Here is a 114,599-nt window from a genome sequence, read left to right on the forward strand (position 1 = left end):
GCGGATCCTGCAGGGCGCCGCGTCCGACGGGATCGGCGGCATCGACCTCGCCGTACGCAGACTGCGCGAGCAGGTGCGCGGCGACGGCGGCGCGGTGCGGATCACCACCGGGGCCACCTCCGTGCGGCACTTCATGGCCGAGGCCGTCGTCGATTTCCGCGACCGCTACCCGCGCGTCAGCCTGGAGTTCCAGACCGTCAGCTCCAACCGCAGGTCCTTCGACGCGCTCGCCGCCGACGACCTCGATCTCGCCTGGATCACCCTGGGGGAGCCGGTGCGCGGCATCGAGCAGCGGCCCGTCGTCGAACTGCCCTGGGTCCTCGCCGTCCGTGCCGACGACCCGCTCGCCGACCGGCCGCGGGTCGACCCCGCCGAGCTGTCCGCCGCGCAGCTCATCACGCCGCCGGAGAACTCCACGTCGCGAGGGCAACTCGACGCCCACCTCGGCGAGTTGGAGGTGACGCTGCCGACGGTCACCAGTGTCGCCGACTGGGACACCGCCGTCCTCCTCGCGGAGCTCGGCCTCGGCCAGGCCGTCGTGCCCGCACTGCCCGGCTGGCGCGACCACGGCCCAGCGGGGCTGCGCCTCGTCCCGGTTCCTGAGCTGCCGCCGCTGTCCGTCGGGTGGGCGGTGCGTCGCTGGGACGCGCTCAGCCCGCTGGCCCGTGCCTTCGCCGACACCGTCGCCGAGCACTGCGCCCCGCTCGGCCGGGTCCCCGCTCAGGGCGAGAGCCGGGCGGCACGCGTCTGAAGGTAGCGGGCCTCGGGGCGGCTGAGCGTGCCCTGCGCCGCCAACCGGTAGGCGCTGCGGGCCCCTTCGATGTCGCCCGCCCGCTCAAGCAGGTGGGCGCGCACGGCTTCGAGGCGGTAGTGCCCCTTCAACCGCTCCTCCAGCGCCGCCAGTTCACCGAGCCCGGCCCGTGGCCCGTGCACCATCGCGTGGGCCACCGCCCGGCCGAGCTCGGCCATGGGCTCGGGAGTGCGGCGTACCAGGACGTCGTACAGGGCGAGGATCTGCGGCCAGTCGGTGGCGTCCGTGTGCTCGGCCTCGTCGTGCAGGGCGGCGATCGCCGCCTGCAACGGGTAGACACCGGGCGGGCCCTGGGTCAGTGCTTCCTCGACCAGCGCCGTGCCCTCGGTGATCGCCTGACGGTCCCAGAGGGTGCGGTCCTGCTCGTCGAGCGGAATCAGCTCGCCGTGCGGCCCCGTGCGGGCGGCCGTGCGTGCCTCGGTGAGCAGCATCAGTGCCAACAGGCCCGTCACCGCGCCCTCTTGGGGCAGCAGCCGACGCACGGAGCGCGTCAGGCGGATCGCCTCGCGCGCGAGGTCGGCGCGGTGCAGGGTGTCACCGGAGGTGGCCGTATAGCCCTCGTTGAAGATCAGGTACAGCACTTGGAGGACCACGGCAAGGCGTGCGTCGCGGTCCTCGGGCCCCGGCTGCCGGAACGGCGTCCCCTTGATCCTCCCCTTGGCTCTGCTGATCCGCTGCGCCATCGTCGCCTCGGGCACCAGGTGCGCGCGGGCGATCTCCGCCGTCGTCAGACCACCGACGGCCCGCAGCGTCAGGGCGACCTGCGCGGCCGGGCTCAACTCCGGGTGGCAGCACAGGAAAAGCAGCGTGAGCGTGTCGTCGTCCGAGGGGGCGCGGCTCTCGCCCGGCGGGGGAGCGGTGAACGCGTCCTGCGGGGTGAGCAGCGCCGCGTCCTCCTCGCGCCGCCGCCGTGCCTCGTCGGCGCGCAGCTGGTCCATGAGGCGGCGCGAGGCGACCCTGATCAGCCAGCCGCGCGGATTGTCGGGCACCCCCTTGTCCGGCCACTGCCGCGCCGCGGCGAGCAGCGCCTCCTGCACGGCGTCCTCGGAGGCGGCGAAGTGTCCGTACCGGCGCACCAGCGCGCCGAGGACCTGCGGCGCGTGCAGGCGCAGCAGGTCCTCGACCCCGGTCCTCCGTCTCAACATTCGCCGCCCGAGGCGTCCTGGATCGGACGGATCACGACGGGCGGCTCGACGAGACCCTCGGGCCCGGGGCACTCCGTGATGCGCTTGGCGATCTCGGTGACCCGGTCGAGGCTCTCGCAGTCGACCACCCAGTAGCCGGCGAGGACCTCCTTCGTCTCGCCGTAGGGACCGTCGGTGATCACCGGGCGGCCGGCCTTGTCCTTGCTGACGAAGCGGGCCTGCGCGGGCTCGGTGAGACCCTGCGCGTCGACGAGCTCACCGGACTCGGCGAGATCGTTGGTGATCCCGCCCATGAAGGCGAACATCGCCTGCAGTTCCTGCTCGCTCCAGGCCGGGCTGTTCCCGGAGGGCTTGCCCGTCATCGCTTCGTAGTCGGCCTGCGAACCCTGGACCATCACCAGATACTTCATGACTTCGCTCCTCGACTGCGCCGTCACCCCTCGTGGGCGACTCTCACGGGGGACGTCGGAGCGGGCGCCGCGTTCTCGACATCTCGCGGAAGAAATTTTATCGGCGGAGGGGGCCGAGTTCGCGGCGAAGCGGTCCACCGGGGATGTTCAGCCCATGTGCACGGGTGCCGCGCCCTCGGCCGCCCGCTGCCTGCCCGCGGTGATGGCCAGGCCGGTGACGGCGAGACCCGCCAGGAACATGGCTCCCGCGCCGACGAAGGCCAGGGTGTAGCCGTGGGTCAGTGCGTCCGCCGCCCTGGCCGTCAGGCCGTGGTCCTCGGTGGCCAGGCCGCGGTAGAAGGAGGCCGCCGCGTCCGGCAGCCGGTCATTGGCCCCCGAGGTGGAGACCGTCGACAGGACGGCGAGGCCGAGGGCGCCGCCGATCTGCTGGGCGGTGTTCAGGAGAGCCGAGGCGATGCCCGCCTCCTGGTGCTGGACGCCGCTGACCGCGCCCAGCGTCATCGGGACGAAGCCCGTCCCGAGACCGAGCGCGGTCACGAACATCGCGGGCATCAGATGGCCCGCGTACGACGACTCGGGGGTGAGCGTGGCGAACCAGAACATGCCCGCGGCCGCCACGAGCAGGCCGGGCCCGGCGATGGCGCGCGGCGCGAGACGGGCGACCAGCTTGGCGCTGAGCGCGGTGGCGACCCCCATGCCGAGGCTGAACGGCAGGTTGGCGACGCCGGCCTCGACCGCGCTGTAGCCGAGGATCAGCTGCATGTAGAGCGTGAGGAAGTAGAAGGTCGCCATCATGCCGGCGCCGATGAACAGCATCGTGGCGTAGGAGCCGGAGCGGTTGCGGTCCTTGAAGAGCCGCAGCGGCATCAGCGGATGCGCGCTGCGGCCCTGCACGCGCAGGAAGGCGCTGAGCAGGACGGCCGCGAGGGCGAAGCAGCTCAGGGTCGGGCCCTCGGTCCAGCCGTGCTCGCCGCCGCGGGTGATGCCGTAGACCAGCGCGATCAGACCGCCGGTGCCGGTCAGCGTGCCGGGGAGGTCGAGGCGGCCACGGTGGCGCTCGGCCTCGACGAGCGTCCTGGTGCCCGCGAGGACGGCCAGGCCGATCGGGATGTTCACGAAGAACACCCAGCGCCAGTCCAGGGCGTCGGTGAGGACGCCGCCGAGCAGCAGGCCGACGGTGGCTCCGATGCCGGCCATCGCCGCATAGACGCCCATGGCCTTGTTGCGCGGCTTGCCCTCGGGGAACGTCGTGGCGATCAGGGACAGGGCGCTGGGTGCCGCGACGGCCGCGCCGACGCCCTGCAGGACGCGCGCGCCGATCAGCAGGCCCGTGTTCGGGGCGAGGCCGCCGAGCAGGGAGGCCAGGGTGAACAGGACGATGCCGGCCTGGAACATCAGCCGCCGCCCGAAGAGGTCGCCCGCGCGGCCGCCGAGGAGCAGCAGTCCGCCGAAGGCCAGGGCGTAGGAGTTGACGACCCAGGCCAGGTTCGCGTCGGACACGTCCAGGGCGGTCTGGACGCTGGGCAGGGCGATGTTGGTGATCGTGCCGTCGAGGACCACCATCAGCTGGGCCGCGGCGATCACGAACAGGGCGAGGCCGAGGTGACGGCCGCCGCCGGGCGGGGCGCCGGTCGTGCCCGACGGCGCGGGGGTGGTGACAGCGGTGCTGTCAGCAGGCATGAAAGAGCTCCAGAACGAGGCGTGGACACATTTCCCCGGAACGGAGAACAGACATGGAAGGGCTGCTTCCATTCCGGGTCCAGGGGTGGTGGTGCACCGCTGCCAAGCGCGGAACACCGCAATGCAATACGCGTGGCGTGCCGGTGATAATGCGGCACGGCTCGGGACTGCGGGAAAGGCGAAGCGAAACCCTAACACCAGATCACTGCAGGTAGAGGCCCAGTTTGGGAAGTTTCCGGAAAGTCGCCGACGGGCTTGACTTTTCCCTCCTTTTCCCAGGCTGGCGATTTTTTCGAGGCTATTGATTTCGCTTGCGCTTTCGCTGCGAGTGTGTGCAATGAGGGGAGTGTGGGTGCGACTTCGTGTTCACACTTTTCGCGTGATGGCAACTTGGACTAACGTTCTCCCGTTGCCCGCGGAGGCACGGGGCACGGATGCGGAAAGCGGGGGTGGAGGAGGACATGGCGGTCGACATCGGGGTGTTCCTGCCGATGCTGCGGGCGGACGGAGAGGGGCAGGCCGGGGAGTTCGCCGCGGCCGCGCGCCGGGCGGAGGAGCTCGGCTTCGAGTCCGTGTGGGCGGGCGACCACCTGGTGGGGCGCGTCCCGGTGCTCGACGCGACGGTCACGCTCGCCACGGCCGCGGCGGTGACACGCCGCATCAGGATCGGCTACGGCGTCCTGACCGCCCCCGTCCGCCAAGTCGCCCACCTCGCCAAGCAGCTCGCCAGCCTCCAATTCCTCTCCGGGGGAAGGCTGTTGCTGGGTGCCGACACCGGCGGCAGTGCCTGGACCCAGTGGCGCGGCGGGCTCGCCGAGACCCCCGTACGGGCGGCGACCGGCGTGCCGTACGACGAGCGCGACGAGCGGACCGACCGCGTGCTCGAGCAACTGCGGAGCCTGCTCGTGGCCCACCCGACGGAGGTCGGCGACGCGGAGCTGGTCCTGAAGCCGCGCGTGAACTGGCCGCCCTTCCTCATCGGCGGCGAGTCGGACGCCGACCTGCGGCGCGCGGTCCGGTTCGGCGGCTGGTTCCCGAACCTCGCCTCCCCGGCGTACGTAGCCCGGACGGTGCCCCGCCTGGCGGCGCTGGCTGCCGAGACCGGTCGCGTCGTCCGGCCGACGGTGAGTGTCGCCGTCCCGTCGGCCCTCGACGCCCCCGGCACCCGCGGGCGGCGGACCCCGGCGGCCGGAAACGTGCTGCGCCGCTACGGCATCGACGCCGAACGCGCCGCCGCCATGCCGGTCGACGGCACACCGGAGCGGGCCGCCGAGAAGATCGTCGAGTACGGGCGGGCCGGAGTCGATCGGCTCGTCCTCGGATTCCCCGACGCCGATTGGCGTACGCAGTACGAACTGGCCGCTCAGGCAGTGGAGTTGGCGCGGGCAGAGCTGCCGATCCGGCGGACCGCCACCGCGGGGAACCAGACCAGCTGCGGCGGCTGGGCGCGGGTCACCCTCGACGTCGGGCGCGAGAGGGGAACGTACACCTTCGTCAATCCGCTCGGCATGGACGTCCTCGACGCCGCTCTCGCCGGGGCACTGGAGGAAGGAGTGCGCGAGGGGCTCGCGGGGGAGGCCCGCACGGTGCGCGTGCACCGCGCGTGGGTGCACGAAGTCGACGCGCACGAGCGGGTGTTCCGCGACGCGGGCCGCGCGGCCGTGAGCGAGGCGCTGGCCGCGGAACGCGCCGGTAGGAGCCGGTGACGGACCGCGCACCGGCCCGCTCCCTCGGCCTGATCGAGGCCGCCGTCGGCATCGTGGCGGCGGCCGGATTCGGGGTCACCGAGGTCTGGGTGCCGGCGTCGGCGCGGTGTGCGGGACGCTGACGGGGATCGTGCGGCCCGAGTCGAGCCTGCGGGAACCGTCCGCAGGGGAGCGGCCCGCGGGGTGGCTGCACGTGCCCGTCACTCCTCCTGGGAGTCCGTCACTCCTCCCTCCCGCGAGTCCGTCACTCCTACTGCGAGCGCGTCGCGCCGCCGACCGGCTCCTCCTGCGGGTCCGGAGGAGGAGCGCTGCCGTTTCCGTTCCGCTTCTCGTCGCCGTGGCCGGGCCACCAGGCCGCGTGGCCGATGAGGGCCGTCAGCGCCGGGGTGAAGACCATCGCCATCACGAAGGCGGCGATGACGATGCCGAAGGAGAGCGAGAAACCCATCTGGGAGAGCGTCGAGTTGCCCGCCAGCATCAGCGTCGCGAACGTACCCGCGAGGATCACTCCCGCCGACCCGATGGTGGGCCCGGAGTGGCGCACCGCCGTGCCCGCCGCGTCGTGCGGGTTCCGGCCCTCGCGGGCCTCCTCGCGAAGCCGCGACACCATGAGGATGTTGTAGTCCGTGCCGAGCGCGACCACGAACAAGTACATGATCACGGGCAGCATGAACATCAACCCGGGCTGGCTGCCGATCTGTTGGAAGATCAGCGAGGTCGCGCCGAGCGTCGCGCCGAAGCCGAGTGCGACGGACAGCATCAGGTACCAGGGCGCCACCAGGCTGCGCAGCAGCAGGCCGAGGATCACCATGATGGCGAGCGCCGCCACCGGGAAGACCACCGAATAGTCGCGGTCCACCGCCTTGTTGATGTCGACGTACACCGCGGTGGTCCCGCCGACGAGCGCCTGCGTGCCGGCCGGGGCGTCGTCGTGCGCGGCGGGGCGCAGCCGGTCCTTGACGGTCGCTAGTGCCTTGTCGGAGGCCGGCGTTCGAAGACGATGATCGCGCCGATGTTCTGCTGCTTGGGGAACTCCTTCTCCTGCACGTCGGCCGCGCGAATGGACTCGTAGTGGTCGGGAAGGAAACTCGCCTCGTCGCTGCTGGAGGTGAGCTTCGGTGCCAGCGAGATCACCGCGCCGGCCACCACCACCCACGCCAGGATGATCCACCAGGGGCGGCGGACCACGAATCGACCCAGGCCTGAGAACATCGGCTACTGCCTCTCCTCGCCCCCGAGGCATCACAGTCGTGTCCCGCCCAGCATCGGCCGGAGCGGGCGGCCCCGCCACTCGAGCCGCCGTATTCCGGTCAGGCTCGTGGTGGCGGGGCGCCCGGGGCGTGCGGGGGCGCCGTCAGAAGTTGATCATGTGCCCGGCCAGGCCGTGCACCGCTTCCTTGACGGCCTCGCCCAGCGTCGGGTGCGCGTGGACGTTGCGCGCGACCTCGTGGACGGTGAGGTCCCACTGCTGGGCCAGGGTGAGCTCGGGCAGCAGCTCGGTGACGTCCGGGCCGATCAGGTGGGCGCCGATGATCTCGCCGTACTTCGCGTCGCTGATGATCTTCACGAAGCCGACGGTGTCGCCGAGGCCGTGCGCCTTGCCGTTGGCCTGGAAGGGGAACTTCGCGACCTTGACGTCGAAGCCCTTCTCCTTGGCCTGTGCCTCGGTCCAGCCAAAGCTCGCGATCTGCGGCTGCGAGTAGGTGGCGCGCGGGATCATCGGGTAGTCGAGTTCCATCGTCTCGGCGTCCGCGAGGGTCTCCGCGGCCACGACGCCCATGGACTCGGCGGTGTGCGCCAGCATCAGCTTCGCGGTCACGTCGCCGATGGCGTAGATGTGCGGGACGTTCGTGCGGCAGCGGCCGTCGACCTCGATCGCGCCCCGCTCGGTGAGCTGTACACCGGTCGCCTCCAGGCCGTAGCCGGTGACGTTCGGCGCGAAACCGATGGCCTGCAGGACCTTGTCCGTCTCCAGGATCTGCTGCTTGCCGTCCTTGCCGGTGACGGTGACCTGGACCTGCTCGCCCGACTCGTCGATCGACTCCACGCGCGTCGAGGTCAGCACGTCGATGCCGAGCTTGCGGTACTGCTTGGCCAGCTCCTTGGAGACGTCCGCGTCCTCCAGGGGCGCGACGCGGTCGAGGAACTCGACGATCGTGACCTTCACGCCGTAGTTGTGCAGGACGTACGCGAACTCGATGCCGATCGCGCCCGCGCCGGCGATCACGATCGACCGCGGCAGCGAGTCGGCGAGGATCTGCTCCTCGTACGTGACCACGCGCTCGCTGCGGCTGGTGCCGGGCAGCAGGCGGGGCGTGGCGCCGGTGGCGATGATGCAGTTGTCGAAGCCGATGGTGGCGGTGGTGCCGTCGGACTTCGCCACCTGCAGCGTGTTCGCGTCCAGGAACGTGCCCCGGCCGTCGAACTCCGTGATGCCGTTCTTCTTCATCAGGAAGTGGACGCCCTTGACGCGGCCGTCCGCGACCGTGCGGCTGCGGCTGAACGCCTCGCCGTAGTCGAAGGAGACCTGTCCGTCGACCTTGATGCCGTACGTCTTCTGCTCGTGCGTGAAGAGGTGGGCCAGCTCGGCGTTGCGCAGCAGCGCCTTCGTCGGGATGCAGCCGACGTTGAGGCAGACACCGCCCCAGTACTTCTCTTCGACGACCGCTACGCGCTTGCCCAGCTGGGCGGCGCGAATGGCGGCCACATAGCCGCCGGGTCCTGCTCCGAGCACGACGACGTCGAAGCGGTCTTCCATGGGGAGGTCCTCTCTGGGTGGTACGGATCCTGTGGTGCGGATGGCTCTGCCACGATCATGCGCCATGCGGGGGCTCGGACGGCGGCCGGGTGGGGCACACCACAGTCCCTGTCGCGACCCGTGCGCCACACGCGGAGCCCGGACACCTTCTCAACCACCTTTCCCCCTGGGCTCGTTGGACTTCCGGGAGTCGGTTCACCCGAACGTGGATCACTGGATAGTGTCACGACAAGGAACACGTTCCGTGAATCCTGCGGGAGAGGTGGAGAGCGCACTGTGGCCAGTGACAACCAGCCCGAGACGGTGTCCATTCCGTCCGTTCCCTACGACACCCCGACCTCGGCGCGCGCCTACGGCTGGATGCTGGGCGGCAAGGACAACTACGAGGTGGACCGGAACTTCCTGCTCGCCACTCTGCCGTCGTTCCCGGAGTGCGTCGACATCGCCCGGCAGAACCGCGAGTTCCTCTTCCGCGCGGTGCGCCATCTGACCCGTGAGGCGGGCATCCGCCAGTTCATCGACATGGGCTGCGGACTGCCCACCGACGACAACGTCCACCAGGTCGCACAGCGCTTCGCCCCCGACGCCCGCGTCGTCTACGTGGACATCGACCCTGTCGTCCTCGCGCACGGCCGCGCCCTGCTCGCCGACGACTTCTCCACGACCGTCATCACCGGCGACATGCGGGACCAGGACGCGATCCTCGAACACCCCGACGTGGTGCGGCTCATCGACTTCGACGAGCCGGTCGCCGTGCTCTTCCTCTCCGTGGGCCACCACCTCGTCGACGCCGACGGGCCCCGCCGCATCCTGCGGACCGTCGTCGACCGCGCGGCCCCGGGCAGCCTCCTCGGCTTCTCGCAGGTGGTCGCCGACGACCCCGAGCGGGGCGCGGCGATGACCGCGCACATCTCCGGCGGCGGCGTCCCGTGGCAGACGCGCACCCCCGCCGAAGTCGACGCCCTGCTCGACGGCTTGGTGCCCGTCGAGCCCGGCCTGGTCAACCTCGTCGACTGGCGCCCCGACGCCGACCAGCCGCCGCTCGCTCCGGTCCACCCGGACCTCGTGCCGTACGTCGGCGCGACCGACTCCAACAAGGGGATCTACGAGTACGGGGGCGTGCTGCGCAAGCCGTGACGGAACGAGAAGAGGCGAGGAGGGGCGAGAAGGGGCGGAGGAGGGACGAGAAGGGACGAGAAGGGACGAGGGCGGATGAGAAAGGGTGAGAGGGCCCGGTCCAGAGGCTGTTGACCCGACGTGCGAGGTCGTCCCACAATGACGACCATGATCCAGCACCTCACCGCCGCCGTACGGACGTTCGGCGTCCCGTGGCGGCGCGGGTGCGAGCGATCGGGCCGCTAGCTGTACGGACTCCGCTCCGCAGCGCCGTACGCCCGTTCCCTCACCTCGAAGGATCAGACCTCCATGACTGCCCCCGTCACCACCTCCTTGCGTGAAGCACGCGTCCCCGCCGACGGCATGTACGAAGGCCGCCGCACCCTGCGCCGTCTGCCCGACGACCGGCAGGAGCGCCCGTACGCACTCTTCGACGTCCTGCCACAGGGCCGCCTCATCGGCGCCGAGATCCGTGGCGTCGACCTGGCGCGGCCGCTGACGTCCGCGCTGCGCGAGGAGCTGAACCGCGCCCTGCTGGAGTGGAAGGTGCTGTTCTTCCGCGGCGCGGGCATCACCGCGGAGCAGCAGCGCGCCTTCGCCCTCAACTGGGGCGAGCTGGAGACCAATCCGCTGCTCGCGCGCGGCTCCGCCGACGACGTCGTCCGTTTCGACAAGGGCGGCAGCGCGGCACCCACGTACGAGAACGTCTGGCACGCGGACGTCACCTTCCGCGAACGCCCGGCGCTCGGCGCGGTGTTGCAGCTGCGCGAGGTGCCGCCCTTCGGTGGCGACACCCTGTGGGCCGACATGGCCGCCGCCTACGACAACCTCTCCGACGCCGTCAAGGAGCGCATCGACGGCGCGCGGGCCGTGCACGACTTCATTCCCGGCTTCGCCCGCTTCTACGGCCCCGAGCTCCTCGCCCCGCACCAGGACCGCTTTCCGCCCGTCACTCACCCCGTGGTGCGCACGCACCCGGAGACCGGGCGGCGGATGCTCTTCGTGAACACCTCCTTCACGACGCACATCGTCGGCATGGAGCGCGAGGAGAGCGACCGGCTCCTCGCCCACCTCGTGCGGCAGGCCCATGTCCCGGAGTACCAGGTGCGGTTCCACTGGCAGGCGGGTGACGTCGCCTTCTGGGACAACCGCGCCACGCAGCACTACGCCGTCGACGACTACGCCCCGCACCGACGGGTCGCGGAGCGCGTCGCCATCGCCGGCGACCGGCCGTACTGAGCCCCAGGGGTCGACGCGGGAAGGCTCAGGTCTCAGTCGTCGACTCCCAGCGGATCTCGCCGTCCTGGACCGTGTCGGTGGGGGTGAGACCGGCCGCCTTCGCGACGGCCGCGGACGCCCCGTGGTCGGGATGGACGTGTGCGACGACCGTGCGCACGTCCTGACCGGCCAGCCAGTTCACCAGGCCGCGGGCCGCCTCGGAGGCGAAGCCGCGCCCCTGCCAGGGCGTCCCGACGACCCAGGCGATCTCCGCGCGGCGGTCTGCCCGGCCGACCGTCGCCTGCACCGTCCCGACCAGGCACGGGCTCTCCTGCTGGCGCAGGCGCAGGACCCAGTTGCACCAGGAGACGCCGGGGTCGGGCGACCCGGCGATCATGCGGCGGTAACGGGCGCGCAGGGCCTCGACGTCATCAGGGGAGCCCCCGATGAAGGTGTGCAGCGCGGGGTCTCCGAGCACCAGGGCCATTTCGTCTGCGTGCTCGACGCGCAGCGGCACGAGGTCGAGGCGGGCCGTTCGAATCTCGGGGAGGATCATGGGCGCATTGTGCCGGGTTCCTCACGAGGTTTCGCGAGCGCCCTGCCGCTCCGTCGTGCCGAGCCGGGCCGCGACGGAGCGGACCGCTTCCGCGAGCGCGTCCGCGATGTCGGGAAGCCTCGGTGCGGTGCGCGAGGTGGGGCCCGCCACCGCGATCACCGCGCGCAGCCGCCCGCCCACCAGGACCGGACGCGCCGCCGCCGTCACGTCGGGGAGTGTCTCGCCGCGGTTGAACGCCACGCCCGCGGCACGGACTTCGGCCAGTTCGGCCCGTGCCGCGTCGAGCGCGGCGGGATCGCCGATCAGCGTCCGCAGGTATCTGTCGCGCCAGGACGGCGGGCGATGGGCGAGCAGCACCTTGCCCGCGCTCGGCGGATACAGCGGGCGGCGGGTGCGCAGCGGCGCGGAGTAGCGGATCAGCTGGTGCGACTCGGCGGCCGTCGCGTACACCAGGGAATCGCCCACGGCGGTGCCGAGCATGGCCGTCTCGCCGAAGTGGTCGCGCAGCGCTTCGAGCGTGGGGAGCGCGGCGCCCGCGAGATCCGGCGAGGGACTCGGCAGGAGGTCCCCGAGAGCGGGGCCCAGACGGTACACGCCCTGCTCCTCGACCAGATAGCCGGTCGAGACAAGGCCTTTGACCAGGCCGAACACCGACGACTTGGGGGCTTCGAGGACATCGGCGAGCTCCTGCATACGGGCGCCGCCGCGTCGTGAGACGCACTCAAGGATGCCCGTCACCCGGCTCACGGTCCTGTGCTCCCTGGGGGCGCCTCCCTCGCTCACGATCCTTCTCCCTCTCGGTGATTCTTCACGGCTGGTTCTTCACGGCTGGTTCTTCACGGCTGGTTCTTCACGGTTGGTTCGTGTTGGTTCGTCGCGGGTGGCTCTTGACCGGCCGATCCCACGGCTCCTAGCCTCCCGTATATCCGACTCGGCGATCGTATATACGAACTGAGGCAGTGATCCATGGACTTCGCCCCGACCGAGGAGCAGGAGGACATCCGCCGTGCCGTCGCCGATCTCGCCGCCCGCTTCCCGGACACATACTGGGCGGATCACGACGAACGGGCGGTGTTTCCCCAGGAGTTCTACGACGCCTTTGCCGAAGGCGGCTGGCTGGGCATGGCGATCCCCGAGGAGTACGGCGGGGGCGGGCTCGGCATCCTGGAGGCGTCCGTGCTGCTCCAGGAGATCGCCGCTTCCGGGGCGGGGATGAACGGCTGCAGCACCCTGCACCTGACCATCTTCGGCCTCAACACCCTGGTGAGGCACGGCAGTCCGGAGCTGCGCGAGGAGATCCTGCCGCGCGCCGCCGACGGCTCGCTGCACGTCTGCTTCGGCGTGACCGAACCCGACGCGGGCACGGACACCACCCGCATCTCCACTGTTGCCCGCCGCGACGGCGACGACTACGTCATCAGTGGCCGCAAGGTGTGGATCACCAAGGCGGGCCACTCGCAGAAGATGGTCCTCATCGCCCGCACGGCGCCGCGCTCCGCGAAGCGTCCCACCGACGGCATGACGCTGTTCCTCGTCGACATCGACTCCGAAGCCGTGCGGTTGAGGGCCATCCCGAAGATGGGCCGCAACGCCGTCGCCTCGTACGAAGTCCTCATCGACGAGCTGCGCGTGCCCGTGACCTGCCGCGTGGGGGAGGAGGGGCAGGGCTTCCGGTATCTGCTCGACGGCCTCAACCCCGAGCGGATCCTGCTCGCCCACGAGGCCCTCGGCATCGGCAGGGCGGCGCTGCGCAGAGCCACCGACTACGCACGCGCGCGTGTCGTCTTCGACCGTCCCATCGGGCAGAACCAGGGCATCGCCTTTCCGCTCGCCGAGGCCGCCACCCGGCTCGACGCCGCCGAACTCATGGCCCGCAACGCCGCCTGGCGCTACGACCGCGGACTGCCGTGCGGCAAGGAGGCCAACATGGCCAAGTGGCTGTGCGCGGACGCCGGTTACCAGGCCGCGGACCGGGCCGTGCAGACGCTCGGAGGGATGGGGTACGCGAAGGAGTTCCACGTGGAGCGGTACTTCCGGGAGGCACGGCTGCTGCGCCTCGCCCCGATCAGCCAGGAGATGGTGCTCGCCTATGTGTCCGGCCATGTGCTGGGCCTGCCGAAGTCCTACTGATGATGTCGCACGCCGTGCCGACGAAGTCACACGTCCTACCGACGACGTCACACGCCCTACTGATGAGGTCGCACCGATGACGAATCCGCAGCCTGCGTCGAGCACATCCGGTGGTACTCCTGGCACATCCGGTGGCGCCCTCGCCGGGCTCAGGGTCCTGGACCTGTCCCGGGTCCTCGCGGGCCCCTACTGCGCGCAGATGCTCGCCGACCACGGCGCCGACGTCATCAAGGTCGAGCCGCCTGCCGGTGACGAGACACGGGGCTGGGGGCCGCCGTTCGTCGCCCCGGACACCTCCGCGTACTTCCGGAACCTCAACCGCGGCAAGAAGAACATCGTCGTCGACCTGTCGGTGCCCGAGGGGCGCGAGATCCTCGACACCCTGCTGCGCGACACCGACGTCCTCGTCGAGAACTTCAAGGCGGGCACGCTGGCCAAGTGGGGTTACCCCGACGAGGAGTTGAGGCGCCGCTTCCCCGCCCTGATCCACTGCCGCGTCACCGGCTTCGGCACCGACGGACCGCTCGGCGGACAGCCCGGCTACGACGCGGTCCTCCAGGCCTACGGCGGCCTGATGAGCGTCAACGGCGAGGCGGACGGACCGCCGCTGCGGGTCGGCGTGCCCGTCGTCGACCAGGTCACAGGGATCCTCGCCTTCTCCGGCATCCTGCTCGCCCTGCACGAACGCCATCGCTCCGGACTCGGCCAACTCGTCGACTGCACCCTCCTGGACACGGCGATCAGCCTGCTCCACCCGCACTCGGCGTCCTGGCTCGCGGACGGCACCGTGCCGCGCCGCAGCGGCTCCGCGCACCCCTCCATCGCGCCGTACGACTCCTTCGCCGCGGCCGACGGACCGGTGTTCATCGCGGTGGGCAACGACCGGCAGTTCGGCGCGCTCACGGACGTACTGGGCGTACCGGGGCTCGCGGACGACCCGCGCTTTCGCACCAACCCGGACCGCGTGCGCCACCAACAGGAGCTGCGGGCGGCCCTGGAGAAGGCCATCGCCGCGCACCCGCGCGCGGACCTCGCCGCGCTGCTCACGGCCCGCGGTGTCCCCGCCTCGCCGGTGCACGACGTCGCCGAGGCCCTGACCGCACCTCAGGTGCGCCACCGCGGTCTGGTCGTCGAGTCCGGCGACTACCGCGGGCTCGCCTCGCCGGTTTCCCTGTCGCGCACACCGGCGCGGGTGCGGCCGCGGGTGCGGGGGGCCGGGGCGGATACGCGGCAGGTGTTGGAGGGGGTGGGGTACGCGGAGGAGGCCATCGGCGGGGCGGTCGAGCGGGGCGTGGTGCGTGCGACCGACACCCCGCAGGAGCGGACCGGCACCGGCGTCGAACCTTGATTGTCAGTGGCGGGTGCCAAGGTGGCGGCATGACACCTCTGCTTCTCACCGACATCGAGGCCGCCGTCCGCGACAGTTGGGGCGCCGACACCACCACACCCGAACACCGCCCGCACTGGACCACCGACAATCCGGCCAGGGACCAGTGCGGCGTCACCGCGCTCGTCCTGCACGACCTGTTGGGCGGCGACCTGCTGCGCGGAGAGGTCCATGTCGACGGCGTACAGACGGACTTCCACTGGTGGAACAGGATCGGTCAGGGGTACGAGATAGACCTCACCCGCGAACAGTTCGCCCCCGAGGAGATCGTGACCGAGGGCACGGTCGTGGTACGGCCGCCGGAGATCCGCCGCTGCCGCGAGGAGTACGAGCTGCTGCGCGCGCGGGTGCTGAGGAGGCTGGACGAGGTGGCGGCGGAACGGGCGGCGGCGCGTTCGGCGGCACAGCTCACGTCGTAGACGTCTCAGCTCACGTCGTAGACGTCGAGCCGCCCGCACATCCCGAACCTGCCCCGTGCGGCGGGCTGTTCGGCCCTTACCGTCGCCGCGGTCAGATAGCCGGCGTCACCGCGATCCAGCAGGTCGAGCTGGGCGCCGGTCGCCTCCGCGGCGGCGGCCGCGCCCGCCTTCCAGCGCTTCCGCCACCGTGCCGCCAGCGGGCGTACGAGTGCGACCGCGGCCCGGTGGAAGGCGGCGAGCGGCTCCGGGTCCCCGGCCTCGGTCGCCTCGCGGAGGGCGGTGAAACCCTCGACGGCCAGGTCGCGGCGGCGCCGGGCCGCGGCTGCCAGCTCCGCCTCGCTCCCGTCGGCGGGCAGGGCGACGGCGGCGCGATAGGTCTCGGGGGCGGCGAGCAGGGGCGGCGGCAGTGTGAGGACGGCGTCGCCCGCCTCGGGCAGTCCGCAGTTCTGCATGAGGACGTTGACGGTCAACTCCCCGTCGTTGACCAGGCGGTGGACGGTGCCGGGCGTGAACCACACCAGCGCGCCGGGGGAGAGGGGCGTCTCCTGGAACCCCGTAGCGGTCAGGGTCTGCACGGCGCCGCGTCCCCCGGTGACCGCGTACCCCTCCGAACAGGTGAGGTGCAGATGGGGAGTTCCGCCGCGCAGCCCGTCGGCGGCGAGCCAGTCGTACACACGCAGCCGCGAGATCCCGATGCCGCCGGGCAGGCCTTCGTACGGGGTCACGGTGAACTCCTCGCGACGGGATGAGGGGTCGGGCAGACACACTACGGCCCCCGGTGCCGTCCGACACCGGGGGCCGACCCGCGTCCTGGCCGCCTTCCCCCACGAAAGGTGACCCGGACTCCCCTGAGTGTGGTTCAGGGTGTGATCCCGTCAGAAGGTGAGTGCGGCACCCTCCCCGAGACCGGCATGGAGCTCGCACCGGTTGCCGAAGGTGGCGGACCAGTTGACGTGTCTGCCGTTCCATACGCCGGCGACGTTCACCGTCACCGGGCGCCACTCCTTGGTACAGGCGACACCGGTCTCTGCGGCGACCAGCTGCCCGAACCGGCCGTCCACCTTGCGGAGTTCGGCGCACGCGGCGCCCGCCGCGGGGTGGCTGCCGGCCGGGCGCGGCGTGCAGGTCAGCGTCACGGCGCGCTCCACCGAGGCGGATGTGGCGTCCTCGCCCTGGCCGACCGTGAGCACCAGGGCGGACGGCGCGTAGAGGCTCTTCGTCTTCGGGGCCTCGGCCTGCGCGGTGCCTGATGTCGCGGCGAGGACGCAGGTGGCCGCCGCGGCGGCCGCTCCCACGACCTTGAGGGTGCGACGCATGGTGGATTCTCCTTCGCTCGATGCGGGTGGTGACTGCGGTGAGGAGTCTCGCCGGTGCGGAGAGTGAGCGCCATGTGGATGGTCGATTTCCGGATGTGCCGCTCCGGTGAACGGTGTCCGTACGAGCGTTCGGGCAGCTCAGGAGTGGTGAGGTGGCGTGGCTCCGCTTGTCCAGCATATGGACAAACGGCATTGGTATAACCGAGGACTAACTTCTGACCTGCGGCGATGGGAAATTGGTTCTTTCTTCGACCATCTGCATCGACCGGAAATCATCGTTCCGGGGGTGGGTCGCCCCATGGAACACCCCCTGGCGGATCGATGCTCATCGATCCGCCGGATCCAGCGCCTGGACCTGCGGGTTGGCGGCCGCGCCCTCGGTGCTGACCAGGACGACGGTCGAGGCGGGCCCGATGCCCAGAGCGGCGCGGCGTTCGACGGCGCCCTCCCCGGTGAGGGCGGCCCGCGCCCCGGCCAATGACGCGGCGCCGCAGGGGCCGGACGAGACGCCCAGTCCGGCCAGGTCGCGCACGGCTGTCGCGCTCGCGTCGTCGTCGACGGCGATCGCCGCGTCCAGGCCGTCCCGCAGCACGGGCCAGGCGAGCGTGGACGGCGTGCCGCAGTTCAGCCCCGCCATGGTCGTGAAGCCGGTCGGCACACCCGTGAGCCGTCCCGCGCGCAGACTTGCCAGTACCCCGGCGGCCACCACGGGCTCCACGGAGAGCAGTGCGGCAGCCACCGCACCACCGCCCTCCCGTGGTGCGGTCCGGCTGCGGTAGTGCGTCACGGCGGCCTGGGCCAGCGACCCGACCCCGACCGGCACGGCGACCAGGGAGGGCGACGGGGCGTCCGCGTCGGCCAGTTGGGCATCCAGCTCGGCGAACAGGGTCGCGTACCCCTCGACGATCAGCGACGGGATCTCCTCGTACCCGTCCCACGCCATGTCCTGGACGAGCACCGAACCCGGCGCCGCGGCCGCCTCCGACGCCTCCCGCACCGCCGCGTCGTAGGACCCGGCGACGGCCGTCACCTCGGCACCCTCGCCCTTGATCGCCGCCACGGCGGCGGGGTGCACGCCGTCGGGTACGAAGACGTGCGCGCGCCCGCCGAACTGTCGCGCGAGACGGGCCACGGCCCGGCCGTGGTTGCCGTCCGTGGCGGTGACCAGGCGCGGGGTTCCCCCGCCGGTCGACGCGCCGTTGGTGAGTTCGGCCAGGATCCTGTCGATCGCCCAGGACGCGCCGAGCGCCTTGAAGGCGGGCAGGCCGAGCCGCGTCGACTCGTCCTTGAGGAAGACGCGGTCCACCCCGAACTCGCGGGCGAGGGCGGGCAGTTCATGCAGCGCCGTGGGGGAGTAGCCGGGCAGCTCGGTGTGGAAGCGGTGGGCGCCCGGCGGGGGAGGTGCGCAGGTCCAGGTCCGTGCGGCGGGGCGCGTGTACCAGGGAAGGGAGGAGGGGGTTCCGGCCACGGTGTCGGTCTCTTGATCCATCACGGAACCAGCGTGCTGCCCGGACCTCCCTTCGGTCCAGCACATGTTTCCCACGCATAATGATCAGAGAATTCGATGATTCGGGGCCGTGGGTGGCCGTGGCTGTAGGTGCCGTGGCTGTGTCCGGGGCCGTGGGTGTCCGTGGCCGTAGGTGTCCGTGTTCGACGAGTGGGGGCGTGGATGTTCGACCTGCACCGGCTGAGACTGCTGCGTGAGTTGAAGCACCGCGGAACCCTCGCCGCCGTCGCCACCGCTCTGTCGTACAGCCCCTCGACCATCTCCCAGCAGCTCTCGCAGCTGGAGACGGAGGTCGGTGTCCCCCTCCTCGAACAGATCGGCCGACGCGTGCGCCTGACCCCGCAGGCCGAGATCCTCGTCGAGCACACGGAAGCGGTCCTGGAGCGCCTGGAGCGAGCCGAGGCCGACATCGCCACCTCGCTCTCCGGCCTGTCGGGGACCCTGCGCATCGCCTCGTTCCAGACCGCGACGCTCGCCCTGGTGCCGACCGCGCTGACCCTGCTGCGCGAGGCACACCCCGCGCTCCGTGTCCACGTCACGCAGGCCGAGTCCGAGGACTCGCTTCCCGCCCTGCTGGCCCGCGACTTCGACCTGGTGATCGCCGAGGAGTACCCGGGCGATCCCGACCCGCGCCCCGTGGAGCTGCACCAGGAGGACCTCTGCGACGACCCCTTGCGCCTCGCGGCCCCCACGACACCGGGCACGGCCGCCCCGCACGGCCCGCACGGCACGGAGGACCCCGAGGCGGCGCTGCGCGCGTACGCCGATCACGCCTGGGTCATGGAACCGGAGGGCAGCGCGGCCCGGCGGTGGGCGACGACGCTGTGCCGTTCGGCGGGGTTCGAGCCCGACGTACGGTTCGAGTCCACCGACCTGCTGCTCCACCTGCGCCTGGTGGAGCTCGGCCACGCGGTGGCCCTGCTCCCGGACCTGGTGTGGAACGACCGTGAACCCACCATGGGACTGGGCGGGTTGCCGCGGGGCCGCGGCTCCCGGCGTCTGTTCACCGCCGTGCGCGCGGGCCGGAGCACGCATCCGGCGATCGTGGCCTGCCGCGGAGCGCTGTGCCGGGCGGCCGCCGACACGTCACCGCGCACGCGCTCCGGCGCCCTCGGTGACGTAGTCGAACCGGTAGAGGCGCCCGGACGCGATCACGAACAGCCCTGATCCATCGGGAAGCCACGCGCACGAGGACACGGAGCCGTCGACGCGCATCGCGGTGACCGGGCACAGCTCCGGCGCCCGCCACACCCGGATCACGCCGACGCTGTCGCCGCTCACCAGAAGCCGCCCCGAGGGGCACGGCTCCAGGGCGTTCACCGGGCCGACGTGCCCGGTGACGGAGGCGATGCGCCGCCCGGTCAGCGGATCGGTGACGTACAGCCGGCCCGTTCCGTCGCTGGTGGTCAGCCAGGAGGAGTCCGGCGCGAAACGGAGATCCCTGATCCCCCGCACGTGGCCGGTGAAGGAGGAGATCAGGCGGCCCGACGCGGGGTCCCAGATCCGGACGGTGCCGTCCGAGTCACCGGTGGCCAGGTGGAGTGCGTCCGGAGAGAGGCCGAGTTGGCTCACCACCTGGTTGTGGCCGCCGAGATGATGCCGCGCGCGGCCGGTCCGCAGGTCCCACACCACGACATGCCGGTCCTGGTCTCCCGCGACCCATCCGTCGTCACTGCTGGCCAGCCAGGCGCCGGAAGGTTCGACGACGACATCGCCCACGCCGTGCGGGTGGTGGCCCGCCAAGCGGAGACGCGGCTGTCCGGTGTCGGTGTCCCGCACCATGATGACGGAGTGCTCCGGGCTGCGACCCATCGGGTACCGCTCGTCGTTCGTGGCGGTCACCAGCCAAGCCCCGTCGGGAGAGAAGGCTTTGAGGGAGTGCCCCCAGAATGCGGCGATGTGCTCGTGCGTGGTCATGTCCCAGATGCCCGTGGTGAGATCGGCCGTGCTGCTCGCCCCGCTCGCCGCCAGCCGGGAGGAGTCCGAGGAGGCGAGAAGTCTCGCGCTCCAGAGGTTCGTGTGTGCCTGGTCCAGGGGCTGCCGTGCCCGGCTCGCGCAGTCGACGACCGTGATCCGGCCACCGCTGTGCGCCACGGCGGCCCAGCCGCCGTCGGGCGCGACGACCACGGCCGAGACGTCCGCGGGTTCTTCCGCGCCGCTTGTGCCATCTGCCTCGCCTGTGTCATCCGCCCTGCCGCTGTCGTCCGCCCGGCCTGTGTCATCTCCCTTTCCGGGCACGGCGTCTGCATGGGGATCCCAGATCCGCACTCTGCCGCTGATGTCCGCGGCGGCCAGCCAACCGCCGCCGGGGGCCACCGTCAGATGGGTGATGCGGTCGCGGCTGCCGCGGAATCTGCGCCGCGGTGTGCCGGTCGCCACGTCCCAGACGCAGACCTCGCCGTCGAGGTGACCGGTGGCAAGCCAGGTGCGGTCCATGGCGATCGCCAGCGTGGTGACGGACGCGGTCTCGGCGGTGAAGGAGGCCAGTTCGGCTCCGGTCAGGGGATCCCACAGACGGACCGGTGGCCAGCCGTGACCCCGCGACGTCTCCCCGCCGGTCGCGAGGAAGCTGCCGTCGGCCGCGAGAGCGACGCACACCAGCCAACTGCCGGTGCCCTCGATCGTGGTGACGAGGTCGCCCGACCGGACGTCCCAGACGCGGACCGAGCGCGCGACGGCGTACAGGGCTCCGTCACTGGTCACCAGCCACCTGCCGTGCGGGGCGAAGATGATCTGCGACATTCGCTGACGGTGGCCCTTGGCGGTGTGCAGCTGTGTGCCGGAGCGGAGGTTCCAGAGCGTGGGCACACCGGAGCTTCCGCAGGCCAGCCAGGCGCCGTCCGGGGAGATCGCAGCGGCGGGCGCGAGGTGCAGCGGCCACTGCTTCGTCGGCTCGCGCAGGCGCCGGACCTCCTGCCCGGTGGACGGGTCCCACACACGGATCGCGTTCTCGGTGTCGATCGTGACGAGGCTCATCCCATCGGGTGCGGCCCGCACGGTGACGCGTTGGGCGTGGCCCGGCAGGGCGTGGCGCTCGACTCCGGTGAGCGGATCCCAGATGCGTACGGTCCCCGACTCGTCGCTGCTGGCCAGCCACGAGTCGTCCGGCGAGAGCGCCATGTCGTGGACGATCCTCGTGTGGCCGGTGAGGGTCCGTACCTGTTCGCCCGTCCGCATGCTCCAGAGCCGCACGGTCCTGTCGCCGGTCGTGTCCCCGTCCACGGTCGCGAGCCAGGACTCGTCGGCAGGGACGACGACCTTGCGCACCCGGTCGGTGTGTCCCGAGAACGTGCGCAGGAGCGCGGGGTGCGGACGGTCCGGAAGCGGTGACGGGTTCTCCAGATAGGGGCAGGACAGGGTCCGCCTGAACCTCTCGACGGCGGGGCGCAGCGGCGCGTACTCGTTGAGGCGGCAGGCCAGGATCGCCGCCAGCGCGCCGCGGGGCTCCACCGGCGCCAGCAGGTGCCCGTTGAGCTGCACGGCTCGGGACAGCGCATCGGCAAAAGGGGACGGGGACTTGGAGAGGTCGGTCACGGCACCGTGCACGCCGCCGTTGTGGAGCCGGAAGAGGATCCACCGGAGGTCCCCGACGAGCGCCGCGGCCTCGTCGGCCCGGTCGGCTCCCTTGAGGTGATCGACCAGGTGGCCCGTCAGATAGGGGTACGTGTCCGGCAACTCCCACCAGGGGAACGGGTCCGGAGACCGGGGCGCCGATGCGCCGGCAGGGAGCAGAGCCGCGGCGGACGTGAGGAGCCGGTCGTGCAGGCGGGCGAGTCCCGCGGGTCCCGTCCGGCGGACGAGATGGTCGCGGAGGAGGTCGTGCAGGCGGATGGTCTGCCGCTCCGGATCGAATCCCGCGAGCAGCGCGAGATCGGAGAAGGCCTCGCACGAATGCCACACGGAGGGCGAGGGGGATGTGGCCGGTGACATGGGTGAGGCCGTCGCGGGCGAGGCCGCCGTATCGGCCTCGCCCCGCCAGAGGAGTTCCAGCGCGGCCAGTGGGATGTCCGTGTCCTCCGGGAAGACGCCCAGGCACAGGAACCGGTTGAAGTCCCTTTCCACAAGCAGCCCAAGACCCGCCTCCACGGTCGCCGCGACGGCGTGATGACGCTGTTCGGGGCTGGCCATGTCGAGCGCGGTGGGGCCGTCGGACGCCAGCCGGTCGAGGATCCTGCGGAGCGCGGCGGCGGGCGCCATGCCGCGGGCGACGAGACGGTAGGCCGACCGGTTGGCGATGGCCAGAAGGACGGGCCACCGGCCGGTGCGGGCGAGCAGCGGTTCGACGGACTCGTCCGGGAGACCGTCCAGGTCGAGCCCGACGAGCTCTCTGGACTCGACGTCGGTCATCTCGCCGACCGCGAGCACGCGCGCGCCGCGCGGGAAGACCCAGCGGTTCCGTGAGGTCACGAGGCGTCGACAGCCGGGACCGCCGGCCAGGAACGGACCCAACTGCCGTTCGTCCCATACGTCGTCGATCACCAGCAGGATGCGGCCGGGGCTCGCGTCGAGGGCCTCGCCGAGGCGGAGTCCGGCCTGCTCGGGGCTGGACACCGCAGGGCTGCGGCCGGTCAGCCGGTCGACCAGGTCGCAGATACGGGCGGTCAGCGCGGGGCCGAAGCAGTCCTCCCCGAGCGTCACCCACACAAGGCCCGCACCGAAGGCGGACCTGACTTCGGCGTGCTCGCACACCTGCCGGACCAGCGTGGTCTTCCCGAAGCCGCCGGCTCCGCAGACACCGACGACGGGTGGCGCGTCCGGCCTGTCGCTCCCCTCGCGGCAGAGCCAGTCGAGCAGTGGCCCGCTCAGCTTCGGCCGCTCGACGATCGTCCCCTGGTACGGCAGAACCCAGGAACGGGCCGCGGAACGGGGCGTGTTCCCGAGGTGGAGGTGGAGGTCTCGGCCCGCGGCGAAGGCGTCGCGCTCCGCACGCACATGCTGCTCGGCCGGCTGGTCTGCCATCGGTGACTACTCCTGCGCCGGTCGCTCCACCGTCATGTCCCGTCCGGCGACGTACGCGTCCCGGTCGGCCCGTACGTCCTGCCGTACCGGTGACCCGGGATCCCCGGCAGTCGGCTGCGGCTCGGGCCGCCCGCCGCGGAAGGAGCCCCAGGCGGCGAGTGCCAGACCGACCACCCCCACGACGCACCCGATGACGCTTGCCAGTTGATCGGCCTCGTCGAGCCCCACGGCCCAGAAGTAGCCGAGGAGCCCGAGGACGGCCACGGCGACCAGCGCGACCCCGCAGCGCAGCATGGCCCGCTCCGACATGCGATCACCCCGTGCCTTCGGCCGAGCGGCCGTCGTCGCGACCGCGGTCCGTCGGGCCCATGCGGATGGTCTGGTCCCGCCCGGCGACGTACGCGTCGCGCCCCGCGCGGATGGTCTGTGTCGCGGGTGGACCGGTCGGCAACAGGGCGGCCCAGACGGAGAGTTCATCGGCAAAGGCCGCGTCGCGGCGTGCGTACCACGCGAGTGCTGCCGTCAGTTCGCGGAGCTGCTCGCTGCCGGGGTGGGCGATCGCGCTGTCCAGGACGTGCGTCGAGCGGGCATCCCCGTGGAAGACCACGCGGATCCGCTCGCGCATCTGCCGTACGACGGTCCGGGTGTCCGGGGCGGCGGCGCGGGCCGTCAGTTCCGCGACAAGTTCCGACCTCGCTGCGATATCCACTGGCGCCTCCAGAGACCGGCCAACTCGCCCTGGAGCCACGATAGACGGAGGGTCCGTGCCGGTGTCGGGGCGCGGCTCATCTCGTCCTTCGCGTTCACTTTCAGCCGTTGCCTGGCCTGGCGCGAGGCAACGTGTGATCACCCGCGTACGTCCTTAAGGGGCAATAGGGGAACCTGAGTTCCATTGGTTCCCCTGATGCGAGTGATGACGAGGAGGAACCCTTTGAGACGTGTCTCAAGAGTGGCGACCGCAGCGCTGGCGGCACTCGCGCTCGCGACGGTGTCGCCGGGCGCGGCACACGCTGTCGACGCCCCGCCGCCCGCGCCGCCGCCCCAGTCGCCCGCGCCGCCGCCCCAGTCGCCCGCACCGCCCGGAAGCGACGGCGCCGACCTGCCGGAAGGCTGGCAACTCACCGGCCGGGGCCTCGGCAAGGAGCTTGTCTGGACCGCGCGCGAGCCGGTGCCCGTCGGGGATGCCCAGGTCGAGTTCTACGCCGGTGACAGGTTCCTCGGCAGGCCCGTGGCCGCGCAGGGACATCAATCGTTCCGCCTGCCGCTGCACGGCGCGCGCATCGGCGCTGCGAAGGACCTGAAGGATCTGAAGGTACTTGCCGCCGGGCGCCGCCTGGACGAGGCCGGGATCGCGGAGGAGTCCCGCAAGCCGCAGCCCTCGCCGCCGGCACGGCCCGCGACGCCTTCTCCCGCGAACGAGGTCGACCCCGGGAAGCCGGGCCGCTACCGCACCGTCACCGGTGAGTACGCGCTCAAGTCGGTGCGCCTGCCCGGCTATCCGGAGCCGGTGGAGATGGTCGCCAACGTGGTCGGGCCCACCGACGCACCGGGCAAGCGGCCGGTGGCACTGTTCCTGCACGGCCGCCACGCCACCTGTTACGGCGCCGGCCCGCGGGACCTGAGCTGGCCCTGCGGTCCCGGCACGAAGCCGATACCGAGCCATAAGGGCTATCTCCGCGCCCAGAAACTCCTCGCCTCCCAGGGGTACGTCACGATCGCCATCGCGGCGAACGGCATCAACGGCCAGGACCTCCGCGTCGACGACGGGGGGACGCAGGCCAGGTCCTCGCTGGTCCGGCTGCACCTCGCCCGCTGGGCGGAGTGGGGCAAGAAGCCGTCCTCGGCCCCGGCTGCGGTGCGCGCCGTCGCTCCCGCCGACCTGTCCCGCGTACTCCTCGTCGGACACTCACGCGGCGGCGAGGGCGTGAACAGGGCCGCGCTCGACAGCCAGAACCCGCCGCCCGCCGACCAGGACGCCTACCACGGCCCCGTGCGCTGGAAGATCCGCGGGAACGTGCTCATAGGCCCCACGATCTTCGGGCAGAACCCGGTACCCGACGTGCCCTCCGCGACGATCCTGCCGGGCTGCGACGGCGACGTCTCCGACCTGCAGGGCGAGATCTACGTCGACGGCACGCGCGGTGTCAGCGGCGGTGCCGCCCTGCACAGCGCGGTGTACGTCGTGGGCGCCAACCACAACTACTTCAACAGCGAGTGGACTCCCGGGCAGGCGGTGGCTCCCGCGGAGGACGACTTCCGGGAGACGGGGGACCCGGTCTGCTCGAAGGGCGCCGAGCACCGGCTGACCGCCCGGCAGCAGCAGGCCGCCGGAGCCACGTACATAGCCGCGGCGGCCCGGCTGTTCGTCGCGGGCGACGACCGGGTGCGCCCCCTCCTCGACGGCTCCGGCCGCCGCGCCCCCTCCGCGGACCCCGCGCAGGTGCTGACCCATGCCGTCGGCGCGCACCGCACGGGAGCCCTCGTGCCCGGTGCCTCGACCGAGGTCACGGGCGGACGGCTGTGTGCCCAGGTGGACACCGACGATGCCCGTGCGTGTCTGCCGTCCTCAACGGCCGGAGCGTCGCCGCACTTCGCCCCTTGGCGGGGCGCGACGGCTGCGATCTCGCCGGAGCCCGGCCGTGACGCGGTGGCGATGCGCTGGTCGCGGGCGGGGTCCCCGGTGCGGGTGAGCCCCGAGCGACCGATCTCCCTCGCGGGCGCGAAGAACCTGGCGCTGCGGGTGATCGTGCCGCCCAACACCACGGGGACCGAGCTGGACGTGTCTGTCGTCGACGCCAAGGGCCACCGGGCGAAGCTCGACCGGGTCCGCGTCGACGGACTGCCGGGCAGCGGCAACACCGCGTCCTACTGGGGGCGCGAGGTGCGTGTGCCGCTGTCGGCCGAGGCCCGGGACAAGCTGGACCTCAAGCAGGTGAAGACCCTGGAGCTGACCCCGCGCACCCGCTCGGGCAAGGCGTGGCTGATCGACGCGTGGGGCTGGCGCCCCGGTACCCCCGAGGTGAAGCCCGCCGTGATGCCGCGCGTCGACATCGGGCGGATGACCGTCAAGGAAGGGGACTCCGGCGTACGCACCTACCGCGTGCCGGTGAGCGTGTCCGGCCAGGGCAGTGGCACGGTCCGGTTGTTCGCGCCGAAGCCCGGCACGGGCGAGCTCACCCATCGCACGGTGACGGTGCGTCCGGGCGCTCACGACATCGACGTGCGGGTCGAGGTGCGCGGCGACACCCGCTACAGCCACAACGTCCAGCACGACGCGTTCGTCAAGGCGGTGCGCGGCGCCGCGGTCGGTTCCTCCCAGGGCGGCGTGACGGCGCAGAACGACGACCCCATGCCGAAGGTCACCTTCGAACCTGTCGCCGACCGCGTCACCGAGGGCGAGGCGCTGACGTGGCGGATGAAGCTGTCGGAGCCCGTCGACGTCGACATCCTGGGGGAGTTGTCCTTTCTGCCGGTCGACGGGGGCAAGGAGCTGTCCACCCTGGACGTGGATCCGCGCTGGTTGAAGAGCAGGTTCCACGGTGCCTTGCCCCACCCTGAGCACCCGCTGTCCTGGACGGCGAGCGGCCTGGGCCTGACTGTCACCGTGCCCGCGGGCGAGACGAGTGCCGACCTGCAGGTACCCACGGTCAAGGACGATGTGCACGAGCCGGAGGAGTCGGTGCAAGGCCGTTTCTACGTCTACGACCACAACTGGGAGCCCCAACCGGGCCCGGAGGTCACCGGAACGGTACGGGACGCCTCGTAGCGATCCGTGGTCCGTGACCCGTGACCCGTGACCCGTGATCCGTGGTCCAGGGGTGCGGCCGACTCGCCGAAGAGTACGTCGGGTCGGCCGCACCCTCGCCTTCGGGGGCATCAGCTCCGCACGAAGGCCTCCACCGGCACCACCCGCCCCCACACCGACTCGATCGACTCGGCCGCGCGCAGGCACAGTTCCTCGCCGAAGCGGGGGCCGATGACCTGGACGCCCTGTGGGAGACCGTCCACCAAGCCGGTCGGTACGGCCACCGCGGGCAGGCCGAGGAAGTTCACCGCCACGGTCGCGCGCAGCGAGGTGACGATGCCGTGCGCCGCGTCCACACCGTCGAGATCGGCTCCCGCGCGGAAGGGGCGTCCCGCGAAGACCGGTGCGAGGACCAGTGGCGTGGTGCTCTGGTACTCCGCCCAGGCGCGGCCGATGCGCTGCCGGGCCGTGAACACCTCGGCGTACTCGTCGAGTTCGAGGTGCGGTACGAGCTGGAACATCAGGTCCATGAAGCGGCGGGCGTCCGCCGAGACCAGGCCCCGGGCCGCGGGCAGCGCGCGGCGGGCGTCGCCCGCCATCAGGTGCGCCCATCCCGTGGCCGCCTCCTCGATGTCCGGCGGAGGAGCGTCGCACAGTTCGTATCCCTGCGCCTGAAGCGCCGTCGCCGCGCGCCGCAGGGCCTCGGTCACCGCGGGGTCGTAGGGCACGCCGTCCATCTCGTGCAACACATGGACGCGGCGCGGCAGTCGAGGTGCGTACGACGCGGGGACCGGGACGTGCCACGGGTCGCGGGTATCGGGTGCGCAGAGCACGCCGAGCGCCAGGCGCAGGTCCTCGACGTGGCGGGCCATCGGGCCCTGTACCTCGATGAGTTGCAGGCTCAGCGGTTTGACGGTCGGCTCGACGGACAGCGCGTGCGGGACGCGGCCCAGCGTGGGGCGCAGCGCCGTCGTGCCCGCGCACAGCGAGGGCCAGCGCAGCGAGCCGCCGAGGTCGTTGCCGACGCCGAGCGGGCTCATGCCCGTGGCCAGGCACACGGCCTCGCCTCCGCTGGAGCCGCCGGGCGTCAGACGCGCGTCCCAGGGGTTGAGTGTGGGGCCCATGAGCCCGCTGTCGGTGTGCCAACGCAGCGCCAGATCCGGCATGTTGGTGCGGGCGACCGGAATCGCCCCGGCCCCGCGCAGCCGCGCGACGGCGGGTGCGTCCACCGGTGCGGCGGCCCCGACGAACGCGGCGACACCTTGCGTGGTGGCCGACCCGGCGACGTCGATGTTGTCCTTGACGGTGACAGGGACGCCGTCCAGCGGCCCCGCGGGGCGTCCGGCGGCGAGGCGCAGGTCCGCCTCCGCCGCGGCCCGCAGCGCCGATTCGGCGAGGACCTCGCGGACCGCGTTCACCCGAGGGTTCACCGCCGCGATGCGGTCGAGCACGGCCTGGACGAGTTCGGTGCTCGTGAACTCCTTCGCCCGCAGGGCGCGGGCCGCCTCGGCGGCGCCGAGCGTGTGCAGCTCGGGGGTGCTCGCAGGGATCCGCGCGGCCTCGAGTGACGTGGCGTCAGTCATGGTTGTTCTCCGTGTGGTTGTGGTGAAGGCGCGTCCACGCCAGGGTCAGGCCCGCGAGCCCCGCCGCCACGAGCAGCAGTACACCGGGCGGTACGGCGGACTGGGCCGCCGCCAGCAGGAACGGCGCGGCGAACCCCAGGTACGACAGCGCTTGGTAGAGGGCGGTGAGCGTGGCCAGTTCGGCGGGCCGGGCCAGTCGCTGCACCTCCAGGAGCCCGCACACCTGGGCGGCGCCGTACCCCGCGCCGAGCACGAACGCCGCCACGGCCACGAGCCAGGGTGCGTACGTCGCCGCCGCGCCCGCCGCGACGAGCAGACCCGCCACGACGAGCCCGAGCGCGGTGGTGAGCAGGCGCGGCGACCCCGGCCTGTCGACCCTGCGCACCAGTGGCTGCACGAGGATCCCGGCGAGCGCGGTGAGCATCGCCGAGCAGGCGCTGAACACGAGCGCATGGCCGGCGAGCCGGCTCCCGACGAGCCCCGGCAGATAGGCGAGCCCGATGGACGCCGAGCCGAACACCCAGGGAGCGAGCGGCGCCACCACCGTGCGCATCCGCCCCGGTGGCAGCCGGGGGTACAGCCGAACAGGCCCTGGAGTATGGGTGGTTCGTGTCTCCGGGGTGCCCGCGAGCAGCGGCAGGGCGATCAACAGCAGCGCCAGGTGCGGGAGGTAGGGCAGCACGGTGGGCGCGGGACCCCACTGGGCGAGCACCCCGGCCACCGGCGGACCCGCGGCGAACCCCGCGGTCATCGTCACCGTCACCCGCCGCGCTCCGGGCGAGGCCCCGCCGTCCCGCGCCGCCGGGGAGAGCTCCTTGATCCACGCGGCGCCCGCGCTGAACGCCGCCCCGCTGGCGAGCCCGGACACCAGCCGCCCGGCGAACAGCCACCCCACGCCCGAACCGCCCGCGATCAGCAGCGCCGTGCCGAGCAGAGAAGCGGCCAGCGCGGGCAGCACGACCCGGCGGCGCCCGTGCCGGTCCGACACCGGCCCGCCGAGCAGCAGGCCCGGGACGAGTCCGACCGCGTACAGGCCGAACGTCGCCTGCACGGTGGATGCGGAGAGCCCGAGCTCGGACCGGTACATCAGCAGCAGCGGAGCGAACTGGTTGGCTCCCCAGCCGACTGCCGCCACCGCGACGCCGACCCGCAGCCACGTCCGGTCGCGCGGAGTCGGGCCCCGCTCCTTCTCGTACACCGAGTGCACCCCCGCGAGCGGCGGCGCCTGTGTCACGTCCTTCCTCATGCCCCTCAGCGTCGTCGGTGCCGGATCGCCTCACGAGTGGCAGGAACGACACCATGCGTACAGTTACCGACATGGCTACTGTCGCGCTGGCCGTCACCGACGGGATTCCGCTCTTCGAACTCGCCATACCCACGGCCGTGTTCGGCCTCGCCCCGCCCGAAGGCGTCGCGTCCTGGTACGAGCTCGTCGTGTGCGCGCCGCAGCGGCCGGGCGGTACGCGCGCCGGGGGCTGGTTCCTGGCCGAGACCCCGCACGGCCTCGACGCGCTCGCGGTCGCGGACACCGTGATCGTCCCGGCCTGCCACGACGCCGCCGATGACCCGCCGGCCGACCTGGTCGACGCGGTCCGTGCCGCGCACGAGGCGGGCGCCCGGGTGGCATCCGTCTGCACCGGTGCCTTCGTGCTCGCCGCCGCGGGGCTGCTCGACGGGCGACGCGCCACCACCCACTGGTCGTACGCGGCGCAACTGGCCGAGCGCTACCCGGCCGTCGAGGTCGACGCGGGCGTCCTCTACGTCGACAACGGCTCGGTCCTGACCTCCGCGGGCAAGGCCGCGGGCATCGACCTGTGTCTGCACATGGTGCGCGCCGACCACGGCGCGGCCGTCGCGAACGACCTGGCCCGCCGCATGGTCGTCGCCCCTCACCGGCCGGGCGGCCAGGCCCAGTTCATCGCGGAGCCGGTCCCCGTGGAGGGCGAGGACCGCCTCGCCGACGTCCTGGCCTGGGCGCTCGCGCGGCTCGCCGAGCCGCTCACGGTCTCCGACCTCGCGGCGCGCGCCCACATGAGCCCGCGCCAGCTGACCCGGCTCTTCGCCGCCGCCACCGGGACGACGCCGCTGCAGTGGCTCCTCGCCCAGCGCGTCCAGCGGGCCAGAGAGCTCCTGGAGAACACCGGCCAGAGCGTCGAGCGGATCGCGGAGAGCTGCGGCATGGGCACGGCCGCGACCCTGCGCCGCCACTTCGGCCGCGCGGTGGGGGTCCCGCCGGACGTCTACCGCAAGGCGTTCCGGGGCCGCCGCGCCGCGTAGGGGTACGACATGCACCTGCCCGTCACGCGTCGAGGGCGATGGCGTTCTTGGCCCGCTCGACGGACTCCTCGGCGGCAGGACCGTCCGGATTCTCCGTCGCCAGCGCCTGGTTGACCGCGACGAAGGGCCGCATCCGCCGCTCGTAGCGGTCGAAGGCGGCTCGGTGGTCGGCGCCGTGGCGGCCGAGCGCGTCGGCGAGGACGTGGGCGCCCACCAGGGCGAGGCTCGTGCCCTGGCCGGAGAGCGGCGACGCGCAGTAGCCCGCGTCACCGAGCAGTACCGTCCTGCCGCGCGACCAGCTGTCCAGGTGGATCTGGGCCATGGCGTCGCCGTAGAAGTCGGTGGACTCCCACATCGCCTTCAGGAGCCGCGGCGTCTCCCAGCGCAGCAAGGACATGCGGTCGGCGATCAGCCGCTTCTGCCGCTCGACGGCCCGGTCCGCGCGGCTCAGGGGCTCCGACTCGTAGCCGAACGTGATCCTCAACTCGGTGTTGTCGCGCACCGGATAGATGCCGTACCCGGAGGAGCCCTCGCGGAGCCACATCTGCCAGTCGTCCAGGCCGAGGAAGTTGTCCGCGCTGAAGATCGCCAAGTGCGAGCCGAGGTGCCGCGTGAACGCCTCCTCGGGCCCGAAGGCCAGGGCCCGCACCCCCGAGTGCAGGCCGTCGGCGCCCACCACCAGGTCGAAGGTGCGGTCGGCCGCGTGCTCGAAGGAGACGCGCACGCCGTCGACCGTCTCGTCCAGCGCGGTGATGCTGTCCCCGTAGACGAACTCCGTTGCCTCGCCGAGGAGTTCGTGCTGCATTCGGACCAGGTCGTCGCGCAGGATCTCGATGTCGTCGCTGTCCAGCCGGCCGCTGCTGTACGTGGCCTCGGTGGAGCGGTGGATCTCGTTGCCGTCTCCGTCGAGGACCGACATGCCGCGCATTCGGGTCCGCGCCGCGCGCGCCTGCTCCAGGAGGCCCATCCGGTCGACGACGTCGAGCGCGACCCCGCGGATGTCCACCGCCTGACCGCCCTCGCGCGGTCCCGGCGCGCGCTCGACGAGCGTCGGGGTGTGGCCCCGCTCCCGCAGGAAGTGCGCGAGCGCGGATCCGGCGATGCCGGCACCGGAGATCAGAACTGTCCTCACTGTCCTCATGACGGGCTCCTTCAAAGGGTCGACGACCTGTACGCGAACTGAATGTACGGCGTACGCGCAGCGCTGCCAACTGCGGTTAAGGGCTGCCTGTACTAGGGCAGTTGGGCTCCGGACGGGAACGTCGCTGCTACGCTCTGCACTAGTACAGGCGCGAACAGTGGAAAAGAAAATTTCCGCGGACCGGCACCGAGCCGGGAGCAGGGCGAGGACGAGGACGGGGATGAGGACGGGGATGAGGACGAGAGGGGCGACGCGTTCATGAAGCCGGACACCGCCGATACGACGGGTACCGCGGGCGCCATGGGGGCCACGGGCACCACCGAGCCGCCCTACCGGCGGATCGTCGCCGAGATCCGCCGCCGCATCGCCGCGGGCGAGCTCGCCCCGGGCGACCGCGTCCCGTCGACGCGGCAGATCGCCAAGGAGTGGGGCGTCGCCCTCGCCACCGCCACGAAGGCCCTGACGACCCTGCGCTTGGAGGGGGTCGTGGAGGCCCGCCCCCGCGTCGGTACCGTCGTGGCCCCCGGCGACGGCGCCCCGGCGTCCCCCGAGCGGCGGCCCGCCACCGGGGCCGAACCCGAACTGACCCGGGAGCGCGTCGTGCGCGCCGCCACCGAGATCGCCGACGCAGAGGGCCTGGCCGCCCTGTCCATGCGGGGGGTCGCCGTCCGCCTGGGCGTCGCGGCCATGTCGCCGTACCGGTACGTGAAGAGCAAGGACGACCTGGTGCTCCTGATGGCGGACGCGGCCTTCGGCGAGGAGACGTACCCGGCCGCGCCCCCCGACGGCTGGCGCGCCCGCCTCGAACTGGGCGCACGCGCCCTGTGGACCCTGCACCGCAGGCACCCCTGGCTCGCCCAGATCAGCCCGCTCACCCGGCCGTTGATGCTGCCCCACCTGATGGTGCACGCGGAGTGGTCCCTCGCGGCGCTCGACGGCCACGGTCTCGCGCCGGAGACCATGATGGACATGCACGTGCTGCTCTACAGTCATGTGCAGGGCCTCGCGGTGAGCCTGGAGCAGGAGGCGCACGCCGAGGCGGAGACCGGCTTGACCGAGGACGAGTGGATGGACCGGCAGGCCGCCGCGGTCCGGGAGATCGCCGCCTCCAGCAGGTACCCGACGTTCAGGAAGGTGAGCGACGCCCTCGCGGGCGGCTACGACCTGCGCCTGGACGAACTCTTCGAGCTCGGCCTCGGCTCACTGCTCGACGGCTTCACCGCAGTCATCGAGGGAACCTCGGGTGTGGAGTGAGCCCCGAGTGCGGAGTGAGCTCCGGGTGTCGAGTGAGCCCCGAGTGTCGAGTGAGCCCCGAGTGTCGAGGGAGCCGCAGCCGCTGAAGGCACCGGACAGCGGTCGGCGCCCGCGCCCCGGCGGCCCGCCCCGTGAGGCCGCTGCGTAGGGTTCTGCCATGTCCGCACCCGCCGTCATCCCGCAACTCCAGCTTCTGCGCGCCGATCACGCGCCCGCGCTGCTCGCCTTCGAGGAGGCGAACCGCACCCACTTCGCCGCGTCGGTGCCCGACCGGGGCGACGCGTACTTCCGCGACTTCGCCGCGCGGCACGAAGCGCTCCTCGCCGAGCAGGCCGATGGTGTCTGCTTCTTCCACGTGCTGGTGGGCGACGGGGGCGAGATCCTCGGGCGGGTCAACCTGATCGACGTGACGGACGGCGTCGCCGAGTTGGGCTACCGCATCGCGGAGAAGGCCTCGGGGCGCGGCCTGGCCACCCGTGCCGTGCGGCAGGTGTGCGATCTTGCCGTCACCGCGTACGGCCTGACCGGGCTGCGCGCCGAGACGACGCACGACAACCCCGGATCACACGCGGTGCTCACTCGTACCGGCTTCGTGCCCGTCGGGGACATCGTGCTCGACGGCCGCCCGGGGACCCGCTACACCCTGACGTTCGGTGGCCCGCTCCAGGAAGCGGAGTAGCTCGACGGGGAAGGGCAGGACGAGGGTGGAGTTCTTCTCGGCGGCGACGGCCACCACGGTCTGCAGGAGCCGCAGTTGGAGGGCGGCGGGTTCCTCCGACATCTCGTGGGCGGCCTCGGCGAGTTTCTTGGAGGCCTGGAGTTCGGCGTCGGCGTTGATGACGCGGGCGCGGCGCTCGCGGTCGGCCTCGGCCTGGCGGGCCATGGACCGTTTCATGGTCTCGGGCAGGGAGACGTCCTTGATCTCGACGCGGTCGATCTGCACGCCCCAGCCGATCGCCGGGCTGTCGATCATCAACTCCAGGCCCTGGTTGAGCTTTTCGCGGTTGGACAGCAGGTCGTCCAGGTCGCTCTTGCCGATGATCGAGCGCAGCGAGGTCTGCGCCATCTGCGAGACGGCGAAGCGGTAGTCCTCCACCTGCACCACCGCCTCGGCGGCGTCGACGACCTTGAAGTAGATGACCGCGTCCACCCGCACCGTGACGTTGTCGCGCGTGATGCCGTCCTGCGCGGGCACCGGCATCGTCACGATCTGCATGTTCACCTTGCGCATCCGGTCGACGCCGGGGACCACCATGGTGAAGCCGGGCCCGCGCACCGTGCCCGAGAGCCGGCCGAGGCGGAAGACCACGCCGCGCTCGTACTGCTTGATCACGCGGGCCGCCGCCATCGCGTACACGAGACAGCCCGAGGCGACCGCGGCGCCTGCTGTCAGCAGCTCCTGGACCATGGCGACCCCCTGACGTCCGAGTCAGCCACTCATTTCACGATATGCCTGGAGATGTCCATCGGTCGAGCCCTTGGAGCCTCTCTCTCGGGATCCGTCCGTGCCACCGAGTCCGGTCCGTGCCACCGAGTCCGGTCGGGTGCCGCCGAGGTCAGTCCGTGCGCGGCCGCGACTCGTAAAGGTGCGTGTAGTAGCGGCCCTCCGACTCGTGTCCGGTGGGGTCCTCACCGGCCAGGATCACCTGCCGGACGGCCTCACGCCGCTCCTCGGGGCTGGTGAACAGGCGCTGCGGATAGGTCCGCGCGGGATCCATGGCGGTGACGAGGCCGTGCGCCGCGAGGGTCTCGACGATGCGCCGGTAGGGCACTGTGCGCAGCACGAACGCGCTGACCCACACAGGGCCCCGCGTGCAGTCGAGCAGTGCGTCGAACGTGCGGTGCGAGATGTAGCCGATACCCCCGGTGACCGTGAACAGACCGGTGCGGGCGACCGCGCGGCGCAGCCGGGGGCTGGGCGGGTGCCGTTCCAGGTTCTCCGCGTACGCCTCGTCCAGCAGACCCGCGTCCAGTGCGTAGCGGGTGGCGTTCTCGGCCATGTCCAGGCCGATGACCGGGGTGGCGTCGGCGCGCCGCCGCGAGGCGTAGAACTCCTTGTCGCGCTCCAGGAGTTCGGCGGGCGTGAGCGCGGCGGCCTCGGCGGAGGTGTAGTGCGCGTACAGGTCCTCCAGCGTGAGGTCGTGGTTGAGCAGCGCCGCGTTGATTCCGTACGAGCAGCAGACGTCGAGGACCGTCACGGGGCCCTCGCTGCCGGGGACCTGGGCGCACAGCTCGCGCGTGCGGCGGAAGACGGCCTGGGCGTGGTGCGGGATCTCGTACGCGTAGGGAGCCAGGGTGCGGAAGTAGGCGCGCGGGTCGGGCCGGTCGTAGATGTCGTCGAACCGGGTCTTGCCCGATGCGGTCCTTGTCCTGTGCCGGTCTGTGGCCATGGGGCACCTCCGGGAGTGAGGAACGGGTCTGGGGCAGACGTGCACCTCTACCCGACCCCTGCCACCCCCGGTAGACCTCGTGGCGGTAACCGGCCACGGCACCACCCGGCCGCGGCGTCCCCGCGGCCGTCCCGCTGGCTACCCTGGAGCCGATGTTCACCTCCCAGGGTCCCACGCTGCGCGAGCTGGCCGTTCAGGCGCTCTCCTCCACCGAGCACGGGTACGACCTGCTCGCCCCCAAGTTCGACCACACGCCGTTCCGTACGCCTGGCCGATTCCTGGCGGCGACGGCCGAAGCCTTGCGTCCGCTCGGCCCCTTCGGCGCGGGCCTCGACGTGTGCTGCGGAACCGGCGCCGGCGTCGAGACGCTGCTGCCGCTGTGCCGCGAGCGGGTCACCGGCGTGGACTTCAGCGCGGGGATGCTGGCGGCCGCCGCGGCCGGGGTGCCGGGGCGGCAGGAGGGGCCCGCGGTCGAGTGGGTGCGGGCCGACGCCCGCGCTCTGCCGTTCGCCGAAGGGTTCGATCTGGCCGTCAGCTTCGGGGCGTTCGGTCACTTCCTGCCGGCCGAGCGGCCCGCGCTGTTCGCGGGCGTCCACCGGTCGCTGCGCCCCGGCGGTCTCTTCGCGTTCCCGATCGGCGCGCCGCAGCCGCTGAGTTCCCCCTGGTACTGGGCGATGCTCGGCTTCGACGGGACGATGCGCGTGCGGAACCTGCTCCGGCGGCCGCGGTTCGTCATGTACTACCGCACCTTTCCGCTGGGCGGTGTGCGCGATGATCTCGCCGACGCCGGTTTCGACGTGCGCCTGCTGCCCCTGGAGGAGTTCGGACGGCGCCCCGACGGCAGTCCTCGCTGGCGTCTGGTGGTGGCCCGGAAGGCGGAGAGGGCGTAGGAAAGCGCCGTCGCCCACTCTCAGCGGGGTCGGGGAGCCGAGGCCGTGGCCTTGAAGGAGTGGAGGTCGGCCGCGGCGAGGGTCTGCTCCGCGGCATAGGCCTCGAAGGTGCCCACGCGCTGGAAGCCGAGGCGCGTGGCCAGCTTGAGCGAACGCTCGTTGGCCGTCTGTGTCACGACCAGGACCGGCTGGTCGGGCAGCTCGTCGGCGGCGGCGCACAACGCGGCCTTCGCGGCCTCGAATGCCAGCCCCGAACCCCAACTGCCGCGCCCGAGCAGATAGGTCAGCTCCAGCTCCGCGCCCTCTTCGGTGACGTGACCGGGGAGATCGGCGGAACGGCGGTCCAGTACGAGTGTCCCGACGAGCCGGTCGGTCTCCTTGTCGGCGATGACGTAGGTACCGGGCCTGTCGGCAATGGCGCTGATGCCGTTGGCTTCGAAGTACTGCTCGACGGCTTCACGGGGGCGCGGGCCGCCGAGGTGGGCCCGGACCTGTGGGTCGGTCCGGAGCGCGATGAGGCCGTCGATGTCGGCGTCGCGCGCCTTCCGGAGGCGGAGGCGGTCGGTGGCGATCTCCGTGGCGGACAGCGTGGATGGCGCGTTCATGAGAGGCATTGTCCCCTCACTTCCGTCTCAACAGCCTCTCCAAGTCCCATCGCGTGCGCGTACCCCGCATCAGCGGCCTGCCGGCTCCAGCGCTCGGCCTCGGAGCGCTCCTCCCGCAGCTGTAACAGCCACCCCAGCTGGATCATCGCGTCCAGGTCGCTGCCCTCGGCGGCTTCGCGGTACTGCTGTTCCGCCTGCTCTTGCATCCGTCCGCCGTTCATCTGTCCCCACCTGAGGCCCAGGCGACTGCAGTGGTCTTGACGACGACATGCCACGGGTGCGGCCGCAAGAGGAGGGAAGGCCGCCAAGAGACTTTCGGCCACAATTCCCTACAGGAAGTGAGCCACAGTGATCGAACTTCAGGAGAAGAGCCCGTGATATCGAACCAGCCTGCCCACCCCGCGCGTCGAGCCGTGGTTTTGTCGGCGGCGCTGCTGGCGCTGCAACTCGGCCTCGGCACCGTGTCCCAGGCCCAGGCCCAGGAGCCCGTCGGTGCGGAGCCGCGCGCGGTGAGCGGCCCGGCGGTGCCCGCCACGGCGACCGTCACCGAAGGGCAGGTCAAGGAGGTGGCGCCGGGCGGTGTGATCACGTATCCGAGCGTCACCAGTTGCCTCACGGTGACCGTGCGTCTGCGGGACGGCGGCCTCGTCGGTGCGCACGCCAGCCTGTTCCAAGTACCGGGTGAACTGCGTTCCGACGAGATTCTGTCCTCACTCAAAGGCCTTGTCGGCAGCCGCTCCGTGACCGCGGTAGAGGTCAGAGGAGCCGTGGGCGCCTGGCACCCGAGCTATTTCGTGAAGGCGATCGAGAGCTACGGCGAGGGGGAGCGGGTGCCGGTACCGACAGGCCAGGACCTGGACGGGATCGCCCAGGCGGTGTCGCTGGGACTTGGGCTGTCCCGGAGCGTCGTCACGGTCGAGGACGTGCCCGACGGGGACCAGATCGTCAGCTGACGACGCCGCTTCCCACGCGGGTGAATCCGCCTACGTCCCAAGCGGGTGAACCCGCAGACCCTCACGACCGCGAGCGGGGCCGCTTGAGCGGCCAGTAGATCCGGCGCAGTTCATCCAGGAAGAAGGCGTGGAAGCGGGCGAGTGTCGCCGCGGAACTCGGGCCCGTCGTACGGAAGGTCGTGAGCTGACGGAGGAAATCGGGCAGGGAGATGTGCAGGGTCCCGGCGGCGAGGATGTCCGCCGCGTGCTCCTCGGCCCGAGCCAGGTGACCCTCCAGGAGGACGTACGGCAACGTGGTCGTCGCCGGCCACAACCTGGTGAGGCCCGCGGGAGCGAGGTCCTTGACGCCGATCAGGGTGCGGGCGCTGCCCGTGCCGTCGGTGAGGAACAGCCGGTACCGCAGCTCACGACGGTCCGGTGTCCGGCCGGCGCCGAAGAAATGGAACTCGCCGCCGGTCACCGGACGCCGTCCGCCAAGGCCGCGCGCCTCGATCCAGCCGTCGGCGCGGGCGGGATGCTCGGGCCGCGCCAAGAAGTCGTCGATGTCGTCGATGGTGATGGTGAGCCGGGCGCGGAGCGGTTCGCGTGTCGGGGAGCGCCGGGCGGCACGCGGATCACTCAGCCCCATCGTGCAGGAGCCCTTCAACGTCTCGGTGAACTGCACCGAGTTGTGCTGTGTGTACGTGTGCCGAGCCTGTGAGCGTACGCCGGACCGGGCGGGCAGGTCGGAATCACGCTTCTCCAGCAGCCGCGTGCAGGCCCGGTCGGCCAGCGCGGCCACGGTCAGGGCGGGGTTGGTGCCGACGGGGCCCGGCAGCGCCGCGGCGTCCATGACGTACAGACCGGGATGGCCGTGGACCTCTCCGAACCCGTCGCAGACGCCCTCCGCCCGACTCCTGCCCATGGGCGCCCCGCCGCAGGGGTGGACGGTGATGATCCGCTTGAGCAGCCAGTGCGGGCTGTCCGCGTAGCGTCCGCCGAGAGCTTCGGAGACGGCACGCAGGGCCGCTCGTAGCCGTGCGTAGTGCTGAGCGCTGCCGGCCGTGGACCACTCGGCATCCAGGGCGCCGCGCCGCAGCACCAGCATTCCGTCCGGTGTGTCCCGGCCCATGCCGAGCAGCGGCAGGGAGGAGTCCGACAAGGCGCCGTCGGCGAGCAGGCCGGGGAGCGACGCGGACATGACGCCCGGGTCACCCACGGTGTGCGCGGCGAACTGCCGGAGCAGGAAACGTCCCGCCCGCCCCGCGTCCCGGGGCAGCGCGGCCGCCTCGACCAGCCAGCCGACGAAGGCCGGATAACCTCCGTCCTGGATGTAGGCGCCCCGTCCCGACGGCGCGAAGCCGGAGTGGTCCTGCCCGTCGAGTTCGTCGGGCAGCCGGATGGTGCTGGTGATGACCGGGCCACGGCTCGGGTCCACGCTGGACGGACGGCTCCCGTCACCGTCCTTGGTGCGGACGGCGAACGACAGGATGTCGCCGTTGCCGGAGAAACGCGTTCCGAGAGCTTCTCCGATGCCCGGGAGGTCCCGACGGCTGCGCAGCAGGAGGTACGAGGTGCCGTACGTGCCGGCGGCGAGGACCAGTCGGTCGCAGCTGAGGGTGCGGACCGGGACCCGGTCGGCGGGCGGGCCTTCCCGGTCGAGACCGTGCCGCACGTAGTCGACCTCGTACCCGCCGTGGGGAGCGGGGCGGATCGCGCGTACCTCGTGCCCCGTCCGCAGATCGGCGCCGTGCTGTCGGGCGGCCGAGAGGTAGGTGAAGTCGAGGCTGTTCTTGGCCCCTTCGTTGCAGCCGATGTTGCATTCCCCGCACAGTCGGCACGTCCGGCGGGCGGCCCCATGAAGGTTCCCGCCGTCCGGTTCGCTGATCGGCAGGCCGATGCCGGGCCGAGCGCCGGGCTCGGGCGCGAAGCTGACGGCGAGCGGGGGGAGGAAGTGCTCCAGGCCCAGCCGGTCGGCCGCGGTGCGCATCGCCCGGACCTTGGGCACGTCGTCGTATCCGGGGTGGTCCAGGGGGTAGGGCGTGGGGGCCAACACCCGCTCGACCGCGTCGTAGTGGGGGTCGAGGTCCGCACGGGTCACGGGCCAGGATTCGTAGCCGCCGCCGGGCAGCGCCTGCCGGTCGACGAACCAGTGCTCGTCCTTGCGCAGCAGCACGTTGGCGTAGATGAGGGAACCGCCGCCGAGGCCGCTGGCGACGACCGAGTCGAAGTGGCGGAAGCCCCGCACGTCGAACAAGCCGTGAGAACCGGCCTCGGGCGCCCAGAACGCACGGGCCGCCTGGGCGGGTGTGCGGGCGAAGCTGCCCGGTGGATAGTCCCGGCCGCGCTCCATCACCACCACGCCGAGACCTGCCTGCGCCAGGCGGTAGGCGGCGGTCGAACCGCCGAACCCCGAGCCGACGACCAGGACGTCCACGTGCTCGGTCGCCGCTGTCCTGTCCCGGACCATGTCAGACCGCCCGCCGCTGGAAGAAGTCCACGATCAGCGGGAAGACGTCCAGGTGCGCCCTCTTCCCGATGATCGGGTCGACGTAGCCGTAGCCGGGAAGCACCGCCAACTCGTGCCGACCGGGGGCTTCCTGGGAGAGCACGCGGTGACATTCGACGTTGGAGTCGCCGAAGACGTGGTTGTTCTCACCGGTCATGAAGAGGATCGAGGTGCTGATGTCGGCGGCGTTCGCGAGGTAGTCGTCGGGCAACGCCGCATGGCGGCGGTCCTCAGGGGCGTACTTCACCGCGTGCCCCGCCCGCACCATCTTGCGGATGTGCCGGTAGTAGTGCAGGCCCGTGGGGCCCAGCAGATCGGCGATCCTGTCGTGCGTCTCCGGCTCCAGGTTGGCGTGGCTGTAGAGGGCGGGCCAACCTGCCCCCCACATCAGACTCACCAGGTGGCACGCGGAGTTGTCGCACTCCGGGTGCCCGAGCGACACCAGTTTCGACAGGGCCCAGGAGCGAGTGAAACGGGCCGAGGCGCCCATCCTGGGGTCGAGGGCCGACATCCCAAGGACGTGCTCGAACACCGTCGGGGCGAGTTCGAGCTTCCACCGGGACCAGCCCGGCACCTTGACGACCAGACCCACGCTCTGCGCGACCATGCTGGTGATTCCCGTGACCGTGCCCGCGGCCAGGCTCATGGCGAACGACGCGGAGCCGAGGCAGTGGGCGACGACATGGATGCGCCGCTGCCCGACGTGCCGACGCAGTTCGGCCAGCATGGCCGGGTGGTCGTAGTGAACGACGTCGTCGACCGAGGCGTCCGCGGGTTCCGTGTTGTACGGATACCTGTTGCTCATCCGGAAGTCGACCGTCCACACATCGGGGAACCCGTGGTCCAGGAGGTAGGTCGCCATGTTGTAGTGCTCGGGCATGATGAACAGGTCGCTCGACGCGGTCAGGCCGTGCATCAGGAGGACGACGTCGTCACCCTCGCCCCGCTGGAAGCGGGTCAGGTTCAAGGCCAATCCGTCCGCCGTGGTGAACGGGTGTGTCGAGATCTGTGCATCAGGCACCCCGTCGAGTGTGTGCCGCGCGATGCCGTGCCGCATGACAGGCCCCCGTCTCCGCGTTGCGCTTCGGCAGAGTGGAAACGGTAGGCGTGTCGGCCAAGTGATCACATCCGACGGGCGGTTGATGTGTCCCTAGGCCCCTGGCTGTAGCGCGACGGCTGTTCCAACCAGTGAGGTACCCGGGATGTAACTCGCTGGTATGAGACCCCCGCTCGCTCCACCCGCTCCACCCGCTCCACCCGCTCCGCCCACCGCACGGCGGGCCCCATCGCCAGGGACGCCCCCAGGAACAGCGCGGCAAGCAGCAGCCAGCCCGGCACGCCCCACACCACCAGGAGCCAGGTCAGCAGGAGCGGGCCGAGGGTGCGCGCGACCGGGACGCCGGTGCCGAAGAAGCCCTGGTACTGGCCGACTTGGTGCGCGGGCGCCAGTGCGAAGCCGATCTGCCACGACCCCGCGGACTGCTGCATCTCGGCGATCACCTGAAGGGCGGCCCCGATGAGAAGGACCGCGGCCGCCGCCCAGGGAGAGAGGCCCGCCGCCGACACCGCGAAGACCACGCACGAGGCGAACATGACGGCGCCGGAGCGGCGTACGGCCCGCGAGGCCGACGCCAGGCCGGTGACGCCCCGGGCCATCCGCACCTGAAATGCCATCACGGCAAGGGTGTTGAGGACGAACAGCGCCGAGACCAGCCACCCCGGGGCGTCGGTGCGCTCCACCGTCCACAGCGGAATGGCGAGGCTGAGCAGCGGCATCCGCAGCAGCAGGACCGCGTTGAGGAGCGTGACCACCGCGTAGGGGCGGTCGCGGAGCACCGCGAGGCGAGGCCCGCCCGCACCGTGCGCCGCCGAGGCCCGCGCCACCACGGGCAGCCGCAGCAGCACCGCGGCGCAGAGCAGGAAGCCCACCGCGTCCAGGGCGAACACCGCGCGGTAGGCCTCGGCCGTGTCGTACCGCAGGGCCAGGCCGCCGAGGGCCGCGCCGACCGCGAGCCCGGCGTTGAGCGTGGACTGCAGATGCGCGAGCACCGCCGTGCGCTCCGCCGGTGCCACGAGCCCGGCGAGCAGGGCCTGCCGAGCCGCGGCGAGGCCGCACTGCGCGACGGCGTAGAGGATCGCCGCCACGAGGAACAGCGGGAAGGAACGGATGAAGAGGAACGACCCGACGGCCGCCCCGGTGGCCAGGGCGAGCAGCACCGACGTGCCGCGCGGCCCGTGGCGGTCGGCGAGCGCGCCCAGCGGCACGCCCGCCACGGACCCGATCGCCCAGGCCACCGTGAGGCCGAGCCCGATCTGGGTGGGGGAGAGCCCGACGACGCGGGTGAAGTAGAGCGCCGACGACACGTAGTACGCGCCGTCCCCGAGGGAGTTGCTCAGCTGCGCGGCGGCGAGGACGCGGGGGGCTCCCCGCGGCGGAAGGATACGGATCGACACGACGCTCCCCGATTCGGCGGCCGTGCGGCCGTCCCTGGACTGACGCGTCGACGGTATTCAGCCGCTACGGGGAGCGAGTGGGCCAATCGCGGCCCGCGGCTGTGTGCCACTTCGGGCCTCTCCGGGCCAGGGCCAGGGCCAGAGCCTTGGCTCAGGCTCAGGCTCAGGTCCAGGCCCTGGCTCAGGCCCAGGCTCGGCTACTCCTTGCCGTCGGCCGCCGCCTGGAGCGCGGCCACGTCCAGCTTCTTCATGCCGAACATCGCCTGCATCGCGCGCTGGGCGCGGTCCGCGTCCGGGCCGGTGATGAGCTCACCGAGCATGGTGGGCACCACCTGCCAGGACAGGCCGTACCGGTCTTTGAGCCAGCCGCAGGGGCCCTCCTCGCCGCCCTCGGAGAGCTTCGTCCAGTAGTGGTCGACCTCCGCCTGGTCGGCGCAGTCGATCTGGAAGGAGACCGCCTCGTCGAAGGTGAACTCCGGGCCGCCGTTGATCGCCGTGTACGGCTGGCCGTCGAGCTCGAAGTCCACGGTCAGGACGGTGCCGGCCGGGCGTGGGGCGTTCTCTCCGTAGTACGAGACGTGCTTGATCCGCGAGTTCGGGAAGACCGAGACGTAGAACTGCGCGGCCTCCTCGCTCTGCGTGTCGAACCAGAGGTTGGGGGTGATCCTGGGCATGGCGCTCTCCCTGTCTGCCGATGCGGACACCTGCGTCCGCCCGCGTGGACGTCTGCCTATGTGGACCGTCGCACCGCCCGGAACTCATCGCCACACGGCAGCCGGATCGCACAGGTTGGCCACCCGGCCACCCGGCCACCCGGTCACCCGGTCACCCGGTCACCCCGTCACCCGGCCGTGCGGACCTGCGGCTCCTGTCGCAGCGCGATGCGGAAGTACCGGTCGTAGGCCTCCAGGACCTCTGCCTCCGTGGCCAGCTCGGTGGTCGTCTTCTCCTCGCCCGCGGTCACGACGAGCTTGCGTCCGCTGAGGGTGACCCGGCCCTCCTCGGTGACGATCGAGCAGACCAGGGACTTGGTGAAGTGGGAATCGGGGGAGGTGCGGTGGTACCAGGCGCCGACCTTGAAGTCGGCCAGCGCGCGCGGGCGTTGGTCGACCAGATACTGCTTCGCGCCGTCCTTGGTGAGCTCCAGGTCGCCCTCCGAAGTCTCCGTGAGGCGGAACGTGCCACCGGGATCGGGCTGTTCGCCCCGGTCGCCGAAGGCGAGCGGCAGGTGGCTGTGGGCGCCGAAGCCGACGTCCGCGAGCCAGTCGCCGCCGTCCTCGGTGCGCACGCGCAGGGCCATGTGGTCGAAGGGGATGCCGAGGCAGCCCCGGTCGTCGTACACCCGGGCCTGCACCATCGCGACGTCGAAGCCGAGAGCCGTCAGGAGTGCGGCGAACGCGCCGTTGAGTTCGTAGCAGAAGCCGCCTCTGTGCGCGTCCACGACCTTGGAGACCAGGGCCTCGTCGGTGAGGGCGATGTCCTCGCCGAGGTGGATCGAGAGGTTCTCGAAGGGGACGCCGCGCACATGCGCCAGGTGCAGGTCCCGCAGGGCCTGCGTGGTGGGGGCGGTGGGGCGCGCGGCGCCGATGTGCCGCAGGTAGGCATCGATCTGGTCGGTGTCGACGGCGGTCCGGTCGTCCATGATCTTCTCGGTATCCATGTGATCAGTGTGGTCCGTGATCAGTGCCGTGGCGAGGGACCACCGACGGCGCCCGCACCGGACCTCGGTCCCAGGACCGGGGCCCCAGCGGTCCGGTGCGCCGAACCCGCACGTCACGGCCATCCCGCGCGTCAATTCCCGGGTGACGCACGGCAGTACATGTGTATAGTCACGGCAGAAGCGCACGCCACATCGGTGTCGCGCGACACGAGAGCAAGGAGGTGAGCCCGATGGCCACGCAGCACCCCGTCCGGGCCCTCCTGGCCGCAGCCCGCGTCTGACGTCGCACGCCGCACGTCGCGTATTCGGCAGACGCCACCGCCCAGGAGCGCCCACGCACCGCGACAGCTTTCTCCTGAGCGAAGGATCCGCCCCCCCGTGACCATCACGCCCTTCCAGGTCTCCGTCTCCGACGACATCCTCGACGACCTGCGTACGCGTCTTCGGCGCACCCTCTTCACCGAGGCATCCGACCCCACCTACTGGGCGGCCGGCACCGACCCCGGCCACCTGCGCCGCCTCGTCTCCTACTGGGCGGACGGCTTCGACTGGCGCGCCGCCGAGGCCGCGCTCAACTCCTTCCCGCACCGCACCGCCGAGGTCGCGGGCGCCCGCGTGCACTTCGTGCATCTGCGCGGGGCGCGGCCGGAGGGAGCCGCGGCTCCGCTGCCGCTGGTCCTGAGCCACGGCTGGCCGAGCTCCTACGTCGAGATGCTGCCGCTGGCCCGGCGGCTCGCCGACCCGGGCAGCCACGGCGGCGATCCCGCCGACGCCTTCGACGTGGTCGTGCCCTCGCTGCCCGGCTTCCTCCACTCCGAGCTGCCCAAGGGGCCCTTTACCCGCAGGGGCGTCGCCGGGATCTGGCACGAGCTGATGACGCGGACCCTCGGGTACCGACGCTTCGGCGCCTTCGGCGGGGACATCGGGGGAGGCGTCACCCAGTGGCTCGGCGCGCTCCACCCCGGTGAGGTCGCCGGCGTGCACATCACCTCCGCCGTGGTCTCCGCCGACTTCGATGAGCGGCCGCCGACCGCCGAGGAGCAGGCCTACCTCGACCACCTCGACGCGTACGACGCCGACGACCAGGGCTACAGCGAGATCATGTGCACCCGGCCGGACACGATCGCCGCCGCGCTGCGGGACTCCCCGGCGGGACTGCTCGCCTGGATCATCGACAAGTACCGCGACTGGAGCGACTGCGACGGGGACCTCGAGACCCGTTGGGACAAGGACACCCTGCTGACCGTCGCGACCCTGTACTGGGCCACCGGCAGCATCGGCTCGTCCTTCCGGCAGTACTACGACTACGTATGCCACAACACGCCGGTGCCGCCCATCACCGTGCCCGGGGCCGTCACCCTCAGCCATGAACCCGCGTTCGCGCACTATCCGAAGAGCCTCGCCGAGCGCGTCTTCACGGATCTGCGCCACTGGAGCACCCCGCGCAACGGCGGTCACTTCATGGCGCACGAGGAGCCCGATCAGGTCGCACGTGAACTTCGGGAATTCTTCCGCCCGTTGAGGTCTGCGGGCTGATCACCCTTTCACCTGCGCGACGCCCCCGCGGTCACCGACCACGGGGGCGTTCGCATGTTCGAAATTGGTCCGTCACCGCACTGGGTACGGTGTACGCTTTTCTCGTCGCCCGACTCTGATCAAGGAGAGCTCAGTGCAGGCCATACCCGCCGACAGTCACAACGTCATCCAGGTCCGTGGAGCTCGCGAGAACAACTTGCGGGACGTCTCCGTCGACCTCCCCAAGCGGCGGCTCACCGTCTTCACCGGGGTCTCGGGGTCCGGGAAGTCCTCGCTGGTGTTCGGCACCATCGCTGCCGAGTCCCAGCGCCTGATCAACGAGACGTACACGGCCTTCATCCAGTCGTTCATGCCGAGCCTCGGCCGGCCCGACGTCGACGCGCTGCGCAATCTGAGCGCGGCCATCGTCGTCGACCAGGAGCGGATGGGCGCCAACTCGCGCTCCACGGTGGGCACCGCCACCGACGCGTACACCATGCTGCGGATCATCTTCAGCCGCCTCGGCGAGCCCCGTATCGGCACCTCGGGCGCCTTCAGCTTCAACCTCCCCGACGGCATGTGCCCCGAGTGCGAGGGCACCGGCGAGGTCTCCACCGTCGACGTCGACCAGCTGGTGGACCGCGAACTCTCCCTGAACGAGGGCGCGATCACCGTCCCGTACTACGCGGTGGACTCCTGGAGCTGGCAGATCATGGTCAACTCCGGTTTCCACGACCCCGACAAGAAGCTCAAGGACTTCACCGAGCAGGAGTGGGCCGACCTCCTCCACAAGGGCCCGGTCAAGGTGAAGGTCGGCTCCAACGGCTTCACGTACGAAGGCCTGGTCCCCAAGATGCAGCGGACCTGGCTCGCCAAGGACCGCGAATCCCTCCAGTCGCACATCAAGGCCTTCGTGGACCGCGCGGTCGTCTTCGCCCGCTGCCCGGTCTGCGACGGCACCCGGCTCGCCGCGGCCGCGCTCTCCTCGAAGATCGAAGGGCGCAACATCGCCGAGTGCTCGGCGATGGAGATCAGGGACCTGGCCGCGTTCGTGCGCGGCCTCGACGACCCCGCCGTCGCCCCGCTGGTCGCGAGCCTGGGCGAACTCCTGGACTCCCTGGTCGAGATCGGGCTCGGCTACCTCAGCCTGGACCGCACCTCGGGCTCGCTCTCCGGCGGAGAGGCCCAGCGCGTGAAGATGGTCCGCCATCTCGGCTCCAGCATCACCGACGTGACGTACGTCTTCGACGAACCGACCATCGGCCTGCACCCGCACGACATCCGCCGCATGAACGACCTGCTCCTGCGGCTGCGGGACAAGGGCAACACCGTGCTCGTGGTCGAGCACAAGCCGGAGGTCGTCGAGATCGCCGACCACGTCGTCGACCTCGGTCCCGGCGCCGGCGAGGCGGGCGGAGAGATCTGCTACAGCGGCGACGTCGCGGGCCTGCGCGCCTCCGGCACGCTCACAGGGCGCCACCTGGGTCACCGCGCCAGGCTGCGTGAGACGGTGCGTACGCCCAAGGGGCAGCTGTCCGTCAAGGGCGCCGACCTGCACAACCTCAAGGACGTCGAGGTCGACATCCCGCTCGGGGTGCTCACCGTGGTCACCGGAGTCGCCGGGTCCGGCAAGAGCTCGCTGATCCACGGCTACGTCTCGGGACGCGACGGCGTGGTCGTCGCCGACCAGTCGCCGATCCGCGGCTCGCGCCGCTCCAACCCGGCGACGTACACCGGGCTCCTCGGCCCGATCCGCACCGCCTTCGCCAAGGCCAACGGCGTCAAGGCGGCGCTGTTCAGCGCCAATTCACAAGGGGCCTGCGCCACGTGCAACGGCCTCGGGCTCATCTACACCGACCTGGCGATGATGGCCGGCGTCGCGTCCGTGTGCGAGGAGTGCGAGGGCAAGCGCTTCACCGCCGAGGTGCTCACCTACCGGCTGCGCGGCAAGGACATCAGTGAGGTGCTCGGCATGTCGGTGGCCGAGGCGCACGACTTCTTCCCCTCCGGGCAGGCGCACACCATCCTCGGCCGCCTCTCCGACGTCGGACTCGGCTATCTGCGGCTCGGGCAGCCGCTCAACACCCTCTCCGGAGGCGAGCGGCAGCGGCTGAAACTCGCCATTCACATGGCGGAGAAGTCCTCCACGTACGTCCTCGACGAGCCGACCACCGGCCTCCATCTCGCCGATGTGGACAAGCTCCTGGCCCTTCTCGACCAGCTGGTCGACGACGGGAATTCCGTGATCGTCATCGAGCACCACCAGGCCGTGATGGCGCACGCCGACTGGATTGTCGATCTCGGCCCTGGTGGTGGCCATGACGGCGGACGCGTCGTCTTCACGGGGACTCCGGCTCAACTGGTCACCGAAGCGGACACCGTCACGGCACAACACCTGCGGGAGTACGTCGCCGGATGACGCCCAGGTCAGGGACGATGCAGGTACGCGCAGAAAGGGAGTCGACTATTCCGCGCCAATGGCGAAGGAACTGTTGACACGTGCCTGCTCCTTGTGGCCTAGACGGGGCGATCGCTCCTCATCCCAGGGGATGACACTCGTCGCGACGCAGTACAGCGACCGTGGGTCGATAGTCCGGCTCACAGTCGGACTTACGTCCTTCGAACGGCAGTGAGGATGGAGAGGCATCCTGCTGGACCCCCTGACGTGCGCGAATCGCGCGGCAGGGGGTCGTCCCTGCCTGCCCAACCCGACGGGAGTCCCTTTCGCCGTGGCTACGTTCCTGTACAAACTAGGCCGCCTCGCCTTCCGGCGGCGCCGCTATGTGGCGCTGCTGTGGGTGGCGTTGCTCGTCGGTGCGGGCTTCGCAGCCTCGGCCGCCCCCGCACCGCCCTCCGACACCTTCTCGATGCCGGGAACGGAGTCGCAGAAGGCCTTCGACGTCCTGGAGAAGCGCTTCCCCGACGCCAGCGCCGACGGCGCGAGCGCCCGTGTCGTCATCCGGGCCCCCGAGGGCGAGAAGATCACCTCGGCCAAGCCCAAGGCCGAGGTCGAGAAGATGATCGCGGCCATCGGCAAGGGGTCGTCGCAGGTCGCGAGCGTCGCCGACCCGTACAAGGCGAAGACCGTCAGCAAGGACGGCACCACCGCCTACGCGTCGGTCACCTACAAGGTGGCCGCCATGGAGCTGACGGACAAGTCGCGTGACGCGCTGACCAAGGCCACCGACCAGACCCGCGACGCGGGCCTGACCGTCGAGACCGGCGGCGACGCCATCATGGCCGAGCAGGAGATGGGCGGCAGTGCCGAGCTCATCGGCATCGCGATCTCCGCGGTCGTCCTGATCCTCACCTTCGGCTCGCTGGTCGCCGCGGGCATGCCGCTGCTGACCGCGATCATCGGCGTGGGCATCGGCATCTCCGGCATCGCGGCGCTCGGCAGCGTCCTCGACCTGTCCGCCACGACCTCCACGCTCGCGATGATGATCGGCCTCGCGGTCGGCATCGATTACGCCCTGTTCATCGTCTCCCGCTACCGAGCGGAGATCGCCGAGGGCCGCGAACCCGAGGAAGCGGCGGGCCGGGCCACCGGAACCGCGGGCTCCGCCGTGGTGTTCGCCGGACTCACCGTCGTCGTCGCCCTCTCCGGCCTCGCCGTCGTCAACATCCCGATCCTCACCAAGATGGGCCTGGCCGCGGCCGGCACCGTCGTGATCGCCGTCCTCATCGCGCTCACCATGATCCCCGCGCTGCTCGGCTTCGCGGGTCGCAAGGTGCTGCGCCGCAAGGACCGCAAGAAGCCCGCGGGCGCGTTCCTGGACCCGCACGCCAAGCCCAAGCTCGGCACCCGCTGGGCGCGCTTCGTGCTGCGCCGTCCGCTCGCCGTCCTGCTCGTCGCCGTCGTCGGCCTCGGCGCCGTGGCCGTCCCGGCGACCAGCCTGGAGCTCGGCCTGCCCGACGAGGGCACGGCGGCCCCGGACAGCACCCAGCGCAAGGCCTACGACATGCTGTCCGAGTCCTTCGGCGCGGGCTTCAACGGCCCCCTGATGGTCACCATCAGCAAGGACTCCGACGTGGCGGGCGCCGCCAAGACCGTCGGTGAGCAGATCGCCAAGGTCGACGGCGTCGCCGCCGTCACGCCCGCCACGCCCAACAAGGCCGGCGACACCGCGATCATGAACGTCGTCCCGAAGACCGGGCCGAGCGACCACGAGACCGAGGAACTGGTCAAGTCGATCCGCTCGACCGCCGACGGCGTCGGGGCCGACACCGGCTCCGAGATCCTGGTCACCGGCCAGACCGCGATGACGATCGACTTCTCGCAGACCCTGGACGACGCGCTGCTGCCCTACCTCGGGCTCGTCGTCGGCCTGGCCTTCCTGCTCCTGATGCTGGTCTTCCGCTCGGTCCTGGTCCCGCTCAAGGCGGCGCTCGGCTTCCTGCTCTCGGTGGCCGCCGCGCTCGGCGCCGTGGTCGCGGTCTTCCAGTGGGGCTGGCTCGCGGACATCGTGGGCGTCGACCAGCCGGGCCCGATCATGAGCATGATGCCGATCTTCATGATCGGCGTGGTCTTCGGTCTCGCCATGGATTACGAGGTCTTCCTCGTGACGCGGATGCGTGAGGCGTACGTCCACGGGGCGCGCCCCGGCGAGTCGGTCGTGACCGGCTTCACCCACGGCGGACGGGTCGTGGCCGCGGCCGCGATCATCATGATCAGCGTCTTCTCCGGCTTCATCATGGAGAACGACGACATGATCAAGATGATGGGCTTCGGTCTGGCCATCGCCGTCCTCTTCGACGCCTTCGTGGTCCGCATGGCGATCGTGCCCGCGGTGCTCGCCCTGCTCGGCAAGTCCGCGTGGTGGCTGCCGCGCTGGCTGGACAAGCTCCTGCCGAACGTGGACGTGGAGGGCGAGAAGCTGCACAAGAGCCTCGGCGACACCGTGTCGCCCGGCGCCGAGACCGAGCGGGAGCTAGAACCTGTGGGCAGGTGACGCACCGCCGTTCTCGAGGAGCGGGCCGGACGGGACACCCCTTTGTGGGAGGAGTGTTCCGACCGGCCCGCTCGGTCTTTTCCGCCGACCCTTTTGATGTCCGGCTCCCGCTCTATGCCTCCTGCGCCTCGTCGTAGGAGGCGCGGGCCGCCGCGATGGCCGGGCGGTGGTCGATCGACCAGTCGGCGAGCGCCTTGACCAGGTGCGTGAGGCTTTGGCCCATCTCGGTCAGCTCGTACTCGACCTGCGGCGGAATCGTCGGATGCACCGTCCGCTCGACCAGACCGTCTCGCTCCAGACGGCGCACGGTCAGCGTCAGCATCCGCTGCGAGATGTCGCCGTGGATCCGGCGCTGCAACTCCTTGAACCTGAGCACGCCCGCGGCGAGTTCGACCACCACGTACACGGACCACTTGTCGCCGAGGCGGTCCAGGACGTCCCTGACGCCGCACTCGTCCTGCGGTGTCTCGCAGCTGATCACCGGTTCAGCGGCCGGGGCGGTGGTTACACCGGTGTGCCCTGCTGACATTCAAGTGCCTCCTTATGCGGCCGAGCGCCGCCGATCATGATGGTTCCCAGGCCGCGGGCCGTCGGAGCGACGGCAGCGGAACCACGTGGGCGAGCCACGTGGGAAACCACCGACGACGGGGGAACCTTCCCATGCTCATGATCACCGGCGCCACGGGCGCCCTCGGCCGGCTCGTCACCGCCCGCCTCGCCGACCACGACGACATCGTCCTCGGCACCCGAAACCCGGCCCCGGGCGAGCGCCGAGTCGACTTCGACGACCCGGCGTCCCTGGACTTCACCGGCGTCGACACACTGCTGATGATCTCCGCGGGGGCCGCCGAGGACGACGTCGTCATCGCCCGCCACGACGCCGCGATATCCGCCGCCGAGAAGGCGGGCGTGCGCCACCTCGTCTACACCAGCCTCAGCGGCGACGGCGACCACCTCACCTACGCGCTGGCCCACCGCTGGACCGAGCGCAGACTGAGCGACTCCTCGCTGCGCTGGACGGTGCTGCGCAACGGCCTGTACGCGGAGTTCCTCGCCGCGATCGCCGCGCCGGGGCCCGACGGCACGATCGCCGCGCCGCTGGGCGAGGGACGCCTTGCCGCGGTGGCCCGCGAGGACCTCGCGGAGGTCGCCGTACGCGTGGCGACCGCGCCGGACGCGCACGCGGACCGCACCTATGAGCTGGTCGGCGAACACGCCCTGGGCGGGCCCGAGTTGGCGGCCGCGCTCGGCGGCTCGTACGAACCGGACTCGCTCGCCGCGACGCGCGCCGCGATCACCGACGCGGGCCAGGCGCTGTCCTTCCAGGTGCCGATGCTCCTGAGCACCTACTCGGCGATCACCGGCGGCTTCCTGGACGGCACGGCCATCGGGGACAACGCCCTGCGCACCCTCCTGGGCCGCGAGCCGCGCCCGGCGATCGAGGCCTATGTCCGGGCCGTGCGCGGCTGAGCGGCGGGGTTCTCACACCGGCCGCTTCTCGGTGTCGTCGTCGAGGTGCCTCAGATGGGTCGCGCGCAGGCGGCCCTGCCGGTCCGAGGAGCGGACCATGCTCCAGAGGTACTGCACGGGACCGATGTTGCGCGTGAGCGACCAGAGCAGGATGCCGACCGGGAGCAGCACGTACTCGGCGGGGCGCAGCGGCGGCAGCGGGCGGCCGAGCTTTCCCGCCGCCCGGCGGATGAGGTACGCGGACAGCGCCGCGTTGAGGAACGGCAGCACGGCCAGGGCGGGTTGGCCGAGCACGACCGCGGCGGCCACCAGGAACCAGTACGGGACGGGGCCGAGCAGGAAGCAGCCCGCGCTCCGGTAGATCGACGCAAGACGGCTCAGCTCGAAGCGGAGCGGCTGGGCCGCGCGGTACTCGGGCAGCAGCCAGTGGAACTGCAGCACGTCGACCATGCCGGAGTACCAGTAGCGCTTCTGGGCGGTCACCGCGGCCGCGGTCGTGGGGTGCTCGGTGTCCTCGAGGACGGGCACGACGTGGACGGGGACGCGGCGCAGTGCCAGACGGAAGCCGAGTTCGAGGTCCTCGCAGGGTGTCTGCGTGCTGAACCCGCCGACGTCGAGCGCGGTGTCCAGACGCAGGGCGAGGCCGTGGCCCTTCAAGTGGTACGAGTGACCGAGCGGGCCCTGGCGGTGCGCGGCGCTGTTGCGGCGGTGCAGGTCGTACTCGAAGCCGAACGCCCAGCGGGTCTGGTAGTAGGCGGCGCCGACGGTGTACCAGCGGCCCGGTCCCGTGATCTCGTCCACGTTGCGCAGGGAGAGGAAGTTGATCTGGGCGGCCGCCGGGCAGGACCGCGCGACCAAGGTGTCGCCGAGGGCCTGGACCGAGTCGGGGGCCGCGGTGGAGTCGCCGTTGTAGACGACGACGTAGGTCCGTTCGGCGTCGCCGGAGCCGCGCCGCGCGACGTCCCGCATGCCCGTGTTGAACGCGGCGGCCATGCTCGGCACGTCGCTGCGGTCCATCAGGCAGGTGGCGTCGGCGAACCGGTCGCAGAGCGCCTGAGCCACGGTGTGGGTGGACACGACGCCGGGGCCGTGGGGTTCGTGGACCGAGGTGACGACGGTGATCGTCGCGTGATAGGAGGACGCCTCGATGGACTGGCGCAGGGCCAGGAACGTCTTCTCCAGGGACTCCACTTCCTGGAAGGCGGGGATGACGTAGTGCAGTTGGATCGCGTCCCGGGCCCGGCGCGTGGCGGGATCCGAGGCTGCCGCGGCGGCGCGCACCTCGGCGCGCTCCCGCTTCAGGACGGCCGGCTGTCGCCACATCCGCAGCCAGAAGGCGCCGTTGCGCGCGGCCATGGCGGCCAGGACGCTGAACGAGACGATGACAAGGAGTGTGTGCACGGGGTGCATCCGTTCGACTGATGGTGAAGGGGCCGCTGGTGCTCAACCGGACGAGCGGACGCCCCGGTTGAATGCGCCCGGCTAGGAGCGGGAGGACAGCCGGGTGACTCCGGCCGCCAGGGCGCAGAGCCCGAGCAGGGCGGCGACGAGCGTGACGGCCTCGACGAGGCCGAGGCGGTCCCAGAGCGAGCCCATGACGCCGTGCGTCAGCGCGATGGTGATGCCGGTGGCGGTGCCGAGCACCGAGGCCGCGGTGGCGCGCAGGTCGTCGGGGAAGACCTGCTGGCCCCAGACGGCCAGCGTGGTCAGGGCCGCGCCGACGAAGAACTCCGCCCCGAGGTAGGCGACACCGGCGCCGAAGCCGCCCGAGGACGCGCAGAGCAGCGAGAGGTTCAGGCCCAGCAGGAGGAGGCCGAGCAGCGGGGCGGGCTCGACGCGCGAGGCCCACCGGGTCGCCGCGGCACCGGCGGCCGCCGCGACGGACAGGACGAGGAGGACCAGGCCGAGCCACTGGGTCGACAGACCGGCCACCGTCTTCGCCGCGGGCTGCCAGGTGAGGATGATGATGCCGAGGTCGACGCTGGCCAGCACGCTGAAGAGCAGCAGCAGGCGGCACTTCTTGCTCAGCACGAGGCGGATGCCCGAGGCGAGGGAGCGCCACACGGTGAGGCCGTTGCCCTTCGGTGACTCCGGCCAGCTGAGCGCGACCCACAGCGCGGCGGCGAGCAGCACGAGACCGGCGAACGTGACGGCGGTCCTGGTGTCCACCGTCCACGCACTGGCCGCCACCAGGCAGGCGCCCACCGCGGCCGCCGCCCAGCGGATCGTCTCGGCCCCGCGGACGGCACCGGTGCCCCGGTCCTCCTCGCCCTCGGCGTTGAGGGTGTTGACCAGCAGCGCCTGGGCCGCGCCGGAGTGCAGCGCGAGCCCCGACGCCCACAGCACGATCGCCGCGCCGAAGGCAAGCGCTCCGGTGGCCCGTGCGAAGAGCAGGAAACCGGCGCCCCACACCGTGAGTCCGACGACCACGAGGCGCTTGTGGCCGTAGCGGTCGCCCCAGGCTCCGCTGGGCGCCTCGAGGAGCAGCGAGGTGATCGACGTACTCGCGAGCAGACCGCCGATCACCGCGGCGGACAGACCGCTGTCGCCCATGACGGTCACGAACACGGCACCGAAGACGAAGTCGGCGACGGCGACCAGGCCCGAGAGGACCCAGACCTTGGTGACGAGGACGTGGCGGCGCCCGGGACGGTCCGTGCGGTCGTGCGCCTCGGCCGTCGTCACGCCGGGTCCGCGAGGTGCTCGGCGAGGCGCAGCGACAGGGCCGCCATGGTCAGGAACGGATTCCACGAACCGCGGGTGGGGAAGGCGGCCCCGCCGAGGACGTGGACGTTCGCGACGGAGTGCAGCCGGCCGTGGTGGTCGGTGACGGAGTCGTCGGCGGTGGCGCCCATCCTGAGCATGCCTGCCTCGTGGTAGGCGAAGGGCATCCGCCGGTCCGGCGGGGTGCTCGACCAGGTCCGGTCCTCGGGGGACCAGTACTCCAGGGGCGCGTCGCCCGCCAGGTGGCGAAGGACCAGGTCGGTGGCGTCGTCCATGGCGTCCCACACGGCGCGGTCGGCGGGCGCGAGACGGTAGGTGCCGACGGTGACGCCGTCCTCGTCGATGCGGACGCGTCCGGCGTCCTCGGACACGGTGTCGCCCGCCAGTTGGGCGAGGCCGTGCACGAGAAGCACCACGTGCTCCTCGTCGCTGACGCGCCGTGGTGTGCCGTCCCCGAACATGTCCGGCATCAGCCGGTAGACGCGGTCCAGGTCCCGCTCCCTGTCGGTGGTCGCGCACGCCGTGACGTGGAGATGGAACTCGCGCTCGGCGGTGGCGCCGTCGACGTACAGGGCGGCCAGCTCCGCGCGGGTGTCGCTCAGGCCGGGGAAGGCCTCGCGGGGGAGACGGCAGGTGAGGAAACTGGCCGTGTTGGCCCCGAAGTTGGCTCCCGCGCCGCGCCGCAGCTCGGCGGGGAGCGACGCGAGCACCAGGCGGGTCGCCTCCAACGCGCCCAGGGCCAGGACGACTTGGGCGTCCCCGACCGCGAGTGTGGTGTCGCCGGCGCGGACCGCGACGACCCGGCCGTCCTCGTACGTGAGGCCCTCCACTTGGCAGCCCGTCACGATGTCGAGCGTGTCGGGACGGGCGGCCTTCGCGCGCAGGAGCAGCGTGACGGCGCTGAACTTGTCGACGGCTCCGCTGGCCACGGGACCCTGCGCCAGCGGGGCGTCGAGGTCCCGCTCGGACTCCGGGTAGGACAGGTCGGCGCAGGAGCGTGCGGCTTTGAGGACCGATGCGGCCATGTGCTCCTGCAGCCTCGCGTACTCGGGGCCGAGCCGGCCGGCCGGTCGCACGCCGAGCAGTTCCTTGGCCTCCGCCCAGTACGGGGCGAGTCCGTCCACCACCGCGTCCGGCCAGTCGGCCAGCTGCTGCCGCGTCGGCTGCGGGCACGAGCCGCTCCAGACCAGCGTTCTGCCTCCCAGGTACGGGACTTGGGGGATGACCTGGAGGTCGCCGTCGGCCCGCCAGGGCGAGGCGGAGGCGGAGGCCATCAGGGGCTGGAAGGCGAGCCCGAGGTTCTGTGCGTGGGAGGGGAGCAGGAACGGCCCCTGCTCCAGGACGAGGACGCGCGCGTCGGGCCGACGGCGCAGCAGTCCGGTGAGGAACGTGGCCGCCGTCCCGCCTCCGCCGACGATCACGAAGTCGTACGCGCGGTGGCGGACGTCGTCGAGGTCCGAGACCACGTGGTGCTCGGCGGAGAGCGGCGGGGACTGGGGGAGAACAGGCATGGTGGGAATCCCTTGAGGCACTGGAGTACGTAGAGGGGAGGGGCGGGGAGGCGGCAGGGGCGGGAAGGAAGCAGGGGGGCGCGGCGCCCCACCGGTCACATCTCGGCGGGTGCCGCACCGGCCGTCCGCGCCCTGCGGGTGCCGGCCGCGACCCCGGCGAGGACGACGGGCGTCAGCAACTCGCCCACTTCGGCCAGGCGGTGGACGGGCACCACACGGCGCAGCGCGCCCGCGGGAAGGGTGGACAGGGCCTCGGCGGCGGCGCTGCCCGGTGCGATGGGGGTCGGCGCCTCCGTCCCGCCGGATGCGGCCAGGTCGCCCGAGACGAGCCCGATGAGATAGGCCGTCTTCCAGATCTCGGAGACGACGATGCGGCTGACCAGGTCCAACAGGCGGGCGACGGAGGGCACTTGGGGGAGTACGCCGACCAGCTCCGCCTCGACCTCGTGCGGAGTGACGCCCCACCGGTCCAGCGCGGGGCCGGAGCGGATCTGGCCCCACCCGTCGACCGTGCTGTCGTCGGGGACGAAGAGGGTCGCCTGCTGGCTCCACCAGTCGTAGTACGGCACGGCGGGAACGCTGGTGAGCGCGTTGCCGAGGGCGGGTCCTGGGGTGGGCAGCGGCGAGAAGTTCACCGAACGTCGCAGCCCCATGGTCGTGTTGCCCACCAGGCTCTCCACCGCGTCGTGCTGGGCCAGATTGGCCACGGCCGCCCAGGTGGTGAGCCCCGAACGGGCCAGATACTCCAGGAGCACGACGTCATCGGGGTCGGACTCCGTGCTCTCGGCCGCCGCGAACGCGTCGAAGCCGCGGGCGACGTCCGCCGGCATGACCAGCGCGGCGCACGGTATGTAGTCGTCGACGACCGGGGCCCACGCGAGGCCGTGCGCGGCGGCGATCCGCACCGTGGTCGCCGTCCGCGAGCCCCACTCCACGAAGAGGGACAGTGGGTCCTCGGGCCGCGCCGCGACGGCCTCCCTCACTCTGGTGGCGAAATCCGGGACGAGCACCAAGTCGTCCTGCAGCACCAGGTGATGCGTCGCTCCCGGCGCGACGGAACGCCAGGCGAGGCGCGCGGTGCGCCAGGCCGACGGAATGCCGTCCGGTTCGGGATCGGAAACGACGGTGAGACCCAGTTCGGGATGGGCCAGACACATGTCCCGGGCCAATTCCGCGCGTCGCGGATGGCTCATCACCACCGCCGACAAGTGAATGCCGGACGCGTCCTTCTCCACGAATTCCCCTTTGTCGTACGACGAGTTGGGCACCGCTCGATTCCTCACTTCTCTTCCCTCCGTACGTCGCAATGTCCGTTCAGCGCGGTGACGGCGTCGTCGAGTCGGGCGTACGGAACGAGAACCACATCGGCGTCGTAGGTGGACGCGACGAACACCGGGACGTCCGCGGCGGCCAGCGGGGTGAGGAGTGCGACGAGCACGCCGGGGACGTCGAGGCCGTGCGGGTCGGCCCCGCTGTAGAGAGCCGCCCACGTGCCGTCCGACTCGCCCGGCCTGGCCCGGCGGATCACCGTCGGCCCCTCGGGGGCCCGTACGAGCGCCAGCCAGGAGTTGTCGGCGATCGCCTGCGGAAGGTCGGCCCGTTCCACGAGGAACTGCCCCTGGAGAACCAGCAATTGCGGACGTGATGCGGTCATGGAGGCCCTCGGATCGGCGGCATGTCGGGTGCCCGCCCATTCGAGCACAGGAAACTCGGCCCGAACGGGGAGAGCGGTGTCGGGTTCCGGACCTGACGACTTCTGGACACGCGGATCCGATGGACTCGGAAACGCGCCGCCGTTCAGAATTCAGCAGGCCGCGGCCCTGGCCGAAAACGCACGACGCCACATCGTTCTCCGTGCCATCGCTCTCCGTGCCGTCGCACACCGCTTTTCGCGCCGCCGCGCCCAAACCCTGCACTCATGAGCCGCACTCGTGGGAGTGCGTAGAGGAAGGTATTCGGTGTCACTCGATTTCGCCCCACCCATCGCCGCGGATCTGCCGGTCCGGGCCGCCGACGGAGTTCCGTACCTCGAACTGACGGACTCCGAGAGCTCCCAGTTGAAGGACATGGCCGAGGAGATCCTCGACCACGCCCCGCGGATCCCGCTCGAACAGCAGCTGGAGCGCCTGGCCCTCCTCGCGCACGAGGTGCCGGAGTCGGTGCGCGCCAATCTGACGCGCTTCCGGTTGACCGGGCGGCCGTACGGCGGCATGGTCGTCTCCAACCTGCCCATCGACGAAGCGCTCGCGGGTCCGACGCCGACCGCGTACACCGATGAGCCCGCGAGCCGCGAAGCCGCCCGCGCCGGCGCGCTGTTGCTGCTGCTCGGCTCGCTGATGGGCGACCCGGTCTCGTACCTCACCCAGCAGCGCGGCCGCATGGTCCTCGACCTGTTCCCGATCAAGGGGCACGAGCACCAGCAGCTGGGCTCCAGCTCGACCGTCAACCTGGAATGGCACAACGAGGACGCCTTCCACCCGCTGCGGGCCGACTGGATCATGCTGCTCGGGCTGCGGAACCACGACAAGGTGCCGACGACCTTCGCGCCCGTCCAGGACATCGAACTCTCCGAGCGGGCACGGGAGATTCTCTTCCAGGAGCGGTTCGTCATCCTTCCCGACGAGTCGCACACGGCGCAGTTCAACGCCGAGACCACCGGCGTCGAGGGATCCGACTGGTCCGCGCGGGCCTTCGAGCAGATCGCGCGGATGAACGAGGCGCCGCGGCGCACCGCGGTCCTCTCGGGCGAGCGCGACGCCCCGCACATCTGCATCGACCCGGCGTTCATGCCGCGCGACCTGGAGCCCGAGGCCGCCGCCGCGCTCCAGGAGATCATCACCGGCATCGACCGGAGCCTGCGCGACGTGTCGCTCGCCCCCGGTGAGTTGCTGATCGTCGACAACAAGCGCGCGGTGCACGGCCGCAAGCCCTTCACGGCCCGGTACGACGGCACCGACCGCTGGCTGCGCCGTATCAACGTGACGGCGGACCTGCGCCGCGCCGGCGGGCGCAGGTACGGCGACCACGGCCGGGCGCTGGTCTGACCCCGCGCGGGCCCGTGGTGGGGCGACCCACCACGGACCGACCCACCACGGGCCCGACCTGGAAAGGTGCCATGAACCAGACCGATATCCACCTGCCCTCCACCGCCACGCCCCCGCGCTCCGGGGCCCTCTTCGCCGTCGGCGGCATCCTGGTCCTGCAGACCGGCACGGCCTGCGCCGCGAAGCTCTTCGATCACCTCGGGGTGTCCGGGACGTCCTGGCTCAGACTGCTGATCGCCGCGCTGCTGCTCTTCGTGTTCGTCCGGCCCGCCCTGTCCGGGCGCACCCCGCGGCAGTGGGCGAGCGTCTGTCTGCTCGGCGTCGCCTCGGGCGGCATGACGCTGCTCTTCTCCGCGGCCGTCGACCGCATCCCCCTCGGTATCGCGGCGACCATCGAATTCCTGGGCCCGCTGTCCGTGGCCGTGGTGGCGTCGCGCCGTCTCGTGCACGGGCTCTGTGCGCTCCTCGCGGGCGCGGGAGTGGCGCTGATCTGCTTCGTCGGTTCGACGGGCGGTGGCGCCTCCCTGGATGTCGCGGGCATCGCGCTGGCCGCCGCCGCGGCCGCCTGCTGGGCCGGGTACATCGTGTACACCCGGGCGGTGGGCGCGGTCTTCGAGGGGTACCAGGGCCTCGCGGTCTCCCTGGGCATCGCCGCCGTGGTGATGACCCCGGTCGGTTTCGGCGAGGGCGTCGGCGGGCTGCTGGACAGCGAGAACCCGGCTCTCCTGCTTGCGGCCGTGACGGGAGTGGCCCTGCTGGCGCCCGTGACCGCCTTCGCGCTGGAGATGACCGCCCTGCGCCGGATGCCCGCACGGACCTTCGGCATCCTCACCAGCCTGGAACCGGCGGTCGCCGCCCTCGCCGGTCTCGTGCTGCTCGGCCAGTCCCTCGCGGCGGCCCAACTCGCGGGCCTGGCCTGCGTCGTCGCGGCCAGCGCGGGCGCCACGTGGGCGGACCGCGCGTCGGCGGACGACACGTCGCGGATCGCCGATCCGTCGCACAAGAGCGAGCCGCGCAAGAACCGCGAGCCGCACAAGAACAAGGAGGGAACGACATGACGACGCAGTGGCACGAGGTCGGCGCCGGAGTCTTCCAGCGCCGCTACGAGCCGTGCGATGTGACCGTGACGGCGATCGTCGGCTCGGCGGGCGTCGCCGTGGTGGACACCCGCTGCTCGCTGGCCGAGGCACAGGAGATGAAGAAGGACATCGCGCGGTTCGCTTCGGTGCCCGTGCGCTGGGTGGTGAACACCCACTCCCACCTCGACCACACCTGGGGCAACATCGCCTTCGCTGCCCCGCACCACTCCCCGCCGGCCCAGATCTGGGCTCACGAGTCCGTGCCCGCGGCGCTGACCCCCGACGACCCGGCCGTCGACTTCTTCCTGGACACCTTCACCGACCGCGGCCCCGCGTGGCAGGACAAGGTCGACCGGCTGGAGATCGTGCGGCCCACGCACCTGGTCGAGCGGACCTCGGTGATCGACCTCGGCGACCGGACCATGGAGCTGCGCTGGACCGGCCGCGCCCACACCGCGGGCGACCTGTGGGCCGTCGTCCCGGACGCGGACGTCGTGGTGGCCGGTGACCTCATCGAGGAGGCGGGCCCGCCCATCTGGGGCCCCGACTCCTTCCCGTTCGAGTGGCCCCGGACCCTGGACGCCGCGGGCGCGTTCCTCGGCGCGGGCACCACGGTGATCCCGGGGCACGGCGCTCCCGTCGACGCCGACTTCGTACGCAAGCAGCGCGACCTGATCGCCTCGGTCGCCGAGCAGATCCGCGCGCTGCACACGGCGGGAGTACCCCTGGAGGAGGCACCTTCGGCCGGTACCTGGCCGATGCCCGAGTCCCGCACGACGCACGCGATCGCCCGCGGTTACGCCGCACTCGACCGCCACACCGAGCCCACCCCGTCCCTCAGCACAGAAGGCCCGCGATGAACCAGAGCATGCCGAGCGTCCCGCTGGAGAAGTACGACGTCGACCCGGTCCGCGGCTTCCTGCCCGCCAAGGACCCGCTGGTGCGCCTCCCCGAGGAGTTCGCCGCGTGGGACCTCATCGCCGCGCAGTTGCCGAAGCACCTGGTGATCGGCCGCGGCAGGACCCTCCTGGAGCAGGTGCCTCAGCTCGACACCGACGCGCTGCGCGCCCCCGCCGAACTGGAGCGGGCCATGCTGCTCCTGTCCTACTTCGGGCACGCGTGGATCAACGACAGCGAGCCGCCCGCGCAGTCCGTGCCCGCCAACATCGCGGTGCCCTGGGCCGCGGTGGCCGCCCGGCTCGGACGGCCACCGATCCTGTCGTACGCCACCCAGCAACTGCACAACTGGCGGCGCGTGGACGGCGACCGGCCCGTCGAGCTCGGCAACATCATCCGGCTCCAGGACTTCCTCGGCGGCCTGGACGACGACTGGTTCGTCATCGTGCACATCGCCATCGAGGCCGCCGCGGGCCCCGGACTGCTGGCGGCGGTGCAGGCGCAGGACGCCGTGCTGAGCGACGACGCGGAGCAACTGGCCGACGCCCTGCGGCGGGTGGCGCAGAGCCTCGCGGCCATGCAGACGGTGCTCGCGCGCATGCCCGAGGGCTGCGACCCGTACATCTACTACAACCGCGTGCGGCGCTTCCTCTTCGGCTGGAAGAACAACCCGGCCTTTCCGCAGGGCATTTCGTACGAAGGGGTGGAGGCGTTCGGCGGCCGTCCGCAGGAGTTCAGCGGCGAGACCGGGGCGCAGAGCGCGATCGTGCCCTTCCTGGACACGGTCTTCGGCATCAGCGACGAACAGGACCCCCTCGCCGACTACATGATGTCGCTGCGCGCCTATCTGCCGCCCGCCCACCGGGCGTTCGTCGAGGAGGTCGGCACCCGCGTGGACCTGCGCGGCCACCTGCTGGAGAGGCGCCCGGCCGAGGCCGTCGCGGCCTACAACGAGTGCATCGAGTCCATGCACGCCTTCCGCGAACTGCATCTGCGGTACGCCGCGCAGTACGTGCAGCAGCAGGCGCAGCGCGACGCCTCCAACTCCAACGAGGTCGGCACCGGCGGTACGCCGTTCATGCGCTACCTGCGTCGCCACCTGGACAACGTCCTGGACCACGTCATCCGGTGACGTGCCCGGGGCAGGGCTCGCCGGTGGGTCAGGGCTCGAGCCAGCCCCTCCGCGCCGCGTTGAAGCCCGCCTGGAAGCGGCTCTGGCCGCCGAGCCTGGTGATCAGCTCGGCGACCTGCCGCCCCACGGTGCGCTCGGAGACGCCGAGCTTGCGGCTCATCGCCTCGTCCGTCATGCCGGCGGCGAGCATCTGGAGCACCTCGCGCTGACGGCTCGTCAACTCCGGGGCCGAATCGGCGTCCTCGGCGGCCTCGCGCGAGCCGGGGCCGCAGCGCGGCGCCAGCGGCGTACCGCTGCTCCAGCAGTGCTCGAAGATGTCCTCGAAGACGCCGACCAGGACCTCTCCACGGACCCGCACGGCGGTGACCGTGTCGCCGGGCGGTGTGAGCGACTGCGGGAAGGCGAGGAACGCCAGGGTGTGGTCGACGATGATCAGCCGCAGCGGCAGCAGCTGCGCGACCCGTACCTTGGCGCCGAGCTCCGCCAACTTGCCCAGATATCCCGCGACGTGGGGCGCGGCGGCCGTCGACGCCAGATGGATGGTGCGGATCTCGATGCCGCGCCGCAGGACGTCGGCGTCGCGGTCGAGGCCCTCCTGGAGCATCTCGGGCCGCAGCGGCTTGCCCGGGTGCAGGGACAGCACGCGGTAGCGGGCGTGGTGTGCCGCGTCCTCCAGTGCCGTCGTCACCTCGGCCTCGCCGGTGAGGACCTCGATCTGCGCCTGGGAGACGTTCCTGCAGTGGATGGGCTGGAAGGACTCCACCACGGTCGCGACGGCCTGACGCGTGTCGGACATGTCGTTGAGTACGGCGACCGAGTTGTGCATGGCCTGTCCGAGCAGTTTGTGCACCGCGGAATCGGGCGTGAGCACCGTCCATCCGCTGGGCGCCGTGCCGGACTCGACCAGCAGGTTGAGCTCGGCGAGGCGCTGGATCGCCGCCGCCAACTCCTCCGGGGACCAGGACAGTTCGTCCCGGACCTGCTCGGCGTGCCACTGCGGATTTCTGACGATTCGTGCGTAGAGGACCTCAGCGTGGTCCTGCATGACAAAGGACATGCGCGCGTACCCCCCAATAGGCCTGTCACGCCTCTGAGCGGCCGATTCAAGCACAGCTCGGCCTTGGTTCATACCAATGGTCCACGATGAGGACACCGTCGACGCGGGGCCTGTCCGGGTCTGGCCATAGCCGGTATCGGACATGGATCTTCCCTGGTCAACGCCTTCGCGACGCGGACATGATGGCCGCGCCGCCAAGGCAGCGGGGCCCAGTGTCGTGCCGCGCGAGCTCCTCGGACAGCCGGGCAGGCATCGACCTTCGCATCGGCTGAATCCTTCCGTTCGAAAGGCACCGCATCCCATGAATCGCCGCAGCCGCGCCGTCCTGTTCACCGTCGCCCTGTTCGCCGCCCTCTCGCTCGGAGCGGGCGCCGCTCAGGCGGCACCGACCGCCACCACCACCGCCACGTCGACCCAGAGCGACGGCAATGACTCCCTGATCTGGGGCTGAACGACATGGAAAGCTCCCGCAGAGGATTCCTGATCGGGACCCTCGGTGCGGCATCGACAGCGGTTCTCGGCGGGGCCACGACCGGCCCCGCCGCGGCCGTCGGTGCCGGAACGGCCGTCGGCACCGGGGCGGGGCACCACGCGATCACCCTCACGGCCGCGACCAACGGGTCCGCGACGCTCTCGCCCGCCGGTGACCTGCTGATCGCCGAGATCCAGAACGTGCTGTGGTCCGTGCCCCGCGCGGGAGGCGAGGCCACCGCCCTCACCGCCCCCGAACTGGAGCCCACCCGGCCGGTGTTCTCGCCGGACGGCCGAAGGATCGCCCTGTGCGCGTACCGGGGCGGCACCTTCCACCTGTGGCTGATGAACCCCGACGGCACCGGGCTGCGACAGCTGACCCACGGCGAGTGGGACGACCGCGGGCCCGCCTGGTCCCCGGACGGCACGCGGATCGCCTTCTCCTCCGAACGCGGCGGCGACACGGCCGACGGCAGTGGCTACCGCATCTGGACCGTCGACGTCCGCACCGGCGACCTCACCCGCGTCACCGGAGTTCCCGGCCGCCAAGGCCCGCTCCAGGAGGGCGCGTTCGAGGACTTCGACCCGGCCTGGAGCCCCGACGGCCGACAGATCCTGTGCGTACGCGGACACAGCGCCACAGGCGGATTCGCTGCCCGCACCATCGTCTCCACGCCGGTCGACGGCGAAGGACCGACCACGACCGTCCTCACGGAACCGGGCGCGGCCAGTCTGCTCTGCCCGGCCCCGGGGCCCGACGGACGCCTCGCCCACCTGCGCACCACATCCGTCCCCGACGAACCCGGCGCCTCCTGCGCGCTGATCCTCGACGGACACCAGCTCGACACCGGCGGCCGGGTCCTGCCCGTGCCGCCGCGCTGGACCGCCTCCGGCGAGCTGCTCGTGAACGTCGACGGACAGTTCCGGCTCATCGATCCCGACGGCGCCGCCGAGGCGGGCGAAGAGATCCCGTTCACCGCGCGCATGCCGCGCAAGCGACCCCAATACGCCATGAAGCGGTACGACTTCGACGCCTACCGCACGCGTCCGGTACGCGGCATCCACCTGCCCGCGCTGTCGCCCGACGGCCGCACGGTCGCCTTCGCCGCACTGGACGCCCTGTGGACGGTGCCCGTCGACGGCGGTGCGCCGCGACGGATCGTCCGCGCGGAACCCACCCGCTACCTCCACGGTCCCGCCTGGACACCGGACGGCACCGCGCTCGTGTACGCCGACGACCGCGACGGACTCTTCGCCGTGCGCCGCCACGCCCTGGCGGACGGAGCCGAGACCGTGCTCGCCGAGGGCGGCCGCGTGCACCCGGCGCTCTCGCCCGACGGCACCCGGCTCGCCTGTCTGGGCATGGACGGGACCCTGTTCGTGCACGACCTCGGCTCCGGGAGGAGCCGGGCCCTCGCCGCTCCCCTGGCGGGTGGCGGGCTGCCGGGGCGTCCCAGCTGGTCGCCCGACGGACGGCACGTGGCGCTCTGCGACCGCAACCGCCTCACCCAGCGCTTCCGCGAGGGATACAACCTCGTACGCGTCGTCGACACGCACGACGGCACCGACCGGCTGTACCCCGTCGCGCCGCACACCTCCCTCTCCGACCGCTACGACTCCGGGCCGGTGTGGTCTCCCGACGGGCGCTCGATGGCGGTGATCGTGGAGTCGGCGCTGTGGCTGCTCCCGGTGCGCGCCGACGGCAGCCCGTCCGGGCCCGCGACGATGCTCACCTCCGAGCCGGCCGACCACCCTTCCTGGTCCGCGGACGGCCGCACCCTGGCGTATCTCTCGGCGGGCCGGCTCCGGCTGCGCGACCTCGACGGCGACCGCACCCGCACCGTCCGGATCGACCTGGGCCACCGGCGCCCGCGCTCCCTGGACACCGTGGTGCACGCGGGGCTCTTCTGGGACGGCACCGGCGAGACGACGCGCACCGACGTCGACGTCGTCGTCCGGCAGGGGCGCATCACCGCCGTGGAACCGCACCGCGCGCGCAGACCCGCGCAGCGGCGCGTCGACGCGGGGGACAGGACCGTTGTCCCCGGCCTGTGGGACTCCCACACGCACCCCTGGCAGTACACCTACGGCGGCCGACAGGGCGCCCTCAACCTCGCGTACGGCATCACCACGGCCGTCTCCATGGGCGGCTTCGCCTATGAGCAGGCCCGCCTGAAGGAAGCGGTGGTCGCGGGCCGCGCCGCCGGGCCGCGCCTGCTCACCACGGGCGAACTGCTCGACGGATCGCGTGTCGCGTACAGCATGGGCCGCGCCCATCGGACGCGTGCGGGGCTGCGGCGCAGTCTCGCCCGGGGCGAGGCCCTGGACTGGGACTTCGTCAAGACGTACGTACGCGCACCGGGCTGGATGATGAAGGAGGCCGCCGCCTTCGGGCACGACAGGCTCGGCGTGCGCACCGGAAGTCATCTGTGCGTCCCCGGCATCCAGTTGGGGCAGGACCTGACGACCCATCTGCACGCCACCCAGCGCCTGGAGCACGGCCACGGTCTCTCCGCGTCCGGCCTGGCCTACCAGGACGTGTACGCGCTCTACTCCGACCCCGGTTTCCATCTGCTCGCCACACCGTTCCAGGCGACCATGCTGGTGGGCGCGGATCCCGGGCTCGCGGACGACCCGCGCGTGACCTCGCTCATGCCGCCCTGGGACGTCGAGGCCGTGCGCCGGTTCGCGAAGACCCGTCCCACCGAGGCCGAACTCGCCTCCCTGGACGCGGAGATGAGCGTCTACCGCGGGGTCCTTGCCAAGGGCGGCGTCGTGGCCCTCGGCACGGACGCCCCGCTCAACCCCGTGGGGCTGCATCTGCACGTGGCCCTGCGCGCCCTGCACCGCTCCGGCATGACACCGGCCCAGGCGCTGCGCACCGCGACGGCGCTGCCCGCGCGGGTGTTCGGGGCCGACGGCGACCTCGGCACCCTGGAAGTCGGCAAGATCGCCGACCTGACGGTGGTCGACGGCGATCCGTTCGAGGACTTCGCCACGCTGGTGCGGACCGAGGCCGTACTCAGCGGCGGAGTCCTGCACCGACGGCGCGACCTGGTCGCGCCGTTCACCGGGACCGCGCCGCTCGCGCACGGCGCACCGGGTGCGAAGGCGCAGACTCCGTGGCGGTCCGTCGGTGCGCTCATGCGGCGCGACGGCTGCTGCGACACGCGAGGCGACTGAGCCCCGCCCCTCACGCCTCGCCCCACCACTGTTCCGTTTCCACCACTGATCCATTTCTCGTGCAACTCATCCGTCTTCGTGAAAACCATCTCCAGTGAAGGGGAGAACCTCGTGGCGAACTATGTCTGGCCAGGGATCACCGAGGTCTGGGAGGCCCGTGCGGCACGGACCGAGGCGCTCCTGCGTCCGCTGGCGGAGGCGGGGATCACCGCGACCTCGCCGCAGCGCGTGAGCTGGGTCGGCGACCTGCAGCAGGGCGACGGAGGCAAGGGCGCCATGGTCGACCGCCTCGCCGCCACCCACCAGGTGGTCGTGCGCACCCAGGGAGGCGACAACGCGGGCCACACCTCGGTGTTCACGGACGCCTCCGGCGAGCGCGTCGAGATCAAGAACCATCTGATCCCCTCCGGCCTGCGCCACCCCAACACCGTCGGCCTGCTCGGCAACGGCGTCCTGGTGAACGCGGATCGCCTCCGGCACGAGCTGGAGCAGTTCGAAGGCGTCGGCGAGAGCCTCAAGGCACGTCTGTTCGTCAGCGACCGCGCCCACCTCGTGCTTCCCCTGCACCTGCTGGCCGACTCCCGGCAGGAGAATCACAAGGAGCAGTCCGGCAAGGCGATCGGCACGACCCGCCGCGGCATCGGCCCCGCCAACGCGAGCAAGGTCAACCGCATCGGCGTACGCGTGTACGACCTCTTCGACATGGACCTGGTCCGGGACCGCATCCGCGACAACGTCGAGTTCTTCGGCCTGCCGCGGGAGGAGGTCGAGCGGAACCTGGAGTGGGTGAGAGGCCACCGCGATCTGCTGCTCTCGCACGGCGTGGACTCCCGCAGCTTCCTCGCGGCCGCCGTCGAGGCCGGCTACTCGGTCCTCGCCGAGGGCGCCCAGGGTCCGCTGATCGACCTGGAGCACGGCATCTATCCGTACGTGACCACATCGCCGACCACCGTGCACTCGGTGGCCACCGGCAGCGGCCTCGACGCGGCCAGGCTCACCCACCGCGTGGGCGTCCTGAAGTGCTACCAGACCATGGTCGGCAACGGCGCGTTCGTCTCGGAGGACCACGGCGCCGTCGGCGACCGACTGCGCGAGCAGGGACGGGAGTTCGGCACGACCACCTCACGCCCGCGCCGCTGCGGCTGGCTCGACCTGGTACACGCCCGCTGGGCCGCGGAGGTGAACGAGTACACGAGCGTGGTGCTCACCAAGCTCGACGTGCTCGACGACTTCGAGGAGATCGGGCTGTGCGTCGGCTACGAACTCGACGGCGACCTGTACTACGAGTTCAAGCCGGAGCACCAGCTCCTCGAGGACTGCAAGCCCGTGTACGCGTACTTCCCCGGCTGGCGCACGCCGACCACCGGCATCAAGACGTACGAGGAACTCCCGCCGCAGGCAAAGGACTTCGTGGAGTTCATCCAGGCCTACCTCGGCGTGCAGATGGCCGGGGTCACGAAGGGGCCGGGGGACGACGACATGCTCATCAAGGCAGCTCTGCGCGGCGCGATGGGATACGCGGCATGATCTGGCCGGACACGGCCGAGCCCCGCACGACCAGGCTGCGGCCGAACCGGCGCCGCGGCCCCCTGCGCACCCCGCCCCGCTCCGGCGTGAAGGTCGCCCTGTTCGACATCGACGGAACGCTGACCCGGCACAAGTCGATCTGGCAGTTCCTGATGGAGGAGACCGGCGTCTGGGACGGTCCTGGACGCGCCAACCTCGACGCGTTCCTCGCCGGGCGCATCGATTACCAGGAGTTCTGCGACCTGGACGCCGAGCTCTTCCGCGGCCGGGCCTACGCGGAGGTGGAGAAGATCGCCCATGAGGTGCCCAAGTGGGATGGCCTCGACGCCCTGTTCGCCGCCCTGAAGGCGCGCGGCTACCGCGTCGTGCTGATCTCCACCGGCCTGCGGCTGATGGCGAGCTACTTCACCCGCCGCTACGACATCGCCGACGTCTTCGCCAACGACCTGGAGCGCAGCGACGGCATCTGCACGGGCCGTTCCCTCATCGACGTGGGCGAGCACGAGAAGGAGAAGGTCGTGCGCGATGTCCTCGACCGACTCGCGCCGGACCACGTCCTCGCGCTCGGGGACTCCTCAGGGGACCTGCCCCTGTTCAGGGCCGCGGATCTCGCCGTGGCGGTGAACCCGGACGAGCGCGTCGCCGGGGCCGTGCACGCGTCGCTGATCGGCGAGGACCTCGCCGTGCTCGCGGACGTGCTGTGAGGAGAGGAGAAGTCACGTGATCGAGCGCTACACCCTTCCCGAGATGGGGCGGGTCTGGAGCGACGGCCACAAGTTCGAGCTGTGGTGCGCCGTGGAGACGCTCGTCCTGGAGGCGCACGCCGCCGCCGGCACCGTCCCGGCCGACTGCGTGACGGCGGTACGGGATTCCCGGCCCCCCTCGCCCGACGAGGTCGCCGCGGCCGAGGCCGTCGTCCAGCACGACGTCATCGCCTTCCTCACGGCCTGGGCCGACCGGATCGTGCCGCGCGAGGCAGCCTCGTACGTGCACCACGGGATGACCTCCTCCGACCTGGTCGACACGGCCCTCGGCGTCCAGCTCGCCGAGGCCACGGACATCCTCCTGGAGAAGGCCGACCGTCTTGTGGGCCTGCTGCGCGACCACGCCCTGGCCCATCGCGCGACCCTGCGGGTGGGACGCACGCACGGCATCCACGCCGAACCCGACGTGTGGGGGCACCGCGTGGCCGACCTCGCGTTCGGCGTCGCGCGGTGCCGCGACCGGCTGCGGCGCGCGCGCAAGGCGGTGGCCGTCGTCGCCATCTCCGGGGCGGTCGGCACGTACTCGAACATCGAGCCCCACGTGGAGGCCTACGTCGCCGAACGGCTCGGCGCCGCGGTGGCCGACGCGTCGACCCAGGTCGTCCTCAGGGACGGCATCTCCGAGTGGGTCAACGTCCTTGCCCTCCTCGCCACTTCGCTGGAGGCCATCGCCCTGGAGGTGCGGCACGGTCAGCGCACGGAGGTGCGTGAACTGAGGGAGCCGTTCGGCACCGGCCAGCGGGGTTCCTCCGCGATGCCGCACAAGCTGAACCCGGTCAACTGCGAACGCCTGGCCGGCCTTGCCAGGGTCGTCCGGGCCCAGATCGTGCCGGTGATGGAGGGCATCCCGCTCTGGCACGAACGGGACATCTCCCACTCCTCGGTGGAGCGCGTCGCGCTCCCGGACGCCGCCATCACCGTGGACTTCATGCTCGACCAGACGATCCGTCTGGTGACCGGCCTGCACGTGGACGCGGCACGCATGGCGGCGAACCTGCGGGCGACCCGCGGCCTCGTCCACTCCTCCGCCGTCCTGCTGGAACTGGTCGCGGCGGGCCTGTCACGGGACCGTGAGGCCTACCCCTTGGTGCAGCGGGCCGCGCTGCGCACCTGGAACACCGACGTCGACTTCCGCACGGCCCTGAGCGAGGAGGCGACGGCGGCGGGCGTCACCCTCGACGAGGCACGGCTGGATGAGGTGTGCCGCCCGGAGGCCTTCATCGGGGACCGGCTCGACGGACTGTTCCGGCGGGTCGCCGCCCTCGACTGAGGCTCGTGCCGCCGCCGGGCTCTCTGCCGCCGGGGGCCCGGACGTCAGCGGCGGTCCGCGTACACCATCCAGACCTGGCCCGGCGCGAAGGGCATCGGCCTGCCGTCGGCCAGGGTGAAGGTCGTGCCGCCGGTCGGCGCGGACCGCTTCCAGCGCGTCGGGTAGCTCTTGCCGTCGCGCAGCACGAGGGCCTTGCCGCTGCCGACCGTCTCGATGTACGGGGTCACCGCGCCGTTGACGTCCTTGAAGCGCGAGGGGCGCATCGTGACGTACTGGATGACGATCGTGCGGGCGCCGAGCCGCGCGCCCGACGTGCTGCGGGCGGGCGCGCCGTCGAAGGACGCGAGCCAGCGGCCCTGGCGCGGCGACCAGCGGAAGGAGTGGCTGGCCGACGCGTAGCTGACGGTCCTGCTCGTGGTGGGGGTGCCGCCCGCCGGTGCCGGGCCGAAGCGGAAGCCGATGTCGTGGGGGCGGTCGGCCCGGGGCGCCGAGCGCAGCAGGGCGCCGGGGCGGGCGAAGAGGTTGTGCGGGGCGGAGCGCCCTTCCTGGCGGAAGTAGGCGCCGGGGACGCCGCCGTGCGGGAGGGCGTACAGCGGAGAGTCCCTGAGCACCTTCTGCAGCGAGCTGCGCACTCCCGAGTAGGCGAGGGCGGGGCGGCCGAACTGGCGCAGGAGCTCGATGTCGGACTCGCGTGCGCTGCGCACCGGGCCGACCGTCCTGGGCAGCCTGCTGGAGTACACCCCCATCAGGCGGCTCATGCCGCCCTCGACCTTCTCCACGTACACGATGTCCGCCTGGTCGAGCCCCGTGTGCGGCCGGGCCCGTCGCGCGTTGTCGAACTTCACGGCGAGCACCGGGCCCTGGCGGGCCATCAGGCCGGTGAAGGGGGAGGGGCCGCGGTGCGGCGGTCCTTCCCCGTCCGTCGGGGCGCCCGCATGGGCCGGGGCGCCCACCGTGAGCGTCGCCGTGGCGACGAGCGCGAGCACTTTCGCGCCGAGGCGGGTGCGGCGGGTGGCCCGGGGTGTTGTCGCTGCCATCGAGGGGTCTCCGTTCGTGGCCATGCGGGACGGAACTGCGCAGGCGCAGTGGTACCTCGTGGGGCCATGGCCCCAATCACCCCTGGGGCCATCCAACCGGTGGCACGTCACTCTTTCGAGCGGTGACATTTGTACCGGCCGGGAGCGGACATCCGTTTCTTCCCCCTGCCCGGACCCCGCCCCCATGCTGAATATCGGGGGCACCGACAGACGGGGAAGGTGTGGGACTCATGGACACGACGCGCACAACGGGCACGGGGCCACTGGCCGCGCCGGAGGCCGGCACGTACGACATCGACACGACGGCATCGGCCGTGCGGTTCCGCACGCGCTCGGTCTTCGGGATCGTCCCGGTGCGCGGCACGTTCGGGCTCGCGCGGGGCACCGTGGTCGTGGCCGATCCGGTCGAGGAGTCGACGGTGGACGTCACCATCCGTACGGATACGTTCGACTCGGGGCTGCGGCGGCGCGACCGGCACGTGCTGTCCGCCGACTACCTCGACGCGGCGACGTACCCCGAGATCGCCTTTCGCGCTCACGGTCTTCGACGTGCGGAGCAAGGGGCGGTGCTGGAGGGGGAGTTGACGGTCCATGGAGTCACCGGCACCGTCGCCGTGACGGTCGACTCGTCCGTGACCGAGGGCAGGCGGCTGAGGGTCCGTGGCACGGCCACCATCGACCGGTACGCCTTCGGAGTGACCAAGGCCAAGGGCATGACGGGCCGTCGGCTCCGCGTCGACCTGGACGTCCACGCGACCCGCTGAAGGTCTCCGGGCGCCTTCGAACACCCCCGAACGGTGCCCAGGACGTGCCGAGCGCCCCGCGTCCGCGAGAATCATGGGCATGGCAGCGTTGAGCGAGATCCTCCCCGTGGAAGCCGTCCTCCTGGACGCCCCGGCCGCCGACTGGCGCGAGGCCGTGCGGCGCGCCGGTGACCTGATGGTCGCCACCGGTGCCGCCACGGACACGTACACGGCGGAGATGATCGAGAACGTCCGGGAGAACGGGCCCTACATCGTCATCGCGCCCGGACTCGCCTTCGCGCACGCCAGGCCCTCGCCCGCCGTGCTGCGCACCGGGATGTCCTGGGTGCGCCTCGCGGCCCCGGTGGAGTTCGGGCACGAGGCCAACGACCCCGTCGAACTGGTCGTCGGACTCGCCGCGCGGGACGCCTCCGAGCACACCGCGGCGATGGGCGCGCTCGCCCGGCTGCTCGCCGACCCCGACACGGCGCGCACCCTGCGCGAGGCGGCCACGCCGCAGGAGGTGCACGCGATCCTGTCCGGCGGACCGCAGGAAGCGGGATCGCAGGGAGCGGGTCCGCAGGACGCGGGGCCGGGGGAGGCGGGCTCGCGGAAAGCGGCGGCGCGCGGCGGCGGGGACCTGCACAAGATCCTGACCGTGTGCGGCAACGGCGTCGGTACGAGCCTGTTCCTCAAGCAGACCGTCGAGGGCGTCCTGGACCGCTGGGGATGGAGCAGATACGTCACCGTCGAGGCGACCGACACCATCTCGGCCAAGGGCAAGGCGAACGAGGCCGTCGCCATCCTCACCTCGCGGGAGATCGCGAGGACGCTCGGCGACGTCGGCGTACCGGTGAAGGTCGTCGAGGACTTCACCAGCGCGGCCGAGGCGGACCGTGTGCTCCGCGACACCTACGACGTCTGACGGCGCGAGGACAGCAGTGCCGCGCGAGGACAGCAGTGCCGCGCGAGGACAGCAGGACCGCGCGAGGACAGCAGGACCGCGCGCGAGGACAGCCGAGCCGCGGAGAACGGAGACGGAGAATTCATGGACTGGCTCGTGTCGATCGCCGAGTTTCTCGTCAACGAGATCCTCAGCCAACCCGCCTACCTCATCGGCCTCATCACGGCCGCGGGCCTGATCGCCCTGAAGAAGTCGGCCGGGCAGATCGTCGGCGGTGCCATCAAGGCGACGCTCGGCTTTCTGCTCATCGGCGCGGGCGCCACCCTCGTCGTCGGTGCGCTGGCCCCGCTCGGCGAGATGATCCAGGGCTCCACCGGCGCGCACGGCGTGATCCCGACCAACGAGGCGATCGTCGGCATCGCGCAGCAGCAGTACGGCGCGCGCGTCGCCTGGCTGATGATCCTCGGCTTCGCGATCAGCCTGCTCCTCGCGCGCTTCACGCCGCTGCGTTACGTGTTCCTGACCGGCCATCACATGCTGTTCATGGCGACGCTGTTGACGATGGTCCTGGCGATCGCGGGCCAGTCGTCGTGGGTCGTGGTGGTCGTCGGAGGTGTGCTCCTCGGCATCCTGCTGGTGGCCATGCCCGCCTTCGCGCACCCCTGGACCAAGCGCGTCACCGGCAACGACAGTGTGGCGATCGGGCACTTCGGGACGGCGGGGTACGTCGCGGCGGGCGCCACGGGGCAGTTGGTCGGCCGACGCAGCCGCAGCACCGAGGAGATGAACCTTCCCGAAGGGCTGCGCTTCCTGCGCGACTCGATGGTCGCGACCGCCCTGTCCATGGTGCTGATCTACCTGATCATGTCGCTGGTCTTCCTGGGGAAGGTCGGCAAGGAGGAGGCGTTCAAGGCCTTTAGCGAGGACGGGGCGGCGGGCGCGAGCGGCGTCGGCGACTACGTCATGCAGTCGGTCATGCAGGGCCTGCAGTTCGGCATCGCCGTCGCCGTGATCCTCTTCGGTGTCCGCACGATCCTCGGCGAACTCGTCCCGGCCTTCCAGGGCATCGCGCAGAAGCTGGTGCCCGGCGCGGTGCCCTCGCTGGACGCGCCCATCGTCTTCCCCTACGCCCAGAACGCCGTCCTGATCGGTTTCATCTCCAGCTTCGTCGGCGGCCTCGTCAGCCTCGGCCTGCTCGCCTGGGTCTTCCATCCGGCCTTCGGTCTCGCCCTCGTCCTGCCCGGTCTGGTCCCGCACTTCTTCACGGGCGGCGCGGCCGGCGTCTACGGCAACGCGACCGGAGGCCGACGCGGCGCGGCCCTCGGTGCCTTCGTCAACGGCGTCCTCATCACCTTCCTGCCCGCCCTGCTCCTGAAGGTCCTCGGCGCCTTCGGCGAGGAGAACACCACGTTCGGCGACGCGGACTTCGGCTGGTTCGGCACGCTCATCGGCTACGCGGCCAAGGCGGGCGAGGCCGGTGGCATCGTCCTGATGCTGCTGATCGGTGCGGCGATCCTGTTCGGCGCGATCGTCGTCCAGAAGCGGGTAGTGGAGACCGGCTGGGACCCAGGAGCCCACCGCGACGCCCTGCTGCCCCCGGACGAGGCCCTGACGCCGGGGCCCGCCCCGACTGCCGCCGGTACATCGGGTGCGTACGCGAAGATCGCACCGCCACGCGGGGCGCCGAAGCCGCCTCCGCCGCCGGGCAGTTGACCTTCACACCGATGTGAAGCTTTAGCGTCACTCCTCGACCGGGACCCCCAAGTCCCCGGAGTAGCAGGAGGGTTCGACGATGGCTCAGGAAAGCTCGACGACACGGGCGCGGACGCGGATGCGGACGCTGACAACGAAGCCGGTGCCGGTGCCTGTGACGGTGATCGGGCTCGGGCCGATGGGACGCGCCCTGGCCGCGGCGTTCCTCGCCGCCGGTCACCCGACCACCGTGTGGAACCGGACACGGGGGAAGGCCGACGAACTGCTCGCCAAGGGCGCCACCTGGGCCGACGGCCCGCTGGACGCCCTCGGCGCGAGCGACGTGACCGTCCTCTGCCTGATCGACGGGAACGCCGTCGACGCCGTCCTCGACCGTGCACTCGCCGCATCGGACGGCCGCCCTCTGCCCGCCACCACGCTGGTGAACCTCACGTCCGAAGGGCCGGGCCGCACCCGTGAACTGGCCACCCGGGCGGAGGAGTTCGAGGTGCCCTACCTCGACGGCTCGATCATGACTCCGGCGGCGGCCATCGGTACGGAGGCGACCCGCATCCTCTACAGCGGCCCCGCGGACCTCTTCGACCTCCATCGTGCGACGCTGGCCGCTCTGGGAGGCAGCGCCATCCATCTCGGAGTCGATCCGGGGAGAGCGGCGACCTTCGACGTCGCCCTGCTGAACCTGTTCTGGACCTCGATCACGGGCCTGATGCACTCCTTCGCGCTCGCGGCGCGGCACCAGGTCCCGGCCACCGAACTGGCGCCCCACGCCCGGCAGATGGCGCAGCTGGTCGCCGACTTGACCCCCGGGCTCGCCGCCCGGATCGATGCCGGCCAGTTCTCGGGGGAGGGGACGTCCTCGCTGACGTCGGTCTCCGCGAGCCTGGAGCACATCGTCCACGCACTTGAGGAAGCCGACGTCCCTTCGGCGTTCACCCTTGCGGCCAAGGGGGTCGTCGACACGGTGCTGTCGGCGGGCCTCGGAACGGACTCCCCGGCCCGGCTCGCCGAGTTCCTCAGCCATGAGCGCGTTGAATTTTGATCCGCAGCCTGGCCACTTGTTCCGGCCCTCCAGGGCGACCGCATGATCAGAGAGCCACGCTCGTCGAGTTCCATCGTGATCACGCACTGCTTCGTGAGCTCCTTGCCGACGATGTGAACGACCTGACATGTCCCGCCACCGAGTCCGACTTGGCGTCCGTCCTTGGTGGCGGTGCCGGAGCAGGTGTCCGGATCCTCCAGGCTCGGTCCCGCCGGGCCCAGGCCAGTGGCCTCGTACTGAGCGTTCTGAATCTTGAGTTCGAGGACCTCGACGCTATGACCGGCGATTCATGACGTCCAAGGCCAATACCGCTGTGGCGCCATGGCCGCGGAGTCATGAGGAGTCGAAGCCGAACATGCCGGAGTGGCCGGAAATATCGGGTGGGGGTGCGGAGGGCCGCCTGCCATGATGCCGATCATGAGCAGCGATCTGCGGCAGAGGTATGCCGCGTACCGATGGACCCCCGCGACGGACGGCGCGTCGGGCGCCGAGGTGCACCACCTCACCGGAGCGGGCGCGGGCGCCCCCGACCTGTACGTGAAGGTCGCCCCCGTCACGTACGGCGGCTCGCCCTCCGACGTGTCGGGTGAGGCCGACCGTCTCGCCTGGCTGGCCGGACGGGGCATCCCCGTGCCGCGCATCGTCGAGCGCGGCGCCGACGACCGCGTGGCCTGGCTGGTGACCGAGGCGGTGCCCGGCAGGCCGGCGTCCGACGAGTGGCCGCGGGAGCGGCGGCCCGCCGTGTCCGACGCCCTCGCCGACCTCGCCGCCGCCCTGCACCAACTGCCGCTTCAGGACTGTCCGTTCGACCGAGGCCTGACGGTCACCATGGAGCAGGCCGCGCGCCATGTGGCCGAGGACCTCCTGGAGCTGGACGACCTCGACGAGGAGCGCGCCGGATGGACCGGGCAGCGCCTCCTCGACGAACTGCGCCGCACGCGCCCGGCGGTGGAGGACCTGGTGGTCACCCACGGCGACTTCACCCCGGAGAACGTCCTGCTCGACCCGGACACCTGCCGCGTCACCGGAGTCATCGACGTCGTCCGCCTCGGCAGGGCGGACCGTCACACCGATCTCGCCATCGCCCTGCGGGAGTTGGTGACCGAGGAAGACCCGTGGTTCGGCCCCGAGTACGCGGAGCGGTTCCTCGCGCGGTACGGCGAGCACGCGGCGGTCGACAAGGAGAAGCTGGACTTCTACCAGCTGCTGGACGAGTTCTTCTGACGGCGAGGCGCCACGTCCTCGCCGCTGCCGACGCGGTGCGCCCGCGGCTTCCCGGATACGGGCAGCGGCGCGACTGCCGGTACGGCGCCCAGGGCATGCCGTGGCTCACGCGGGGCGGTGCCCTCCCGAACCGGACGCCCGTCCACTGAGCGAGCAGGGTCCCCATCCCGAGGGTGGGGGCCCTGGACGTTCGGGTCCGCCGCACCTGCGCATGGCCTCTGAGCAGGGGCGTACGCCGTGGTGGTGTGCGCTCGGGCGTGCCACCGCTGCGACCGCTGTGCAAGTTGTCAGGTGGATCAGTTGCGCACTAGTGTCGCCACGCCTTGGTGAACGGGAAATCCGGTGTGATGCCGGTGCGGCCCTCGCCACTGTGATCGGGAAGTCCGGTTCCAGCCCTCGCGGCAGCCACTGGGTGCGTACGCGCCCGGGAAGGCGGAGTCCGGTCGGTACGACCCGTCAGCCAGGAGACCGGCCAAGGCGCGTTGTCCATCCACGAGGTGCTGGAGAGGGTCTGCTGAGCCATGCACATAGCCGAGGGTTTTCTCCCGCCGGCGCACGCGATCGCCTGGGGCGTAGCGTCCGCGCCGTTCGTCGTCCACGGAGTCCGCTCCCTGACGCGTGAAGTCAAGGAACACCCGGAGAGCACCCTGCTCCTGGGCGCGTCCGGTGCCTTCACCTTTGTCCTGTCCGCCCTGAAGATCCCGTCCGTGACGGGCAGTTGCTCGCACCCCACGGGGACCGGGCTCGGGGCCATCCTGTTCCGACCGCCGATCATGACGGTGCTCGGCACCATCACCCTGCTCTTCCAGGCCCTGCTGCTCGCCCACGGAGGGCTCACCACACTGGGCGCCAATGTGTTCTCCATGGCGATCATGGGGCCCTGGGCCGGATACGCCGTCTACCGGCTCCTCAAGCGGTACGACGTGCCGCTCATGGTCGCTGTGTTCTTCGGCGCGTTCGTCGCCGACCTGTCGACGTACTGCGTCACCAGCGTCCAGCTGGCCCTGGCCTTCCCCGACCCCAGCAGCGGATTCATCGGCGCTCTGGGCAAGTTCGGAGGCATCTTCGCCGTCACGCAGATCCCCCTCGCCGTCAGCGAGGGACTGCTCACCGTCCTGGTGATGCGGCTGCTCGTGCAGTCCAGCAAGGGCGAGCTGACACGGCTCGGCGTGCTGCTGCAGGGCAAGCGAGCGGCCACGGAGAAGCAGACGACGCAGACGGAGGCCAGCGCCTGATGAACCGGAACACGAAGATCAACATCCTGCTGCTCGTCGTCGTCGCCGCGCTCGCGGCGTTTCCGCTGGTGTTCGGCCTCGGCGACCACAAGAAGGAGCCGTTCACCGGTGCCGACGCGCAGGCCGAGACGGCGATCACCGAGATCGAGCCGGACTACGAACCGTGGTTCTCGCCGCTGTACGAACCACCGTCCGGAGAAGTCGAATCAGCGTTGTTCGCCCTGCAGGCGGCCATCGGCGCCGGTGTCCTCGCGTACTACTTCGGGCTGCGTCGAGGGCGTCGTCAGGGCGCGGAGCGCGCGCGGGCGGAGGAGGCCCCGGAGGACTCGTCGAGCGGCGCGGAGGACACCCGCGCCGACAGGGAACAGGTCTGACCCGGCGTGCTGCCCATCGACGCGGCGGCGCACAGCAGTCACTGGCGCCGTCGTCACCCCGTCGACAAGGCCGTCCTCGGGCTCGGACTCACAGTCCTCGCGATCTCCCTGCCGCCCTGGCCGGGAGCCGCCCTGGTGGTGATCGCCGCCCTCGCCGTACTGCTGGGGCCCGCGGGCGTGCCGCCCCGCAAGCTGTGGCGCGCCTACCGCGTGCCGCTCGGCTTCTGCGTCACCGGCGCCCTGACCCTCCTCGTCCAACTCGGCGGTCCCGAGGGGTTCGTGGCGCTCGCCGGCGACGGCCCTGCACGCGCGGGCGGTCTGCTCCTGCGGACCTCCGCGGCCTCGCTCGGCGTGCTCCTCTTCGCCTTCACCACGCCGATGTCGGACCTGCTGCCCCGCCTGGTGAAGGCGGGCGTGCCCGCACCGGTCGTGGACGTGGCGCTGGTGACGTACCGGATGAGCTTCCTGCTCCTGGACTCCATGAGCCGCATCCGGCAGGCGCAGGCGGCCCGGCTCGGCCACACCACACGGGCCGCCACCTGGCGCTCGCTCGCGGGCCTCGGCGCCACCGCGTTCGTACGGGCCTTCGGCCGGGCGAGCCGGCTGCAGGCCGGGCTCGCCGGACGCGGCTACGACGGCACCCTGCGGGTCCTCGTGCCCGAGGCCCGGATCTCCCGGGCCTTCGTGGCCGCGAGCGCGGGCCTGCTCGTGGGCCTCGCGGCCCTCACCCTCGTACTCGAAAGGTTCCTTCCATGAGCGAGCCGCGTGCTCTTCGCGAGCCGGGCGCTCCCAGTGGGCCGAGCGACTCCCTGGTCTCCCTGCGTGCGGCTTCGTACGCGTACGAGGAAGGCCCCACCGTTCTGAGCGGCCTGGACTTCGACGTCGTGGAGGGCCGCGCCCTCGCGCTGCTCGGACGCAACGGCAGCGGCAAGACCACGCTGATGCGGCTGCTCAGCGGCGGACTGCGGCCGGACGAGGGCGAGTTGACGGTCGAGGGCGCCCGCGTGACATACGACCGCAAGGGTCTGACGCGGCTGCGCACCACGGTGCAGCTGGTCGTCCAGGACCCGGACGACCAGCTGTTCGCCGCTTCGGTCGAACAGGACGTGTCCTTCGGCCCTTTGAACCTGGGCCTGCCCGACGCCGAGGTCCGGGCGCGGGTCGCCGAGGCGCTCGCCGCGCTCGACATCACCGCCCTGACCGACCGCCCCACCCACCTGCTCTCCTACGGCCAGCGCAAGCGGACCGCGATCGCGGGCGCGGTGGCGATGCGTCCGCGCGTGCTGATCCTCGACGAGCCGACCGCGGGCCTGGACCCCGACGGCCAGGAGCGCCTCTTGACCACGCTGCAGCGCCTGCGGGACGCGGGGACCACCGTGGTCATGGCGACCCACGACGTGGACCTGGCCCTGCGCTGGGCCGACGACGCCGCGCTGCTCACGCCCTCCGGGGTGCGGACCGGACCGGTGGCCGAGATGCTGGCCCACCGAGATCTGCTGACGCAGGCGGGACTGCGCCTGCCGTGGGGGATCGCCGTCGCGGAGCTGCTGCGGGCGCACGGCCTCGTCCCCGGCGTCGGCGAAGGGCCGCGTACGCCGGAGGAGTTGGCGGTCCTCGCGGCGCGCGGCGTCCAGTGATCATGGTTACAGCCTGAAGGGGTGGCCGGTCCGGCCCGCCGGGCGTACTCTTCGCAAGGCTTCGTCTGTTGACGAAGTGACAACTGAATGCATGCGCGACTGGGGAAAGCCGGTGGGAATCCGGCACTGACCTGCAACCGTGAGCGGCGCTCGACGCCGTGAGTCGGATCGCCCGGCGCGCCATGTGCACTGCTTCTCTCTGTCATGGTCTGCAGCGTGGAGCCCTGAGCCCCCGGTTCGTCACGGGTGTCCTGGGTCCTTGCGCGGGCCCCGGCCCCGAAGGACCCGAAATGGCCCGCGCGATACGCATGTTCGCCGCCGCCCTCGGCCTGCTCCTGTCCGCCGTCGCCCTCGGCCTGGGCGCGGCACCGGACACGGCGCACGCCCTGGACGCAGGACGCGGCAGGGCCGGATTCTGTCCGAACGGGAACGGCGTGACCGTGGTGGTGGACTTCCGCGAGCTGGGCGGCAGGACCATCGTGCGCTGTGCGGTGGGCAGCCAGGCCAGCGGGCTCGCCGCGCTCAAGGCGGCCGGTTTCGACGTGACCGGCACCAACAGGTGGGGCGAGTCCTTCATCTGCCGTCTGGAGGGCAAGCCGGGTACCGATCGCGAGCCGTGCATCGACACCCCGCCGACCAAGGCGTACTGGTCCTACTGGCACGCCCCCAACGGCGGTGCCTGGACCTACAGCCAGCAGGGCGCGACCTACCGCACCCCGCCGACCGGCAGTTTCGAGGGCTGGTCGTTCTCCTACAACCGCGAGGCGGACGAGGCGCCTTCGCCCCGGGTGGCGCCTCAGCGGCCCGCGGGTGGCGGTTCCGGTTCGGGCGGCGGGTCCGGTTCCGGTTCCGGTTCGGGTTCCGGTTCGGGAGGCTCCGGTGGACCCGGAGGCTCCGGCTCCATCGGCGGAGGCAGCAATTCCGGTGGGGGAGCGGGCGGTTCACAGAACGGCGGAACCGGAGCGGGCGACACGCTGCCCGGCACGGTCGCGGGCCTCGGACAGGACGCCAAGCCCCAGGACGGCGACCTGCCCGACGAGCACGAGGAGAAGGGCAAGAAGAAGGACAAGGGGAAGGACGAGGACGAGGACGGCAAGGAGAAGGGCAAGGACGGCAAGGAGAAGTCCGCCGATGCCACCCCGTCCGCGTCCGGTTCGCCGAACCCGGTGATCACCCCGAGCGAGGCCGCCGACTGGACGGGCGGCGACGACAAGCGCACCGTCGAGGCCGCCGGTTCCTCGGGCGCCCCGACCGGCACCCTGCTCGGCATCGCAGCCGCCGTACTGCTCGCCTCCGGCGCCGGTTTCACGGCATGGCGCCGCAAGCGCACGGCCCGCGCGGACACCACCACGTGACCGCCGACCTCGGGTGGCGCCGCGTGACTGCCGATCTTGGCTGGCGCCGCGTGATGGTCGCTCTCGGGCGGCGCCGCGTGGCCGCAGTGCTGGAACGGGGGCGCGAGAATTCCGCTCCCGGACGGCGCCGCGATGCCTCCGCCCCCGGGCGGCGCCGTGTGACCGCAGCCCTCGAACGGCGCCGCGAGACCCCGGGCCCCGGGCGCCGCCGTGAGAACCCGATCAGGTGGCGCTCGCTGCCGCGTGCCGTGCATCCGGGTGCCTGGTGGTTGTGGGCGCTCGGTATGGCCGCCGCGGCGAGTCGTACCGCCAATCCCGTGCTCCTTGTGATGATCCTCGCCGTCGTGGCCTTCGTCGTGGTGCGCAGGCGCGGGGACGCGCCCTGGGCCCTGGCGTTCCGGATGTATCTGGTCCTCGGTGCGTTCATCGTGACCATGCGCGTGGTGTTCCGGATCGTCTTCGGCGGCGGCCAGGGCGGCACCGTCCTGTTCACGCTGCCGCAGGTCACCCTGCCCGAAGCGGCCGCGGGCATCCGCCTGTTGGGCCCCGTCGCCGCCGAACAGCTGCTCGGCGGTCTGTACGACGGGCTGCGCCTGGCCACCATGGTCATCTGCATCGGGGCGGCGAACGCGCTCGCCAACCCCAAGCGGATGCTCAAGGCATTGCCGGGAGCCCTGTACGAGGTCGGCACGTCCGTCGTCGTCACCCTGACCGTCGCGCCCCAGCTCGTCGAGAGCGTGCAGCGGGTGCGCAGGGCCCGGCGGCTGCGCGGCGGCGCGGCCAAGGGCGTCGGCGCGCTGCGCGGCATCGTCGTCCCGGTCCTGGAGGACGCGATGAACCGCTCCCTGGCCCTGGCCGCAGCGATGGCATCGCACGGCTACGGCCACACCGGCCGCCTCGCCCCGCGCACCCGGCTGCTCACCGGCGCCCTCGTGGTGGGCGGGCTGCTCGGCGTCTGCGCGGGCCTGTACGGGGCGATGGGCGCGAGCACACCCCCCTACCTGGGAACGCCCCTGCTCCTGGCGGGACTTGCCCTCGCCGGTGCCGGATTCGTGCTCGGCGGCCGACGGGTGCGGCGCAGCACGTACCGGCCCGACCGGTGGCAGTCGGCCGAAGTCCTGGTGTGCGCCTGCGGGTTGGCCGCAGCCGTCCTGCTGTACGTGGTCTCGCGCACCGACGCCGCGTCCCTGTACCCCTCGCTTTCCCCGCTCACCTGGCCGGAGGTCGCGCCGCTGCCCGCCCTCGCGGTCCTGGTCGGCGTGGGGCCCGCCTATCTGGCGCCGGAACCCCCCAAGTCGTCGGACCCCGCAGGGGATCCGACGGCAACCAAACCCCTGGAGACGGCCACGTGATCGACTTCGACGAGGTCACCTTCACCTACACCGGCGCCGTGGAGCCCGCCCTGCGCGACGTGGACCTGCACATCGGCGAGGGCGAGCTGTGCCTGGTCACCGGCCGCACCGGCGTGGGCAAGTCCACCCTGCTCGGCATGGTCAACGGCCTGGTGCCCCACTTCACCGGCGGCCGCCTGCGCGGCCGGGTCGCCGTCGACGGCGTGAGCACGGCCACCGCGCCCCCGCAGGAGTTCGCCCCGCTGGTCGGTGTCGTCGGGCAGGACCCCCTCGCGGGGTTCGTCACCGACACGGTCGAGGAGGAACTGGCGTACTGCATGGAACAGTTGGCCGTACCGGCGGACGTGATGCGCAAGCGCGTCGAGGAGACCCTCGACCTGCTGGGCATCGCGGAGCTGCGCCGCCGTGCCCTGCGCACCCTGTCCGGCGGACAGCAGCAGCGGGTCGCGATCGGCGCCGTCCTGACCGCGCACCCCAGGGTGCTTGTCCTCGACGAACCCACGTCGGCGCTCGACCCGACGGCCGCCGAGGAGGTCCTCGCGGCGATCACCCGCCTGGTGCACGACCTCGGCACGACCGTGCTCGTCGCCGAGCACCGCATGGAGCGGGTGCTGCAGTACGCGGACCGGCTCGTGCACCTGCCGGGCGACGGACGCGTGGTGGAGGGCGAACCCGCCGAGCTGATGCGCGCGTCGGACGTCGCACCGCCCGTCGTGCGCCTCGGCAGGCTGGCCGGCTGGGACCCCCTGCCGCTGTCGGTGCGGGACGCGCGACGCAGGGCGGCGCCGCTGCGGGACCGGCTCGCGGACCACGTCCCACCACAACACGCGGCGGACAAGGGTGAGTTGACTCTCTCGGCCCGCGGGGTCACCGTCTCCTACGGTCCCACTGTCGCCGTACGAGAAGTGGACCTGGCCCTGCCGCGCGGCCGGGTGACCGCGCTCATGGGCCGTAACGGGTCCGGCAAGTCCTCGCTGCTGTGGGCCCTGCAGGGCTCGGGGCCGCGCCGTGCGGGGAGCGTCGAGGTGGGCGGCCAGGACCCGGGCAAGCTGTCGGCCCGCAAGGCGCGCGCCCTGGTGGGCCTGGTGCCGCAGACCGCCAGCGACCTCCTCTACCGCGAGAGCGTCGACGCGGAGTGCGCGCAGGCCGACACCGACTCGGGTGCCCCGGTGGGCACTTCGCGCGCGATCCTGGACAGCCTGGCCCCCGGCATCCCCGGCGACCGTCATCCACGCGACCTCTCCGAGGGGCAGCAGCTCGCCCTCGTGCTCGCGGTGCAGCTCGCCGCCGCCCCCGAGGTCGTCCTCCTCGACGAGCCGACCCGAGGCCTGGACTACCACGCCAAGGATGCCTTCGCGGGGCACGTGCGTCGGCTCGCCGCCGAGGGCAGGGCGGTGGTGGTGGCCACCCACGACGTGGAGTTCACCGCGCGTGCCGCGGACCGGGTCGTGGTGATGGCCGAGGGCGAGATCGTCGCCGACGGGCCGACCCGCGACGTCGTGGTGTCCTCGCCCGCCTTCGCCCCTCAGGTCGCCAAGGTCCTCAGCCCGCAAAAGTGGCTGACCGTGGAGCAGGTGCGCCACGCCCTGGAGGCCGTATGAGCTCCCTTCGCCACGCTCTGGTGGCCGTATGAGCTCCCTTCGCAACGCCCGTGGCCGTATGACGTCCCTGAGTACGCGGGTGCCCGCGCTGCCCGTCGGACTGCGCAGCGCGGTCGTGCTGACGCTGGCGAGCGCGGCGGGCCTCACCATGTTCTTCTGGCCGCTGTTCGCGGCGCCGCGCCCCGAGGCGGCCGCGCACTCCGCCGACGCGCCGCTGATCTTCGTACTGACCATGCCGGTGCTGCTCGCGGTGGTGCTCGCCGAGATGTCGTCCGGCGGCATCGACACCAAGGCGCTGGCGATGCTCGGCGTGCTGTCCGCCGTGAACGCGGGTCTTCGGCCGCTGGGCGCGGGCACGGCCGGCATCGAGACGGTGTTCTTCCTGCTCGTGCTCGCGGGCCGGGTGTTCGGGCCCGGCTTCGGCTTCGTCCTCGGCTCCACGTCGCTGTTCGCCTCGGCGCTGCTGACCGCGGGGGTGGGGCCATGGCTGCCGTTCCAGATGATCGCCTCCGGGTGGATCGGGCTCGGCGCCGGGCTGCTGCCCAGGCGCGTCACGGGCCGTGCGGAGATCGCCGTGCTCGCGGTCTACGGCGTCCTGGTGGCGTACGTCTTCGGGTTCCTGATGAACATGTGGTTCTGGCCCTTCACCGCGGGCACGGACACGCAGCTCTCCTTCGTCGCGGGCGCCCCGGTCCTGGAGAACCTGCACCGCTTCGCCGTCTTCACCCTGGCCACGTCCACCTTCGGCTGGGACACGGGACGCGCGCTCACCAACCTGATCGCGATCGTCGCGCTGGGCCCCGCGGTGCTCGCCGTGCTGCGCAGGGCCGCGCGACGGGCGGCGTTCGACGCGCCGGTCGCCTTCGAGGGGCCTGTCTCCTACCGGGGCCCGATCGCTTCCGGCGGCTCCAGCGCCTTCGACCCCGCCGGATCACCGGCCACCCCACCTGCTGTCCCCAGGACACGAATCAGCAAGGAGATCGACGATGACCCTGCCCCTCAGACCCAGGGCCCTGGCGGCGATACCCGCGGCCGCCCTCGCCGCGACGGTGGCGAGCGCCCTGCTGCTGCCGGGCCCCGCACGGGCCGCTGACCCCGCGGCCCCGGCGCTCGAGTCCCCGGCGAACGCGGCCGCGACCTGGATGACGTCCAAGCTGACCGACGGCTCCAACGCCTCCGCCGACCACGGCCTGACCGCCGACGTCGTGATGGGCCTCGCCGCGACCGGAACCGGCGGCGCCGCCCAGAAGAAGGCCACCGACTGGCTCGCGGCGAACGCCGCCGCCTACATCGACCGCGGCACGCCCGGCAAGGTCTTCGCGGGCGGCACCGCCAAGCTCGCGCTGGTCGCCGCCATCGAGGGCCGTGACCCCAAGAACTTCGGCGGCCAGGACCTCACCAAGACGCTGCTCGGCCGACTGCAGGACAACGGCCGCTTCACCGACGACCTGCCGAACGGCGACGGCTCCAACCAGTTCACGCAGTCGCTCGCCGTCCTCGCCCTGCAGCGCAGCGGCGACCTGCCCGCCAAGGCCGTCGACTTCCTCGCCGCCTCCCGCTGCGCCGACGGCGGATACCCGCTGTTCTTCAAGTCCGACCCGGCCAAGTGCAAGTCCCACACCGACAGCACGGGCCTCGCGGTTCAGGCGCTGCTCGGCGCGGGCCGCACCGCCGACGCCGAACCCGCGCTGGACTGGCTGGAGAAGCAGCAACTCGCCGACGGCAGCTTCCGCGACAACGGCTTCGGCACGCCGCCCGGCAACTCCAACTCCACGGCCCTGGACGTCCAGGCGCTGGCCGCGGGCGGCCGCGTCGAGGCCGCGGGCAAGGGCATCACCTGGCTGAAGTCCGTCCAGGTGGGCTGCGGCGCCGCGACCGCCGACCGGGGCGCGGTCGGCTACGCCGAGCCGAAGGCGGACGGCACCGCGCTGCGCGCCACCGCCCAGGCGGTGCCCGCGCTCGTCGGCAAGTCCCTCGCCCAGATCGACGGCAAGGGAGCGGCGACCGACCTGGAGCCGATCGCCTGCGCGCCCGACGGCGGGACCAACGGGGGCAGCGGAGGCAACGGCGGCACCGACGGCGGCGGCTCCAACGGTGGCTCCAACGGCGGTACGGACGGCGGCAGTTCGGGTGGCAACGGGACCGACGGCGGCACCACGGGCGGCACGGACCCGTCGGCGACCCCGGTTCCCTCCCCCTCCGGTGACGCGTCGGCCACGGGCGGCAACGCGTCCGGCGGCGCTGCCTCCGGCGGTGTCGGCGGTACGGGAGACACCACCGGCGGTGTCGGCGGCTCCGGCACGACGGGTGACACTTCGGGCGGCGTCACGCCCTCGGGCGGCCTCGCCTCGACCGGCTCCACCGCGCTGCCCCTGGCCGCCGGAGCCGCGGCCCTGCTGATCGCGGGTGCCTCGGCGGTGCTCATCGCCCGCAGGCGTCGCGGTCGAGCGGCCTGATCCGCTTCCGCGCCCGCTCCACCGACCGCGACCTCTCCTGACTGCCACGTCTCCTGACCGTGACCTCTCCTGACCACCACTCCGCATTTCACTTTCCGTCAGAAATTCCGTCAGAAAGGCAATCCGTCATGCTCCGCACCCTGCCCCGAAGAACCACCCTCCTGACCGCCGCGCTCGGCCTCACCCTGGCCGCGGCGGTACCCGCGGCCCAGGCTGCGCCCAAGGCCGCCGCCAACGCGCCGATCACCGTCACGCTGACGGTCCAGGGCCCCGAAGGCGCGCTCTACAACAACACCATCAGCACCAAGGGTCACACCGTCACCACCGCTTCCGGCGGCACGCACAAGTGCGACGGCACGAACAACGGCGCCAACACCACCGCGGGAGCCACACCCACGGCCGCCCTGGACGACGCGGCCAAGAAGCAGGGCTTCAGCTGGGACGGCACCTGGTACCCGGCGTACGACGACTACTTCGTGTCGACCATCGCCGGCAAGAACGGCGGCCAGGAGGCCTACTGGAGCATCTCGGTGAACGGCACCGCCACACCGGTCGGCGGCTGCCAGTTCCGTATCAAGGCGGGCGACAAGGTCGCGTTCACCTGGACCGAGATGTAGGAGTCGCAGGCCTCCGCCGCCCCGCCCTCCGGATTCCGCCCTCCGGATTCCGTCCGCAGGATTGCGTCCGTCCTCCAGATTCCGTGCGTCCGCCGGGAACTCATCGGCCACTCTGTCCGACTCCTCTCGGGGAACGGAACAGGAGGTGCGATGGACGCTCTGGATGTCCGCATGCGCCAGGTCGACTGCCGGCACGGCCGTGTCGGGGCCGTGCACGGCGTGGATCTCGATATCGAGGCCGGCGAGCGCGTGGCGCTGACCGGCACCAACGGGTCGGGCAAGACCACGCTGATGCGAGCCGTGCTCGGCCTGCACCGGCAGGTGCGCGGCAGGATCCTGGTCGGCGGTCGCGGCACCGACAGCGCGGCCGAGTGGGCGTGGCGGCGCAGAGCCTGTGCCTGGGTTCCGCAGAAGCCCGCGGTCGGCCGCTTCCCGCTGCTCGGCCGGGAGCTGCTGGCCAGCGGCGGAGCCCCGGGGGAAGCCGGGCGGGCGGCGGCGGAGCTCGGCGTCGGGACGCTGGTCGACAGGCCGCTGCACACGCTGTCCGGAGGCCAGTTGCAGCGTATGTATCTGGCCCGCGCGGTCGGCTGCGTCGGCGCGGGCGCGGGAGTGCTGCTTGCCGACGAGCCCACCGCCGCCCTCGACTTCGCCGGGCAGGAGGAGGCCGCCGACGCCCTCCTGGCGCTGCCGGTGACCCTCGTGGTCGTCACGCACGACCGGGCGCTCGCCGAACGCTGCGACCGGGTCCTGGAGATGGCCGCGGGCCGGCTCAGGGCGGTCCGGTGAACGCCCTCGCCGCCGCCGACATCGGGCAGCTCCTCCAGCTGCCGCCGGTCCAACGGGCGGGTTTCGCGCTGCTGTTGGCGGCGGTCGGTCTGCCGGTGGTCGGCGTGGTGATCGTCGGCCTCGACATCATGCCGGTGCGGTTCGCGATGATGCACGTCGCGCTGCTCGGCATCGCGACAGGGCTGCTGACCGGCCTCGACCCGATGCTGTGCGGGCTGATCGCCTGCGCGGTGGCGGGCGCCGGGGTCGCGCCGCTGGCCCGCACGCCCGACGGTCTGGCGGGCGCGATGGGGCTCCTGATGAGCCTCGCGATCGCCGCCGCGCTGCTGGTCCTTGCCGTGTCCGGTGTCAACGCGCAGGGTGCGTTCGCGCTGCTCTGGGGCTCGATCCTGTCGGTCGGCACCGCCGATCTGTGGCTGCTCGGCACGCTCGCCGTGTTCGTGCCCGCCCCGTTCTGGTGGCGCCGCCGCGATCTCGCGCTCCTGCTGCACGACCGTGAACTCGCCCTCGTCTCCGGGGTGCGGGTCGAGCGGCTCACCCTTCTGCTGCTCGTCCTGGTCGCGGTGTCCGTCGCCGGGGCGATGAAGCTGACCGGCGCGCTCCTCGTGGACGCGCTGACCCTGCTGCCCGCGCTGGCCGCCCGGCGGCTCGGCACCTCCCTGAAGTCCATCACCGCCTGGGCGGTCGGCATCGGCGTGGCCGTGAACCTCACCGGGTTCCTGGTCGCGCTGAAGCTCGACTGGCCGCCCGGTCCCGTGCTCGTCCTGACCGCCGGGGCCGTGGTCCTGGCCGTCCACGTCATACCCGAACGGAGAACCACCTCATGGCCCTCGACCGCGGCCGCATCGTCCGTCAGCCTGCCCTCCTCGCACTGAGCCTGACCACCGCCCTCGCACTGACCGCGACCGCGTGCGGCTCGGACAAGGACGACAGCTCGGACGCGAAGGCGAAGAACGGCGACGCCCCCGTCGTCGTGGCCACCACCACTTGGGAGGGCGCCCTCGCCAAGGCCGCCGGTGCCCAGGACGTGAAGGTCATCGTCCCGCCGTCGGTGCAGCACGCGCCGGACTACGAACCCAAGCCGTCCGACCTCGCGGCGGTCGCGGACGCGGACTTCGTGCTGTACGCGCCCTTCGAGCCGTTCGCGAAGAAGATCGAGGAGGCCGCCGGGTCGAAGGCGGAACTGGTCGAGGTCGCCCTCGACAACGACCCCGCCAAGACCAGCGCCGAGGTCGCGCGTCTCGGCAAGAAGTTCGGCACCGAGGACGCCGCGGCGAAGTGGGACGCGTCCTTCAAGCGTGAGTACGGTGCGCTGCGCAAGGAGTTGAAGGCCGCCTGGCCCGGAGGCAAGGCCCCCGCGGTCGTGGCCCAGGCCTACTCCGCGTGGTCGGCGAAGATGGCGGGCGCCGACCTGCGCGGGACGTACGGCCCCAAGGCGGTGACCGCGGCGCAGCTGTCCGCCCTGGCGAAGAAGAAGCCCGCGTACGTCTTCGACAACGCCCACATGACGACCGGCAAGGTGCTGCCGGACACCGGCGCGAAGCAGGTCGACATCGTCAACTTCCCGGGCAAGGACCTGGATCTGCTGGCGGTCTACAAGAACGCCGCCGAGGCCATCGAGAAGTCGATGTCCGCCTCCTGAGGCACACGCTCGTCGTGGGCCGCCCGGAGATTCCGGGCGGCCCACAGCCGTAGGGTCAGACGGCAACAGCCGTACGGTCAGACGGCCGACGCGAGAGCCCCGTCGACCTGCGCGACGCACCGCTCACGCAGCAGCGGGCGGTCTGGCTTGCCCGCCGGAGTCAGCGGCAACTCCGGGAGGACCAGCAGGTGTTCGGGGTGCTTGCGCCGCTCGAGGCCGCGCGCGTCCAGATGGCCGCACAACTCCTCCAGCGTCGGCGCATCGCCGCGCGCCACGACACAGGCCGCGAGCCGCTCGCCCATCAGCGGATCGGGTACGCCGACGCACACCACGTCCCGTACGCGCGGATGGGCCGCGAGCTCGATCTCCACCTCGGCCGGGCTGATGTTGGCCCCGCCGCGGATGACGACGTCCTTGAGGCGGCCGACGATCCGCAGGCTCCCGTCGTCCTCGATGAGGCCGAGGTCGCCGGTGCGCACCCAGCCGTCGGCGGTGCGGTAGCGGGCGTCGAGTTCGGGGGCGGCGACGTAGCACAGCGGGGTCATCGGGCCGCGGGCGACGATCTCGCCGACGGAGCCGGACGGCGCCTCCTCCAGCTCCGGAGTGCCGGGGACGGCGATACGGATGTCGGTGACCCGTGGGTCGGGGCGGCCCGCGAGGACGCCGGGACCCGCGCCGCGCAGGGGCCCGTCGGCAAGCCCGGTATGGCAGTTGACGCCGTCGGCGGAGCCGTAGAGGTTCACGACAGGACAGCCGAAGACCCGCCGGGCCTCCTCGGCCGTGGCCTCGTCCAGCGGTGAGCCCCCGACGACGACGGCCGTCGGGGGGACGAACCGCGGGCGGTGTCCCTGCGCGATCCGGTCGAGCATCATCCGGATCATCGTCGGTACGCCCAGGACGTGCGTGGGCTCGTGCGCGGCGAGGGCGTCCAGGGCGGCGTCGGGCGTGAAGTGGTCGAGGAGGACCAGCGTTCCGCCGTGCCGGGCGAGCGTCACGGCGGTGCCGTTGCTGCCGAACGCGGAGGCGAGCGGCACGAGGAAGAGACAGCGAGGGGGCCGCCCGTCGGGGATGAGCGAGGCGAGGAAGTTGCCCCGGCCGCCCGCAAGCGCGTTGTGCGAGTACGCCACCATCTTCGGCTCGGCCTCGGAGCCGGAGGAGACCAGGATGCGGGCCGCGGAGTCGGGGTCGGGGCGGGCCGCGGTGAAGGACGCGGGATCGCTCCGCAGGAGCGCGGCGAGCGGGACCGTGCCCTCCGGGGCGTCGGGCCCGGCCGCGATCACCGTACGCAGCAAGGGTAGTTCGCCGCTGAGGGCGAGCAGATCGGCGGCGTGACGGTTCCCGCGGTGCTCGGTCGCGGCGATCACGGCGGTCGCCTCGGCCCGGCGCAGCAGCGAGGCCGCCTCGCGCCCGCCGCGGCCGACCGGGAAGGGGAGCGCGACGGCGCCGAGGGCGGCCAGGGCCAAGTCGGCGATCACGGCGTTGCGGCCGTTGGAGAGCTGGACGCCGACCACGTCGCCGGTGCGTATGCCGAGCCCGGAGAGGCCCGCGGCCAGACATCGCACCTTGCGGTCGAGCGCGGTGTAACAGAGCTTCCCCTTGGCGTCGAGGACGGCGGTGCGGTGCGGGTCGGCGATCTGGCGGGACCGGTGGAGGCTGTACAGGTCGAGGTCGGGGCAGGTGCCGTCGACGGCCCAGGAGCGGCGGAGGCCCGCGGGCAGGAAGTCGTGCAGCGACACGGTCATATGAAGCTCCAGGGGGAGGGGACGGCGGGGGCGCCGTGGGCGTCGCGGCCGATCGAGCCGGAGTCGAGGAGGTCGGCGAGGTCGGTGACGACGGGCACGGCGAACAGCCCGCGGCCCCGCAGCCGCTCCAGCGCCGCCTCGGTGGACAGGTCACGCACGTCGTAGGGAAGGGCACAGTGGTCGGAGAGGGCGACCCAGCCGTCCGCGGTCGGCAACGGACGCCGGAATCCCGCCGGTTGACGCGGAGCGAGGCCCTGCGCGACGCGCGAGCGTGCGGGCGCGGTGAGCACGTCGGCGGCGCCCAGCAGGGACGAGTCCACGCGCACGCCGCATCCGAAGCGCTCCCGGTGCAGCAGTCCCGCCAGGGTCGCCTCGGCGCCGAGCAGGCCGCCGAGCACGTCGAGCACCGTCATCAGGGACGGCGCGGGCGGCTCGTCGGCGGGCCGCACCGACTCGCCGACCCCGGTACGGGCCTGCACCATGAAGTCGGTGCCCATCGGGGCGCCGGGCAGCCGGTCCGCCCAGCCGCTGGTGTACGCGTAGACGAGGCCCGGGTTGGCGGTGGCCAGGTGCTCGTGGTCGAGGCCGAGCTGTGCCGCCTTGCCAGGCGCCCAGTTGTGGAGGAACACATCGGCGTCGGCGGCCAGTTCGCGCAGCCGCTCCCGGCCTGACGGCGACTTGATGTCCACCTCCACGGCCCGCTTGCCCCGGTTCAGCGCCAGCCAGCGCGCCGAGACGCCGGAACAGGCGGGCGGCATCCCGCGCAACGGGTCCCCGCCCGGCGGCTCGATCCGGATCACCTCCGCACCAAGCAGGCCCAGGAGGTGGGCGGCGAGCGGGGCCTGGATGCGGCGGCCCGCCTCCAGGACGGTGAATCCGGCGAGGGGGAGTTCGCTGAGCGACCCGACGGGGGAGTACGTGGTGTCGCACGGGGTCAGCTCGAAGGGCGCCGCCCCGTCGAACTCCGCGGCCCGCTCCTGGAGCGACCACAGCGGGCACACCTCGGCGCCGGCGGCCTCGGCGGCATCCCGGATCCGCTCCAAGGCGTGCCCCCGCACCACGTCGTGCAGCGCCTGCGGGAAGGGCGCGCAGGCGGTGGCGTACCGGAACTGGAAGGGGCGCCATCCCCGGCGTATCGCCTCCTGCGGGGCGTCGAGGGCGCGCCAGAACGCCGCCCACGCCCCCGGGTCCAGCGTCTCCAGCTCGAAGACGGCCCCCTCGGCCGACGTGAACGGCGGTCCGCCGGGCGCGAGTTCGGCCGCCTCGTCCTCCTCGGCCCCGGCTGCCGCCAGGTACTGGGAGACGGTGAGCAGAGCGGCCCGTTCGGCGCTGACCTCGACGCGCGTGGTGCTCCCGCCGCGCAGCCGCGCCAGGAGCCCGGCCAGCAGCCCCTGGACGGCGAGGACGCCCGTGGTGGTGGCGGCGTAGTCGACGGCGAGGCCGGCCGGGGCGCCGTGGCGGCGGCCGTGGACCGCCATGATGCCCGTGGCGGCCTGGACGGTGGCCTCGTCGGATGCCGCACCGCCCCACGAGGTCCGTGCGGTGACGCTGCCGATGCCGGGATCGGACACGGTGAACCGGCCGCCCGCGGAGCCGTCGGTGGCGACGCCGAGGAGCCGCAGGTGCTCCGCGATGAGCGCGCCGCCTGGGCCCGGCGGCCCCGATCGCTCCAAGCGGAGTCCGTCGAGCGGCCCGGACGTCCGGGCGAGGGCCTGTGTGAATGGAGTTGTCATCCCTCTCCTTAGTGGCGCATTCGTCACGCGTGGGAACTCGGAGGCCCTCGCCTCCGACCTGTTCCACGGAAGAGGGAGTCGGACGGCCGACGGCCGGGGTTCCCGCGGAACGCGAAAAGTGACGGAGACCCGCATGGCGGAGTCGCAGGAGTCGGAGCGGTTCGGCGGTGCGCCGCGCTGCCCGGACGACGTGGTGGAGTTGAGGGACCGGGTCGCGGCGTTCGTGCGCGGCAGGGTGGTGCCCCGCGAGCCGCTCCTCGACGCCGGAGGGCGGGAGGCCGCCGAGGCGCTGCGCGGGCTGCGGTCGGAGGCGAAGGCCGCGGGGCTGTGGGCACTGCCGCTGCCCGAGGAACTCGGCGGCCAGGGGCTGCCGTTGCGGTCCTACGCCCATGTCGCCGAGGCGGAGGGGGCCAGCGACCACGGTCCCGCCGCGCTCGGTTCGGCGCCGCTGCTCGACGTGACGATGCTGTGGCGGCACGGCGGTTCGCGCGTCCGCGAGCGGTATGTGAAGCGCCTGGTGGCGGGGGAGATACGGGCCTGCTACGCGATGACCGAGCCCGAGACGCCCGGTACCGACCCCTTCCTCACCACGACCCGCGCGGCGCCGATCGGCGGCGGGGCCTGGCGGGTGAGCGGACGGAAGTGGTTCACCAGCGGTGCCGCCGACGCCGACCTCGTCACGGTCCTCGCCCGCACGGACGGCGCGCCGCGGGACCGCGAGGGCCTGTCGCTGCTCTTGGTGCCGACCGACACCCCGGGTTTCCGCATCGTGCGGGAGCTGCCGGTGCTCGGTGCGGGCGGACAGGGCGAGATCGAACTGGACGACGTCTTCGTCGACGGCGACCACCTCGTCGGCGAGCGTGGCAAGGCGCTCGCCGTGGCGGGTGAACGGCTCCAACTCGGCCGTACGCTGCGGTGCCTGCGCTGGCTCGGTCAGGCGGCGCGCGCCTTCGATCTGCTGCGGGCACGTGCGGTGACCCGCACCCGTTCCCGCGGCCCGCTGGGCGACCTCCAGCTCGTCCAGAGCCACGTCTTCGAGTCACTGCTCGCCCTGCGCACCGTCCGGCCGCTCGTGTACGAGGCGGTGGACCGCCTGGACGCCGGGCTCGACGCGCACGTCGAGGTGGGCCTGGCCAAGGTGGCGGCCGCCCGCACGCTGCAGCAGGTGGCCGACGCGGCGATCCAGGTGCACGGCGCGGCGGGCCTGGGCCCGGACACCGCGCTGCCCGCGCTGTTCCGCACGGGCAGGGCGGCGAGGATCCTGGACGGCCCCGACGAACTGCACGTCACGTCGGTCGCCCGGCGGGTGCTGCGCGGAACTAGGCGTGATGGGGAGGCAGAAGACCGGTGAGGACGGCGAGCCCGTACGCGAGGAAGAAGTCGCCCCAGACGAGCTCGTGCCGGGTCGCGGTCCCGGAACGGAGGTCGTAGCAGCCGTCGAGCAGCCGCCCGTCGTCCGAAAGATGGTCACGCACCAACTCACCCAGGATCTCGACGGCTCGACCGCGGTGGCCGAGCTTGAGGAGGGCCACCGCGGTGATGGCCGCCGCGGAGGTGTCGAGAGGCCCTTCGGGGCGGGCGCCGTCGGCGGGCGGGACGGCGCGGGCCGGCATCAGGCGACGTACGGCATGGGTGTGGCCGTCGACCCCGAGACCGTGCATGGCGTCGGCGAGGGCCAGCAGCAGCCAGGCCGGGCCTCGGCTCCAGCCGGGCGGTGGATCGTCGAGGGCCGTCCAGCGGTCGGGCCGTTCGCACTCCCATGCCCAGCGGAAGGAGCCCTCACCGAGGCAGAGTTCGAGATGCCGACGCAGATGGGACGTGGCGGCACCAGGGTCCACGGTGGCCAGCAGCGGCACCATGCCCGGCACACCGTCGACGCGGGCCACGAGGCGCGGTCCGCCGAACGCCGCGCCCCAGGGGACGATGCCGAGCCCGGCATCGAAGGCATCGCGGCAGGCGCGGGCGGCCCGGCTCCGCAGGGCGGTCGCGGCGGGCCCTTCGGCGAGCGCGGTGCCGTACCAGAGGATCAACCCACGTGTGGCGGTGTCGACTTCACCCCACGGCGAGAGCCGTTCGGTGACCCGGAGCGCGGCCTCGCGGTCACCGCCGTCACGCGTGCAGCGGGCCCGCAGCCACAACAGCCCGGCCCAGAACCCACCGGTCCACGACCCCCGCCCGGTGGTGGTCCACCGCCCGGACCCGGGCTCGGCGAACAGTGGGAAACGCTCCCCGACTTCGCGCCGGGTGACGTCCACCCGCCGAAGGACGCGCTCCAGCGCGGGGAGGGCCCAGCCGGGGACACCGTCCGACGCGTCCGTAACCGCACTTCCTTCCGCCGCTCTCGTCACTGCGTACCCTCTCGTCACCGTGCACCCTCCCGCCGCTCCCGCACCGCCCAGACCATCGCCACCACGCCCGCCCCCAGGAACTCGGCGGCCACCAACAACCACCCCGTCCCGAACCGCCCCGCGTCCGCCAACACCCCGAACAGGGGCGGGCCGATGGCGAAGCCCGTGAAGAAGCCCGCCGAGACCAGGGCCGAGGCCTGGCCCGCTCTGCCCGGTTTCGCGTGGTGCATCACCAGGACCATCGAGACGGCGTTCGCGGAGACCGCGAAGACGCCCACGGCCACCGCCGCGACCCACGCCAGCGCACCCGCGTGTGTGGAGGCGGCAAGGAGCAGCGCGGCGGCGACCGCGCCCGCGGCGAGGCCGCCCGGCAGCCACCGCGCGCGGCCCGGTCGCCCCGCCACCTTGGACCAGGCCACGCGGCCGACGATGCCCGCGACGCCAAGGACCGCCACCAGTGCCCCCGCCGCCGTCGCGCCGAGCCCGAGCTTCCGCGTGCCGTACAGCGCGAGGTAGGTGTTGACGGATGCGATGCCGCAGCCCAGCAGTAGGGAGAAGGCCGCGAGCCATGCGATCGTGCCCCTCGGGACCCAAGAGGTGGGCCCCTGCGCCGACTTCGGCGGGCCGTCGGGCGGCAGCGTGCGCGCCGCCCAGATCGCCGCCACCACGGCGGCCGCTGCCGCCGTCCACACCGCCCAGCGCCACCCCGCCGCCCCGGCAAGCGCCGCGAGCGGCAGCCCGGCCGCGAACGCGCCCCACTGCACCCCGGACTGCTTCATGCCGGTCACCGCACCGCGCCGTGCCTGGGGAACGGAGGCCAGGATCGCCTTGTTCGTGGCGGGGTTGGCCAGCGCCTGCGGAAGGCCGCCGAGGGCGACCGCCACCAGGAGGAGCCAGGCCCCGGGAGCCGACCCGATCAGCGCCAGCGCGAGCGCCGACGCCGCCAGGAGGGCGATCAGGCAGCGGCGCGGGCCGAGCCGGTCCACCACGCGTCCGCCGATGGGCGAGAGCAGTGCCGCCGCCCCGAAGCCGACAGTCGTGGTGAGCCCCAACTCCGTTGGCGACACGTCCAGTTCGTCAACAAGGCGCGGCCCGAGCGCCCCGATCAGGAACAGCTGCATCATGGAGAAGGCCATCGCGCAGGTCAGCAGCGCGGTCATGCCGGCGGTGGCCGTGTCCTTCGCGTGGCTCCCGGGCCCGGTACTCGTCTCACTCCGCTGCGCCACCACCGGCGTCCCCTCCTCCACGTCCACACCACCGGGGTCCCGGAACTGCCGGACCCTCGACAGGTGTCGGCCCGGACGGCCCATGAGTTCCGGCGTCCGGGGGTGCGCTGGGTCACACGGAGGGGTCCGCCACCGGATACGGCACGAACGCGCTGCTGTTCGGGTCGATCCGCAGCGCCCTGCCGAGGGGCGGAACCGCACGCTGCGGGCAGTCCAGGCGCTCGCAGAGGCGGCACCCCATGCCGATCGGCGTGGCGGCGGAGGCGTTGGCGAGGTCGAGGCCGTCGGAGTAGACGACCCGGTGCGCGTGGCGGATCTCGCAGCCCAGGCCGATGGCGAAGGTCTTGCCGGGTTCGCCCCAGCCGCCGCGGTGCCGGGTGAAGGCGCGGGCGGTCCACAAGTACCGCTGTCCGTCCGGCATTTCGGCGATCTGGACGTGGATGCGGCCGGGTGCGGCAAAGGCCTCGTAGAGGTTCCACAGCGGACAGGTGCCGCCCGCCCGCGAGAAGTGGAAGCCGGTCGCGGACTGCCGCTTGGACATGTTCCCGGCCCGGTCGACCCGTACGAAGGAGAAGGGCACCCCGCGCAGCCGCGGCCGCTGGAGGGTGCTCAGGCGGTGGCAGACGGTCTCGTGACCGAGGCCGTACCGGTCGGTGAGGCGCTCGATGTCGTACCGCACTTCCTCGGCGGCCGTATGGAAGTCGGCGTACGGCAGGATCAGCGCCGCGGCGAAGTAGTTGGCGATGCCGATGCGGGCCAGAGCGCGGGCGGGGGAGCCCGGCGGGAAGTCCTCGCCGGCCTGCCGGTCCAGCTCGTCGCCGTACTCGAGCAGGGCGAGCTGGGTCGCCATGCGGAAGGCGCGCTGCCCGGGGCGGAGCCTGCCGGACAGGTGCAGGGTGCGGGTCGCGTCGTCGTAGTGGTGCAGGTGCTCACCGGCCCCGGCGGCAAGGCGCACGCCATGGGCGTCGACGAGGCGTGCCGTGAGGGCGCGTACGACTTCGCCGGGCCGGATGCCGATCTCCTGGGCGAGGTGTTCGGCGGCGAGGTCGGTGTCGTGCAGGTAGTTCCGGCGGCGGTAGAAGAAGTCCCGGATCTCCTCGTGCGGTGAACGGGGCCCGCCCTGCTCGGCGTTCCGGCCGTCCGCGGCTCCGGCCAGCCGTTCGGACAGCAACTGGTTGCGGCGGCCGAGGTCGAGCAGGACCCGGGCGACCGCGGGCATACGGGAGGCGAGCTCCGCGAGGTCGGAGGAGGACACACGGGTCTCGGCGATCTCGCTCGCCAGCGCCTCCCGCAGATCCGCGAGCAGTCGCGTGGTGTCCCGCTCGGAGAAGAAGCCGGGGTCGACGCCGAAGGCCTCGGTCAGCCGCAGCAGGACGGGGACGGTCAGCGGGCGGGAGTCGTGCTCCATCTGGTTCAGATAGCTGGGCGAGATGCCGAGCACCCGGGCCATCTCGGCCTGGCTCATCCGGCGTTCCTCGCGCAGCCGCCGAAGCCGCGCCCCCGCGTAGGTCTTGCTCACCGTGCTCCCCTCCTGCCCGGCGGTCCTGGTGCCGTCCGGGACGGTGGCCAGCGTACGTGAGGAGACGAGTATCCGACCCTTCGCAAAGTTGGCAATCAAGGCCGCGAAGATTCGCAGAAGTTGGCATCCGTCCACGGTTGTTGGCACTCAGTGCCAGTGCCAGAGTTCCAGTGCGGCCCGCCGGACAGGCATTGCTCAGCTCCTCGCGCCGGCCGGCCGCACCTCAGCGAGAGACACGCAGTGCCACACCCCCGAGGCGAAGACGGGGGATTGGCAGACCACGCAACCCACGGAAACGGTGAGCGACATGGCAGAGGCGAACACGACAGCCGAGGCACGGGCGGCGGCCGAGGCGCTGGCGCGGCGCTGGGCGACGGACCCGCGCTGGAAGGGCATCGAACGCACCTACGGCGCCGAGGAGGTGCTGCGGCTCTCCGGCAGCGTGCGCGAGGAGCACACCCTCGCCCGCCGCGGCGCCGAGCGGCTGTGGCGGCAGCTGCACGAGCAGGACTACATCCACTCCCTGGGCGCGCTCACCGGCGGACAGGCGGTGCAGCAGGTCAAGGCCGGGCTCCAGGCGATCTACCTGTCGGGCTGGCAGGTCGCCGCCGACGCCAATCAGGCCGGGCACACCTACCCCGACCAGAGCCTGTACCCCGCCAACTCCGTTCCTCAGGTGGTGCGCCGCATCAACAACGCGCTGCTGCGCGCGGACCAGATCGCCACCTCCGAGGGCGACTCCTCCGTGGACTGGCTCGCGCCGATCGTGGCCGACGCCGAGGCCGGGTTCGGCGGCCCGCTCAACGCCTTCGAGCTGACCAAGGCGATGATCGCCGCCGGTGCCGCGGGCATCCACTACGAGGACCAGCTGGCCTCGGAGAAGAAGTGCGGTCACCTGGGCGGCAAGGTGCTCGTGCCCACCGCCCAGCACATCCGCACCCTCAACGCGGCCCGTCTGGCCGCGGACATCGCCGACGTGCCGACGCTGATCGTGGCCCGCACGGACGCCCTCGCCGCGAACCTCCTGACCAGCGATGTGGACGAGCGCGACGCCGAGTTCGTCACCGGTGAACGCACCGCCGAAGGCTTCTACCGGGTGCGCGGCGGCATGGCGCCGGTCATCGCGCGCGGCCTCGCCTACGCCCCGTACGCCGATCTGATCTGGATGGAGACCGGCACCCCGGACCTGGCCCAGGCCCGCGAGTTCGCGGAGGCGATCCACGCGGAGCACCCGGACCGCATGCTCGCGTACAACTGCTCGCCGTCCTTCAACTGGAAGGCCGCGCTGGACGACGACCAGATCGCCAAGTTCCAGCGTGAGCTCGGCGCGATGGGCTACCGCTTCCAGTTCATCACGCTGGCCGGCTTCCACTCCCTCAACCACGGCATGTTCGACCTCGCCCGCGGCTATGCCGAGCACGGCATGACCGCCTATGTCGACCTGCAGGAGCGGGAGTTCGCGGCGCAGCAGCACGGGTTCACTGCCGTTCGGCATCAGCGGGAGGTCGGTACGGGGTACTTCGATCTGGTCTCCACCGCGGTGAATCCGGCCTCGTCGACCACGGCGCTTGCCGGTTCCACCGAGGCGGAGCAGTTCCACTAGGCGCTCGCCGGAACACAGGGGTCCTTGCCGTCTGCGGGCGCGTCGTGGCTGGTCGCGCAGTTCCCCGCGCCCCTGACGGGGCGCCCGCCCCCCTACTCAGGAGAACCCGATGCCCACCATCGCACTGACCCACCACGTCCAGATCCTCGCCGCCCCCGGCCCCCGCCACGAGGAGATCCTCACCCTCGAAGCCCTCGCCTTCGTCGGGCAGCTCGTCGGTGCCTTCGAGGGGCGCCGCCTGGAACTGATGAAGGAGCGTCGGCGGCAGGCCCTGCGGATCGCGAGCGGCTCGCCGCTCGACTTCCCCAGGGCCACCTCCGCCGTGCGCGCCGACCGGTCCTGGCGCGTCGCCCCGCCCGCCCCGGGCCTCACCGACCGGCGCGTCGAGATCACCGGGCCGCCCGACCGCCGTATGACCGTGAACGCCCTCAACTCCGGTGCCCGTGTGTGGATGGCGGACTTCGAGGACGCCACGGCCCCCACCTGGGAGAACATCGTGGGCGGTCAGCTGAACCTGCTCGACGCCATCGAGCGCAGGATCGACTTCACCACACCCGAGGGCAAGGAGTACCGGCTCGCGGACCGCGAGAGCCTCGCCACCATCATGGTCCGCCCGCGCGGCTGGCACCTGGACGAGGAGCATCTGGCGTACGACGGCCGGTCCGTGCCCGCCGCCCTCGTGGACTTCGGCCTGTACTTCTTCCACTGCGCGCAGCGGCAGATCGACGCGGGACACGGACCGTACTTCTACCTGCCGAAGCTGGAGAACCGCTACGAGGCCCGGCTGTGGAACGACGTCTTCGTCACCGCCCAGGACCTCCTCGGCATCCCGCGCGGCACGATCCGCGCCACCGTCCTCATCGAGACGATCACCGCGGCCTTCGAGATGGAGGAGATCCTCCACGAACTGCGCGAGCACAGCGCCGGTCTCAACGCGGGCCGCTGGGACTACCTGTTCAGCATGATCAAGACGTTCGGCCACCGCACCGACTTCCTGCTGCCGGACCGCGCCAAGGTCACCATGGCCGCGCCCTTCATGCGCGCCTACACCGAACTGCTCGTGCGCACCTGCCACCGGCGCGGCGCCCACGCCATCGGCGGGATGGCCGCCCACGTGCCGGGCAGGGACCCGGCGGCCAACGAGGCCGTGTTCGCGAAGGTGCGTCTCGACAAGGAGCGCGAGGCCGAGGACGGCTTCGACGGCTCCTGGGTCGCCCACCCCGGCCTGGTGCCCGTGTGCCGCGAGGTCTTCGACGCGGTCCTCGGCACGAGACCCCACCAACTCGACCGCGGCAGGGACGACGTGGAGGTCTTCGCCCAGGATCTGCTGTCGGTGCGGCGCATCAGCGGGCCGCCGACGCCGGAGGGCGTGCGCACCAGCATCGCCGTCGCGCTCGGCTACTTCGCCGCCTGGCTGCGCGGGCAGGGCGCCGTCGCCCTGGACGGACTGATGGAGGACGCGGCGACCGCGGAGATCGCCCGCGTGCAGATCTGGCAGTGGCTGCGGCACCGCGTCATCGAGCGCGAAACGGTGCGACGCCTGCTCGACGACGAGCTCGCCGCCCTGGGTGCCGCGTACCCCTGGGCGCCCCTCGACGACATCCGAGCGCTCTTCGAACGCACCACCCTCAGCGGCGAGTTGCCGCTGTTCTTCACCCCCGATGCCTACTCCCGGCATCTCGTGCGGCAAGCGGAGGCACAGGCATGAGCGAGGCCATTCGACGCGTCGGCGTGGTCGGCGGCGGACAGATGGGCGCAGGCATAGCCGAGGTGTGCGCGCGAGCGGGCCTGGACACCGTGGTGTGCGAGGCGGACGCCGTGGCGGCCCTCGCCGCACGCGGGCGCGTCGAGGCGTCGCTGGCACGCGCCGTGCGGCGCGGCAAGCTTGCCGAGGACGCGGCACGGGACGCGTTCGCCCGCATGATGTTCACCGGCAGCCTGGAGGACCTGGCCGACCGCCAGCTGGTCGTCGAGGCCGTCGTGGAGAACCAGGACGCCAAGACCGAGGTCTTCGCCGCCCTCGACAAGATCGTCGAGGACCCGGACGCGATCCTCGCGACCAACACCTCCTCGCTCCCCGTGATGCGGCTCGGCATGGCGACCACCCGCGCGGACCGGGTCGTGGGCCTGCATTTCTTCAACCCGGTGCCGGTGCTGCCCCTGGTGGAGCTCGTCACCTCCCTGCACACCGCCCCCGAAACCGCGCGCCGCGCCGAGGAGTTCGCGGCCTCGACGCTGGGCAAGAGCGTCATCCGCTCCCGTGACCGGTCGGGCTTCGTCGTCAACGCCCTGCTGATCCCGTACCTCCTGTCGGCGATCCGCATGGCGGAGTCCGGCTTCGCCACCGCCCAGGACATCGACACCGGCATGGAACTGGGCTGCGCCCATCCGCTGGGCCCGCTGAGGCTCGCGGACCTGATCGGCCTGGACACCGTCGCCTCGATCGCCGAATCGCTGTACGAGGAGTTCCGCGAGCCCTTGTACGCCCCGCCGCCGCTGCTGCAACGGATGGTGGAGGCTGGGTTGTTGGGCCGGAAGACAAGGCGCGGCTTCCACGTGTACGGCGAAGACTGACGTCGTCACGTGCGGCGATGTCCGATAGGCTGATCCACGCAGCTGGTTCGCCCCGTCAGCCAGGCGGGACGCGTCGCAAGAGGGAACCCGGTGGGAATCCGGGACTGCCCCGCAGCGGTGAGCGGGAACGACCGCCGTCATACGCACTGGGTCCGACAGACAGGGCCTGGGAAGCGACGGCCACTAGGTGTCTCGTACGACGAGACGTGCCCGCGAGTCCGAAGACCTGCCAACTGCCCGTGCGCGGACCACCCGTGCGCGGACATCCCGGTGACCTCGTGGGCGGGTCGGCGTACATATCAGGCGGACGACCGCGCCTTGCCGCGCGAGGCCGTACCCGCCCGATTCGTCACCCCTTCGCGCTCGCGTCCCGTCGCCGGGATCTCAGGGATTCATCTCGCGAAGGAGATCTCCGTGACCGGCAAGACCGCAGCCGCGGCAGCACGGGCCACCGTGTACGGCTACCCCCGCCAGGGCCAGAACCGCGAACTGAAGAAGGCCGTCGAGGGCTACTGGAAGGGCCGCGTCACCGCCGACGCCCTCCGGTCCACCGCCGCCGAACTCCGCGGCAGGAACTGGCGGCAGCTGGCCGAGGCCGGCATCCACGAAGTGCCCACCGGCGACTTCTCCTACTACGACCACGTCCTGGACACCACTGTCATGGTCGGCGCGATCCCCGCGCGCCACCGTGCCGCCGTGGACGCGTCCCCCCTGGACGGCTACTTCGCCATGGCCCGCGGCACCCAGGACGTGGCGCCGCTGGAAATGACCAAGTGGTTCGACACCAACTACCACTACCTCGTCCCCGAGTTGGGCCCGGACACCGTGTTCACGGCCGACTCCACCAAGCAGGTCTCCGAGTTCAAGGAGGCCCTCGCCCTCGGCCTGACCGCCCGGCCCGTCCTGGTCGGCCCGGTCACCTACCTCCTGCTCGCCAAGCCCGCCCCGGGTGTCGCCGCGGACTTCGACCCGCTCACCCTCCTGGACCGGCTCCTGCCGGTGTACGCGGAGGTCCTCGCCGACCTGCGCGCGGCGGGCGCGGAGTGGGTTCAGCTGGACGAGCCCGCCCTCGTCCAGGACCGCACCCCGGCCGAGCTGAACGCCGCCGCGCGCGCCTACCGCGACCTGGGCGCGCTCACCGACCGGTCGAAGCTGCTGGTGGCGACGTACTTCGGGCGGCTCGGCGAGGCGCTGCCCGTGCTCGCCAAGGCCCCGGTCGAAGGCCTCGCCCTGGACTTCACCGAGGCCGGCGCCGCCAACCTGGACGCCCTGGCCGAAGTCGGCGGACTGCCCGACAAGCGGCTGGTCGCCGGTGTGGTCAACGGCCGCAACATCTGGGTCAACGACCTGGAGAAGTCCCTGGCCACCCTCGGTACCCTGCTCGGTCTCGCCGACCGGGTCGACGTGTCGGCGTCCTGCTCCCTGCTGCACGTGCCCATCGACGCCACGGCCGAGCGGGACATCGAGCCGCAGATCCTGCGCTGGCTCGCCTTCGCCCGCCAGAAGACCACCGAGATCGTCGCGCTCGCCAAGGGCCTCGCCCAGGGCACCGACACGATCGCCGCCGAACTGGCCGCCAACCGCGCCGACCTGGCCTCGCGCGCGGGCTCGCCGATCACCCGCGACCCCGCCGTGCGCGACCGCGCCGCAGGCGTCACCGAGGCCGACTCCCGCCGCTCCCAGCCGTACGCCGAACGGGCCGCGGCCCAGCGGGCCCACCTCGGCCTGCCCCTGCTGCCGACCACGACCATCGGGTCCTTCCCGCAGACCGGCGAACTGCGCACCGCCCGCGCCGACCTGCGCGCGGGCCGGATCGACACGGCCGGCTACGAGGAACGCATCAGGGCCGAGATCCAGGAAGTCATCTCCTTCCAGGAGAAGGCCGGTCTCGACGTCCTCGTGCACGGCGAGGCCGAACGCAACGACATGGTCCAGTACTTCGCCGAGCAGCTCACCGGCTACCTCGCCACGCAGCACGGCTGGGTCCAGTCCTACGGCACGCGCTACGTCCGCCCGCCGATCCTCGCGGGCGACATCTCCCGCCCGGAGCCCATGACGGTGCGCTGGACGACGTATGCCCAGTCCCTGACGGGACGCCCGGTCAAGGGCATGCTCACCGGTCCCGTCACCATGCTCGCCTGGTCCTTCGTCCGCGACGACCAGCCGCTCGGCGACACCGCGCGTCAGGTCGCCCTCGCCCTGCGCGACGAGGTGAACGACCTGGAGACCTCCGGGAGTTCGGTGATCCAGGTCGACGAGCCCGCCCTGCGCGAGACGCTGCCCCTGCGGGCTGCCGACCGCCCGGCCTACCTGGAGTGGGCCACGGACGCCTTCCGGCTCAGCACCAGCGGCGTGCGCCCGGACACGCAGATCCACACCCACATGTGTTACGCGGAGTTCGGGGACATCGTCCAGGCCATCGACGACCTCGACGCCGACGTGATCAGCCTGGAGGCGGCCCGCTCGCACATGCAGGTCGCCCGTGAACTGGCCGCCCACGGCTACCCGCGCGAGGCGGGACCCGGCGTCTACGACATCCACTCCCCGCGCGTTCCCAGCGCGCAGGAAGCGGCCGAGCTGCTGCGCGCGGGCCTGGAGGCCATTCCCGCCGAGCGGCTGTGGGTGAACCCCGACTGCGGCCTGAAGACCCGCGGCTGGCCCGAGACCAGCGCATCGCTCGACAGCCTGGTCACGGCCGCCCGCACGGTCCGTGAGGAACTGCGGGTCGGGAAGCAGACGAAGTAGGACCGGACGCTGAACCCTTTGCCCCAGTGAGGGCGTCGGCGGCCGTACCGCTCAGCGCAGTACGGCCGCCAGCAGGTCGGCCCCCAACGCGGTCAGATCGGGCACGTTGAGGGTGTGCCGGACATAGCGGCCGTCCCGCCGGGCCGTGAGCAGGCCCGCACGGCGCATGACCGCGAGATGCCGGGAGACCTCCGGCAGCGAGAGTTCCCAGGCGGCGGCCAGCTCACCGGTGGTGTGCGGGCCGCGCGCCAGGGTGCGCAGGAGTCGCAGGCGTACGGGGTGGGAGAGCGCGTCGAGCCGTAGCGTGACCGTCTCCAGCGACACCGGCTCCGACGGGCCCGGTTCGGCCACGGGGTACTGCACCACCGGCGGCCACCCCGGCGCGTGCACCACCACCAGGTGCGGGCCGCCGAAGACGCTGGGGATGAAGGTGACGCCGGTGCCGTCGGCGGTGGTCGCCTTGTCCTGCAGCTTGTCCACGACGATGCAGTCCCCGTCCGGCGCCAGGGCGACCGCGCCGGAGACCGACGCGAGTGCCGCACCGAGGCCCTGCCGCTTGTGCAGGTCGTTCTTGACGCGCAGGTCCGTGGCGAGCCGCACGGCGACACCCGCCCAGGCCGCGTCGAAGAAGGCGTCGGCGCACAGTTCGAGGGTCCCGCGCACCCGCGCCCGCACCGCTGCCGGATCCGCGAGCAGCCGTTCCGCGAAGGCCTCCTGCCGCGCCCCGCGTGCCTGGGCCAGATCAAGGGCCCGCTCGCGCGCGGCCGCGTCGGTGAGCGGCGACGCCGCGAAGGGGACCCGGCTGCTGCCGCACGTGGTGATGAGCGCGGCGGTCACATACCTCTCGTCGTCGATCCGGTCGACGTCGTCCAACTCCTCGGCGAGGGTCGGCCGGGGCCGTGCGGGCAGCAGGAAGTCGGCCTGCGAGGAACGCCAGAGGAACTCCGCCTCGCGCAGCCGCTCGACCAGCTCGGGCGGCAGCCCGGCCCACACGTCGGCGGCCCAGTCGGCGAGCTGCGGATGGTGCCCGGGTTCGGCCAGCGCGTGCAGCATCGCGGTCAGCTCGGCCAGCGGCGACGCGGCGAACCGCACGTGCTCGGACGGCAGGCCTGTGATGTCGATGCGCAACGTCATCCCTTCATCATCGCTGGTCGGACGGTCGGCGACGACGACAGTTGACGGTGTCCGTCAAGTGACGTGTCCCGCAGGGCGGTCGACCGCACGGTGAGCTCCATGCCCACCACCCAGATCTCCAGGCCCACCACCCGCAAGCTCCAGCCCCGTGCACTCGTCCGCGCCTCCGGAGGACCCCGCTATGCCGTCGCCCTGGCCGTGGACGCCCTCGGCACCGGCCTGCTGCGCCCCTTCCTGCTGCTCTACGGCGTGACGGTCCTGAAGCTGTCCGCCCCGGCCACCGGCATCGCCATGACGGTCGGCATCGTCGCGGGTCTGGTGTGCATGCCCGCGCTGGGCCGGTGGCTGGACCGGGGCGCACGCAGCACGGTCGTGGCCGCGTCGATGCTGGTGCGGGTCCTCGGCGTGGCGGTGCTGCTCGCCACCCCCGCGGGGAACGTCTGGCTGTTCGGGACGGCCACGCTCTTCCTCGGCATCGGCAACCAGGCGTGGCCGGCCGCCCATGCGGCGCTCGTGGCCACGGTCTCCCACGGGCGCGAGCGCGACGCGGCGCTCGCCGCGGGGCGTGCCCTGCGGAACGCGGGCTTGGGTGTGGGCGCGCTCGTCGCCACCGCTTGCCTGGCGGGCGGCGCGGGCGCGTTGCGGGCGCTGGCCGCCGTCACCGGGGCCGCCTATCTCGCGGCGGCGGTCCTTGCCTGGTCGGTCCACCTGCACGCGCGTCCGGCCGCTGCCCCGGCCGAGCGCGAGGGAGAGCCGGAAGGTCCCGCACCCCGGATGCGCGCGCTGCTTGCCGCCAACGTCATCTACGTCTTCTGCCTCAACGTCCCCGAGATCGCGCTCCCGCTCATCCTGGTGACGCAGTTGGACGCGTCCCCGGTCTGGTCGGCGGCCGTCTTCGTGGCCAACACCGTGCTGGTGGTCGCCCTGCAGGTGCCGGTCACCGTCGCGCTGTCCCGCTACTCACGGCGGGCCGTCCTTGCGCTCGGCGGCGTGCTGCTCGCCGCGTCCTACGTCGGTTTTCTCGCGGCCACCGGTCCGGGACACGGCTGGGGCGCCCCGGCCGTCGCCGCGGTGTCCGTGCTCTGCACCATCGGCGAGATCGTCTACGCGGGCAGCGCCACCGCACTGGTCACCGCCCTCGCCCCGGCCCATGCCCTGGGCCGTGCGCTGGCCCGCTTCGAACTCTCCACGGGCTTCGGGCTCGCGGTCTCCCCGGCGGTCATCACGGCGCTGGCACCCCACGGCCCGGCGGCGCTGTGGGGGAGCCTGGCCGGTGCGACGCTGCTGTCCGCCGGTGCCGTCGCCGCCGAGAAGGATCACGTGGTCGACCCCGGTATCGGGACACGGGCGGCCACCGCGGGCACCGCCCGCTGATCCGGTCCCTCGTACGAAGCGAGAGGCCTGATCAGGGCGTTGTGGGCGAGCTGTTCGGTGATGTGGGCCGTCCAGCCGGTGATGCGGCTCATCACGAAGACCGGGGTGAAGGCGGGGGTGTCGAAGCCCATCACGTGGTAGGCGAGGCCTGCCGGGTAGTCCAGGTTGGGGTGGATGCCCTTGCGGGTGAGCACGGCGTGACGCAGCGCCGTGTGCAGGGCGGCGAGGCGGTCGGCTTCGGGGCCGCAGGAGCGGGCCACCAGGCGGTCCAGGGCGTTCTGCATGATCGGCACGCGGGAGTCGCCGTGCTTGTAGACGCGGTGGCCGAAGCCCATGATCTTCCGCCCGGACGTCAACGCCTCGTCCAGCCACTCCGCGGCCCGCCGCGGGTCGCCGATCTCGTCCAGCATGTGCATCACGGCCTCGTTGGCGCCGCCGTGCAGCGGGCCCTTGAGGGCGCCGATCGCGGCGGTGACCGCGCTGTACAGGTCCGAGAGCGTGGACGTGACGACGCGCGCGGTGAACGTGGAGGCGTTGAAGCTGTGTTCGGCGTACAGCACGAGGGAGATCTCGAAGCAGCGGACCACTTCGGCGTCCGGCACGTCGCCGAAGCACATGTGGAAGAAGTTCTCCGCGTACCCGAGGTCGGGGTCCGGCGGGATCGGGGCGAGGCCGCGGCGGCGACGGTGGTCGGCGGCCACGACGGTGGGCAGTCTCGCCAGCAGGGTCAGGGACTTGGCGCGGTTGGCGGCGGGGCTGCCGTCGTCCTCGGCGGGGTCCTCGGCGCCGAAGAGGCTGACGGCGGTGCGCAGCACATCCATCGGGTGGCAGGTCTCGGGCAACCGGGCGAGCAGCTCGGAGATGGTGCGGCCCAGCGGACGCAGGGCGCGCTCGCGGGCGCTGAAGGCGCGCAGCCGGTCGCCGTCGGGGAGTTCGCCGTGCCACAGCAGGTACGCGACCTCCTCGAAGGAACGCCGTGCGGCGAGGTCCTGGACCGGATAGCCGCGGTAGGTCAGCGAGTTGGTCTCCTCGATGACGGTGGAGATCCGGGTGGTGTCGACGACGACACCGGCGAGGCCGCGGTGCACCTCGGGGGCGGTGGTGGACATGGGGTGCCTCCGGTGCGTCAGGTGGCGGGCGGGGGAGCGAAGTCGAAGACGGCCGTGTCGAAGGCGGTGTGGTCCTCGTAGCCGAGGAGTTCGTACAGGCGCGAGCGGGTCTGCATGCGCGGCAGCAGGGACTCCTGGGTGCCCTCGGCGGCGAGGGTGCGCAGTCCGTCCTCGACGGCGCCCATGGCCAGGCGCAGCAGGGTGACGGGGTAGAGGGCGATGTCGTAGCCGAGGTCTTCCAGGGTGCGCGTGGTCAGGAGCGGGCTCTTGCCGAACTCGGTCATGTTGGCGAGCAGCGGGACCGGGATCGCCTTGCGGAAGGCCTCGAACTCGCGCTCGTCGGCGAGGGCTTCGGGGAAGATCGCGTCCGCGCCCGCGTCGACGTACGCCCTGGCGCGGTCGATGGCCGCGTCCAGGCCCTCGACGGCGCGGGCGTCGGTGCGGGCCATCAGCAGGAAGTCCGGGTCGCGGCGGGCGTCCACGGCGGCCCGGACGCGGCGGACCATCTGTGGGCGGTCGACCACGGCCTTGCCGTCGAGGTGGCCGCAGCGCTTGGGATTGACCTGGTCCTCCAGGTGCAGGCCCGCAAGGCCCGCGTCCTCCATGAGCTGGACGGTGCGCGCGACGCCCAGTGGTTCGCCGAAGCCGGTGTCGGCGTCGACGAGTACGGGCAGGTCGGTGACCCGGGTCGTCTGCTGGGCGCGGGCGGCGACCTCCGTGGACGTGGTCAGGCCGATGTCGGGCAGCCCCAGGTCGGCGGCGAGCACGGCGCCGGAGAGATAGGCGGCCTCGAAGCCGGTGTCCTGGATGAGGCGGGCGGAGAGGGGGTTGAGGGCGCCTGGCACGACGAGCGGGCGGCCGGTGGCGAGCCGCGTGCGCAGGGCACGGCGGCGCTGGGCGGGAGTGGTGCGGGTGTGCGGCATCGGTACTGCCCTTTCGGCGGTTCGGGACGTCGGGACGTCGGGACGTCGGGACGTCGGAACGTCGGAACGTCGGGACGTCGGGGCTTCGGGACCTCAAGACCCCGCGGGTCAGAACAGCCCCTTCGGCAGGCGCGCGTCGACGTCACGCAGGGCCCTCGCGTCGACCTCGGGGAACAGCCCGTCCAACTCCTCGACGGTGAGCACGGCGAGGCGCTCGGCGGTGGCAAGGAAGCGGTCCTGCTCACCCGGCGCGACGACACCGTCCGTCAGCGTGCGGAATTTGCCCGCGTAGGCGGGGCGGTCGAAGGGGCGGGCCCCGGCCGGATGGGCGTCGGCGACGGCGAGTTCGTCCTCGATGACCGTACCGTCGTCCAGGGTGACGACCGCGCGCCCGCCGAAGGCGCGGCGGGCCGGGTCGGGGTCGTGGTAGCGGCGGGTCCACTCCGGGTCCTCCACCGTGGTGATCCGCTGCCACAGCGCGACGGTCTCCGCACGGCGGGCACGTTCGGGGGCGTAGGAGCGCTCGTGGTGCCACGTGCCGTCTTCGAGAGCGACGGCGAAGATGTACGGGACCGAGTGGTCGAGGGTCTCGCGGGCGGCGCAAGGGTCGTACTTCTGCGGGTCGTTCGCGCCCGAGCCGATCACGCGGTGGGTGTGGTGGCTGGTGTGCAGGACCACCGACCGCACCCGCTCCAGCGGTCCCGTCTTCTCCCGCAGCCGCCGCGCCAGGTCGATGACGGCCTGCGCCTGGTACTCGGCGGAGTGCTCCTTGGTGTACGTGTCCAGGATCGCGCGGCGTGGTTCTCCGGGCTCGGGGAGCGTGACCGTGTACGCGGCCCGTGGTCCGTCGAGCAACCAGGCCAGGACGCCGTCCTCGCCCTCGTAGATGGGGGAGGGCGAGGTCTCTCCGCGCATCGCACGGTCGACCGCCTCGACGGCGGCCTTGCCCGCGAAGGCGGGTGCGTACGCCTTCCAGCTGGAGATCTCGCCCTTGCGGGACTGCCGCGTGGCGGTCGTGGTGTGCACGGCCTGCTGCACCGCCTGGTACACGGTCCCGGCCGGCAGCCGCAGCATCGCGCCCAGGCCGCAGGCGGTGGCCGCGCCGAGGTGGGCGACGTGGTCGATGCGGTGCTCGTGCAGGCAGATGCCCTTGACCAGCGCGACATGGATCTCGTACGCGGCCACGATGCCGCGCAACAGGTCGGCGCCGCCGCGGCCGGTGTGCTGGGCGACGGCGAGCAGCGGCGGGATGTTGTCGCCGGGGTGGGAGTAGTCGGCAGCCAAGTAGGTGTCGTGGAAGTCGAGTTCGCGCACGGCGGTGCCGTTGGCCCAGGCCGCCCACTCCGGGGAGACACGGGTGCGGGTGCCGTGGACCGTGGCTCCGGGTGCGGCGGCCCGGTGCGCGGTGGCCTGCGCGCGGGCGACGGCGACCGGGCGGCGCGAGAGGGAGGCCAGGGCGACGGCGGTGTTGTCGATGACCCGGTTGACGGCCATGGCGGCGCTGTCGGCGTCCAGTTCTTCGGTGCCGACGGCCACGGAGGCCAGTTTCCAGGCGAGTTGCTCCTCGCGCGGGAGGCGGTCGGCGCTGGGGTGGACATGGACGGGGTGCTCGATCACGGAACTCCTCGGGGCATGGAAGGTCGGGGTTTCCTCACCCGAGGCTGCCCGCCGCGCGGCCGCACGGCCACCGCTCCAATCTGTGGAATCCGTACAGCAAGAGGCTGCGAATCCGCGGAAGTTGCGAATCATGCGGATGGTAGTTTCGCAACCATGTGCCGAGGAGGTGCTCATGGGCCGACGCCCGGCGGACCGCAAGGTCTACGCCCACGCCAAGCTGCGCAGGCTGCGCCGCGAACACGGCATGAACCAGGTGGAGATGGCCCGCGCGCTCGCCATCTCCACCAGCTACGCCAACCAGATCGAGCAGAGCCTGCGCCCGCTGACCGCCCCCGTGCTGCTGCGGATCGCCGAAGTCTTCGGCGTGGACCCGGAGTTCTTCTCCGAGGCCGACGAGGACCGCCTCGCCGCCGATCTGCGCACCGCCCTCGCCGACGAGGCGTGCGGGGTGCCGCTGCCCGCCGCGGAGGACATCACGGAGGCCGCCCGCGACCACCCCGAGGTGGCGCGCGCCCTGGTCGCCCTGCACCACCGCTACCGCGACACCGCGGAACGGGCGGCGGCCCTGGCTCCCCGGGGCGACACCTCCGCCCTGCCTCCCTCCGAACCGCACGACGAGGTACGGGACTTCTTCTATGCCCACCACAACCACATCGCCCCGCTCGACGAGGCGGCCGAGCGCACCGCCGCGGAGCTCGCCACCGGGACGGCCGCGGGCGGCACGGCGGCCGCGCTCACCCGGCGTCTCGCCGATGACCATCGCGTACGGGTGGTCGACGCCGCGCGCGAACACGTCGTGGATGCCCGCCGCTTCGACCCGGACACGGGCCTGCTGTTCCTCTCGCCCTGGCTGAGCGAGGGGCAGCGCGCCTTCCAACTCGCCACGCAATTGGCTCTGTTGGAGCAGGGGGCGCTGCTCGATCTCCTCGTCGCCGGCGCGGGCCTGTCCTCGCCGGAAGCGGCGGGCCTGGCCCGCATCGGCCTGGCCACCTACTTCGCGGGCGCGCTCCTGATGCCGTACGGCGCCTTCCACGCGACGGCCGAGGAGCTGCGCTACGACATCGAGCTGCTGGCCGTCCGTTTCGGCGTCGGTTTCGAGACGGTCTGCCACCGGCTCAGCACCTTGCAGCGCACCGGCCGGCGCGGCATTCCGTTCTCGTTCCTCCGCGCCGACCGGGCGGGGAACATCTCCAAGCGGCAGTCGGCCACCGACTTCCACTTCTCCCGGCTCGGCGGCACCTGCCCGCTGTGGACGGTGTACGAGGCGTTCTCCGCGCCGGACCGCATCCTCACCCAGGTCGCCGAAATGCCGGACGGCAAGCGGTACTTCTGGGTCGCCCGCACCGTCACGCGCGGCGGATTCGGGCACCACGCGGCACGCGCCGAGTTCGCCGTGGCCCTCGGCTGCGAACTGCGCCACGCGCACCGCCTGGTCTACGCCGAAGGCATCGCCCTCGACGACCCCCGCGCCGCCACCCCGATCGGCCTGGGCTGCCGCATCTGCGAACGCCGTGACTGCGCCCAGCGGGCCAGGCCGCCCGCCGGGGGCCGCCTCGCGGTGGACCCGGACCGGCGGACGCTGGTGCCCTATCCGGTGGTGGACGGGGGACGGGCGGCGCGGTAGGCCTTGCCGAGGAGTTCCTCCACGAGGCCGCTCTTGGCCGCCAGGTAGGCCGCCCGGCCCTCCCGGTCGCCGGTGAACCGTCGCGCGAGCGTCCGCTTCAACTCGCTGTAGCGCCGCACCTCTTCGAGGTGCAGTCGCAGGTAGTCGCGCAGCAGGACGTGGTCCAGATGGGGCTTGCTGCCCTCGACGACGCCGTACAGGTGATGGGGGATCGGTGCCTCGGGTGCGCGGAAGGCCTCGCGCCCCGCGATCCCCAGGTCGCCTTCGTGGCGATAGCCCTGGCCGGTCAGCCGCGCGACCAGCTCCGGCATGGCGGAGGGGCACGCCACCACGATGTCGAGTTCGATGATCGGCTTGGCCGCGCAGCCGGGCACGGACGTGCTGCCGACGTGCTCGACGGCCACCGCGATGTCAGCGACGTGCGGGGCCAGCCGGTCGCGAAGCTCTCGGAACTGCGCG

General features: G+C 72.1%; 96 protein-coding genes, 1 pseudogene and 3 riboswitches (2 of these 100 only partly in view). Of the genes and pseudogenes, 53 read left to right on the plus strand and 44 right to left on the minus strand.

The window, feature by feature from the left end; genetic code table 11:
• On the plus strand, positions 1 to 751 hold the 3' portion of the coding sequence (locus tag AB0B50_RS27160; protein WP_362337173.1) for a LysR family transcriptional regulator. The gene continues 182 nt to the left of window position 1, outside the view; the window shows 751 of its 933 coding nt (coding positions 183-933); the start codon falls outside the window, past its left edge; its stop codon occupies positions 749 to 751.
• On the opposite strand, the gene AB0B50_RS27165 is transcribed toward AB0B50_RS27160, so the two are convergent.
• The 3 genes from AB0B50_RS27165 to AB0B50_RS27175 form a co-directional block, all read right to left on the minus strand.
• Positions 721 to 1,956, minus strand: coding sequence for a sigma-70 family RNA polymerase sigma factor (locus AB0B50_RS27165; protein ID WP_362337176.1), 1,236 nt, complete (start codon positions 1,954 to 1,956; stop codon positions 721 to 723). The genes AB0B50_RS27160 and AB0B50_RS27165 overlap by 31 nt on opposite strands.
• On the minus strand, positions 1,950 to 2,366 hold the full coding sequence (locus tag AB0B50_RS27170) for a YciI family protein (protein WP_362337179.1): 417 nt from the start codon (positions 2,364 to 2,366) through the stop codon (positions 1,950 to 1,952). Before AB0B50_RS27170 ends, AB0B50_RS27165 begins: the two co-directional genes overlap by 7 nt.
• A gap of 147 nt (positions 2,367 to 2,513) precedes the next feature.
• Positions 2,514 to 4,046 (minus strand): MFS transporter, encoded by a 1,533-nt coding sequence (locus AB0B50_RS27175; protein ID WP_362337182.1) that lies wholly within the window; start codon positions 4,044 to 4,046, stop codon positions 2,514 to 2,516.
• 461 nt (positions 4,047 to 4,507) lie between these two features.
• On the opposite strand from AB0B50_RS27175, the gene AB0B50_RS27180 reads away from it, so the two are divergent.
• Together AB0B50_RS27180 and AB0B50_RS27185 are read left to right on the plus strand one after the other, a co-directional pair.
• Positions 4,508 to 5,752, plus strand: a complete 1,245-nt coding sequence (locus tag AB0B50_RS27180; protein ID WP_362337185.1) for an LLM class flavin-dependent oxidoreductase — start codon at positions 4,508 to 4,510, stop codon at positions 5,750 to 5,752.
• Positions 5,749 to 5,874 (plus strand): hypothetical protein, encoded by a 126-nt coding sequence (locus tag AB0B50_RS27185; protein ID WP_362337188.1) that lies wholly within the window; start codon positions 5,749 to 5,751, stop codon positions 5,872 to 5,874. The genes AB0B50_RS27180 and AB0B50_RS27185 overlap by 4 nt, the downstream gene beginning before the upstream one ends.
• Before the next feature lie 128 nt (positions 5,875 to 6,002).
• Here the strand turns inward: AB0B50_RS27185 and AB0B50_RS27190 are convergent.
• The 3 genes and pseudogenes from AB0B50_RS27190 to lpdA all read right to left on the minus strand — a co-directional run.
• Positions 6,003 to 6,737, minus strand: a pseudogene (locus AB0B50_RS27190) (MMPL family transporter); the annotation flags it as partial.
• Positions 6,719 to 6,964 (minus strand): hypothetical protein, encoded by a 246-nt coding sequence (locus tag AB0B50_RS27195; RefSeq protein WP_362337809.1) that lies wholly within the window; start codon positions 6,962 to 6,964, stop codon positions 6,719 to 6,721. The pseudogene AB0B50_RS27190 and the gene AB0B50_RS27195, both read right to left, overlap by 19 nt.
• A gap of 142 nt (positions 6,965 to 7,106) precedes the next feature.
• Positions 7,107 to 8,510 (minus strand): dihydrolipoyl dehydrogenase, encoded by a 1,404-nt coding sequence (lpdA, locus tag AB0B50_RS27200; protein WP_362337191.1) that lies wholly within the window; start codon positions 8,508 to 8,510, stop codon positions 7,107 to 7,109.
• Positions 8,511 to 8,786: 276 nt separating this feature from the next.
• Here lpdA and AB0B50_RS27205 point away from each other — a divergent pair, with 276 nt between their 5' ends.
• On the plus strand, positions 8,787 to 9,647 hold the full coding sequence (locus AB0B50_RS27205; RefSeq protein WP_362337194.1) for an SAM-dependent methyltransferase: 861 nt from the start codon (positions 8,787 to 8,789) through the stop codon (positions 9,645 to 9,647).
• A gap of 288 nt (positions 9,648 to 9,935) precedes the next feature.
• On the plus strand, positions 9,936 to 10,865 hold the full coding sequence (locus AB0B50_RS27210) for a TauD/TfdA family dioxygenase (RefSeq protein ID WP_362337197.1): 930 nt from the start codon (positions 9,936 to 9,938) through the stop codon (positions 10,863 to 10,865).
• 25 nt (positions 10,866 to 10,890) lie between these two features.
• Here the strand turns inward: AB0B50_RS27210 and AB0B50_RS27215 are convergent, their stop codons facing one another.
• Both AB0B50_RS27215 and AB0B50_RS27220 read right to left on the minus strand, forming a co-directional pair.
• Positions 10,891 to 11,400, minus strand: a complete 510-nt coding sequence (locus AB0B50_RS27215; protein ID WP_362337200.1) for a GNAT family N-acetyltransferase — start codon at positions 11,398 to 11,400, stop codon at positions 10,891 to 10,893.
• A gap of 21 nt (positions 11,401 to 11,421) precedes the next feature.
• Positions 11,422 to 12,183 (minus strand): IclR family transcriptional regulator C-terminal domain-containing protein, encoded by a 762-nt coding sequence (locus tag AB0B50_RS27220; RefSeq protein WP_362337203.1) that lies wholly within the window; start codon positions 12,181 to 12,183, stop codon positions 11,422 to 11,424.
• 183 nt (positions 12,184 to 12,366) lie between these two features.
• Between AB0B50_RS27220 and AB0B50_RS27225 the strand changes: the two genes are divergently transcribed.
• The 3 genes from AB0B50_RS27225 (at position 12,367) to AB0B50_RS27235 (ending at position 15,336) form a co-directional block, all read left to right on the plus strand.
• The gene (locus tag AB0B50_RS27225; RefSeq protein ID WP_362337206.1) at positions 12,367 to 13,530 is read left to right on the plus strand and encodes an acyl-CoA dehydrogenase family protein; all 1,164 of its coding nucleotides are present in this window, start codon (positions 12,367 to 12,369) and stop codon (positions 13,528 to 13,530) included.
• 76 nt (positions 13,531 to 13,606) lie between these two features.
• A complete protein-coding gene (locus AB0B50_RS27230; RefSeq protein ID WP_362337209.1) occupies positions 13,607 to 14,878 on the plus strand; it encodes a CoA transferase in 1,272 nt (423 codons plus the stop codon).
• A 29-nt stretch (positions 14,879 to 14,907) separates the two neighbouring features.
• A complete protein-coding gene (locus AB0B50_RS27235) occupies positions 14,908 to 15,336 on the plus strand; it encodes a hypothetical protein (protein ID WP_362337212.1) in 429 nt (142 codons plus the stop codon).
• Between the two features lie 5 nt (positions 15,337 to 15,341).
• On the opposite strand, the gene AB0B50_RS27240 is transcribed toward AB0B50_RS27235, so the two are convergent.
• The 3 genes from AB0B50_RS27240 to AB0B50_RS27250 all read right to left on the minus strand — a co-directional run bounded on the left by AB0B50_RS27240 (position 15,342) and on the right by AB0B50_RS27250 (position 18,141).
• Positions 15,342 to 16,061 carry a cupin gene (locus AB0B50_RS27240; protein ID WP_362337215.1) on the minus strand — a complete coding sequence of 240 codons (720 nt, stop codon included), beginning with the start codon at positions 16,059 to 16,061 and terminating at the stop codon, positions 15,342 to 15,344.
• Positions 16,062 to 16,211: 150 nt separating this feature from the next.
• Positions 16,212 to 16,652 carry a subtilase-type protease inhibitor gene (locus tag AB0B50_RS27245; RefSeq protein WP_362337218.1) on the minus strand — a complete coding sequence of 147 codons (441 nt, stop codon included), beginning with the start codon at positions 16,650 to 16,652 and terminating at the stop codon, positions 16,212 to 16,214.
• A 325-nt stretch (positions 16,653 to 16,977) separates the two neighbouring features.
• A complete protein-coding gene (locus AB0B50_RS27250) occupies positions 16,978 to 18,141 on the minus strand; it encodes a diaminopropionate ammonia-lyase (protein ID WP_362337777.1) in 1,164 nt (387 codons plus the stop codon).
• 180 nt (positions 18,142 to 18,321) lie between these two features.
• On the opposite strand from AB0B50_RS27250, the gene AB0B50_RS27255 reads away from it, so the two are divergent.
• Positions 18,322 to 19,326: a LysR family transcriptional regulator gene (locus AB0B50_RS27255; protein WP_362337221.1), complete on the plus strand. Its 1,005-nt coding sequence runs from the start codon at positions 18,322 to 18,324 to the stop codon at positions 19,324 to 19,326.
• Here the strand turns inward: AB0B50_RS27255 and AB0B50_RS27260 are convergent.
• The 3 genes from AB0B50_RS27260 to AB0B50_RS27270 are packed head-to-tail and all read right to left on the minus strand — an operon-like array spanning position 19,246 to position 23,827.
• Positions 19,246 to 23,118, minus strand: coding sequence for an NB-ARC domain-containing protein (locus tag AB0B50_RS27260; RefSeq protein ID WP_362337223.1), 3,873 nt, complete (start codon positions 23,116 to 23,118; stop codon positions 19,246 to 19,248). The genes AB0B50_RS27255 and AB0B50_RS27260 overlap by 81 nt on opposite strands.
• A 6-nt stretch (positions 23,119 to 23,124) precedes the next feature.
• A complete protein-coding gene (locus tag AB0B50_RS27265; RefSeq protein ID WP_362337226.1) occupies positions 23,125 to 23,427 on the minus strand; it encodes a hypothetical protein in 303 nt (100 codons plus the stop codon).
• A gap of 4 nt (positions 23,428 to 23,431) precedes the next feature.
• Complete coding sequence (locus AB0B50_RS27270; protein ID WP_362337229.1) at positions 23,432 to 23,827, minus strand: hypothetical protein; 396 nt, start codon at positions 23,825 to 23,827, stop codon at positions 23,432 to 23,434.
• A gap of 204 nt (positions 23,828 to 24,031) precedes the next feature.
• Between AB0B50_RS27270 and AB0B50_RS27275 the strand changes: the two genes are divergently transcribed.
• Complete coding sequence (locus AB0B50_RS27275; protein ID WP_362337232.1) at positions 24,032 to 26,884, plus strand: hypothetical protein; 2,853 nt, start codon at positions 24,032 to 24,034, stop codon at positions 26,882 to 26,884.
• Between the two features lie 110 nt (positions 26,885 to 26,994).
• Here the strand turns inward: AB0B50_RS27275 and AB0B50_RS27280 are convergent, their stop codons facing one another.
• On the minus strand, positions 26,995 to 28,446 hold the full coding sequence (locus AB0B50_RS27280; protein WP_362337235.1) for an amidase: 1,452 nt from the start codon (positions 28,444 to 28,446) through the stop codon (positions 26,995 to 26,997).
• A complete protein-coding gene (locus tag AB0B50_RS27285) occupies positions 28,439 to 29,692 on the minus strand; it encodes an MFS transporter (protein ID WP_362337237.1) in 1,254 nt (417 codons plus the stop codon). The genes AB0B50_RS27280 and AB0B50_RS27285 overlap by 8 nt, the downstream gene beginning before the upstream one ends.
• Before the next feature lie 71 nt (positions 29,693 to 29,763).
• Between AB0B50_RS27285 and AB0B50_RS27290 the strand changes: the two genes are divergently transcribed.
• Entirely contained in the window at positions 29,764 to 30,723 is a 960-nt protein-coding gene (locus AB0B50_RS27290) for a helix-turn-helix domain-containing protein (protein ID WP_362337240.1), read from the plus strand.
• Positions 30,724 to 30,745: 22 nt separating this feature from the next.
• On the opposite strand, the gene AB0B50_RS27295 is transcribed toward AB0B50_RS27290, so the two are convergent.
• On the minus strand, positions 30,746 to 31,855 hold the full coding sequence (locus tag AB0B50_RS27295) for an FAD-dependent monooxygenase (RefSeq protein WP_362337780.1): 1,110 nt from the start codon (positions 31,853 to 31,855) through the stop codon (positions 30,746 to 30,748).
• 309 nt (positions 31,856 to 32,164) lie between these two features.
• Between AB0B50_RS27295 and AB0B50_RS27300 the strand changes: the two genes are divergently transcribed.
• Positions 32,165 to 33,118 (plus strand): TetR/AcrR family transcriptional regulator C-terminal domain-containing protein, encoded by a 954-nt coding sequence (locus AB0B50_RS27300; protein ID WP_362337783.1) that lies wholly within the window; start codon positions 32,165 to 32,167, stop codon positions 33,116 to 33,118.
• A 175-nt stretch (positions 33,119 to 33,293) separates the two neighbouring features.
• Positions 33,294 to 33,797: a GNAT family N-acetyltransferase gene (locus tag AB0B50_RS27305; protein ID WP_362337786.1), complete on the plus strand. Its 504-nt coding sequence runs from the start codon at positions 33,294 to 33,296 to the stop codon at positions 33,795 to 33,797.
• Here AB0B50_RS27305 and AB0B50_RS27310 read toward each other — a convergent pair.
• Both AB0B50_RS27310 and AB0B50_RS27315 read right to left on the minus strand, forming a co-directional pair.
• Entirely contained in the window at positions 33,681 to 34,526 is an 846-nt protein-coding gene (locus AB0B50_RS27310) for a slipin family protein (RefSeq protein ID WP_362337243.1), read from the minus strand. The genes AB0B50_RS27305 and AB0B50_RS27310 overlap by 117 nt on opposite strands.
• A gap of 148 nt (positions 34,527 to 34,674) precedes the next feature.
• Positions 34,675 to 35,508 (minus strand): hypothetical protein, encoded by an 834-nt coding sequence (locus tag AB0B50_RS27315; RefSeq protein ID WP_362337246.1) that lies wholly within the window; start codon positions 35,506 to 35,508, stop codon positions 34,675 to 34,677.
• Between the two features lie 152 nt (positions 35,509 to 35,660).
• On the opposite strand from AB0B50_RS27315, the gene AB0B50_RS27320 reads away from it, so the two are divergent.
• Entirely contained in the window at positions 35,661 to 36,398 is a 738-nt protein-coding gene (locus tag AB0B50_RS27320) for a class I SAM-dependent methyltransferase (RefSeq protein WP_362337248.1), read from the plus strand.
• A 20-nt stretch (positions 36,399 to 36,418) separates the two neighbouring features.
• On the opposite strand, the gene AB0B50_RS27325 is transcribed toward AB0B50_RS27320, so the two are convergent.
• Both AB0B50_RS27325 and AB0B50_RS27330 read right to left on the minus strand, forming a co-directional pair.
• Positions 36,419 to 37,003 (minus strand): GNAT family N-acetyltransferase, encoded by a 585-nt coding sequence (locus tag AB0B50_RS27325; RefSeq protein ID WP_362337251.1) that lies wholly within the window; start codon positions 37,001 to 37,003, stop codon positions 36,419 to 36,421.
• Complete coding sequence (locus tag AB0B50_RS27330; RefSeq protein WP_362337254.1) at positions 37,000 to 37,224, minus strand: hypothetical protein; 225 nt, start codon at positions 37,222 to 37,224, stop codon at positions 37,000 to 37,002. The genes AB0B50_RS27325 and AB0B50_RS27330 overlap by 4 nt, the downstream gene beginning before the upstream one ends.
• A gap of 153 nt (positions 37,225 to 37,377) precedes the next feature.
• Here AB0B50_RS27330 and AB0B50_RS27335 point away from each other — a divergent pair, with 153 nt between their 5' ends.
• Positions 37,378 to 37,956, plus strand: coding sequence for a hypothetical protein (locus tag AB0B50_RS27335; RefSeq protein WP_362337257.1), 579 nt, complete (start codon positions 37,378 to 37,380; stop codon positions 37,954 to 37,956).
• 61 nt (positions 37,957 to 38,017) lie between these two features.
• Here AB0B50_RS27335 and AB0B50_RS27340 read toward each other — a convergent pair whose 3' ends face one another.
• The 5 genes from AB0B50_RS27340 to AB0B50_RS27360 form a co-directional block, all read right to left on the minus strand.
• Positions 38,018 to 40,405, minus strand: coding sequence for a GMC family oxidoreductase (locus AB0B50_RS27340; RefSeq protein WP_362337260.1), 2,388 nt, complete (start codon positions 40,403 to 40,405; stop codon positions 38,018 to 38,020).
• Between the two features lies 1 nt (position 40,406).
• Positions 40,407 to 41,465: an alpha/beta hydrolase gene (locus tag AB0B50_RS27345; RefSeq protein ID WP_362337262.1), complete on the minus strand. Its 1,059-nt coding sequence runs from the start codon at positions 41,463 to 41,465 to the stop codon at positions 40,407 to 40,409.
• Positions 41,466 to 41,566: 101 nt separating this feature from the next.
• Complete coding sequence (locus tag AB0B50_RS27350) at positions 41,567 to 42,898, minus strand: MFS transporter (protein WP_362337265.1); 1,332 nt, start codon at positions 42,896 to 42,898, stop codon at positions 41,567 to 41,569.
• A gap of 197 nt (positions 42,899 to 43,095) precedes the next feature.
• Positions 43,096 to 43,572: a VOC family protein gene (locus AB0B50_RS27355; RefSeq protein ID WP_362337268.1), complete on the minus strand. Its 477-nt coding sequence runs from the start codon at positions 43,570 to 43,572 to the stop codon at positions 43,096 to 43,098.
• 167 nt (positions 43,573 to 43,739) lie between these two features.
• Entirely contained in the window at positions 43,740 to 44,558 is an 819-nt protein-coding gene (locus tag AB0B50_RS27360; protein ID WP_362337271.1) for an arylamine N-acetyltransferase, read from the minus strand.
• 378 nt (positions 44,559 to 44,936) lie between these two features.
• On the opposite strand from AB0B50_RS27360, the gene AB0B50_RS27365 reads away from it, so the two are divergent.
• The 3 genes from AB0B50_RS27365 to AB0B50_RS27375 all read left to right on the plus strand — a co-directional run bounded on the left by AB0B50_RS27365 (position 44,937) and on the right by AB0B50_RS27375 (position 51,025).
• Positions 44,937 to 46,094 carry an epoxide hydrolase family protein gene (locus tag AB0B50_RS27365; protein ID WP_362337274.1) on the plus strand — a complete coding sequence of 386 codons (1,158 nt, stop codon included), beginning with the start codon at positions 44,937 to 44,939 and terminating at the stop codon, positions 46,092 to 46,094.
• Positions 46,095 to 46,227: 133 nt separating this feature from the next.
• The gene (locus AB0B50_RS27370; RefSeq protein ID WP_362337277.1) at positions 46,228 to 48,492 is read left to right on the plus strand and encodes an excinuclease ABC subunit UvrA; all 2,265 of its coding nucleotides are present in this window, start codon (positions 46,228 to 46,230) and stop codon (positions 48,490 to 48,492) included.
• Positions 48,493 to 48,802: 310 nt separating this feature from the next.
• A complete protein-coding gene (locus AB0B50_RS27375; RefSeq protein WP_362337280.1) occupies positions 48,803 to 51,025 on the plus strand; it encodes an MMPL family transporter in 2,223 nt (740 codons plus the stop codon).
• A gap of 112 nt (positions 51,026 to 51,137) precedes the next feature.
• On the opposite strand, the gene AB0B50_RS27380 is transcribed toward AB0B50_RS27375, so the two are convergent.
• Positions 51,138 to 51,554, minus strand: a complete 417-nt coding sequence (locus tag AB0B50_RS27380) for a helix-turn-helix domain-containing protein (RefSeq protein WP_362337282.1) — start codon at positions 51,552 to 51,554, stop codon at positions 51,138 to 51,140.
• A gap of 131 nt (positions 51,555 to 51,685) precedes the next feature.
• Between AB0B50_RS27380 and AB0B50_RS27385 the strand changes: the two genes are divergently transcribed.
• Positions 51,686 to 52,495 carry an NAD(P)H-binding protein gene (locus AB0B50_RS27385; protein ID WP_362337285.1) on the plus strand — a complete coding sequence of 270 codons (810 nt, stop codon included), beginning with the start codon at positions 51,686 to 51,688 and terminating at the stop codon, positions 52,493 to 52,495.
• Positions 52,496 to 52,507: 12 nt separating this feature from the next.
• Here AB0B50_RS27385 and AB0B50_RS27390 read toward each other — a convergent pair whose 3' ends face one another.
• The 5 genes from AB0B50_RS27390 to AB0B50_RS27410 all read right to left on the minus strand — a co-directional run bounded on the left by AB0B50_RS27390 (position 52,508) and on the right by AB0B50_RS27410 (position 58,384).
• On the minus strand, positions 52,508 to 53,896 hold the full coding sequence (locus tag AB0B50_RS27390) for a glycosyltransferase family 2 protein (protein WP_362337288.1): 1,389 nt from the start codon (positions 53,894 to 53,896) through the stop codon (positions 52,508 to 52,510).
• 81 nt (positions 53,897 to 53,977) lie between these two features.
• Complete coding sequence (locus AB0B50_RS27395; RefSeq protein ID WP_362337290.1) at positions 53,978 to 55,180, minus strand: MFS transporter; 1,203 nt, start codon at positions 55,178 to 55,180, stop codon at positions 53,978 to 53,980.
• Entirely contained in the window at positions 55,177 to 56,730 is a 1,554-nt protein-coding gene (locus AB0B50_RS27400) for a GMC oxidoreductase (protein ID WP_362337293.1), read from the minus strand. The genes AB0B50_RS27395 and AB0B50_RS27400 overlap by 4 nt, the downstream gene beginning before the upstream one ends.
• Positions 56,731 to 56,825: 95 nt before the next feature.
• On the minus strand, positions 56,826 to 57,998 hold the full coding sequence (locus AB0B50_RS27405; RefSeq protein ID WP_362337296.1) for a hypothetical protein: 1,173 nt from the start codon (positions 57,996 to 57,998) through the stop codon (positions 56,826 to 56,828).
• A gap of 11 nt (positions 57,999 to 58,009) precedes the next feature.
• Complete coding sequence (locus AB0B50_RS27410; protein WP_362337299.1) at positions 58,010 to 58,384, minus strand: ACT domain-containing protein; 375 nt, start codon at positions 58,382 to 58,384, stop codon at positions 58,010 to 58,012.
• Between the two features lie 304 nt (positions 58,385 to 58,688).
• Between AB0B50_RS27410 and gntD the strand changes: the two genes are divergently transcribed.
• The 4 genes from gntD (at position 58,689) to AB0B50_RS27430 (ending at position 62,882) form a co-directional block, all read left to right on the plus strand.
• Positions 58,689 to 59,774 carry a guanitoxin biosynthesis L-enduracididine beta-hydroxylase GntD gene (gene gntD, locus AB0B50_RS27415; RefSeq protein WP_362337302.1) on the plus strand — a complete coding sequence of 362 codons (1,086 nt, stop codon included), beginning with the start codon at positions 58,689 to 58,691 and terminating at the stop codon, positions 59,772 to 59,774.
• A 71-nt stretch (positions 59,775 to 59,845) separates the two neighbouring features.
• Positions 59,846 to 60,832, plus strand: coding sequence for an EamA family transporter (locus AB0B50_RS27420; RefSeq protein ID WP_362337305.1), 987 nt, complete (start codon positions 59,846 to 59,848; stop codon positions 60,830 to 60,832).
• On the plus strand, positions 60,829 to 61,713 hold the full coding sequence (locus AB0B50_RS27425) for an MBL fold metallo-hydrolase (RefSeq protein ID WP_362337308.1): 885 nt from the start codon (positions 60,829 to 60,831) through the stop codon (positions 61,711 to 61,713). The genes AB0B50_RS27420 and AB0B50_RS27425 overlap by 4 nt, the downstream gene beginning before the upstream one ends.
• Positions 61,710 to 62,882: a hypothetical protein gene (locus AB0B50_RS27430; protein WP_362337311.1), complete on the plus strand. Its 1,173-nt coding sequence runs from the start codon at positions 61,710 to 61,712 to the stop codon at positions 62,880 to 62,882. The genes AB0B50_RS27425 and AB0B50_RS27430 overlap by 4 nt, the downstream gene beginning before the upstream one ends.
• Positions 62,883 to 62,910: 28 nt before the next feature.
• Here AB0B50_RS27430 and AB0B50_RS27435 read toward each other — a convergent pair whose 3' ends face one another.
• Positions 62,911 to 63,927 (minus strand): helix-turn-helix transcriptional regulator, encoded by a 1,017-nt coding sequence (locus AB0B50_RS27435; protein WP_362337314.1) that lies wholly within the window; start codon positions 63,925 to 63,927, stop codon positions 62,911 to 62,913.
• A gap of 313 nt (positions 63,928 to 64,240) precedes the next feature.
• Here AB0B50_RS27435 and AB0B50_RS27440 point away from each other — a divergent pair, with 313 nt between their 5' ends.
• From AB0B50_RS27440 to purB, 5 genes are all read left to right on the plus strand, one after another.
• A complete protein-coding gene (locus tag AB0B50_RS27440; protein ID WP_362337317.1) occupies positions 64,241 to 64,390 on the plus strand; it encodes a hypothetical protein in 150 nt (49 codons plus the stop codon).
• A gap of 5 nt (positions 64,391 to 64,395) precedes the next feature.
• The gene (locus AB0B50_RS27445) at positions 64,396 to 67,593 is read left to right on the plus strand and encodes an amidohydrolase family protein (protein WP_362337320.1); all 3,198 of its coding nucleotides are present in this window, start codon (positions 64,396 to 64,398) and stop codon (positions 67,591 to 67,593) included.
• 111 nt (positions 67,594 to 67,704) lie between these two features.
• Complete coding sequence (locus AB0B50_RS27450; protein WP_362337323.1) at positions 67,705 to 69,120, plus strand: adenylosuccinate synthase; 1,416 nt, start codon at positions 67,705 to 67,707, stop codon at positions 69,118 to 69,120.
• Positions 69,117 to 69,824, plus strand: coding sequence for an HAD family phosphatase (locus AB0B50_RS27455; protein WP_362337326.1), 708 nt, complete (start codon positions 69,117 to 69,119; stop codon positions 69,822 to 69,824). Before AB0B50_RS27450 ends, AB0B50_RS27455 begins: the two co-directional genes overlap by 4 nt.
• Before the next feature lie 16 nt (positions 69,825 to 69,840).
• Positions 69,841 to 71,154: an adenylosuccinate lyase gene (gene purB, locus AB0B50_RS27460; protein WP_362337329.1), complete on the plus strand. Its 1,314-nt coding sequence runs from the start codon at positions 69,841 to 69,843 to the stop codon at positions 71,152 to 71,154.
• Positions 71,155 to 71,198: 44 nt separating this feature from the next.
• On the opposite strand, the gene AB0B50_RS27465 is transcribed toward purB, so the two are convergent.
• Positions 71,199 to 72,191: a DUF3048 domain-containing protein gene (locus tag AB0B50_RS27465; protein WP_362337332.1), complete on the minus strand. Its 993-nt coding sequence runs from the start codon at positions 72,189 to 72,191 to the stop codon at positions 71,199 to 71,201.
• Positions 72,192 to 72,421: 230 nt separating this feature from the next.
• On the opposite strand from AB0B50_RS27465, the gene AB0B50_RS27470 reads away from it, so the two are divergent.
• From AB0B50_RS27470 to AB0B50_RS27555, 18 genes are all read left to right on the plus strand, one after another.
• Positions 72,422 to 72,955 (plus strand): YceI family protein, encoded by a 534-nt coding sequence (locus AB0B50_RS27470; protein WP_362337334.1) that lies wholly within the window; start codon positions 72,422 to 72,424, stop codon positions 72,953 to 72,955.
• Positions 72,956 to 73,034: 79 nt separating this feature from the next.
• Positions 73,035 to 73,859, plus strand: a complete 825-nt coding sequence (locus AB0B50_RS27475; protein WP_362337337.1) for a PTS sugar transporter subunit IIA — start codon at positions 73,035 to 73,037, stop codon at positions 73,857 to 73,859.
• 123 nt (positions 73,860 to 73,982) lie between these two features.
• Complete coding sequence (locus tag AB0B50_RS27480) at positions 73,983 to 75,551, plus strand: PTS ascorbate transporter subunit IIC (RefSeq protein WP_362337340.1); 1,569 nt, start codon at positions 73,983 to 73,985, stop codon at positions 75,549 to 75,551.
• 79 nt (positions 75,552 to 75,630) lie between these two features.
• Positions 75,631 to 76,590, plus strand: a complete 960-nt coding sequence (locus tag AB0B50_RS27485) for an NAD(P)-binding domain-containing protein (protein WP_362337342.1) — start codon at positions 75,631 to 75,633, stop codon at positions 76,588 to 76,590.
• 414 nt (positions 76,591 to 77,004) lie between these two features.
• Positions 77,005 to 77,814: an APH(3') family aminoglycoside O-phosphotransferase gene (locus tag AB0B50_RS27490; protein WP_362337788.1), complete on the plus strand. Its 810-nt coding sequence runs from the start codon at positions 77,005 to 77,007 to the stop codon at positions 77,812 to 77,814.
• A 307-nt stretch (positions 77,815 to 78,121) separates the two neighbouring features.
• A riboswitch (cobalamin riboswitch) is annotated at positions 78,122 to 78,306 on the plus strand.
• 29 nt (positions 78,307 to 78,335) lie between these two features.
• Positions 78,336 to 79,049 (plus strand): energy-coupling factor ABC transporter permease, encoded by a 714-nt coding sequence (locus AB0B50_RS27495; protein ID WP_362337345.1) that lies wholly within the window; start codon positions 78,336 to 78,338, stop codon positions 79,047 to 79,049.
• Complete coding sequence (locus tag AB0B50_RS27500) at positions 79,049 to 79,423, plus strand: energy-coupling factor ABC transporter substrate-binding protein (protein ID WP_362337348.1); 375 nt, start codon at positions 79,049 to 79,051, stop codon at positions 79,421 to 79,423. Before AB0B50_RS27495 ends, AB0B50_RS27500 begins: the two co-directional genes overlap by 1 nt.
• 6 nt (positions 79,424 to 79,429) lie before the next feature.
• Positions 79,430 to 80,179 (plus strand): cobalt ECF transporter T component CbiQ, encoded by a 750-nt coding sequence (gene cbiQ / locus AB0B50_RS27505; RefSeq protein WP_362337350.1) that lies wholly within the window; start codon positions 79,430 to 79,432, stop codon positions 80,177 to 80,179.
• Positions 80,176 to 81,060: an ATP-binding cassette domain-containing protein gene (locus AB0B50_RS27510; RefSeq protein WP_362337353.1), complete on the plus strand. Its 885-nt coding sequence runs from the start codon at positions 80,176 to 80,178 to the stop codon at positions 81,058 to 81,060. The genes cbiQ and AB0B50_RS27510 overlap by 4 nt, the downstream gene beginning before the upstream one ends.
• A gap of 45 nt (positions 81,061 to 81,105) precedes the next feature.
• A riboswitch (cobalamin riboswitch) is annotated at positions 81,106 to 81,255 on the plus strand.
• Positions 81,256 to 81,350: 95 nt separating this feature from the next.
• Positions 81,351 to 82,415, plus strand: a complete 1,065-nt coding sequence (locus AB0B50_RS27515) for a hypothetical protein (RefSeq protein WP_362337356.1) — start codon at positions 81,351 to 81,353, stop codon at positions 82,413 to 82,415.
• A 23-nt stretch (positions 82,416 to 82,438) separates the two neighbouring features.
• A complete protein-coding gene (locus AB0B50_RS27520; RefSeq protein ID WP_362337362.1) occupies positions 82,439 to 83,767 on the plus strand; it encodes a CbiQ family ECF transporter T component in 1,329 nt (442 codons plus the stop codon).
• On the plus strand, positions 83,764 to 85,368 hold the full coding sequence (locus tag AB0B50_RS27525; protein WP_362337364.1) for an ATP-binding cassette domain-containing protein: 1,605 nt from the start codon (positions 83,764 to 83,766) through the stop codon (positions 85,366 to 85,368). Before AB0B50_RS27520 ends, AB0B50_RS27525 begins: the two co-directional genes overlap by 4 nt.
• Positions 85,369 to 85,426: 58 nt before the next feature.
• Positions 85,427 to 86,461: an ECF transporter S component gene (locus AB0B50_RS27530; protein WP_362337367.1), complete on the plus strand. Its 1,035-nt coding sequence runs from the start codon at positions 85,427 to 85,429 to the stop codon at positions 86,459 to 86,461.
• Entirely contained in the window at positions 86,355 to 87,824 is a 1,470-nt protein-coding gene (locus tag AB0B50_RS27535) for a hypothetical protein (protein ID WP_362337370.1), read from the plus strand. Before AB0B50_RS27530 ends, AB0B50_RS27535 begins: the two co-directional genes overlap by 107 nt.
• 128 nt (positions 87,825 to 87,952) lie before the next feature.
• Positions 87,953 to 88,441, plus strand: coding sequence for a DUF4430 domain-containing protein (locus tag AB0B50_RS27540; protein ID WP_362337373.1), 489 nt, complete (start codon positions 87,953 to 87,955; stop codon positions 88,439 to 88,441).
• Positions 88,442 to 88,591: 150 nt separating this feature from the next.
• On the plus strand, positions 88,592 to 89,227 hold the full coding sequence (locus AB0B50_RS27545) for an ATP-binding cassette domain-containing protein (RefSeq protein WP_362337376.1): 636 nt from the start codon (positions 88,592 to 88,594) through the stop codon (positions 89,225 to 89,227).
• Complete coding sequence (locus AB0B50_RS27550) at positions 89,224 to 90,102, plus strand: metal ABC transporter permease (protein WP_362337379.1); 879 nt, start codon at positions 89,224 to 89,226, stop codon at positions 90,100 to 90,102. The genes AB0B50_RS27545 and AB0B50_RS27550 overlap by 4 nt, the downstream gene beginning before the upstream one ends.
• Entirely contained in the window at positions 90,051 to 90,869 is an 819-nt protein-coding gene (locus AB0B50_RS27555) for a zinc ABC transporter substrate-binding protein (protein WP_362337381.1), read from the plus strand. Before AB0B50_RS27550 ends, AB0B50_RS27555 begins: the two co-directional genes overlap by 52 nt.
• Before the next feature lie 77 nt (positions 90,870 to 90,946).
• On the opposite strand, the gene AB0B50_RS27560 is transcribed toward AB0B50_RS27555, so the two are convergent.
• Positions 90,947 to 92,611 carry a class I adenylate-forming enzyme family protein gene (locus tag AB0B50_RS27560; RefSeq protein WP_362337384.1) on the minus strand — a complete coding sequence of 555 codons (1,665 nt, stop codon included), beginning with the start codon at positions 92,609 to 92,611 and terminating at the stop codon, positions 90,947 to 90,949.
• On the minus strand, positions 92,608 to 94,344 hold the full coding sequence (locus AB0B50_RS27565; protein ID WP_362337387.1) for a CoA transferase: 1,737 nt from the start codon (positions 94,342 to 94,344) through the stop codon (positions 92,608 to 92,610). The genes AB0B50_RS27560 and AB0B50_RS27565 overlap by 4 nt, the downstream gene beginning before the upstream one ends.
• 133 nt (positions 94,345 to 94,477) lie before the next feature.
• Between AB0B50_RS27565 and AB0B50_RS27570 the strand changes: the two genes are divergently transcribed.
• On the plus strand, positions 94,478 to 95,695 hold the full coding sequence (locus tag AB0B50_RS27570) for an acyl-CoA dehydrogenase family protein (protein WP_362337390.1): 1,218 nt from the start codon (positions 94,478 to 94,480) through the stop codon (positions 95,693 to 95,695).
• On the opposite strand, the gene AB0B50_RS27575 is transcribed toward AB0B50_RS27570, so the two are convergent.
• From AB0B50_RS27575 to AB0B50_RS27585, 3 genes are all read right to left on the minus strand, one after another.
• The gene (locus tag AB0B50_RS27575) at positions 95,664 to 96,692 is read right to left on the minus strand and encodes a sugar ABC transporter permease (protein ID WP_362337393.1); all 1,029 of its coding nucleotides are present in this window, start codon (positions 96,690 to 96,692) and stop codon (positions 95,664 to 95,666) included. The genes AB0B50_RS27570 and AB0B50_RS27575 overlap by 32 nt on opposite strands.
• Positions 96,693 to 96,706: 14 nt before the next feature.
• Positions 96,707 to 97,918: an MFS transporter gene (locus AB0B50_RS27580; protein ID WP_362337395.1), complete on the minus strand. Its 1,212-nt coding sequence runs from the start codon at positions 97,916 to 97,918 to the stop codon at positions 96,707 to 96,709.
• Positions 97,919 to 98,030: 112 nt separating this feature from the next.
• A complete protein-coding gene (locus AB0B50_RS27585) occupies positions 98,031 to 99,437 on the minus strand; it encodes a short-chain fatty acyl-CoA regulator family protein (protein WP_362337791.1) in 1,407 nt (468 codons plus the stop codon).
• A 307-nt stretch (positions 99,438 to 99,744) separates the two neighbouring features.
• Between AB0B50_RS27585 and aceA the strand changes: the two genes are divergently transcribed.
• The 4 genes from aceA to metE all read left to right on the plus strand — a co-directional run bounded on the left by aceA (position 99,745) and on the right by metE (position 106,359).
• Positions 99,745 to 101,040: an isocitrate lyase gene (gene aceA / locus AB0B50_RS27590; RefSeq protein ID WP_362337398.1), complete on the plus strand. Its 1,296-nt coding sequence runs from the start codon at positions 99,745 to 99,747 to the stop codon at positions 101,038 to 101,040.
• 109 nt (positions 101,041 to 101,149) lie between these two features.
• A complete protein-coding gene (gene aceB, locus AB0B50_RS27595) occupies positions 101,150 to 102,748 on the plus strand; it encodes a malate synthase A (protein ID WP_362337401.1) in 1,599 nt (532 codons plus the stop codon).
• The gene (locus AB0B50_RS27600; RefSeq protein ID WP_362337403.1) at positions 102,745 to 103,614 is read left to right on the plus strand and encodes a 3-hydroxybutyryl-CoA dehydrogenase; all 870 of its coding nucleotides are present in this window, start codon (positions 102,745 to 102,747) and stop codon (positions 103,612 to 103,614) included. Before aceB ends, AB0B50_RS27600 begins: the two co-directional genes overlap by 4 nt.
• A 26-nt stretch (positions 103,615 to 103,640) precedes the next feature.
• Positions 103,641 to 103,863: riboswitch (cobalamin riboswitch) on the plus strand.
• 165 nt (positions 103,864 to 104,028) lie between these two features.
• A complete protein-coding gene (gene metE, locus AB0B50_RS27605; protein ID WP_362337406.1) occupies positions 104,029 to 106,359 on the plus strand; it encodes a 5-methyltetrahydropteroyltriglutamate--homocysteine S-methyltransferase in 2,331 nt (776 codons plus the stop codon).
• Positions 106,360 to 106,410: 51 nt separating this feature from the next.
• Here metE and AB0B50_RS27610 read toward each other — a convergent pair whose 3' ends face one another.
• Positions 106,411 to 107,493, minus strand: a complete 1,083-nt coding sequence (locus tag AB0B50_RS27610; RefSeq protein ID WP_362337409.1) for a helix-turn-helix domain-containing protein — start codon at positions 107,491 to 107,493, stop codon at positions 106,411 to 106,413.
• A gap of 99 nt (positions 107,494 to 107,592) precedes the next feature.
• Here AB0B50_RS27610 and AB0B50_RS27615 point away from each other — a divergent pair, with 99 nt between their 5' ends.
• The gene (locus tag AB0B50_RS27615) at positions 107,593 to 108,867 is read left to right on the plus strand and encodes an MFS transporter (protein WP_362337412.1); all 1,275 of its coding nucleotides are present in this window, start codon (positions 107,593 to 107,595) and stop codon (positions 108,865 to 108,867) included.
• Here the strand turns inward: AB0B50_RS27615 and AB0B50_RS27620 are convergent.
• The 3 genes from AB0B50_RS27620 to AB0B50_RS27630 form a co-directional block, all read right to left on the minus strand.
• On the minus strand, positions 108,810 to 109,976 hold the full coding sequence (locus AB0B50_RS27620) for a bifunctional 2-methylcitrate synthase/citrate synthase (protein ID WP_362337415.1): 1,167 nt from the start codon (positions 109,974 to 109,976) through the stop codon (positions 108,810 to 108,812). The two genes, AB0B50_RS27615 and AB0B50_RS27620, sit on opposite strands and share 58 nt — an antisense overlap.
• A gap of 17 nt (positions 109,977 to 109,993) precedes the next feature.
• Complete coding sequence (gene prpB / locus AB0B50_RS27625) at positions 109,994 to 110,899, minus strand: methylisocitrate lyase (protein ID WP_362337418.1); 906 nt, start codon at positions 110,897 to 110,899, stop codon at positions 109,994 to 109,996.
• Between the two features lie 108 nt (positions 110,900 to 111,007).
• Positions 111,008 to 112,516, minus strand: a complete 1,509-nt coding sequence (locus tag AB0B50_RS27630; protein ID WP_362337421.1) for an MmgE/PrpD family protein — start codon at positions 112,514 to 112,516, stop codon at positions 111,008 to 111,010.
• Positions 112,517 to 112,688: 172 nt separating this feature from the next.
• Between AB0B50_RS27630 and AB0B50_RS27635 the strand changes: the two genes are divergently transcribed.
• Positions 112,689 to 114,140 carry a short-chain fatty acyl-CoA regulator family protein gene (locus tag AB0B50_RS27635; RefSeq protein ID WP_362337424.1) on the plus strand — a complete coding sequence of 484 codons (1,452 nt, stop codon included), beginning with the start codon at positions 112,689 to 112,691 and terminating at the stop codon, positions 114,138 to 114,140.
• Here the strand turns inward: AB0B50_RS27635 and AB0B50_RS27640 are convergent.
• A protein-coding gene (locus AB0B50_RS27640) for a GrpB family protein (RefSeq protein ID WP_362337794.1) crosses the window boundary here: on the minus strand, positions 114,104 to 114,599 show its 3' portion. It continues 35 nt past the right edge of the window; 496 of the gene's 531 nt are visible here — the last part of the coding sequence; the start codon falls outside the window, past its right edge — the gene reads right to left on this strand; its stop codon occupies positions 114,104 to 114,106. The genes AB0B50_RS27635 and AB0B50_RS27640 overlap by 37 nt on opposite strands.

Origin of the sequence: Streptomyces sp. NPDC041068, from assembly GCF_040647455.1 — a bacterium.
In the GTDB taxonomy this organism is placed as follows: Bacteria; Actinomycetota; Actinomycetes; order Streptomycetales; family Streptomycetaceae; genus Streptomyces.

Excerpts from the sequence above, each read along its gene's own strand:
- AB0B50_RS27165 (WP_362337176.1), bottom strand. The coding sequence starts at position 1,956 with ATGTTGAGACGGAGGACCGGGGTCGAGGACCTGCTGCGCCTGCACGCG.
- AB0B50_RS27170 (WP_362337179.1), bottom strand. The coding sequence starts at position 2,366 with ATGAAGTATCTGGTGATGGTCCAGGGTTCGCAGGCCGACTACGAAGCG.
- AB0B50_RS27175 (WP_362337182.1), bottom strand. The coding sequence starts at position 4,046 with ATGCCTGCTGACAGCACCGCTGTCACCACCCCCGCGCCGTCGGGCACG.
- AB0B50_RS27180 (WP_362337185.1), top strand. The coding sequence starts at position 4,508 with ATGGCGGTCGACATCGGGGTGTTCCTGCCGATGCTGCGGGCGGACGGA.
- AB0B50_RS27195 (WP_362337809.1), bottom strand. The coding sequence starts at position 6,964 with ATGTTCTCAGGCCTGGGTCGATTCGTGGTCCGCCGCCCCTGGTGGATC.
- lpdA (WP_362337191.1), bottom strand. The coding sequence starts at position 8,510 with ATGGAAGACCGCTTCGACGTCGTCGTGCTCGGAGCAGGACCCGGCGGC.
- AB0B50_RS27210 (WP_362337197.1), top strand. The coding sequence starts at position 9,936 with ATGACTGCCCCCGTCACCACCTCCTTGCGTGAAGCACGCGTCCCCGCC.
- AB0B50_RS27215 (WP_362337200.1), bottom strand. The coding sequence starts at position 11,400 with ATGATCCTCCCCGAGATTCGAACGGCCCGCCTCGACCTCGTGCCGCTG.
- AB0B50_RS27225 (WP_362337206.1), top strand. The coding sequence starts at position 12,367 with ATGGACTTCGCCCCGACCGAGGAGCAGGAGGACATCCGCCGTGCCGTC.
- AB0B50_RS27230 (WP_362337209.1), top strand. The coding sequence starts at position 13,607 with ATGACGAATCCGCAGCCTGCGTCGAGCACATCCGGTGGTACTCCTGGC.
- AB0B50_RS27235 (WP_362337212.1), top strand. The coding sequence starts at position 14,908 with ATGACACCTCTGCTTCTCACCGACATCGAGGCCGCCGTCCGCGACAGT.
- AB0B50_RS27245 (WP_362337218.1), bottom strand. The coding sequence starts at position 16,652 with ATGCGTCGCACCCTCAAGGTCGTGGGAGCGGCCGCCGCGGCGGCCACC.
- AB0B50_RS27250 (WP_362337777.1), bottom strand. The coding sequence starts at position 18,141 with ATGGATCAAGAGACCGACACCGTGGCCGGAACCCCCTCCTCCCTTCCC.
- AB0B50_RS27255 (WP_362337221.1), top strand. The coding sequence starts at position 18,322 with ATGTTCGACCTGCACCGGCTGAGACTGCTGCGTGAGTTGAAGCACCGC.
- AB0B50_RS27260 (WP_362337223.1), bottom strand. The coding sequence starts at position 23,118 with ATGGCAGACCAGCCGGCCGAGCAGCATGTGCGTGCGGAGCGCGACGCC.
- AB0B50_RS27265 (WP_362337226.1), bottom strand. The coding sequence starts at position 23,427 with ATGTCGGAGCGGGCCATGCTGCGCTGCGGGGTCGCGCTGGTCGCCGTG.
- AB0B50_RS27275 (WP_362337232.1), top strand. The coding sequence starts at position 24,032 with ATGACGAGGAGGAACCCTTTGAGACGTGTCTCAAGAGTGGCGACCGCA.
- AB0B50_RS27280 (WP_362337235.1), bottom strand. The coding sequence starts at position 28,446 with ATGACTGACGCCACGTCACTCGAGGCCGCGCGGATCCCTGCGAGCACC.
- AB0B50_RS27285 (WP_362337237.1), bottom strand. The coding sequence starts at position 29,692 with ATGAGGAAGGACGTGACACAGGCGCCGCCGCTCGCGGGGGTGCACTCG.
- AB0B50_RS27290 (WP_362337240.1), top strand. The coding sequence starts at position 29,764 with ATGGCTACTGTCGCGCTGGCCGTCACCGACGGGATTCCGCTCTTCGAA.
- AB0B50_RS27300 (WP_362337783.1), top strand. The coding sequence starts at position 32,165 with ATGGGGGCCACGGGCACCACCGAGCCGCCCTACCGGCGGATCGTCGCC.
- AB0B50_RS27310 (WP_362337243.1), bottom strand. The coding sequence starts at position 34,526 with ATGGTCCAGGAGCTGCTGACAGCAGGCGCCGCGGTCGCCTCGGGCTGT.
- AB0B50_RS27315 (WP_362337246.1), bottom strand. The coding sequence starts at position 35,508 with ATGGCCACAGACCGGCACAGGACAAGGACCGCATCGGGCAAGACCCGG.
- AB0B50_RS27320 (WP_362337248.1), top strand. The coding sequence starts at position 35,661 with ATGTTCACCTCCCAGGGTCCCACGCTGCGCGAGCTGGCCGTTCAGGCG.
- AB0B50_RS27325 (WP_362337251.1), bottom strand. The coding sequence starts at position 37,003 with ATGAACGCGCCATCCACGCTGTCCGCCACGGAGATCGCCACCGACCGC.
- AB0B50_RS27330 (WP_362337254.1), bottom strand. The coding sequence starts at position 37,224 with ATGAACGGCGGACGGATGCAAGAGCAGGCGGAACAGCAGTACCGCGAA.
- AB0B50_RS27340 (WP_362337260.1), bottom strand. The coding sequence starts at position 40,405 with ATGGTCCGGGACAGGACAGCGGCGACCGAGCACGTGGACGTCCTGGTC.
- AB0B50_RS27355 (WP_362337268.1), bottom strand. The coding sequence starts at position 43,572 with ATGCCCAGGATCACCCCCAACCTCTGGTTCGACACGCAGAGCGAGGAG.
- AB0B50_RS27360 (WP_362337271.1), bottom strand. The coding sequence starts at position 44,558 with ATGGATACCGAGAAGATCATGGACGACCGGACCGCCGTCGACACCGAC.
- AB0B50_RS27380 (WP_362337282.1), bottom strand. The coding sequence starts at position 51,554 with ATGTCAGCAGGGCACACCGGTGTAACCACCGCCCCGGCCGCTGAACCG.
- AB0B50_RS27385 (WP_362337285.1), top strand. The coding sequence starts at position 51,686 with ATGCTCATGATCACCGGCGCCACGGGCGCCCTCGGCCGGCTCGTCACC.
- AB0B50_RS27400 (WP_362337293.1), bottom strand. The coding sequence starts at position 56,730 with ATGCCTGTTCTCCCCCAGTCCCCGCCGCTCTCCGCCGAGCACCACGTG.
- AB0B50_RS27410 (WP_362337299.1), bottom strand. The coding sequence starts at position 58,384 with ATGACCGCATCACGTCCGCAATTGCTGGTTCTCCAGGGGCAGTTCCTC.
- AB0B50_RS27420 (WP_362337305.1), top strand. The coding sequence starts at position 59,846 with ATGAACCAGACCGATATCCACCTGCCCTCCACCGCCACGCCCCCGCGC.
- AB0B50_RS27425 (WP_362337308.1), top strand. The coding sequence starts at position 60,829 with ATGACGACGCAGTGGCACGAGGTCGGCGCCGGAGTCTTCCAGCGCCGC.
- AB0B50_RS27430 (WP_362337311.1), top strand. The coding sequence starts at position 61,710 with ATGAACCAGAGCATGCCGAGCGTCCCGCTGGAGAAGTACGACGTCGAC.
- AB0B50_RS27435 (WP_362337314.1), bottom strand. The coding sequence starts at position 63,927 with ATGCAGGACCACGCTGAGGTCCTCTACGCACGAATCGTCAGAAATCCG.
- AB0B50_RS27440 (WP_362337317.1), top strand. The coding sequence starts at position 64,241 with ATGAATCGCCGCAGCCGCGCCGTCCTGTTCACCGTCGCCCTGTTCGCC.
- AB0B50_RS27445 (WP_362337320.1), top strand. The coding sequence starts at position 64,396 with ATGGAAAGCTCCCGCAGAGGATTCCTGATCGGGACCCTCGGTGCGGCA.
- AB0B50_RS27455 (WP_362337326.1), top strand. The coding sequence starts at position 69,117 with ATGATCTGGCCGGACACGGCCGAGCCCCGCACGACCAGGCTGCGGCCG.
- AB0B50_RS27465 (WP_362337332.1), bottom strand. The coding sequence starts at position 72,191 with ATGGCAGCGACAACACCCCGGGCCACCCGCCGCACCCGCCTCGGCGCG.
- AB0B50_RS27470 (WP_362337334.1), top strand. The coding sequence starts at position 72,422 with ATGGACACGACGCGCACAACGGGCACGGGGCCACTGGCCGCGCCGGAG.
- AB0B50_RS27475 (WP_362337337.1), top strand. The coding sequence starts at position 73,035 with ATGGCAGCGTTGAGCGAGATCCTCCCCGTGGAAGCCGTCCTCCTGGAC.
- AB0B50_RS27480 (WP_362337340.1), top strand. The coding sequence starts at position 73,983 with ATGGACTGGCTCGTGTCGATCGCCGAGTTTCTCGTCAACGAGATCCTC.
- AB0B50_RS27485 (WP_362337342.1), top strand. The coding sequence starts at position 75,631 with ATGGCTCAGGAAAGCTCGACGACACGGGCGCGGACGCGGATGCGGACG.
- AB0B50_RS27495 (WP_362337345.1), top strand. The coding sequence starts at position 78,336 with ATGCACATAGCCGAGGGTTTTCTCCCGCCGGCGCACGCGATCGCCTGG.
- AB0B50_RS27500 (WP_362337348.1), top strand. The coding sequence starts at position 79,049 with ATGAACCGGAACACGAAGATCAACATCCTGCTGCTCGTCGTCGTCGCC.
- AB0B50_RS27510 (WP_362337353.1), top strand. The coding sequence starts at position 80,176 with ATGAGCGAGCCGCGTGCTCTTCGCGAGCCGGGCGCTCCCAGTGGGCCG.
- AB0B50_RS27515 (WP_362337356.1), top strand. The coding sequence starts at position 81,351 with ATGGCCCGCGCGATACGCATGTTCGCCGCCGCCCTCGGCCTGCTCCTG.
- AB0B50_RS27530 (WP_362337367.1), top strand. The coding sequence starts at position 85,427 with ATGACGTCCCTGAGTACGCGGGTGCCCGCGCTGCCCGTCGGACTGCGC.
- AB0B50_RS27535 (WP_362337370.1), top strand. The coding sequence starts at position 86,355 with ATGACCCTGCCCCTCAGACCCAGGGCCCTGGCGGCGATACCCGCGGCC.
- AB0B50_RS27540 (WP_362337373.1), top strand. The coding sequence starts at position 87,953 with ATGCTCCGCACCCTGCCCCGAAGAACCACCCTCCTGACCGCCGCGCTC.
- AB0B50_RS27545 (WP_362337376.1), top strand. The coding sequence starts at position 88,592 with ATGGACGCTCTGGATGTCCGCATGCGCCAGGTCGACTGCCGGCACGGC.
- AB0B50_RS27555 (WP_362337381.1), top strand. The coding sequence starts at position 90,051 with ATGGCCCTCGACCGCGGCCGCATCGTCCGTCAGCCTGCCCTCCTCGCA.
- AB0B50_RS27560 (WP_362337384.1), bottom strand. The coding sequence starts at position 92,611 with ATGACCGTGTCGCTGCACGACTTCCTGCCCGCGGGCCTCCGCCGCTCC.
- AB0B50_RS27565 (WP_362337387.1), bottom strand. The coding sequence starts at position 94,344 with ATGACAACTCCATTCACACAGGCCCTCGCCCGGACGTCCGGGCCGCTC.
- AB0B50_RS27570 (WP_362337390.1), top strand. The coding sequence starts at position 94,478 with ATGGCGGAGTCGCAGGAGTCGGAGCGGTTCGGCGGTGCGCCGCGCTGC.
- aceA (WP_362337398.1), top strand. The coding sequence starts at position 99,745 with ATGGCAGAGGCGAACACGACAGCCGAGGCACGGGCGGCGGCCGAGGCG.
- aceB (WP_362337401.1), top strand. The coding sequence starts at position 101,150 with ATGCCCACCATCGCACTGACCCACCACGTCCAGATCCTCGCCGCCCCC.
- AB0B50_RS27600 (WP_362337403.1), top strand. The coding sequence starts at position 102,745 with ATGAGCGAGGCCATTCGACGCGTCGGCGTGGTCGGCGGCGGACAGATG.
- AB0B50_RS27610 (WP_362337409.1), bottom strand. The coding sequence starts at position 107,493 with ATGACGTTGCGCATCGACATCACAGGCCTGCCGTCCGAGCACGTGCGG.
- AB0B50_RS27615 (WP_362337412.1), top strand. The coding sequence starts at position 107,593 with ATGCCCACCACCCAGATCTCCAGGCCCACCACCCGCAAGCTCCAGCCC.
- AB0B50_RS27620 (WP_362337415.1), bottom strand. The coding sequence starts at position 109,976 with ATGTCCACCACCGCCCCCGAGGTGCACCGCGGCCTCGCCGGTGTCGTC.
- prpB (WP_362337418.1), bottom strand. The coding sequence starts at position 110,899 with ATGCCGCACACCCGCACCACTCCCGCCCAGCGCCGCCGTGCCCTGCGC.
- AB0B50_RS27635 (WP_362337424.1), top strand. The coding sequence starts at position 112,689 with ATGGGCCGACGCCCGGCGGACCGCAAGGTCTACGCCCACGCCAAGCTG.